The following is a 115343-nucleotide window of genomic DNA, read 5'->3' on the forward strand; positions in this document are numbered from 1 at the left end:
ATCCGCTCAGGCTGTTCCGCACAGCCCTGTATTCTGGCAAAATCCTGCCTGCTTGCCGCATCATCCATACCGGTGTTCTCTCCGTTTTCTCTCCTCTGGCAGCCCGGAGGATCAAGTCGTTCTTCAATTGCATGCGGCAAAGTTAGTCAGGCTTTGCATATTTCCATTCAGATTTTATCAAGACAAATAGACACCTGGGGGCAAAACGTTTCCGGGTTCCTTTTTCGTTATCTTTGTTGAACAACAAATGACCCATTATGAGTATCTTATTTGAAAGCTTCGCCAGCTGGAAGAAAGATTGCCAGGACAGAAGCATTAAGCTCTTTGAGCCTGTCATCGAATACGAGATCCAGCAAAAGAATAAAACGGAAGAGGAAATTTGGAACGGACTCCAAAGGGCCTATGAGGTAATGAAGGAGGCCGTCCAAACGGGGCTCACTGAGAATATGACCTCCCGCTCAGGGATGATCAACAACGGAGCAAAAAAAGTATACAATAATCCCATCACCGTCCTGTCAAAGGAATTTCAAGTGCTTATTTCACGGGCGCTGGCTGCCAAGGAGGTCAATTCTTGTATGGGCCGGGTGGTGGCGGCACCTACAGCCGGTGCTTCGGGCATCCTGCCCGGAACGCTGGTTACACTTCAGGAGCTACACAAACTGGATGATCGGAAAATTTTGGAAGGCTTACTCGTAGGAGCAGGCATTGCGCTGATCATGGAGCAAAAGGCCTCTATTTCCGGCGCCGTAGGCGGCTGCCAGGCCGAGACAGGCAGCGCCGGGGCCATGGCCGCCGGAGCCATCGTTTATTGTCTTGGAGGCAACGTTGACCAGGTTTTCAATGCCGTGGCCATCACCGTTCAGTGTATGCTCGGTCTTGTGTGCGACCCGGTGGCTGGGTTGGTGGAGGTGCCCTGCGTGGTCCGCAATGCAAGCGCAGCCGCTATCGCCAACTCCTCGGCGCAAATCGCTATTTCCGACGTAAGCAGCGTCATTCCCGTCGACGAATGTGTAGAAGCCATGGGCGAAATAGGTCAGGCCATGGAAAGCCGCTACAAGGAAACAGCCGAAGGAGGACTTGCCACCACACCTACCGGCCGATCAATAGCCAAAAAAGTACTCATCCACGATATTGAGATATTAGATGACGATGAGGCCAATTAATATCAGGAGTTTCTCTTGTTGAACGACGGGATGGCCAGAAAAACAGCCACGACCGTGATGATGGCAGCAGCCAGAAAGGCTGCGCCCGGAAAATAAATGATCGGGTTTTCACCGGTGAAGTAGGCAAAGAGATTTGTCATCAGGGGCGGCCCAATAATGGACGTCACGCTGGTCATGCTGGTCAGGGCTCCCTGCAGCTCCCCTTGTTCGTTGGATGGCACCTGCCCAGAGATAAGGCTTTGGAGCGAAGGGCCAGCAAAGCCACCCAAAGCAAAGGGCACCATAATGGCGAACATCATCCAGCCTTGCGACGCAAATGCAAAAAGGATAAAGCCGAAAATATAAAAAAACATGCCAACGAACACAGCATTCCACTGCCCTATTCTCGGCACCACTATGCGGATAAGTCCTCCTTGCACAATTGCAACGGTTAATCCTACAAAGCCCAGCGAATAGCCAACCCAGGCCTCATTCCAACCAAACTCAAGCATAGTGAAATAAGCCCAGGTACTTTGGTTGACATGTCCGGCCAGATAGATAAAAAAGAATGCGCCCACCAGGCCGAGCACCTTGGGGTACTTTTGCAAGGCTTTCAATGAGCCCAACGGATTGGCCCGACGGATACTGAAAGGCCGCCTTTTATCGGCTGGGAGCGACTCAGGCAGCACGAAGTAGCCGTAGAGCCAGTTGAGCAACGCTAGTGCGGCGGCGGCAAAGAAGGGGACTCTTGAGCCGTACTGGCCCAGCAAACCGCCTATCACCGGCCCAATAATAAAGCCGAGGCCAAATGCAGCCCCTATGATTCCGAAGTTTTGCGCTCTTTTCTCAGGCGTGCTTATATCGGCTATGTAGGCCGATGCTGTTGTGAAGCTGGCACCGGTTACCCCCGCCAGCAAGCGACCAACAAAAAGCCACCAAATATTAGGAGCGAATGCTAACAGCAAATAATCGAGTCCGAACCCAAACAGCGAGGCAAGCAGCACAGGTCTGCGGCCAAAATGGTCACTCAGCCCGCCCAACACAGGGGCAAACAGAAACTGCATGCCAGCGTAAGCAAACAATAACCAGCCACCATACTGGGCCGCCTGGCTAAGGTCTCCATTGATAAGCTCTTTGATAAGGCTCGGCAGCACTGGTATAATGATGCCCAGCCCGGTAACGTCTATAAGAAGCGTAATAAAAATAAAGCCGAGGGCGGCCGGACGTTTTTCGGACATGTACTTAAAATTACAACGGCGAAAGGTACAAAATAAGCGGATAGTCCAAACCGCTTTTTTGGTTAAGCACTATACAAAAGGCCTGCAAGGTTCTTTGACCACTAAATCGTATTTTAGAGGAAAAATCGATGCTAATGGATCAAAGGTTCTATGTCCTTCTTTTCATTATTTTTCTCCGCTATGCCCTGATCGCTGGACTTGCCTTTTTCATTTTTTACAGGCTCCTTAAGAGTAAATGGGCGAAAAGAAAAATTCAGCAGGCCTTTCCGAAAAAAAATGACTACCTGCGTGAAATTGGCTATAGTCTGCTAACGGTCCTTATTTTCTGGATCGTGGCCCTTAGCACATTTACGCCTTTTATAAAACCCTACACCAAACAATACGCCGAAATTGGGGATTATGGGTGGGGCTACTTCACTTTTAGCATCGTGCTGATGCTTCTCATTCATGATGGCTATTTTTACCTGATGCACCGTATTATGCATCATCCCAGGCTTTTCAAGACCTTGCATAAGGTACATCATATGTCTACCAATCCTTCACCATGGGCTGCGCTGGCTTTCCAGCCAGCAGAAGCAGTTGTTGAAGCATGCGTTATATATGTCATCGTTTTCTCCATTCCGACACACAGGTCAGCAGTCTTGATTTGGCTGGCACTGATGATGCTCTATAATGTTTATGGGCATCTTGGTTATGAACTCTACCCAAAAAACTTCCAACGAACGTGGTTGGGCAAGTGGTTCAACACCTCAGTAAACCACAACCAACACCACAAATACTTTAAAGGTAATTACGGCCTGTACTTCCTTTGGTGGGATAGACTTTTCGGCACAATTCGCAAAGACTACGATGAAGAATTTGACCGGGTAAAATCTTTGGCCAAATAAACTTCCAACGAGCCGTTTCGAAAAGGGAAGGCATAGGAATGCTAGTGTTACCTTATTTTTTTCTAAATTTGACCATATTAGCTTGCTATCCGCCCCCTGGAATATCTTTGGCACCGGTAATAACTCCCTGAGTTAAAAATAATTAAGGGCCAACTTCATTAGTGAATTTATCTTTTATATACTTTTGCCTCGCAATTTTAAAAATGCACCAAACTATTATGAAAAATCAATTGGCAGTGTTGGTTATTGTTACCTCACTCATGGCTTCTTGTGGCCTTAAACAGGAAAATGAAACACTTGTGGCAAAGATCGACTCCCTTAACACGGAGCTTGCTTTCCAGCGTCAAATGTCGGCGGTACTTGAGAACGTCGGCGTATTGCTCGATTCCATCGATCAAAACAGGAATGCACTTAAGGTGAACATGGAAATGGGCACTACTTACGATGATTTCAACACTCGACTGAGTGAACTGAATCAGTACGTAAAAGATTCTGAAAAGAAAATCGACGAAATGGAGAAGAGCCTTGCGAAATCGAATTCTTCAAACAAAACATACGCAAATTCTATCGCAAGGTTGAAGAAGCAGTTGGAAGACAAAACAGCTCAAATAGCTCAGTTGGAGGCTACGGTAGCCGAATACAAAGAGAAAAATGAGCAGCTGGGCACTTTAGTTGAGCTTCAAAACACTGAGTTGGAAGACAAAGCGCTACAGATAGAAGCTAAGCGTCAGGAGTTGACTATGCTGGAAACACGCATTACTGAGCTGCTTACGCAATCGAAAGTGTCGCAAGCCGATTCTTACTTCCTGAGAGGTCAGGCGGCAGAAGAGGCGGCTCGTCGTACGCAGCTTGCTCCTAAGAAAAAGAAGGAGTCTTACAAAGAGGCGCTCGACTTGTACCAAAAAGCCTTCGACCTTGGCCGTGAAGACGCCAAGCCAAAAATTGAAGAAATAAGCAAAAGACTTAAGTAATTATTAAGAGGCCTTCGAAATTGAAGGCCTCTCTTTTTTTGTTTCCCCTATCCCGCCTTCTTTGTTGCTACAACTATCCCCGTCGACCAGATCTGCTTTGTCAATAGCAAGCTGTCATTTTTTTCCAGCGCTTCCACTAGCCGAATGGCTTTCAGGTGATGGCCCTCCGGCCAGTTAGGCTGAGGTAGCATGTCGTCGATGATGTAGAGCCCTCCCGGCTTAAGCATCGCCAGCACATCGTCCAGCATCAGGTATTTCCCGTGCCATGTGTCGGCAAAGATGTAGTCAAATTGTAGGTTGCTGTTGGCTAACAACCACTCCTCTCCATCGGAGCACACAAGCTGCAAACGGCTATCATGATCGAGAAAATCGGCCGCTATGCCAATAAGGGTCTCGTCGTTGTCCAGTGAGACCAGAGACGATTTTTGATCCATCCCACTCAAAATCCATGAAGTAGAAAGGCCCGTTCCGGTTCCAAGCTCTAGAAAGCTCCCCTGGGGTTTTGATGCTGCGAGCGTTCGCAGCAATGACCCTGTTAGCGGGTCTGAGGCCATTGTAAAGCCGGCCTTCTCAGTGGCCACAGCAATTCCCCGATACGCAGCTGGTATCGCTTGTTTGATCTCGTCGGTCATAGGGATAACGTTTACAGAAATTTCCTGTATTAAAAATTTGCCAGTATCGACTTAAAATTTGAGGTGTCCGGGAAATCAGTGGGGCCGATGCAACAAAGAATCCGCCTGATTATAGCACGTCTTTGCTTTTTCCAGTTTTGGTGCTCAACAAAGCTTCCACCTCGTCAATCTTCACCAGTTCAAACAAATCCTCGTCTTCGATTTGCTTTTTGCGGTCGGCCATTTCAAGGAAGTGCATGTAAATTACTTCCATCTCGTCTTTGTCAAACTTATAGCCAAGCACCTGAAGGCGGTGGGTAAGCGCAGCCCTACCACTGCGTGCTGTAAGAAGGATCAATGACGAAGGAACGCCAACATCCTCCGGATCAATGATTTCGTAATTCTCTCTGTGTTTAAGGAAGCCATCCTGGTGGATGCCTGATGAATGTGAAAAAGCATTTTTGCCCACAATCGCTTTGTTAGGTTGCACAGGCATGTTCATCATGTGCGACACCATTTTGCTCATCGCATAAATGCCCTTGGTGTTAATATTTGTTTCCAGGTTCAGGTAAGGGTGAGACTTCAATGTCATCACCACTTCTTCCAAAGAAGTGTTTCCTGCTCTTTCTCCAATCCCGTTGATCGTGACTTCTACCTGGCGAGCACCGTTGGCCAAACCAGAGATTGAGTTAGCAGTGGCCATGCCGAGGTCGTTGTGGCAATGCACTGAGATAATAGCCTTGTCTATATTCGGAACGTTGTCGTACAGGTACTTGATGCGCTCGCCAAACTGCCATGGCAAGGTGTAGCCTGTTGTATCGGGAATATTGACCACGGTGGCACCAGCAGCAATCACACCCTCTACCATCAATGCGAGGAAGTCAAGGTCGGCACGGCCTGCATCTTCGCAGAAAAATTCTACGTCGTCGACAAAGCGGCGGGCGTATTTTACGGCAGAAATGCCCTGCTCAAGCACCTTCTCACGGGTCGACTTGAGCTTATGTTGGATGTGTATATCGGACGATCCGATACCAGTATGGATTCTTTTTCTTTTGGCCAAATGGAGCGCCTGAGCCGCACAATCAATGTCAACCACTTTGGCCCTGGTAAGCGCACAAACCACCGGCTCAGTCACATTTCTGGAAATTTCCACTACGGAATTAAAATCTCCAGGGCTTGACACCGGAAAACCAGCCTCAATTACGTCAACGCCGAGGGCTTCGAGTTGCTTGGCAACAATTACTTTTTCTTCAGTATTCAATTGACAGCCTGGAACCTGCTCTCCGTCTCTAAGGGTAGTGTCGAAAATGTAGACTCGATCTTTGCTCATACTAAGGTGTGTATTTTTTTAACGAGAATCCCATTTCTGGTATTCGATAATTGATTCTATGCAACAAATCTACTTTAACTGTGGGTCTGCCAAAGGATAAAATTCAAAATCGCTACGACAGCCAAAAGCATCTATTTGACAACAAAAAGCCTCAAATTGCAAATTAACGGCTATATTGCCATGCAGACAATACAATGGCCAAACAAGAAACAGACCCCTTATTCCAGCTCATTAAGTCGCTCACCAAGGCTGAAAAGCGCAATTTCAAGCTGTATGCGAAGCGCATCAATGGCAAGGAAGACAGTAAGTTTATCACTCTTTTCGACGTGATGGACGATGTTGATGTTTATGACGAAAAGGTGATCCTTAAAAAGGCTCCATCATTGATTCCTCAGCAACTTTCCAACCTGAAAAGTCATTTGTACGGGCAAGTGCTGAAAAGCCTCAGGCTTATTCATATCAACTACGACTACCCCATTGAAGTGCGGGAGCAAATTGACTATGCGAGGGTGCTTTATAACAAAGGGCTCTATAAGCAAAGTCTCCGGATTCTCGACAAGCTAAAACAGAAGGCCGCTGAAAACAATGAAGAGATTTTGCAGCTAGAGATTATCGACTTCGAAAAGCTAATTGAAGGGCAGTACATCACCCGAAGCATTGGCAACAGAGCAGAGGAGCTGGTGAATGAGTCGAGGCATGTAACCAAAATAATTGCCAAAACACAAGAGCTGTCGAACCTTTCCATTTCTCTTTACAGCCTTTACATCAAGCTGGGCTATGTCCGAAATGAAGAAGACTACAGGGTTGTGCAGCATTATTTTAAAAGAAACCTGCCTGATTACGAGTATGACAGTCTCAGCTTCAACGAGAAGGTGTACCTCTGCCAATCGATGGTTTGGTACTACTACATCGTGCAGGATTTTGTGAAGTGCTACCGCTACGCTGACCGCTGGGTGGAGCTTTTCAAAAGCCATCCGGCGATGATCAAAAGGAAGCCCGACCTGTACATCAAAGGACTACACAATCTTCTTGCGGCACTTTTCAATATTCAGCATTATCCGAAGTTTGCAGAAAACCTTCTGGTGCTGGAAGAACTAAAGAATTCTACTCTTTTCTCTCAGAATGAGAACATTCAAAGCTTGCTTTCCTTCTACTACTACAACGACAAGATCAACCTGTTCTTTATGGAGGGGCGGTTTACCGAAGGGCTAGTCATTGTTCCTGATGTATTGGAAATCATTGATAAGTTTGACAACAAAATCGACTCGCACAGGGTACTGCTTTTTTACTACAAAATCGCCTGCCTCTATTTTGGCAGCGACGACAACAAAAACGCCGTCAAATACCTTAACAAAATCATCAATCTCAAAGATGTTAGCCTTAGAGAAGACATTCATTGCTTCGCACGAATCCTTAACCTGATTGCCCACTACGAAATGGGTAACAGCGATTTGCTAGAATATCAAATCAAGTCGGTGTACCGGTTTCTAGTGAAAATGGACAACCTGCAGGGGGTGCAAAAGGAGATCATCAAATGGCTGCGAAAAGTGCCGGGTATGCTGCCGGAAAACATAAAAAAGGAGTTCCAGGCACTGAAGGAAAGGCTTGAGGAAACTCTGAAAGAGCCTTTTGAACTACGAGCGTTCCTTTATCTCGACATCATTTCATGGCTTGAAAGCAAGATAGATGGAGTACCTGTTCAGGTGGTGATCCGAAGGAAATTTGACGAGAGAAATCGTTAGCCTTCAGGTACTTCCGACTTTTTTCGACGCCCGAATACGTAACCCACGTTTATCTGGACAACCGGATATCTGCCCTTTCTAAAATTCTCAACATACTCTCTGTTTTCTTCCCAGCTCTGATGATTATTGTCCCAATCGTTGTATCGCCAGTAAGAAGGGTTGCTGGTGATTTTATCGGTATTGAAAGTGTTGAAGTAGTGTCTGTAACCCACCAGGGTAGTCAAAGTCACCAGCTTGAACATGGTAATTTTAGCACCAAAGTTTATTTCGGGCCCTATCATTACTCCTTTCATTTGTAGAGAATCAGTCGGCACAAATGCGCCTTCTCGAATAGCCAATTTTCCAGCTTCAAGGTTTAAGTTGGCCGTTGCGAAAGCCTGCATCCAACGAAACTCGGTAGGCATGTAGAATCTGTGGCCAAGGTCAAGCCGGTAGCCCTTATAATTTCCATTTCTAAAAAAGAGCTCCCATAGCTCCCCGCCTTTGTAGCCAGCCGTTGCGACCCAGCTTCTTTTTGGTGTTACGTACAGCTCCGACTGGAGGTAGTAATTTTCGAAAGTTCGAATAAACGGGTGCAAAGGAGCTGCTATTTCTATTCTTTGGTAAGCCTCCTGTCCGTTTGCAAAAAAACTCATGCATGCAAAAAGTAAAGTCGTCAGTGTGAAAATTCTACCGGCTCTCATCTGAAAAAATTAAAGTCAATGACCAAAGTAAGTAAAAAAAGGCCCTCTTTTTGAGAATCATGTAAAATAAAACACAAAAAAGCCCCTCAGTTTCCTGAGAGGCTTCGTGATCTATGATGTAGGGCAAACGATTACTTTTTGGTATCGTCTACCTCTTCGTATTCTACGTCAGACACATCACCGTCTGCTTTTGCCTCGCCTCCGGCTGCTCCGTTAGCTTGCTGTCCGGGGTCTGCACCTGGCTGACCACCTTCAGTAGAAGCATACATTTCCTGAGAGGCAGCGGCCCACGCCTGATTCAAAGCCTCAGTAGCTGTATCAATGGCCGCAATATCCAGTGCCTTGTGAGCAGTCTTCAGGTTCTCAAGTGCTGCTTCTATTGCAGTCTTGTTACCTTCAGAAAGTTTCTCACCGTACTCCTTCAGCTGTTTCTCAGTCTGGAAGATCATAGAATCAGCTCCATTCAGCTTATCTATTTTCTCTCTTTCAGCCTGGTCAGTGTCAGCGTTAGCTTTGGCTTCAGCTTTCATCTTTTCGATTTCAGCATCAGTCAAACCAGAAGAAGCCTCGATCCTGATTTTTTGCTCTTTGCCAGTTCCTTTGTCTTTAGCAGATACGTGAAGGATACCATTCGCATCAATATCGAATGTCACTTCGATTTGAGGCACGCCACGTGGTGCTGGTGGAATACTGTCGAGGTGGAAACGACCGATGGTCCGGTTGTCTCTCGCCATTGAGCGCTCACCCTGCAAAATGTGTATCTCCACAGATGGCTGGTTATCAGACGCCGTTGAGAACACCTCAGACTTCCTTGAAGGGATAGTTGTGTTTGACTCAATCAGCTTGGTCATTACGCCACCCATTGTTTCAATGCCCAATGAAAGAGGAGTTACGTCAAGTAGAAGTACGTCTTTCACTTCGCCAGTCAACACACCACCCTGAATAGCTGCTCCTACGGCCACCACTTCGTCGGGGTTAACTCCTTTTGAAGGCTTTTTGCCAAAGAACTTCTCTACCTCTTCCTGAATTCTTGGAATACGGGTGGAACCACCTACAAGAATTACCTCATCAATTTCTGTAGGATTCATGCCGGCATCTTTCAATGCTTTGCGACATGGCTCCAGCGTGCGCTGCACAAGGCTGTCAGTCAATTGCTCAAACTTAGAGCGAGAAAGTGTGCGAACAAGGTGCTTGGGTATACCGTCAACTGGCATGATATAAGGTAAGTTGATTTCGGTGCTGGCAGAGCTTGAAAGCTCAATTTTTGCTTTTTCAGCTGCTTCTTTCAAACGCTGTAGCGCCATTGGATCCTTGCGAAGATCAATATTCTCGTCTTTCTTGAACTCCTCGGCCAGCCAGTCGATGATCAGTGAGTCAAAGTCGTCGCCACCCAGGTGAACATCACCGTTGGTAGATTTCACTTCAAACACGCCATCGCCAAGCTCAAGCACAGAAATATCGAATGTACCACCACCAAGGTCGTACACCGCAATGGTCATGTCCTTGTTTTTCTTATCAAGACCATAAGCCAATGCAGCGGCAGTAGGCTCATTGATAATTCTTTTCACATCAAGACCTGCAATCTGTCCGGCCTCTTTGGTAGCCTGACGTTCCGCATCGTTGAAGTAGGCAGGCACGGTGATTACCGCTTCTTTCACTTCAGTGCCCAGGTAATCCTCAGCTGTAGACTTCATTTTCTGAAGAATCATTGCTGAAAGCTCTTGCGGAGTATAGTTACGATCACCAATTTTCACTCTTACAGTGTCATTGCTGCCTGATTCAAGACCGTATGATACATTTTTACGCTCGGCAGTCACTTCTGAGTATTTCTTACCCATGAAGCGCTTAACAGAGCTAACTGTATTTTGTGGGTTGGTGATGGCCTGACGTTTAGCAGGATCGCCAACTTTGCGCTCACCCTTGCCATTGTCCAGGAAGGCTACAATTGAAGGGGTTGTCCTTCTTCCTTCGCTGTTAGGAATCACCACCGGCTCATTCCCTTCCATTACAGCGACGCAGGAGTTAGTCGTTCCTAAGTCAATTCCAATAATTTTTCCCATGATTATGTATTTTATTCCTTTTAATTTTCAATCTGTACTCACTTAGCTAAACAAGGGTTGTGCCAAGTGGTTTTCGGGGCAATAGTTGTGACAAGATGTCAGAATTACCTAAAACTGAAGATTAACGATGGCAGCCCCATCTGCAGGAATTTCAATCATTTCGGGCTTGCCTTCAGATAGCACAAGGGGGTTTCCATCGGTACTAAGGTCCCATAGCTGGCCCCTAAGAAAAATATTAAGCCCTGTTTGGATACCAAATTCGGGTGCCCGGCCGAGCATGCCATATTTCTGCCATGCTTGACCTTCTGTCAGTGTGCCGATGTCATCGGGACTGACATTGGCAGGAGGTTGGGCCCCATTGTATCCCTTCCACGGTTGGTTCCACACCTTTTCGCCAGCCAAATAAGAAGGCACAACAACAAAATCGACATTCATGTCTGCTATGACCCTATATACATCGCCATACCACGAATCTGCACAGATCAATGTCGCTACATTACCGGCGGGCGTACCAACTATAGGTAGTTGGCCACTATTTCCAGCCACGGTAAAAGCCTTTTCCTCGGATGTCAAAAAATTCTTCACTGTCAGGGGGCCTGCCAACATACCCGTGGCATCGAAGGTGGCTGACACGTTAAACAAGGGGCCATTGCCTGCCTGCAGCACACCGGCTTCTATTGACGGAGATGGCAGAATAATGGAACCTGCTACCACCGTAGCCCGGTATTCTGCCGCCAGTCTGCTGAACACCCGCTGATAAGCTTCTGCCATTTCAACCGCCTTCAATGAAAAAAGAGCCTCAGTTGCCCGACCTTTAGCATCCGAGGCAAAATAGTTGGCCAGGAAAGAAATTGGATGAGAAAAAGCCGCAGTACTCAGTGCATCTTCAGTCGTTTCCGCCGTATATACTGAGGCCTTTTCATTGATGGCCACCAGCCATGTTCCGATGTATTCTGGAAAAACGACCACCGTTGCCGACGTGAAGCAGCCATTTTTCTTTGCAATGGAAAGATAGCGGTTCAGCTTAGCGTAGAGCGCATCGGCTGATCGGTAGTCGGCGGGCACCATATAGGGCTGAATGCCAACAATATTGCCCATGGTATAGGTGCCTGCTTTGATGAAAACCGAACGCTCAGATGTCATTTCAAATTCAGCGTAAGATCGGCCGGACTGAATCCACCAATAATAGGCTCCACAAAGAACTAAAAAAACCAGCACAGCGCTGACCAATAAATTTCTACCTTTGATCATTAGAAAAAACTTGTGGATTTTAGAAAACTAATTCTGTTCGAAGATAACCACCTGCTCATCGTGAACAAACCCGGGGGCATGTTGGTGCAAGGTGATGAAACTGGCGACCAGTCGCTTGTCGACTATGCAAAGGACTATGTTAAGGATAAATACAACAAGCCAGGAGCAGTATTTATGGGGCTGGTGCATAGGATAGACCGGCCGGTAAGCGGAGTGGTAATGCTCACCAAAACGTCAAAGGCCCTGGAGCGTATGACCAAAGCTTTCAGGGAAAGAACCATTGAGAAGATTTATTGGGCAGTAGTTACCAGAAGGCCTCCCAAAGAGGAAGCTACGCTGGTTCACTGGCTTGAAAAAGACTCTAAGAAAAATACGGTAACAGCTTACAACAAGGAAAAAGGCAGTGCGCAACGGTCTGAGTTATCATTCAAGATTTTGACGGTATTCAACGACTATTGCCTGCTTGAGGTCCGGCCCGTTACCGGCCGCCCTCATCAAATACGAGCCCAGCTAGGAAAGATGGGCTGCCCTATCAAAGGAGATCGTAAATATGGTCATCAGTTTCCCAACGAGGATTCCTGTATCAACCTGCACGCAAAAACGTTGATATTTGCTCATCCGGTCACAAAGGAAACAATGACCATAGAAGCGCCGTTACCTATCAAAAGTTATTGGCAGGCAGTTTCATGAGTGAGCAAAAAGAAAGCTGGGTAAACCGACTCCGGGATCGTTGGAACTTGAAAAGCGGCTGGCAGGTCGCAATCGTGCTGATTGTATTCGCCTGCACGGGATTTACAGTGCTTTTTTTGAAAAAGCCCCTCTTTCGTCTTATCCACGCCTCAGAGGAATACTACACCCTACTGACTATTCTTTACTACATCCTGATACTGCCTATCTACAACCTCATCCTGCTTTTTTACGGCTTCCTTTTTGGACAGTTCAATTTCTTTTGGGAATTCGAGAAAAGAATGTTTAGAAGATTTAGCGGGAAAAGGACTCAGCAATAATCATGCACCCTCGTAACAACGAAGGCCTGTAACTTCTCGCCCTATTTCGCTATTCCCTGAGACTTAAGGTATTCGACCACTTCTACTGCCGCCTCTCCTCCCATCACAGCATGTTTCATCAAAGTAATGCCATGAGGCCCAGCGCTGGTGAGTGAGGCTGGATAGGTAGCCACAATCAACTTCACTAAATCTAACTTTCCCATCATGGCTGCCGTGAAGATATCCAGTCTTGCTCCTTTGTCTATTAAGTACTGAGCGATGTCAGGCCTCCCCATGTGGGAAGCCCCACCTAATGCCGTTTCATAGTCGCCATTCCCCCAATCCCAGGTAGCGTTGAGTATGGTCGGTATTTCCGCCAGCATCTGTTTGGTTCCGTCCAGGTCGGTATGGCCTTTAGAAACGAAATCTTTCACAAGCGCACTATCGATAGCCCCTGGCTGATCCTGCGTTACCTTGTTGGCTAACAACATTCCCGGAATCAAGAACATTGAGCCTGTAGCCGCCCTTTTAATAAAGTCCTTCCGTGTAAGCATGATTTTAAGAGATTAGTCCTTATATCTATACAGCATTGACTTGTAGCAAGTTAGCATAATTACAGGAAAGGCATATATCCCCTTGAAAGTGACAGTATGTCGGTGCTGATCATGCAGCGACCCCATTGAATGGATTGAAACTTCTTCTCGACACTCCCATGCCCACTGCACGCACCACCGCCTTGTCTCCATGTTTTTGCCGAAGCTTGTCCATTGCCTGGTAGAGCCTGATGCCCTCTTCGGTGTCTTCAAAAAGGTTGATCTGGTAATTGCCATGCACCAGACTGCTGAACCTAACCCCAATAAGGCGAATAAGCATCCTTCGACTATATGCCTTTTTGAAAAGCTCTTTGACCATCGGAATCAGCACGTGGTCTGCTGAGGTGTAGGGCATTTTCCGCTGCAAGGTATGGGTATCAAAATCAGAATAGCGAATTTTGACGGTGACACAAGACGTGAGCTGCTGTTCCTTCCTAAGCTTAAATGCCAGCTGCTCAGTCATAGCAACAAGTATCGACTCCAGCTTCTTCACATCAATGGTATCCTGTCCAAAGGTGTTTTCTGTAGAAATAGACTTTCTCTCCGAGTAGGGCACAATCGGCGTCCGATCTATACCGTTCGCCTTTTCTGAAATCACAATGCCCATCTTTCCAAAAACCGCTGCCAACATCTCTACGGGTACCTGCTGTAGCGTATGGATTTTTTGAACACCCATTTTTCGCAACGTGTAAGCGGTCTTCTCACCCACCATCGGAATTTTATCTACTGTGAGAGGAGAAAGAAATCCCCTCTCGCTGCCATAAGCTATTTGCCTCTGCCCATCAGGCTTCGACTCGTTGGTGGCTACCTTTGAGACAGTCTTATTTTCAGAAAGCCCAAAGGAAATAGGCAAACCGGTTTCTTTTCTGATCCGTGCCTTTAGTTCTGTGGCCAGCTTCATGCAGCCGAAGAACTTTTCCATGCCTGTTAAATCAACATAAAACTCATCGATAGATGATTTCTCGTAGGAAGGGACGGCTTCATGCACGATCTCGGTAACCATCTGCGAGTACTGAGAATACCTCTCCATGTCGCCACGAACAACGATAGCTTCGGGGCACAACTGTTTCGCAAGCCGCATGGGCATGGCAGAGTGCACGCCAAACGCCCTGGCTTCGTAGCTACAAGAAGCCACTACGCCACGGTCGCTACCGCCACCGATGAGCAGCGGCTTCCCAACAAAGTAATCGTTTTGCAGCCGCTCCACCGATACGAAGAAGCTATCCAAATCCATATGGATGATAGAGCGATGATCAGTTGCAGGTGACCACATAGTTGCCATACAGTTAATGGTGAAAGACTTCGGGAAAAGAGCCGACTAAAAAATAGATGTGTTAGTTAGGCTACATGCGAAAACAAAGACATCTGCGGCTCATTTACCATCCAAACTTTCTCTTCCGGCCACTTCAAACTGATAGCAGCTTTCTCTAATAGAGAAATGGCCTCTACGGAGTCATTCTTGCCATTGCCTATGTCTCTGAGTAACCGCACCTCATCGACCCGGAAGTTCTCCCTATATTTTTGGTCAACGAACATTTGGTGTATTTTTAAAAAGGCCTTCTGCTCAAACTCGCTTCCAATAATCATATGCGGATATTTAGCAAACACAGGATCGATCACCCTAACACCGAAGCTTTTGGCAGACTCTCTAAATTTCTGATAAAATAGCTGATTGATATGGGCGACTTGAGACCCATTTCCGATCTTGAGATAAATAGCTCGATTGCTTTTCAGGTAGGCAAATCCATTAAGTGCGATGTCGAATGCGTCGACAAAAACAGACGCCTCCTTTAGTGCCTTAGTGATAAGATGTTCGTGAGCGATGTCTGCCTGAAAAAAAAACAAACTAACGTGAGGATGGGAATTGTAAAACCTGTACTGCCCAAACTCGTCAAGTATTTGCGCTTTACGATCCCTCACGTAGTCCATTATGGACTGGGAAGGATATATCTGAATTTTGTATGTCACCATAATAACCTCCTTTTATACTATCAAATATAGCAAGCGACAACTATAATGTCAACATATTTAGCTTTAATTAGTAAAATATTTAGCAAAATAGGTTTTGCAGCTATTATGACTGGCAAATGGTCTAAAAAGTCACCTATCAACCTCTCCCAGCACAAAATCTACTGAGCCAACTATGGCAATGAAGTCGGCAATAAGGACGCCTCTCGATATTTCAGGAACGACTGACAAGTTGGAAAAACAACAAGAGCGAGCCTTGCAGCGAACTGGCACATCATTCCGGCCATCGGCACGGAAATAGAAGCCAAGCTCTCCTTTTGGGTTTTCGGCTCGAACATAAAAATCCTGTGCCTGAGGCCTGATTTTTTTTGGCACTAGGGCTCTAGGGTCATAATCACGGGTTCGCTTGTGTTCTTTGGTTAGCATTTCGAGGCACTGTTCAATGATCTTGACAGATTCCTCGCATTCTCTATAGCGCACCCACGTCCTGTCCCAGCAGTCACCCACTGTTCCGACGGTGCCTTCTCCAACGGGTATTTCAAAATCAAGCTCCGGATATACACTGTAGCCATCAATCCGGCGCAGGTCGAAACGTAACCCTGAAGCCCGGAGCATAGGGCCTGTCACTCCGTAATTAATGGCCAGGTCACGGGAAAGCACGCCCACATTGGCGGTACGCTCGACATAGATTTTATTGTTCAGTAGAAGATCTCTCGTCTCCACCAGCTTTGGCTTCAGGTAGGTGACAAATTCCTTGCAGCGCTCTTCGAAACCTACAGGCAGGTCGTAAAACAGACCGCCTATCCATATATAGTTATAAAGCATGCGGGCACCACTGACCCATTCCAGCATGCGCAGGATGTGTTCTCGGTCACGCATCATCCATAGGAAGGGCGTGACGGCACCAATGTCAAGCCCATAAGTACCAATAGCGACAAAATGAGAGGCCATTCGGTTAAGCTCTGCCACGAGCACCCGGATGTATTCAGTCCTTTTCGGAATATCATTTTCAATGCCCAGCATGCGCTCCACTCCCATTACATAGGCATGCTCGTTATTCATTGCCCCCACGTAATCGAGCCTGTCTACATAAGGAATGACTTGGTTGAAAGGCATGCTCTCAGCGTGCTTTTCGAAGCAGCGGTGCAAATAGCCCAGGTGAGGCACAACGTCGACCACTACCTCGCCATCGGTAATTACCTCAAAACGCAAAACACCATGAGTGGACGGGTGCTGAGGGCCGATGTTGATGAGCATTTGCTCTTCAGTCAGGTCTGCCGCCTTATATTTTGTGGGCTCTGACGCTTCGAGGTGTTTGGGGTCGTATGTGTACTGAACGGTGCTCAAGTCGTTATTTATCAATCGTGTTTTGATTCTCTTTAGTAGTCAACTTTCATTCCGTGGTAGTATTCCTGGGTCGAATAATCCTTTCGCAGCGGATGGCCGTTCCAGTCGGTAGGCAAAAGTATGCGTCGCAAGTCCGGATGACCTTCGAAAGTAATTCCGACAAGATCAAAAGCTTCCCGCTCATGCCACTCTGCTGTTTTCCAAACATCGCTAACCGTAGGGATCATTGGCAACTCTGCTCCTTCTTCGTTTCTGGCAACAATTACCCTCAGGAGTAATTGAACATTATAAGGAATGGAATACAAGTTGTAATTCACCTCGATTGTATTGGCCTCCACGCCATTATCGATGGCTGTGAGGCAGGAGAGTGAATCGAAATAGGTTTGCTCATTGTCACGAAGAAAAAGGCATATATCCTGAAGCTTTTCTACAGACACTACAAGGCCCTTTGGGGTAGCGTTTTCGATGGCGTCCAGTACAGATGAGGTACCAAATTCAGCCTCAATGAGAGATTTAATGTCGGTGTGGGTCATTGGTTTTCGAAATATGGGGATAAAAAATTCAAAAGTGGAGAAAGCGCATTATTGTCCAAATCCCAAATATCGTCGTCAAGATAATCTCGATTCCCTTCCTTTGCGGGGTCAGGATCATCTCTTTTCTTTTTCAACCATGCCAATGACTTCACATAGGCATAAATTTTCGTCTTTCTGTCGTTTGGAAAGACTTCGAAGTTCAAACCGGCTAAGCAACTTTCATATGACTCGAAACAATGGATAATCGATTTCTTTGCTTCCGGGATAAGCATTTCCAAAAGTGACTCAAGGTCGCCTGATCCATTACCATCCGGTAAAAGAAATACCTCAAAGGAGAGACCCAACTCCTGCCCTTTCGCCAAAATCCCTTCTCTTCTGATAGCCTGTGTATCGTCAGCATCAAAAATTAGAAGATTGGTCTTATTTTCGAGTGTGCTCTTCCTGAAGTCTGGTGCAATATTATACCAATTGTCCTTTCCTTTGAAAAACTGGACATCAGCTTTTATTATCAAATCTATCTGATAGTATTTCGCCACCAGATCCTTAATAAACTTTGCATCGGCTGACCCTTCAACAAAAATTGTTACGGCAGACATTATCTTCTGAGTTCATTTCCAGCTAAAAAGGAATGCTCAAACTCACTAAATGAGTAGGTAATTGACTTGATGTCCTTACTTTCAGGCACCTCAAAAAGATTGATGCCTTTTCCCAAGTTCTGAAATCCCGGCTGCTCTTTTTCAATCTCCTCCAGAGCTTCAATAAAGTACCTGATGCATTCTTCATTGTGCGTGGTAGCAAAAAGCTGCACATCATTTTCCTTAGCAGCCAGCAAAATGGTCTTCCAAAAATCCTTCATCCGGCTGTAGTGAATGCCAGTGTCGATTTCGTCAATCATCAATCGTGGATACCTCTCCGCTCGACAACGAGTAATAGTTGAAAGTATTCGAAACAATTTAACGGTGCCTTCTCCCATCATTGCCAAAGGTATCCTTGCCGACTCACTTTTTAACTCACAAAGAATGATTGGACGATTAGACATAGTTGTATTGATGAAAAAATCATCTATATCATACAAAACCCTCTTCATTGTATGAATGAAGTCTTTCTTTTTTGCCTTGTCATATTCTAACACCCTGGAATAGTGACCAACTAACTCTTCATTATAACCATTAAATGATGAAACAAAAGGAACAAAATGAGTCTCAATTAACTGGTTTAAACTACCTGGATTAGGAAAAGTGTTTTCTCGTCTAATATCTTCATCTGTTTTCTTTCCTGCTTGAACAGCAAATGCGTCATCAAGTCGACTGAAGCGTATTTCGTTCTTTTCCAAATCATAACTAAATGCCAGCGTTATGGAATCTATGAACGATTTGGAGAGATCAACAATCGTCTTTTTCGACTGAATTGAAAAATCAATTTCTAGTGGCTTAACATCGGCCTTCGTTTCTTCTCTCTTCAGATAGAAAGACAAAACTCCCCCAGGAAAACTATTACCCACTCCCCGATATTTCAACGCATAAAGAAGATTCGACAAAAACCGCTCTCCCCTTTTTGTGTCAACCAACAAAGCCTCCAAAAAGCTCGTCTTCCCTACATTATTATCCCCCAGCACTAGATTGAACTGCCCTATGTCCTTCACCTCAAGCTCCTTGAAGCGCTTGAAGTTCTCGACTTTAAAGTAGGTTAAATGATTTTCTCCAGCCATTTTGTTTGCCGTTTTGGTCTCACGTAGTGTGTTGCCACCAGCTAACGCTGTGGGCACCACACCCGTACCTTCTGCTAATCTACGAAAATATAAGATTTGAGGTAATATATGCTCTCAAACCGCTCCAAGGGCCGGGAGCCGCTTGGAGGGTCATTTCAAGCCTGCGCTGCTTTCTCAGCTTTCTTCTTCATCAACCGCTCCAATGCAGCAGGTGCCATCAGGCTTTCGCCTCTTATTTTTTCCTGGAGTTTCAATATACCGCCAATCAATGCTTCCGGCCTTGGGGGGCACCCGGGCACGTAAACGTCCACCGGAATGATACGATCAACACCTTTCACTACATGGTAGCCGTGTTCCCAGTAGGGGCCGCCACAGTTGGAGCATGAACCCATGGAAATCACATAGCGTGGCTCGGCCATTTGTTCATAAAGCCTGCGAACCCTGTCAGCCATTTTGAAGGTGACCGTTCCCGCCACTATCATTACATCGGATTGCCGTGGGGAAGGTCTTGGAAAAACTCCTAGTCTGTCGAGGTCATAGTTGGAGGCCATGGAGCCCATCATTTCGATGGCGCAGCAGGCCAGCCCAAAACCCATGGGCCAAATGGATGAAAGCCTGGCCCAGTTGATCAGGTCATCCACTCTGGTGATAATCACTCCGCCTTGTCCTAACTGTTGGTCTAGTAGTCCCATTATATAGCCTCCTCCCTGACCACGTTTGTTGCCACTCGGGTCTCCTTCACTTTCTTGCTCACTGCATCATATAGTTCGTTCGGCACTTTTGAATCCATCCGGGTAGCTTCAACCAGTGGCCTCTCCCACTCCAGGTATCCCTTGGCCCATGCAAACACAAGCCCAAGTGCCAGTATCAATACAAAGACCGTCATTTCCCCAAGTGCAAACCAGCCCCAGAGCCCACCGGTAGCGTCGACGAGTTCCTTTTGCCCAAAGACAGTTGCCCACGGGAAAAGAAAGACCAGTTCTACTTCGAACAAGAGAAAAATAAGTGCAACGATATAGAATCGGACGTTGAATTTGCCCCAGGCACTGGTTGATGGATCCTCACCACATTCGTAGGTGGTGAGCTTTTCGATATTGGGTCTGTTGGGCCTGACCAGCATGGCAAAGCCTACGGAAAGCAGCACGAAGACGAAGCCTCCTATGATAAACAATAGAATGGTGCCAAATCCTGAAAGTTCGGGCATAAGGGTCATTTTATGCTAAAGTAACTGATGTTGACCAATGATGCACTAAAATCCAACATTGAACTGATTGTCGGTGACGTATAATTCGAAAAGTGACACCCTCAAATTGGTTTTGAGTTAAGGGAGATGCCTGCCTCCGCCCGGTTGGGGGAAAAGGCATGACGTTTCTTTTAAAGTTACACTCTAGAAATCGAGAGCGTCGAGGTGTTTGAAATGACCGTTCTGGCGAATGCGGTCTTTGGCCTGCTCCATTTGCTTAACGATGGGGATCGTTAGCTTCAGGTAGTTAATGAGGAACTCCTGCCGCTTCTTTTCGGAAGTAGTCTTCAGTAGCTCGTATTCTTGTTCTTTGCTCAGGCCTATCTTGTGAGCGATGGTGTAGGTCAGCATTTTCTGATCAAATTTCACGAGCCCCTCCATGCCCAGCCACTCAAACAGATCGTTGGCCAGCTTAAACAACTCTTCCTGTAAAACTACGTCACCATCGTGGTCGGTCTTTATCATTTCCACTGTGCCGCCGGAATACAGTTTGCCTGGCCATGGACTGACAAAATCGAGTACTTTGAAAATACCCATGCCAACGGTTCGAACGTCCATTCGGCCATCATCATAGGTTTTTTCAAGCTTCACAATTTTTACTTCGGTGCCATACTCGATCTTGCTGAGAACGTAAGACGGAACACCAAAGGTAGTGTTGGTATTGACACACTCCGTAATAAGCTGCCTGTACCTTGGCTCAAAAATGTGCAGGTTCAGCTCCTCGCCGGGATAGGCTACGAGGTTGAGAGGGAATAACGGAAGTTCCTTTTCAATCATCTCAATCAGTAGTATGCGTCAACATACGAAAGGGTTGACAAAATAAAAAACTCGACAACATAGGACGGTTTTTTATATAACAATTAGGAATGCGTTCTGTTCTCTGAATACAAATCATCCATGGGGCTCAGAAACAAAAAAATCAGGATCATCAACCTTAGATAATCCTGACATCTGTATAAATTTTATTGTCGGCTAACTCCTTAACCAATAACCCCACACCAGATCATTTCTTCAAGCTATCCACAATGGCATTCAGCGTAGCACTTGGACGCATAGCTGCAAATGTCAAAGCCTCATCTGGCTTGTAGTATCCGCCTATGTCAACAGGTGAACCCTGGGCTGCCAACAGTTCTTTGTTGATCTTGGCTTCGTTTTCGCTGAGGCTCTTATAAACACCCGCAAAAATCGATTTCAACTCTGCGTCCTTATCCTGAGCGGCCACAGCTTCTGCCCAGTACATGGCCAGGTAGAAATGGCTGCCACGGTTGTCAATCTCATTTACGTTACGAGAGGGCGACTTGTCTTCCTGCAAAAACTTGGAAGTGGCGGCATCTAAAGTGTCTGCCAAAACCTGCGCACGAGGGTTACTTGTGGCAATGCTCAAATGCTCCAATGAAGCCGCCAACGCAAGGAATTCGCCTAAAGAGTCCCAGCGCAGGTGACCTTCTTCGTTGAACTGCTGCACGTGCTTGGGCGCTGAGCCTCCGGCTCCTGTTTCGAACAGTCCACCACCATTCATCAACGGCACGATAGAAAGCATCTTCGCACTGGTGCCAACTTCCAAAATAGGGAACAAGTCGGTGAGGTAATCCCGTAATACATTTCCTGTCACAGAAATAGTATCAAGCCCTTTTCTGATGCGCTCCACAGTGAATTTAGTCGCTTCCACCGGTGACATGATTTGGATTTCAAGACCCTTTGTGTCATGGTCTTTGAGATAAGTATTTACTTTCTTGATCAGTTCGGCATCGTGAGCACGCTTTTTATCCAGCCAAAATACCGCTGGAGTAGCAGACAGCCTGGAACGAGTCACAGCCAGTTTCACCCAGTCCTGAATCGGAGCATCTTTTACCTGACACATTCTCCAGATATCGCCAGCTTCCACTGCATGTTCAATCAAGGTATTACCATCGGCACCAACCACCTTTACTTTTCCAGCCGACGGGATCAGGAAAGTCTTGTCGTGAGATCCATATTCTTCAGCCGCCTGAGCCATCAACCCAACGTTTGGCACACTGCCCATCGTAGTCGGATTGTATGCTCCATTCGTTTTACAGTCTTCAATTACAGCGTCATAAACACCTGCATATGACCTATCCGGAATCACAAACTTGGTATCTTTTGCTTTACCGTCTGGCCCCCACATCCGACCGGAAGTGCGAATGGCAGCTGGCATAGAGGCGTCGATAATAACATCACTTGGCACGTGCAGGTTGGTAATTCCCTTATCAGAGTTCACCATTGCCAAAGGGGGCTGCTTATCGTAGCATGCCTTTATATCTGCGTCAATTTCAGCCTTCTTATCGGCAGGAAGGGTTTGCAATTTCGCAAGCAAATCTCCCATTCCGTTATTAGGGTCTACGCCCAGGCCTTTAAAGGTGGCAGCATGCTTTTCAAACACAGGCTTGAAATACGCAAACACTGCATGACCAAAAATGATAGGGTCGGAAACCTTCATCATAGTTGCTTTCAAGTGTACTGAGAACAGCACTCCTTCGCTTTTAGCTTTAGCAACCTCATCCTCCAGAAAAGCACTGAGCTTTTTCGCACTCAATACAGAAGCATCGATTACTTCGCTTTTTTGCAGGGCCAATTTTCCCTTCAATACAGTTACGGTACCGTTAGCAGCTACATGCTCTATTTTTATGATGTCTGCTTTATCCATGGTCACTGATTTCTCAGTTCCGTAGAAATCGCCTTCTGTCATGGAAGCAACGTGCGATTTGGAGGTTGCTTCCCATTTACCCATCGAATGGGGGTTATTTCTGGCGTACTCTTTCACTGCCCGTGGCGCACGTCTGTCGGAGTTTCCTTCACGAAGCACAGGGTTGACCGCACTTCCCTTGATCTTATTATAACGCACATTAATGCTTTTCTCTTCAGCATTTTTGGGGTCTTCAGGATAGTCTGGCAGGTCATAGCCTTTGGCCTGTAGTTCCTTGATCGTGGCTACCAGCTGTGGAATGGAAGCACTTATATTCGGCAATTTGATAATGTTGCATTCCGGTGTTTTGGCAAGTTCACCAAGCTCTGCCAGATCATCATTGATCCGCTGCCCTTCGGTCAGTTTTTCCGGGAAGCTTGCAATAATCCTCCCCGAAAGAGAGATATCTCTCGTCTCCACTGCTACACCAGCTGGCGACGTAAATCCCTCAATGATTGGTAACAGTGAATGTGTAGCCAATGCAGGCGCCTCGTCTGTAATGGTGTAAATGATCTTGCCTTGTTTTGCCATTTGTTTCCTGAGTTTCAAAAGACCAGTTAGGTCTGCGATTTATGTAAATGATTGCTAGTTTTCTTGTTTATTGAAAAATCGGCCGAGTGAACATCGCCGAAACCCGAAGTATCCCGTTTTTCCCATAACTTTCAGTTCACTCACCATTTGAAAATTATTCCATTGAAAGCAAGAAGAAATCACCCTCCCTCCGGCGGCGCCAAATTACAGTAATTTTGCTATTTCTCACAGCCAAAGGGCGATAGTGTACCCAGCTCAATTACGAAAGGTATTTGATTTAACCATGCTATGTTGATCGACAGTGACTTTACCAGCCCCCGCCACCGCCGCCGCCACCGCCGCCGCCCGATGAGCCACCGCCCCCGCTGCCTGAACTACTACCAGGAGCAGTGGATGAGCTACTAATGTTGGAGGTCAAACTCGAGCTGATGCTGCTACTAAATGTGCCGCTACTGAAGTGTCTCATTGAGGCATTGTGATACCAAATTGGGTGATAATCCATGCCATCGTTCGATGTGGCTTTCAGGTAAGACTCAAAGTGCTCGCCCCACTCGCTTTCCACACCAAGAGCAATGGAAAAGGGAAGCAGTTTTTCAAAGAACTCCAACGCTGACCCTTTGCTTTGGAGCCGGTTGAATCTATCCTCTTCAGCAGTTTTCATGAAAAGGCGCAACCCTTCCAGCTGGTCCATCACTTTTCGGCCTTCGACTGTTGGAGCTTTGATGAGGTAGATGAACATGCTATTGGCAAGGATAAAGCCAACCACAATGAATAAGATGTACAAGTCCATCAGCGAAGCGTACACCAGATACATGTAACCTCCAAGAAGTGGAAACGTGATAATGAGCAGCGCAATGAAGACACCAAGCCCATATTTCCTTTCCAAATAAGTCATTAACCAGCTAATGGTACCTGCAACAAGACCAACAATGGGGAGATTGAGTATTGGCAAAATGAAAACAATAAACCCAGCCTCAAACTGTCCCCAGGGGACAAGTGCCAACATGCCAACAAAGGTAATCAGGAATGCAACAAACATGTAGCTTCTGTTCATTTTGAAGTAGATTCCATCGAGCTCTTTACGCAGGGCCTTTTCGTGGGCGCTCACGGCACTACCGATGGTACTATGATTCGCCTGTTCCAGCACAACTTCAGTCCGATAGCTGGAAAAAAGCTTATCAAAAAGCTTTCTCTGTGCCTCCGAAATCAACTTTAAGTCGGGATTCATCGCTTTTTTTAGCGTAAATTTCTTATCGCTATAGTCAATGGTAAGCAGTCCTTTCACACCCATGTCGACTATGTCTGCTGCCAGCGCCTTCTGCCCGTACGTCTCATGGTAAACAAAATAACAATCTGCCGGGGAGAAGTCCTTTGGTGGGTCAAACAATGGAATGATAGCGCCCTTCGGCGGATCAATCCCGACCTTGCGCCAGGCTCTGAACCAGTAGAGGAGCAAGAGAAGAAGAACGCCTCCGCTGATAGTGGTTGACCACTCAGCCATCCACATGTAAAACGCTTTCATCGGCCGCTCAGGCTCCGTAACGATTCCTTTCGGCCATGCGACAGCTATGGTTAAGTTTTCGTAGGCACTAAAAGGTCGGGTGGTGGTAAAAGTGATTTCTCCATCACCTTCGACAACTTCAAAGTCTTTGCCGTCGGCACCCTCCGTACCTGTATAGCCGCTATGTTGAACTATATCAGCGCCCTGGGGCAAGTGGATGGTGGCAGTAACTTTTTCTATGGGGAAAATCCAGCCCGTACCGTTTATATTATAGTACAGCTCGTCGTAGTCGTCGAAAAAGCCCAGCTGCTTTGCGGATCTGTATTTAATGGTGTAAGTGTATTCTCCAGGCTCAAGAAATACGTTTTCCTGACCTATATAAACAACTTCCCCATTTCTGTCCCTTTCAGTATGGTAAGGCTCTCTCACCCCGTCCTTCAGCACTTCCATTACTTCAAAGTCAATAGAAACAGAAAAGCCATCCTTGTCCGTGTATTCTGTCGGGTATGCCCGATAAATCCCTCTCCTTATATCATTGCCTTTGGCATAAACCTTGATCGTTTCCACCACATCGATGGAAGCATCCACGTTTATAGTAATATCACTTTCATAGGATATGATACGCTCTTGATTAGCAAAAATAGGGCTTTCCTGTGCGGCAAGAGCAAGCGAAATCACGCTCGCACAAAAAAATACAATTAGGTTTTTCATGGTTCAGAATTTTACTTCAGGGGCCTCCCGCTGGGCACTATCCATTTCAAAAAAGTCTTTTTTACTGAACGCAAATGAAGATGCAACAAGGTTGCTTGGGAAAGACTCGATAGCTATGTTGAGGTCACGCACTACGCCGTTGTAGTAGCGGCGTGAAAGCTGAATAGCGTTTTCGATTTCCGAAAGCTGCTTTTGAAGGTCTTGAAAATTAGCGTTGGCTTTCAGGTCAGGGTAGTTTTCGGACAATGCAATCAGACGTCCGAGAACAGCACTCAAACCCACTTCAGCATTTTCTTGATCCTTTACTGTATTAGCCGACACGCCCATGTTGCGCCATTTGATGACGTTTTCGAGCGTCTCCTTTTCATGACTGGCATAGCCCTTGACTGTATTGACAAGGGAGGGAATCAGGTCGTACCGCTTTTTGAGTTGCACATCGATGCCACTCCAGGCCTCCTCAGCCATGTTTTTGTTCTTAACAAGTCGGTTATAGACACTGATGGTGTAGAGAAAGAGGACAACAGCGGCCCCCATGATGATGTAAAAAATCATAGATCAGGATTGGTTTTTGATTCAATATACATCAAAGGGGAAAGAGAAAAAAGGCAGGGGCATCATCTATGATTAATGTCATTGAGGGAGGCTAGAGATTGATTACGTTCAACACCTAAAAACGAGGCTTCATCCCTTCTTTAGACGGGAATCTCTATTCCAGCTTCTAACATTCTCTCTCTGAAAGTTGAATATCTTAGAAGAGATATATCAAAGCCTTCCGCTCTGGTTAACGCCTTTTTGTCATTTGAAAAGAAGACAATATCAGAAAAGGCAAAGCTATCACTCGATTTGGCCTTTTGACATTGGATTATTGCATCAGCCTCGCCAGCATTCTCGTCATTGCTACCCACGAAAATCTCTATTTCCTTTTTACTCACTTTGATCGGACACAGCGTAACTACACTAAATTCCTTCATTATCCATTTTAGAACTCTGTTTCTTTTCTTATCCCTGCGCTTAATGAGAAACTCGTATCTAACTGTCGCTGGAATCCAAATAGCAGTGTAAGTAATTGCGAGAAATGAGATTACTTTCATGAAGCTGTCCTTTCTGCCAGCTTCAATAAGTAAAGAAAGATTTACTAAGACGTCATTATCAATTAACAGTATTGATCGATATCTACTTATTCCCATCGTCTGACGAAAGTCCGATAAAGAGAATAACCATTGCCAACAAGGCCAAAAGAACTGCAAAGTCATTCCCGCTTTCACTCTTTGCACCGTTTTTTGGCTCCAGTTGCCGAACAGTTTCCTGGACAATATCGGCAAATGCCTTGTTGGTTCCTCCCCCATAGGGCAGAACATTTATTTTCTTTTCAATATCCTTTGGCAGTACAACATTCGAAGGCAAAATGGCATGGATGTTTTTCGAGCGGCCTAGAAGATACCTTATCTCTTCTTCTGTCCCTTTGTCCAATCCAGTCTTGTCATGCATTAACAATAAAGCCGTGCTTGACTTGGACAGTTTCTTATATATTGCCTCCTGGTTTCTCCCCAGGTGTTTAGGGACAACATAAATAGTATTCTTACCCTGGCTTTGCGCCAATGCTTGAAGCCTGATAGCTAAGTCCGAAGACGAGTAGTCTCCTTCAGGGTATATTATTGATATCATACTATAAATCTAATGAAAATTAATAACTCTCCTCTTGCGTTGGGAAGTCGTTCTTTTTCACATCGTCAATGTAGTTTTCCACCGCAGAAGTCATCACACTGTCGAGGTCGGCATAGCGGCGCAAAAACCTTGGCTGGAATTCTTTGGTGATCCCCAGCATGTCGTGTACCACAAGCACCTGACCATCTACATCAGGCCCGGCACCAATGCCAATAATGGGTATGCTCACCGCTTCCGCCACCTTTTTGGCAAGCTTGGCTGGGATTTTTTCCAGCACGATGGCAAAGCAGCCTGTTTCTTCCAGCAGCTTGGCATCTTCAATGAGCTTTTGCGCTTCAGCTTCTTCCCTGGCCCGAACAGTATAAGTGCCAAACTTAAAAATAGACTGCGGTGTTAAACCCAGGTGCCCCATCACTGGCACGCCTGCGCTAAGCACTCTCACAATACTTTCCTTGATCTCGCTGCCACCTTCCATCTTCACACCATGTCCACCAGACTCCTTCATGATCCTGATAGCAGATCGCAGCGCTTCAGTGGAGTTGCCCTGATAGGAGCCAAATGGTATGTCGACAATGACCAGTGCCCGAACCACCGCCCGAACCACACTTGTGGCGTGGTAAATCATTTGATCCAGTGTAATGGGCAAAGTAGTATCGTTGCCCGCCATGACATTAGAAGCGGAGTCCCCAACAAGAATGACGTCAATGCCTGCACCGTCCAATATCTTGGCCATGGAATAATCGTAGGCGGTAAGCATGGCTATTTTCTCCCCCCTGTTCTTCATTTCCTGAAGCTGGTGGGTGGTTATCTTCTTGAGATTGGTAGAACGGGCTGATGGCATTTTACTGATTTTGGGTGAAAATTAAAGAAAAGCCTTATCGATAAGAAATTTGATTTCCTCTTAACAAAAGATAGCACAGAAATAGTTTAAAAAAACAAAAACCCCAACCAACCTGATAGTGCTCAGGAGGAAGGGGCTGTTACCTAAAACTGTTGTTGTGGCCTATTTAGCAATCATGACTTTTATCTGATAAGGTAAGATCTCGTCGGTTTCCGCTTTTACGAACTTACCCATATACATACCGTTTTTCAGATGGGAGACGTCGAAGATCCATTGGTGATCCCCCTTGTCAGCTTTCAAATATTGAGACTCAAAAACCTGCAACCCAGCCAGGTTAAAGATGACGAATTTCACGTCGCCAGCCTTTTTATTTGAAACTTCAAGGGTCAGCTCATTTTGCACCGGCATTGGGTAGGCTACAAGCCTTTCGACAACCAGCGGATCGTTTATCCCTGCCACCACTTCATCAATTCTCACCAGCACCGTTCCGTCTTCTGTAACAATGGCAGTTAAGGCCACTTGATCAGTTTCATTAACAAGGTCGATGACTGCCGAGCCGAAATCCATTGGCACGCCTGCTAATTCCACACTTAGCATGTACTGACCAACAACCAACCCGCTCATGGTGAAGAGGCCATTTTCATCAGTTTCTGCGTCTGTCACATAAGCCCCGGTTGCGGCATTCAGCAGGTTGACTGTCACACCAGCAAGTGGGTCTCCCTCATCCAGAATCCGGCCAATCTCAAGGCCACTTACCCGACTGTTGCCGCTGGTATTAACCAGCTTACCTCTCACGACACCCCGTCCTGTAGGTGCAGGTGCCACCTCGACCACTTCTATGTCAACATCACTCCGGGTAGCTGAAAGCGAAAGGGTAACAGCCTCCCTTACAAGGAGCGTATTTCCGAACCAGGTATTTCTCAGGTTAGGGAACCTTGCCCGGTCAGGCTTGGCAAAAATCAGGTAGTCGGCAGGCTCAAGATTGACGAAACTGAATGTATTGCGGTTTTCTGCCAGTATCAACTCATCAGTGCTCACAATGTCCCAGCCGCCAGCTGCATTGGCTTTGTAAAGAAGCACTTCAGCCACATTCACGTCGGAGCCACCCGGTGTAACCAGCAGCCCTGAAATACTCAGGCTGGTAACTTGTGCCTGAACAACAAACACTTGGTCGTTGGTATCGCTTACTGTACCATCAGCTATTCTCACCCTTACGAATCCGCTGGCTGTCGCTGCGTTAGGCACACTCCACTCGAAGGTGCCATTCAGGGCAGCCACCGTTCCTGAGGTCAGGGATTCATAAGTGGCTCCGCCGTCGGCTGAATATTCCACAACAAGTTCGGCACTTGGATCAACAGAAGTCGTCGTCCACGTAATTTGCTTCGCCACTCCACCTGTAAGGATCTCACCGCTTTCCGGAGAGGTAACGACAATGGATGGAGCTGGTACTACGCTAAATGTCGCCGAGGTTGCTGAAATGTCATTGTCGGCATTCACTAGCTTGAATTGGGCTTCCTGAGTAACAGCATTGTCGGCAGTAATCGTCATTTTACCGGCTAACTGCGAAGCAAGACCGCTTCCTTTTGAGCTAAATGTTTTGCCGCCATCCGCCGAGTAAAGCAGCTCCAGTTCATCCGAACCGAGCAGGTATTGTGCTGTCCAGGTCACGTCATATGATCCACCAATAAACAAGGTCTCGTCTTCAGTCGGACTTGTGATAGCCAGTACAGGTCTTGGCAAACTGGTGAAAACTTGGTCGGACACATCAATTACAGCCTCTCCGGTTTCTGTACTGATCCTGACAAGCGCCTCATCGCTGTATTCCTCAACCATCACCAGATCGTATACACCCGCCAGTTCTCCGATAGTGCCGACACCCAACTCCTGGTAGGTTGTTCCATTATCAAGAGAATACTCAAACAGCAGAGACGTGGTTGCCTCGAGCCCTTCTGTTGTAAACTCAATTTTTGCGGGCTTCCCAAAGCGAACTGTTTCTCCTCCGTTAGGGTAAACCACAGTAAGCAATGGCTTGATTCTTACCGTGAAGTCATCATCACTTTCATCAGACGCCTTATCGCCATCAACTGTCACCTTAATTTTGGCGGCAGTAGTAGGTTCGCCCTCGGGAGCCCAATCGAATGTACCTGAGAAGTCGCCCACAACACCTGTAGCAATTTCAGTGTAGCTGGCCCCGCCATCTGTAGAGTAGCCAATAGTCAATGGCGTAGCGTCGTCGAGGCCTGTCGATGTCCATGTGATAGGATATACATCACCCAAATTGACTACTTCCCCACCATTTGGTGCGGTCACCAAAACCGATTTCCTTATGAAGATTTGCGTACTCGGTGCGCTTGCCTCACCTGAAGACGTTACAGTAATTGCTCCCGTCGCAAACCCTGCCGGAACGGTGACGCCCAGCGAGGTAGTCGTTGCGGAGAATGGCACCGCAGAAACTCCTCCTCCAAAATTGACTGTGTTGTTGGCTGCGATTGAGCTAAAGCCCTTGCCGGTGATTGTCAAACTTTCCCCACCATAGCCAGCGTCAATTGACAGTCCGGCAGCATCAATCTGAGGAACAATAACGAACGAGGCAGTTGAGAAAGGCCCGGTCGTAGTTCCGTTGACGGTGACAGTCAATGCTCCGGTCATGGCACCTTCCGGTACTTGCACCGTCAAACCAGATGCTGTAGCGGCGCTTGCAGTAGCGGTTACCCCGCCGTTAAAATTCACCACATTCAGCGAAGCATCTGCTGCAACAAATCCGGCACCAGTTATCATCAAGGTAGAGCCTATCGCTCCTTTGGCTGGCGAGAACCCTCCCGAGGAAATGGAAGGGAGCACTACAAAACTATTGGCTGTCGCTGCCGAGGTGCCCGAAGGGGTAGTAACCGTAAGTGAACCAGTAGCGGCATTAGCAGGCACAGTTACCGATAGCGAGCTTGCAGATACTGAGAATGGCACGGCCGTGGCGCCGGCAAATGCTACCTGAGTGGCACCACTGAAATTAGTACCGTTGATCTGGATAGTGGCACCTGCAATAGCTGCAGCTGTGAAAGTGGTAATCTTCGGCACAATGCTGAAGTTCCCCACGGATTGTACGGTAATGCCTCCCAATCCCAGCGATATTTTTCCGGTCGAAGCTCCCGAAGGCACTATGGCACTGAGCTCGTTATCGCTGAAGACTGTGAAGGAGGCATTAGTATTGTTGAATTTTACAAAAGTTACTGTTGACAGATTGGCGCCAGAAATGGTCACAACATCACCAGAACCACCTAACGCAGGACTGAAGCTGGCAATCGACGGCTGGCCCTTTACTTCGATGGTACTGCTGCTTGTTCCTGAACCCGAAGGCGTCGTTACAACGATGTTGCCAATACCCACATTTCCTGCAACCGTCGTTACTTTGACGAAGTCAGAAGAGATCTGGTCAATCGTAGCAGCGGTGTTGTTGATTGTCACGCTTGTCGCTCCGGTAAATGTCTTGCCATTGATGGTAATCTGGCTGCCTACCACTGCCAGAGCAGGGAAGCTGATCACTTTTGGCGTCACATTAAATGTGCCTGCCGTAAACGACTGCCCAGCCTTTTTGATGACAACCTCTCCGGATGTTGCTGATGAGGGCACCGTTACGGTAATGCTGGTACCATCAGGGTCGACGGTGAATGAATTGGCAGATACTCCATTTACTTTTACCTCATTGGCACCATTCATGTTGACGCCGCTAATAGTGAACTGGGAGGCAACCGGCCCACTGGCTGGATTGATGTTCAAGCTTCCGGGAGAAGGTAATAAATTGAAGTTGGCACTGCTCACCACCTGTTGAGCAGAGGCCGTGTTGATCACTTTGATTGGGCCAGTGATTGTTCCAACAGGCACGGTCACTGTAAGACTATTGTTGTTGGCACTCGAAGCAATGGCCTGCACAAAACCAGATGCTCCAGTGAAGTAAACTTCATTCGTGCCGATGGTTGAACCAAAATGAGAGCCATTGATCGTCACGATGCTTCCTTCAAGTCCTGTATTCGTAAAGCTGAATATCTTAGGCACGACACTAAAGGCAACTGCATTGGACGTCACGCCGCCCCTCGTCACAGTCACATTTCCAGTCGCAGCGGCATTCGAAGGTACCGTTGCTTTGATGTTGTCATCATTGAGAATGTCAAAAGTAGCAGCAGCTCCGTTGACGGTTACCGTGGTTACGTCTGGCAGGCTAAAGTGGTCTCCGCTGATAGTGATCGTACCACCGGCAATTCTGGCTGCCGGATCGAGTTCAGTAATACTCGCTGCCGGGGAAACGATCAGGGCATGGGCACTTTCAGCCAAAATACTTCTGCGGGTAACGGCCACTTTTCCAACGCCCTGCGAGCCAGCAGGCACAATGAGCTGCAGCCTGTTGCCATTCACAAACACCGGCGTAACCGCCACGTCGTTCACCGTCACACTGCTGATACTGGCCAGGCTTTCGAAATGATTGCCCTCTATGTAGATAGTCTGCCCTTCTACCACCCTTTCGGTAGCTGGATTGATATTGCTAAAGTCCGATTTCAGGAAACCTGTTATCTGCTGCTCCACAATGAATTCGTCCATGGCGAAAATGGTGAGACCACCCCTGACAAGTTCGATGTTGTTAGCAGTGCCATCAGCGTAAGCTGCCGCTGCCATAGGAACTTTGGCCGTGATTGTATTGTCGTCGTTTACAGTGAAGTTGCCAACGCCTACTGAAGCTCCATTTATTTTAACAGAAGAAACGTCGGGTACAGTAAAGCCAGACCCTGTAATGGTGACGAAGGCGCCTGCCGGGGCACTTGCCTCCGAAATCTCAGTAATTGTCGCCTGTTCATCCAGTGTGAGCTGATTGGCGAGCGTCACCTCAATATTACCTTCGGCGCTTGTGACCGTCTTCAGTAGCTTTACATCGTAACTGGCAGCTGTCAGGGCCGGGCCGCTTTGGGCCGTTAACACCAGCTGCAGGGCGTTATCACTTAGTACCGTGCTTTGGACGGTTGTTTCATTCCCTCCATCGATGAGCACCACCGAGTTGACACCAGGTGTGCTAAAATTGCTACCGCTAAGCGTCAAAGTTTGCCCGATAACGTAGGTGGAAGCCGCAACATCTGTAGTTACCGACGGCTTCATGTAGAACTGAGCTGTGCCTGAGAAATCTACGTCCGATCCGTCAAACGCTGATACGGTCAGCCCTGCTCTCAAAATTCTGAGCGAAACTGTCCCTCCGATGATATTGGACGGAACCGTAAGGCTAATTTCAGTGCTGCTGTTAACCGTTGAGCTTACCAGCACATCATTGAGATAAACCTGGGGTGTGTTGTCGAAATTAGAGCCTGTAATAGTCAGCGTCTCAGCTTTTCCCTTTCTGTCGCTGTCAAATGAGGCGATGGTGTGTGGCGCCAGCACTGTGATATTTCCGGCAGACACCTGTTCGCCCAACCTGGTAAGGACTATTTCATGGCTGCCTGGCGTGGTGTTAGTCGGCACTGTAAAAGTAAGACTATTGGCGCTGATGGACGACACTGACACACTTGTGCCGCCAAGAGTCACGGTGGCGGATGGTGTGGTAAAAAACGTGCCATTAACTGTCACTGAAGCCCCTGCAGTGACCGTTGACGCCGACAAGCTGCCAAAAGTATGCTTCACAGTAAATGTGCCCAGCGACTGAGTGAGGCCTGCTCTCGTAATCTGCACATTACCCTGCGTATTGAAATTGGAAATATTGGGCACTGTAACCGTTATTTCGGTGGCGCTATTGACTGTAAAAGAACTTACTGAAGTATTGTTGATGGTGACAGAAGACACCGCCGGACTGGTGAAGTTCTGGCCGGTCAGTGTAACCGTTCCCCCGATGGTCTGGATAGTCGGGCTGAATGAACTAAGGACTGCTCTTGGCACTATTGTGATGTCGGTTGTGCTTTCCACCGTGCCCACAGGACTCGGCTTGATGACTTCCACCTTGCCAGTCCCCACGGCGTTGGGGATGGTCACGCTTAGTGAACCATCGCCTGCAATGGAGAAGGTCGCATTCACGCCATTCACCTTGACCTGGCTGACAGAAGGATAGTAGAAGTTGTTTCCTGAAACGGTGATCTGCTGATCCACCACGTAATTCTGGGTATTAAAGGTGGTGGAAATACCATGGCGGACGTAGAAATCGGAAGTACTCTGGATTATTAGTCCGGCACGTGTGATGGCCACCTTGCCCTGGCCTGCGAAGTTCATACCGTTGGGCACTTTCACGACAAGTTGCGTAGCCGTGGTCGACTGGATGGCAGCTGACACGCCATTGAGCGTGACGGCTGTAACTGCTGGCGACGTAAAATTAGTCCCAGTGATCGTCACATCCTGGCCCAACCCAGCTACCTGAGTGAAATTGGTGATCGTGTGCGGTGCAACAACTGTCAGCTCTGCATCGCTCTCATCGCTCAGACCATTTTTAGTCACAGTAACTTTATAGTTACCTGGAGTCATGGCAGGCACTGCAATCGACACGCCGTAGTAGTGGTTATTGCTTATGATGGTGGCAACGGTGTTACCGACCTTTACCTGTGAAACAGCATTAAGGAAAGTACCGCCAACGTTGAGCGTGGCTCCCGAAGCAAGTGTCGAAGCGGAAAGGCTGGTGATGTCAGGGGCGATTTCAAAATTATTGGTGGACGTGACCGTTTCGCCAGCCCTGGTGATGCTGATGACACCATTGCTAAAAATCGAAGGTACTGTTGCTTTGATTTCAGTATCAGAAATGACACTAAATGTGGCGTTAGTGCCGCTGAACCTGACAGCGGAAACAGCCGGACTACTAAAATGCTCGCCGGTAATCGTCACCTCTGTTTTTGTGACCTGGCCACTTGCTGGCGCAAATGACGAAATGATGGCGTGAGGTACAACAATAAAGTCGCTGGCACTCTCGGCAGTCTCCAGGATGGACTGGTTACTCACCCTAAGTTTTCCAGTTACCGCACCAGAAGGAACAATCACATTCAGGAATGTGCTATTGCCACTTGAAATGGTAGCTGTCTTGTTGTTGTAGAAAGTAACAAGGTTGTTGGAAGCGGTCGGATTAAAGCCTGTGCCGGAAATGGAGACACTTGCTCCTTCCACGGCTCCGGTGGCCAGGGTAAATGAGGTGATCTTTGGCAACACCGTAAACTGCTGCGGGCCTTCCACCGTAACTCCGCCTTTTGTTATTTCAACTTTCCCGGCTCCATACATCCAGGTTGGGACAGTAAACTGGATAGTGTTGTTGTCAACTACACTGAACGTGACGCTGTTCCCATTGACCACCAAATTGCTCGGTGCCGGGCTCTGGAAATTCTGCCCTGTGATGGTCACCACCTGACCGGAAGTGGCTTTCAAAGGAGAGAAGCTCGTAAACACCGGCGCTGCCACCACATCGAAGCTGGCGGAAGACACACCTTGCTGAGATACATCGTTATTAACGACAGTCACTGAACCATCAATAGCGCCCTGCGGCACGATGACAGTGACAGAGGAGCTGTTTTGTGAAACAATAGCTGCCGGCTTATTCTGATTGAAATATACCGTGTTATCAACACTACTGAAGTACGAGCCATAGATTGTGACCTGTGCACCCGGCGCCGCCTGAAGTGTGCTCAAAGAGGTAATGGCTGGAATGACTGTCAGGTCTTCAGCACTTTCGACCTCCACACCACCTTTGGTCACGCTCACTTTTCCGGTACCAGCAATGGAAGACGGCGAAATATGCACGGTGATCTGTTGATCAGAGTCTATTGTGAAATACGGTGTTCCGAAGTAGTAATACTGGTAGGTAATGCTCTCTCCGTTGATTTTTACCGAGCTGGCTCCCGTAAAATTGTCTCCGGTGATGACCAGCGATTGGCCTTTGGTAATTTTAGTGGCAGACAAGGAAGTGATCTTGTGTTGCTCCACCGTCAGGTCACCCGATGCCTCGAAGAATCCATTGTTGGTGCTCACAGTCACCTTGCCAGTGCTGGCTCCCTGAGGCACGGTTACATTGATTTGGGTATTTGAAACGACGGACGCTGTCGCAGCCAAGCCATTGATAAACACCTGGGTGTTGTTGTTAAGAAACGATGTATTGACACCTGAAATGGTGACTGTTTCAAAGATTCCCGCCGTCTTCGGTGTGAAATCAATCGACTGGATTTTAAATGCCTGTGCGGATGTATAAACGGTTCCGTCTACATCCACCTCTACTGCACCAGTAGCTTCTACACCTGATGGCACCACTACTGAAAGCAAATCATCACTTTCCACCACCACTGAGGCTGCTGCCACCGATCCTAAAATGCCATTAGTAAATGTTACCGAAACAGATGTGGCCGCCTCGAAATTAATACCACTACCGTTGATAAAGATGGTGTTGCCCACCTGGCCCTGGCTTGGGGTAAGTGTAACGCCCGACAACACTAGCTGGTCAGGAGAAATAGCCGTTCCCTTACCAGAAACGTTTACTTTGATGAAGCCAGAAACCGCTCCTTGAGGCACTTCCACCACCAGCTGAGTAGCCGAGGCCGATGTTGGGTAGGCTGTTATATCTGGGAAACCAGGGAAAATAATCTGATTGTGATTGGCAATAGACGAAAAGCCGCTGCCATCAATTTGAAGGTCGGCACCGATGTTAATCAGGGTGAGTGAAGCAATGGAAGGCGCAGGAAGAATGGATACTTCTGCACTGGCGATTGTCGCAACGCCGGACTGATCCACAAGGCGGATAATGGCGTCGGTTTGTGAGGCAACTTCGGGAACCAGCCAATCAAACTCTGTGAAAGATGCAGACAGGTCGTCTTCTATCAGGAACCAGTTGGCACCAGCATCCAGTGAGTACTCAACGCTGAGCAGATCGACCAGCGTACTTCCCCACCTGATGGTGGTGACGCTGTTTGAGATCAGCTCTACAGCATCCGCCGGAGCAAAAAGCACCAGTGAAGGCCCGGAGGTTGCCGCTCTGCCCTGCACGTTCACATCAATGTCGATGTTCGACAGATTGGAATCGACAAATCGGTTTCTCAAAACGCCCTGCGAAAGCGCACCGTTATTGGTGGCTGGCGCAAACTTGACATACACAGGAATACTCCTGATACCTGCGTGAGGTGCTATCACCAAACTGTTTGCAAAGCCGGATTCGTCACTCAGCGAAATCTCAAAATCGTCTGGGTTTGTTGAAGTGACAGTTACACCAACGTTGGTCACGTTCAGCAGATAAGACAACACCGTTGTGCTTCCAGCCTGCCTGATGCCAAAGTCCACAAGGCTGACAGGGTCGTATCCTTCATCAGTAGCCACCACAGGGTACACTACATCAAATGTTTCTGTTTCGATAGTTTGCCCTCCACCAACGATTCTGAATTTGGCATTTTCACCCACAAAATCAGGTGTGTAACTGTAGGTAACATTGTAGTCCGAAGAAATATCTATAGCGTCTTCGATGAGCACCTGCGACTGCCCCGGAACTATATAGTAAATGTCAAAAGAGCTCAGCCCGTCATTTGTAAAAGTAATATCAACCGGCAGGTCGTACACAAGCACATTCTCACCTTCCTGAGGGTAGCTCACAGCCAGGTTGTAAATGGCGGGGCTGGCAATGTAAAATATGTCGGAAGCGCCCAGAACGGTTGTTCCGTATTTCGCTCTTATCATGCACGACTCAGAAACAAACGAGGCATTGGTCGGCACAAAATCAAAGAAATATGACCCGGCAATATTGTCCAGGGTATTCAGTGCGCCAGTTTGGATAGTATAGGGGAAGCTTACACCGCCATTGGTCGATAGCTCAAAAGTGAGGACATCAGTATCTGCTATTTCCGAAGGCAAAAACTCGACAGCGACCGACCCACCGAGGTACACCACATCGCCTGACGGACTGGAAAATTCGACCGCCCGAACAGGAATGGGAACAATGCTGAAAAAGCTGTCGCTTTCGTCGGAGTCTGCGGTTGTCGTGTTGGTGATTTTCACCTTTACTTCTGAGCTCACATCGTCGGGTACTGTCCACACATATGAATCACCGGGAACAGCCGAGTACACTCCAGAAAAAATGGTTTGATCGCCAGCTCCTGCATTGTAGCTCAGCTCAATATTGTCGGAGCTATTCCAGGCGTCAGAAAGCGCCCAGGTAATGCTTACCTCATCGCCGACGAAAAAGCTTTCGCCTCCGTTCGGATACGAAAGTGCCACTGGCTCGCAGTTAGTACAAACAACAAACGAGTTGCTGATGTCTTCTTTATTGCGGGAGTTGTTCCAAACTCTCACTTGAACGTTTGCGTCTACTCCAGTGCCAGGATTTGGAATGGTCCATGCCCGTGTCATGACGTTGCCAACGGGGTTGAATGAAGTCCCTGACCCTTGAGCAACAGATAACCAACTCCCTCCATTGATTCTGTAGTAGATATAGAAATAGTCAGAAGTTTTGTGATCCCCATTTTCCCAAACAATACTAAAGGGGCTCCCTACAGCTTTGTACTCTCCGCCTAGAGGGGAGGTAATACTTACAGAAGATTCGTAATACAGCCTGAATGGACTGCTGATATCCTCAACATTGCGGGAGTTGTTCCACACCCTCACCTCTATGTCGCTGTCCAGGTTGGTTCCCAAATCCGGCAGTGTCCAGTTGTAGCTCATTTGGTTGCCCACAGGACTGAATGACGTGCCACTGCCTTGCGTAATGGCATACCAGCTGCCTCCGTTTACCCGGTACTGCAGGTAGAAGTAGTCACTTGTTTTATGGTCGCCGTTTGTCCACTCTACCAGCTGGGTTTGTCCGAATTTCATTTCTTCAGTGCCGGTTGGCATATCGACAGCCAACGAAGATTCGAAGTAGAGCCTGAACGAGCTACTGATATCCTCGACATTGCGGGAGTTGTTCCATACCCTCACCTCTATGTCGCTGTCCAGATTGGTTCCCAAATCGGGCAATGTCCAATTGTAGCTCATTTGATTGCCCACAGGGCTGAAGGACGTGCCACTGCCTTGTGTGATGGCATACCAGCTGCCTCCGTTTACCCGGTACTGCAGGTAGAAATAGTCGCTCGTTTTATGATCCCCGTTCGTCCACTCTACCAGCTGGGTTTGCCCGAATTTCTTTTCCTCAGCGCCGGTTGGTGTATCAATAGCTAAGGAAGATTCGTAGTAAAGCCTGAATGAGCTACTGATATCCTCAACATTGCGGGAGTTGTTCCACACCCTCACCTCTATGTCGCTGTCCAGATTGGTTCCCAAATCCGGCAGTGTCCAGTTGTAGCTCATTTGGTTACCCACAGGGCTGAAGGACGTGCCACTGCCTTGCGTAATGGCATACCAGCTGCCTCCGTTTACCCGGTACTGCAGGTAGAAGTAGTCACTGGTTTTATGGTCGCCGTTCGTCCACTCTACCAGCTGGGTTTGTCCAAATTTTTTCTCTTCAGCGCCGGTCGGAGTATCGACAACCAGCGAAGATTCAAAGTAAAGCCGAAAAGCCGCGCCGTAACCATAGTATCCCTGACTATTGTTCCACACCCTCACTTCTATGTCGCTGTCCAAATTGGTTCCCAAATCGGGCAGCGTCCAATTGTAGCTCATCTGATTACCCGAAGGATTGAATGAGGTTCCACTTCCTTGCGCAATAGCATACCAGCTGCCTCCATCCACACGATAGTGAAGATAGAAGTAGTTGGAATTGAGATAGGTAGCGTTATTCTGCCATGAGACCGTTAGTGTTTCGCCGAACTTCTTTTCTTCAGTGCCAATGGGGCTTAAAATGGTGATATCGCCCTGTGGAGAAATAGTAAATTCATCGGATAGGTCGAACACGCCCGCATCCTGGTCGGCCTCCACTCTAATCTGGGCAGTTGACACAGCCGAACCGGTAACCGTCCACTCATAACTGTTTTCTCCGTCAGGAGAATCCACGTTCTCGGCTATCACCACATCACCCGAACCGGTATTGTAGTAAAGGTTAACCCCACCTGCACTACTGGAGGCGGCGTCGACGTTGGTACTTTCCCAGGTGATGAATTGGCTGGTGCCTATTTCCCAATTGGAGGCTGATGTTGGTGAGGTGACGACAACCTCCGGATCGGAAGAACCACCGCCATCAAAAAACCTGCTCCCATCAGGCTGATATTTGTAGTCGAATGTAAAAGAAGTGCCAAATCCGCCATCAGGAAGACCTGTGATCTCCATTACCGCATAATGGCCTTCACGTGTATATACGCCCCAGAGCTGTCCTACCGAAATTGGGGCTCCCTGTGTTCCGTCAGGCCAATCCCATGACACAGTCACCCAGGGTGAAGCATCGGTTCTTTCAGCCACTTCTGTGACGGATTCGATATCTCCAGTGCCTATTAGCAAAAACCGTCTGCCAGTGGAGTTAAGCGAAGTGCTTCCCTCGTTACCAAGGTTCACTCCTTCATTGCTCACAAAAACAAAGTCAACGAGGTAATCGGCATCGTCCTCTTTGCCTGCAGTTTCTTCTCTTGAAAAATCAAATCCGCTGTTGAAAGAACTTGTAGCTGAGCCTGTAACTATGCCCTCTCCTGTGAACAGGACGACTGTAGAATTGTGAGCATTTAAGTCAGGCGAGGAAAAGTTCTCGGCACGTAACGCCCAGGCAGTCATTGATGAAAAAAACAGGGCGGCAATAATAAAAATCTTGATAACAGCTTTCATTTCAACAGGTCTTTCGGTCTAATTGGATTTTAACATCCTAAAATTAGACCAGGCCAAGACCGTCCGAAATACCGTCTTCGGGGTATATTACACTAACCTTTTCCCGAAAAAGAAGTCCGTTCAACTGGCAGGCTGTTTTACAAAATATTTGATTAGTACTATTCTAAAAGGAAAAAAACCAATAAAAGCCTATCTTACCGGAGCCAACAACTTATACCGTAAATCTTCATGCGACCGAAATTGTGTCTTGCCGCATTGATGCTTTTTTTCTCCCTAAGCTCAAGCAGCCAACCCGCCTACATTGACAGTCTTGAAAATGTACTGAAAACCGATATTCCGGACACCAGCCGGATCAACATCCTCAACGAGCTGGCCGAAAAATACCGCTACTCCAATCCGGAAAAGATCTACCAGTACAGTCATTCGGCCAGGGCAAAAGCACTGACCATAGCGTTCGCAGCAGGCCTCACCAGATCCATGTATAATCTGGCTATTTATTACGAGACCTACCGAAACGAAGACTCACTTCAATATTATTTCGAAAAATCCCTGCACCTCTCTGATTCGCTCGGCGACAAAAAATACCACACCCTCACCATGAACAGCAGGGGCCTTTATCTGATATCGAAAAGAAGGTTTGAGGAGGCAGTCAACATATTTTATGACGTGCTGAGAAGCCACGAAGAAGCTGGAAACCCTTATGGAGAAATGGCTGCTCTCAATAATATTGGTCTTGTATTTATGGAACTGCATCAGTATGCAAAGGCTATCTCCAACTTCAAGAAGGCATTGCCAAAAATTCCTGAGCCGCATCCGGTGGTGCTCAATAACATCGGCTCTTGTTATGGTAGCCTGTCTCGGTACGACTCAGCCGAATACTTTGTCACGTGGGGTATAGAACGGGCCAGAGCAACCAACAACTTGCATGCAGAAGCTAACGGTCTGCATATTCTGGGAACGGTTTACGAGTCAGCGGATGACTACGATAGGGCGCTGGAGACGTTCTTGACGGCAGAAAAAATACGTGAGAAAGTACCCGGCACCGCCATGCAAATAGCCGACCTGACCAATATTTCCAACATTTACGCCAAGCTCAAAAACCCATCGAAAGGTATTGAATATGGCAATAGAGCCCTGAAGCTGGCAGAGGATGATCAGGTAGACTACAAGGTTGAAAATGTGTATGAAGCGCTGGCGCTGAATTATGTGGCCGCCGGAAACTTTCAGCAAGCGACAGAATTATACAGGAAGTGGGGTGTTGAAAAAGACTCTTCATATGCGAAAGCACAGTCGGAAGCGCTAGCGGAAATGCAAACAAAATATGAAACCGAAAAGAAGGAGCAGGAAATACAGATCAGAGATTTGCAGCTTGCCGAGCAGGCTTTGCTTATCCAACAAAAGAATCTCCAGCTTTACGCATTCATTGGTGGAGTGGTCGTTTTGCTTATCCTTTTGTACCTGGGCTACAACAGACTGAAGCTCCAGCGAAGGGTGCAGCAACTGGAGCTGGTTCAAAAAATACAGTCAGAACGAGAACGCATTTCAAGCGATCTCCACGACCACGTAGGCGCTCAGCTGACAAGTATTCTCTCTGGCCTGCAGATTACGGATCAAATTGAGGGTTTCAAAAAAGATGAAGAAGTGCAAAAAATAGTAAGTAGTCTGAAGGCAGATGCTCAGGACACGCTCACAAGCCTTCGGGACAGCATCTGGAGCCTGCATCAGAGTGAAATAACCCTGGCAGATTTCGTCGACCACATAGAGAGGTATCTTTCCAGCACCCTTAAGTACAGGCCGGATCTTTCGTTTGAAATTATCAACCACATCGCCTATCCCTACAAGCTCGCCCCAAGGGAAGCGCTCAACATTACACGGGTAGTGCAGGAAAGTATTCAAAACATTACCAAACACTCTCAGGCTCGTCGCATCATCTTGGACTTGTCCTTGAAGGATTCCCTGGTGATAAAAATTTCCGACGACGGAGTGGGATTCGATACCGAAGCCATGGCTAAAGGCGAGCACTATGGCATTGAAAATATGAAACGACGTATGGAGGAAATTGGAGGGGGCTTTAGTATCTCATCCGTAAAAGATCAGGGTTCCACAATTAGCCTCACAGTCTGATTTACCCCAAATTGGGTATTGGGCCAATTAGTTCTTTACCCCACCTTTGACACAGAACAAAAAAAGCTATGGCTATTCGTATTGCTTTGGTTGAGGATAATCCGTCGCTGCGAAAGCGATTCATCGACAACTTTAAATATTTCCAGAGTATTGACCTGGTACTTGTCAGTCCAACCGGGGAGGATTTTCTCGGCAAAATAGAACAGCCCACTGCAAAAGAGCTACCTCAGGTGGTTCTCATGGACATTGAATTGCCCGGCATCGATGGAATAGAAACGACCAGCCGCCTTAAACAGTCGCAGCCTGACATTGAGGTGATGATGCTCACCGTGTTTGAGCAGCCCGACAAGATATTCAGCTCTCTGAAAGCCGGTGCTGTGGGTTACATGCTCAAAGACGAAAGCCCAGCTAATATTGTGAAAGCGATTGAAGAGCTATTGGAGGGCGGTGCTCCGATGTCGAGAACTATCGCCCGCAAAATGATCGGTTTGATTAGTTCAGACCCAAACCTCGGCGAGGATTCGAAACTGAAAGATCAGGCCATTCAGGAATACGGGCTCTCTGAGCAGGAAGTGAAAATAATCCAGCGGCTTGTGGACGGAAACAACTACCTCGGTATAGCTGAAGGGCTCTTTATCAGCCCTCATACCGTAAAAACACACATCAAGAACATCTACAGGAAACTTCATGTGCACAGTCGGGCCTCGGCCGTGAAACTGGCCATTGACAAGAAAATAGTGGGAATGGTGTCATTGGTTTTGGCTGCCGCTGTAAGACTGCTATCTGCTTAGCTTTTCCACTTAATATTGCAACCCATCGACGGCAGCTGCTCCTCCTCACCCACTGTATTGTCGAGCAAAACAGCATTCAGCGCATTTCGTAAGTCTTTTCCAGTCAGCGGCTGTCCATTTCTTGGTGTGCTGGCATCAAGCCGCCCCCTGTAAACACACTTCACTTCGCTGTCAAACACGTAAAAATCCGGCGTGCAGGCGGCCTGATAGGCTTTGGCAATCTCCTGGGTTTCATCATACAAATAGGGAAAGGAAAAGGCTTTCTCCTTTGCCTTGATTTTCATTTGCTCAGGCCCATCCTCCGGGTAATTCACCACGTCGTTCGAGCTGATGGCCACAAAACCAATGCCATTCGATTGGTATTCGCCAGCAATCGCCAACACCTCATCCAATACATGAATGACATAGGGACAATGATTACAAATAAACATCACCACGGTGCCCTTGTCGCCTTTGACGTCATTTAGGGACGCCATCTTGTCAGAAGCGGTATCTAAAAGTTTAAAATCCGGGGCTTTGGTTCCCAGCGGGAGCATCGTAGAATAAGTACTGGCCATTTTTCGACTTTTATTTACATAAAGGCCTAAACATGCAAAAAGTTCTGAAAATGAAGAAATATGCTAAAATTACCTTCTGTAAAAAGCCCTGTTGGGTGGGTCGCCACTTATCTCTATCTTGATGGGCATCTTCGAAAACCTAGCATACCCAACTATGAGGCGACTTAACAAACAGACTATATTATTTGCGGCTTTAGCGCTTTTTCAAATATTTTCCATTGGCGTTTTTGCTCAGAGGAGAAGTATTACCCCATCACCTGCCAGGGCTGAAGGTGACGGCCCCTACACGCAGCTTATCATTCGTGGCGCCATCATCATCAACGGCACCGGAGCGCCGCCAATCGGGCCGGTGGACATCGTTATCGAACAAAACAAAATCAAAAGCGTCCAGACCGTTGGATATCCCGGTGTTGAGATCAACGCCGAAAGACGCCCAAAACTCAAAGAAGGCGGGAAGGAAATTGACGCTTCGGGCATGTATGTGCTTCCCGGGTTTATCGATATGCACGGGCATATCGGCGGCGTGACGCAGGGGACTCCGGCCGAATATGTTTTCAAGCTATGGATGGCGCATGGCATCACTACGATTCGAGAACCTTCGGCCGGCAACGGCCTGGACTGGACACTTGAACACAAGAAAAAGAGCCAGACAAACGAAATCACTGCTCCCCGTATACTGGCTTACACGGCCTTTGGAATGGGCAAAGAAGGCGGTATCAACAGCCCGGAAGAAGCTCGCCTTTGGGTGCAGGAAAACGCTAAAAAGGGAGCAGACGGCATCAAATTCTTTGGTGCCAGTCCCGACATCATGGAAGCTGCCCTTCGTGAAAATAAAAGACTTGGACTAAGAGCTGCCTGCCACCATGCGCAAATGGACGTAGCCCGGGCCAACGTGCTCAATACCGCCAGTTGGGGCCTCACCAGCATGGAGCACTGGTACGGTCTGCCGGAAGCCATGTTCGACAACCGCACAATTCAGGATTTCCGACTCGACTACAACTATCAAAACGAACAGCATCGTTTTGGCGAAGCAGGAAAGCTTTGGAAACAAGCGGCAGCACCTTATTCTGAAAAATGGAATGCCGTGATGGATTCACTCATTGATCTCGACTTCACGTTGGATCCAACTTTCAATATTTACGAAGCAAATCGTGACCTTATGCGGGCACGTACTGCCGAGTGGCATCAGGATTACACACTTCCCTCGCTGTGGGATTTCTACCAGCCGAGCAAACAATCGCATGGCTCTTACTGGCACTACTGGGGCACCGAAGAAGAAATTCAATGGAAAGAGAACTACCGGCTTTGGATGACTTTTGTCAACGAATACAAAAATCGGGGTGGCAGGGTAACTACCGGTTCGGACTCAGGCTTCATATTCCAATTGTACGGCTTTGCCTATATCAGAGAAATGGAGCTACTGAGAGAAGCGGGCTTCCATCCTCTGGAAGTGATCCGCTCGGCCACTTTGTATGGAGCGCAGGCACTAGGCATGGAAAAGGAGATTGGCAGCATCGAAGTGGGTAAACTTGCCGACCTTGTGATAGTGGAAGAGAATCCGCTGCAAAACCTTCAGGTACTTTACGGAACAGGTGCCATCAAATTGACGGAAGACAATGAAGTTGTAAGAGTTGGCGGCGTGAAGTATACGATCAAAGACGGCATTGTTTACGATGCCAGGCAACTGCTGGAGGACGTGAAAACAATGGTGACGGAATCCAAAGAGGCAACCGGAAAGACTATCAAACAGCCCGGTGTTAACTAAAATTTTAGCGCAAGGGAGTTTAATAACCGGATAGAAACGAAGTAAGCCTTTTGAAATTATCTTTTTTCAAGATTTTTTAGTATTATGAAGATTATTTGAAGCATCGCCTACATTATAGTATTATTAAATGCGTATCCCTGACCAACCCTTTTTACCAAAACCTATTTTTGAAAAATTTCCTCTTTCAGCGATAGTCGCTTTTGCAGTCCTACAGGTTCTTTTATTCGGTTGTATCCCCACTGAACCGAGCAGCGAAGGGAAAAAAGACGGGACAGTAGAGACAGGTCAAGCCTCAGTAGAAACTGATGCAGAACCCTACGAGGCACTTTCTCTTCTGGGCAAAAAACTAAAAAGACCTGAGCTTTCTGACAAACAGCGAGCGGCACTTGAAGAAAATCTGGCAAAGGCTAAGGCAAATTTCGATGCGTATCCTGACAGCCTGGACTTCATCATTTGGTATGGAAGAAGGCTTGCCTACATGTCGATGTACAAAGAGGCCATACAGGTATACACCGACGGACTAAGAGAATTTCCTGATTCGTACAGGATCTACCGCCACAGGGGCCACCGGTATATTTCCATCAGGCAGTTTGACGACGCCATCAGGGATTTGGAGAAGGCAGCTTTTTATATGCGTGGGGAAGAAACCATGATCGAAAAAGATGGGATACCAAATAAGCTTAACATACCGCTGTCAAGTACGCAGTTCAATGTTTGGTATCATCTTGGACTTGCCTACTATTTGAAAGGCAACTACGATAAGGCTATTTCTGCCTACAAAAAATGTATGGAGTTCTCCACCAACGATGACCTGCTGGTGGCTACCTCCGACTGGATGTACATTACCTACAGGAAGCTGGGGAATCTGCAAGCCGCTGACAAAGTGCTTGAGGCTATCAAACCAAAAATGAAGATCATCGAGAACGACTCCTACCACAAGCGCCTTCTGATGTATAAAGGTCTCTTACGGCCAGAGGAGGTTCTCAATACAGACGAGGAGGATGGCGTTCAACTCGCCACACAGGGCTATGGGGTGGCCAACTGGTACCTTCTCAATGGCAACATCGAAAAGGGCAGGGACATTCTGCAAAAGGTGGTCGACGGGGAAAGCTGGTCTGCCTTTGGGTACATTGCCTCCGAGGTTGAGCTCACCAACCTACAAGCCTTACTTTAATTCGTTTCTCAGCGCCAGGGCAACCTCCGGGTAGTTTGTAATGACGCCATCAACTCCCATGCCCAACACTTTCACCATTTCGTCCGTTGTATTAACTGTATACGGAATGACGGTCAAACCATCATCGTGGTGTCGTTTAACCAGCGACGCATTGATCATTTTGTGGTAGTAGTTTATTGACTCCACGTGGGTCGTAGAGGCCCTTCCTAGTCGGAACCTGTTATCCTGATAAAACGGAACAAAGAAAAGTGAGGTTTGGCTAACCAGCAGCTTTTGTAAGGGTATGTTGTAGCCACTGGCATGTGCCTCCTCCAAATATTTTGAGTCAAACGACTGAATGATGCACCAGTCTTCCGCTCCATACTTATGCACTTCCTCAGCCACCTGCTTTCCAAGCCCATCATACAGCCCGTCTTTCGGCCATTTAATTTCTATCAACACCTTCACCTCGCCATTGATGCCAACAATGACTTCCGCTAAAGAAGGTGCCAGCTCTCCCTTAAATGTGTCATCAAACCAGCCACCGGCATCCAGCACCCGAATCTCGTCATAAGTCATGTCCGAAATAGCACCTGAGCCATTGGTGGTTCTGTCCACTGTGGCATCGTGCATGACTATGAGATGCCCGTCTTTACTTCTGTGCACATCCAACTCTATCACATCGGCACCTAACTCTATCGCCTTACGAAACGAGGCCATCGTGTTTTCAGGGGCATGCCCAGCCGCACCACGATGCCCCACGATAATGAAGTTTTTTTTCCTGATATCGTCAATTGTATAAGATTCCATATTGTTTGCCATCACTGGCCAGAAAAACCAAGCTAAGCCAGCAGCGATCAGGCCTAGCCCACCAAAGATATATTTTAGCATAAAAGAGGTTTTGAGGATAATTTAAACAATTAGGCGGTCAAAATGCCTCAGCAACGTTGAGATAAACAGCATAGAAGCCATCTGTTGCCACTCCAAAATCGAGTCGGAGGTTGAGCTTTTGGTCCTTTATCGGCCTGAATCGCCCGCCAGCACCAACCACAGCTTTTACCGGGGTCTGAAAAGCCGAAGCTATGCCGGGGGAAACATTTCCGACACCAGCAAAAAGCACGCCTCCCAGCCTCCAAAAAAGCGTTCTTCTCCCCTCCACCTGAAAATACCAGGAGACTTTGTCACGGTACAGGTTTTCATTCTTAATTCCTCTTAGTCTATCGTTTCCACCTAACTGCGGAAGCCTGTAAAACGGGATATTGTTACCGGCCACTGAGTTGATCACAAGCTGTAGCCCCAAAACATGCTTTGGCGAGATAACTTCCCGAAAGTACCTTGAATCGATGTTCAACTGCGCAAAGGAATAGTTGCTGCCTACTACTTTACTAAAGTAATGGAGGTTGCTGGTCACGTACCATCCTTTTGAAGGGTAAAGGACATTGTCTCTGGTGTCGTAGATAAATATCGGCCCCAGACCATTCGTCCAGCCGCCACCGGTTCCCGACACCTCGCCTGTCTCAAGCACAGCCCCATCCTTGAAGTCGCTAAGCTTGTCATACCTGAAGTCGTATGACAGTCCAAAAAAGTATTTTTCGTCCCTGATCTTCATCCACCGACCGTTCAGCTGGCCAAACTGATCCAGAAACATTTCCAGGTCATCCGGGTGTGTGTCATTTCCAATGCCGAAAAAAAAGTCAGGGTAGTTCCGTATCCGCAGGGTATTACTCAGGTAGGTAGCGTTTTGGAAATATTGCTCCGACCTGAGGGAACTGATTATCTGTTTGTTGGCAGTGTAAATAAATATAGGAGCCAGCGTGCTGGGCCGCCTGAAGCTGCTTGTGTCCACCTGCTTCTCGGGCAAAATCCACATGCCCATAAAGCCACCGAAGAACCTTGACTCAGGCGAATAACCCAGAATTGGGGCGGCTATAACCCTTCCTCTTTTTTTTGTAACTGAATCCGTTTCTTCCACGGTTTGGCACAGCCCGTCCCATGGCAGCAACAGAACAAGTAAAAAGAGAAAGTGAGAACACTTCATCCTAGGCTTCGCCAACAGATATATTCAGCTCTTTCAACTGTTCTGCTGAAATAGTCGATGGCGAGTCAATCATTACGTCCCTACCCGAGTTGTTTTTAGGGAATGCAATAAAGTCACGGATGGAATCTACGCCACCAAACAGGGAGCAAAGCCTATCGAAGCCAAAAGCAATACCACCGTGCGGAGGTGCGCCATATTCGAAAGCTTCCATCAGGAAACCGAACTGCTTCTTAGCCTCTTCGTCGGTAAAACCGAGTGTCTTAAACATCAACTGCTGAGTAGGCCTGTCGTGAATACGGATAGAGCCGCCGCCGACTTCCACACCATTGATCACCATGTCGTAGGCATTGGCCCTGATGGCACCCGGGTCTGTCTCCAGCAGCTTCATGTCTTCTTTCTTCGGTGCGGTGAAAGGGTGGTGCATCGCATGGAAGCGTTTTGTTTCCTCATCCCACTCAAGCAACGGAAAATCTAGCACCCAAAGTGGTTTGAAATCGTCCCTTTTTCTCAGGCCGAGTTTGTTACCCATCTCCAGCCTCAGTTCATTCATGGCTTTGCGGGTCTGGTTTTTGTCACCGGCCAATACAAGTATCAGGTCACCAGCCTCTGCACCGCAGGCTGCGGCCCATTCCTTCAGCTGGTCTTCTGAATAAAACTTGTCTACCGAAGATTTGAAAGTGCCATCGGTATTGCATTTGAGATAGACCATACCTTTGGCCCCAACTTGTGGTCGTCTGACAAAATCGGTCAATGCATCCAGCTCCTTTCGGGTGTACTCTGCACAGCCTTTGGCACAAATGCCCACCACCAATTCGGCGGCATCAAATACCTGAAAGCCTTTGCCCTGGGTAAGGGCATTCAGCTCAACGAACTCCATGCCGAATCGGATATCCGGCTTGTCGCTACCGTATTTTAACATTGCCTCATCGTAGGTCATGCGAGGGAAAGCACCAAATTCCAGTCCTTTTTCTTCTTTGAAAAGCGACTTCACCAGCCCTTCGAATATGTTGAGAATATCTTCCTGCCCAACAAACGACATCTCGCAGTCAATCTGGGTAAACTCGGGCTGGCGGTCTGCCCGCAGGTCTTCGTCACGGAAACACTTCACAATCTGGAAGTAGCGGTCGAAGCCCGAAACCATCAGCAACTGCTTGAAAGTCTGGGGGCTCTGTGGCAAGGCGTAAAACTCACCCGGGTTCATACGGGAAGGCACTACAAAGTCACGGGCACCCTCAGGAGTGGACTTGATAAGCACCGGCGTTTCCACCTCTATGAACTTGTTGCCATCAAGGTAGCGGCGGGTATACTGCATCATCCTGTGACGAAGCTCAAGGTTGCTTCTTACGGAGTTTCTGCGCAGGTCCAGGTAGCGGTACTTCATGCGAAGTTCATCGCCTCCGTCAGTCTCATCTTCAATAATGAACGGCGGCACCTTGGCTGGATTTAACACCTCCATCGCCGTCACTCTGATTTCTATGTCGCCAGTCGGCATTTTAGGGTTTTTTGACACCCTTTCTATCACTTCGCCGGTAGCTTTCAGCACAAACTCACGGCCCACGCCCTGTGCCATTTTCTGAATGTCGGCAGCAGTTGATCCTTCGTCAAACATGAGCTGTGTCAGGCCATAACGATCCCTCAGGTCAATCCAGGCCATACCGCCTTTGTCCCGGAGGCGCTGCACCCATCCACAAAGTGTTACGGTAGTTCCTACGTGCTCAAGTCTTAATTCGCCACAAGTGTGAGTTCGAAGCATTGCTAGTCGTTTTGAATTTTGGGAGGCAAAGTTAGCAATACTTTGGTCAAAAGCTTTTACACGGAAAGTTTTACTGACATAGTTTTTGGCCCTTTCGGAGCTATATTTTTCATACTTTTGATTCTTTAAAGCAAAGAGATTAGAATATCCTATGAAATCAGCTTTCCTTATTGTCTGTTTAGTGGCACCCCTTTCCTTAATAGCCCAGCTAAGCCCTACCAAAGTAACTGACTACATCACCGTGAGCCTTCCTTCCGACTTTCGACCGATGAACGAGCAGGAGATCAACAGTAAGTATGTCTACACCAGAAGACCCATGGCGCTTTATACTGACTACGGTGTTACAGTAGATTTTGGGATTAACAGGGGCAATAACCAATGGACTCAGGGCGATCTCACTATTCTTAAAGATTTTTATAAGGCCAATATTTCTTCTCTGTACGATGAAGTGAGTTTCACCAAAGACGCCATCGAAACTATCAACGGCCGGGAGTTTGCTGTATTTGAGTTTGTTGCAATAGTTAAACCTGAGGAAGACGCCATTACTAACGAATCAGCCCTCCGTACTTACAGCTATATACAGTACACCATTGTCAACAACCAAACGCTTGTGTTCACGCTTTCATCGCCTTACCAGCACATAAGGAAGTGGAAGGATTTGGCGCCACAGATCATGCAAAGCGTATCCATCAAAAAGAACTTTAAGTGAGCGGACTAACAGTTTTCAGCGACGATCATTTCATGAAAGTCGCACTGCGTGAGGCGGAGAGGGCGCTGGAAGAAGATGAAATTCCTGTGGGGGCTGTCATTGTTTGCCAGAATAAGGTCATTGCCAAAGGCTACAACCACACAGAAAAGCTTACTGACGTCACCGCCCATGCTGAAATGCTGGCGATTACTTCAGCAGAAAACTACCTGAGCTCCAAATACCTGACCGATTGCACACTGTACGTCACGCTTGAGCCTTGTGTGATGTGCGCCGGAGCGCTCCACTGGACACAAATAAGCCGCATTGTTTACGGCGCCTCTGATTTACAGCGGGGCTATTCGCTGCTGACTGAAAATGTGCTGCACCCAAAGACAAAGGTGTCATCGGGGATTATGGAACAGGAATGCCGGCAACTGATCAACACCTTTTTCAAAAAGCTTAGGGGGAAGGAGTGATTTCATCTATAACCTCATCAACAATATCTATCCCATCAATGAACTATACCCACTCGTTGGGGTTATTTAATTGGGCAGTTCTTAGTAGATTTACTGTTCAGAATATAAATGTTCAACCATAAAACAAATCAATAATTATGGCATTCGAATTACCAGCATTACCATATGCAACCAATGCGCTGGAGCCGCATATCGACGCCCGCACCATGGAAATACACCACGGCAAGCACCACAATGCTTACGTGACGAACTTGAATAAAGCCATCGAAGGCACTGACATGGCCGGCAAGTCGCTCGAAGAGTTAATGAAAAGTCATTCCAATGTTCCTGCTGTTCGCAACAACGGCGGTGGTCACTGGAACCACTCACTTTTCTGGACAGTAATGGGCCCTGGCAAAGGCGGTCAGCCTTCAGGTGCTTTGGCTGATGCTATCAACGCTGCCTTCGGTTCATTCGATGGCTTCAAAGAAAAATTTTCTGCAGCAGCAGCTACCAGGTTCGGCTCAGGCTGGGCATGGCTTTGCGTAAAAGGTGGCAAGCTTGAAATATGCTCTACTGCCAACCAGGACAATCCATTGATGCCTGACGCAGGTTGCAGTGGCACACCCATTCTTGGTCTTGACGTGTGGGAGCACGCTTATTACCTCAACTACCAGAACAGAAGACCTGACTACGTGGCAGCTTTCTACAATGTGGTAGATTGGGATGCAGTAGCCAAGCGTTTTGCAGCGGCAAAATAATTAGCCAGTTGCTATTAAATATCAGAGCCCTTCCAGCACTGGAGGGGCTTTTTTATTGCCCATCGATCAACCCATATCCCTGACCACGCAATTAGCCCTTCCTTTTTAGGTATCGAATTAGGATATTGAGAAATAAACGATTCAAAACATACCTACTATTATGAGTTCAACATCCAGAAGAACATTTATACAAAAGACCGGCATGGCCGCTGCGGGCGGACTAGCCCTCAGCCAAATACCTTTTTCTTCATTCGCCGGAGTACAGAAGCCAGTCGCAGCAGCAGACAAGCTACGCTATGGTGTGATCGGCTGCAACGGCATGGGCTGGAGCGACATGCGCTCCCACCTCAACATGGACGAAGTGGACTGCATCGCCCTTTGCGATGTTGACCAAAGCGTGCTTGACAGGCGCTCCGCCGATGTGGAAAAAATGAGAGGTAAAAAACCTACTCAATACGGCGACTACCGCAAAATGCTGGAAAACAAAGACATTGACGTAGTGATCATTGGCACACCGGACCACTGGCACTGCAAAACCATGGTTGATGCTGTGCAGGCTGGCAAGCATGTGTATGTGGAGAAGCCCATCGCCAATACCATGGAGGAGTGTAACCTGATGGTAGCTGCTGCGAAAAAATATGGGAAAATTGTGCAGGTTGGACAATGGCAGCGAAGCGGTCCGCATTACGAGCAGGCGCTCGATGTGGTTCGCTCAGGGAAGCTGGGGCAGATCAGGCTGGTAAAAGTATGGGCCTATCAGGGCTGGATGAAGCCGGTGCCAGTGTTGCCCGACACGGCAGTGCCTGCGGGTGTCAACTACGACATGTGGCTCGGCCCGGCGCCGAAACGGCCTTTCAATGAAAACCGTTTTCACTTCAACTTTCGCTGGTTTTGGGACTATGCAGGAGGCTTGATGACCGACTGGGGCGTACACGAAATTGACATAGCGCTTTATGCCATGGGCGTAAAAGCACCTAAATCAGTCATGGCATCCGGTGGCAAGTTTGCCTACCCTGATGATGCTTCGGAAACACCCGACACATTACAGACGGTGTTCGAATACGACGGTTTCAATATGCTGTGGGAGCACGCCACAGGTATCAATGGAGGGAATTATGGAAAAACTGAGGGAATTGCTTTCATTGGCAACAACGGAACTTTGGTTGTCCACCGAGGAGGCTGGGAAATTATTCCGGAAACAGAGCAAAAAGATGGCATGACCATGTATAAAATGGATGACGTGCCTGACCAGCGGCCACAGGGAGTTGCGCTTGATCTTCACACAAGAAATTTTGTTGATGCCATCAAGGCAAACGACTCATCGAAACTCAAGTGCGGCATTGAAACAGGAAGCATTGCAGCCATTAATGCGCAAATGGGCAATATCGCTTACAAAACAGGGAGGAAAGTTTTCTGGGATGCGGCAAACGGACAGTTCAAGGACGATGCAGAAGCCAACGCCCTGATGAAGGCCAACTATAATAATGGATGGACTTTGCCCAAGGTCTAAATAAAGAAAGCCCTTCTCAATGATTCACAGAGAAGGGCTTTCTTTTTATGCCTGACCCATTGCTTTTAAATAAGCTGCGTGGGATCCCAGCGCAATCCGCATGCGTGGATATTCGATGTATAAAATTCCGTTCTCCTCACACACTTTCTTAATAATCTTGCTTATCGCCGGATAGTGAATATGTGAGATCTTGGGAAACAAATGGTGCTCGATCTGGTAGTTTAAGCCACCTACCCACCACGTAATCAGTTTGTTCTTAGTAGCAAAGTTCGCAGTAGTTTTTATCTGATGAATCGCCCACTCGTCTTCAAGCTTGTTCAATTCATTCGGGACGGGAAAATGAGTGTGTTCCACTGTGTGTGCTAATTGGAATACAAGCGTAAGCACTAATCCGGCAAATAAGCCCATCACCAGGAAGCCTGTTAGCCATGGCAAGAAACCCACCATATAAATTGGCAGCGCCATGTAAACGACCGCATGAATGGCTTTGAAACCCCAAAAGCTGATGTGATCCTTAGGCTTCATCTTCATTAGCGGCATAGAGCCTACCTTCTGGGTAAAGTACTTCTTGTAATCTGTAAAGAATACCCAATACAGATAAAGCAGAGAGTAAGCGAACCAACCATAAATATGCTGATAGCGATGAATCTTTCGATGACGCTGGGTCGAGCATAGTCTCAGGAACGGCCTGGCGTCAATATCATCGTCAATTTCATCAATATTGGTGTAGGTGTGATGAATAACGTTGTGCTTGGTGTTCCACATAAATACATTGGCACCAAGAAAATTGAGTGATAAACCTGCGAGCTTATTCACCCATTCTTTGCGGCTAAAACTTCCATGGGAACCATCATGCATCACATTGAATCCGATGGCGGCCGTTAAACCTCCCATTATTACAGATTCCGTGAGAGCCAACCACGTGCCTGGAGTAAAAAAAACCAAATGGATATAGAAACCCACCCAGCTCAATACCAGAACAACTGCCTTTACGTACAGCTTATAGTTACCTGTCGACGGCTTTCCTGCCTCTTGAAAGTATTCGTTTATTCTTGACCTCAGTTCGCCATAAAAGGAATTTCCCTGAGATGAAAATTTAGGTGCACTCATTAGGGTTCTTGTTATTTTACAGTACAAAAGAAACCTTTTGCACATTGATAAATTGAGTTGACAAAGGTACGATTAAAACCGGAAATATTTTTCGCAATTTTATCGGCGGCGAGCTTCATGAAACGACTCACGCTTAGGGATGCTTTTGGTTAACGATATTTTAGGCAGCTTAGTTCTTGTTAACACGAGGGCTTGCCTCTGCGCCGCCCCTGTCCACTATTTTTCGTAAAGTTTTTTCAAGTCGCTCAATTCATCTCTCAATCTGGCTGCATCAATAAAATCCAGCTCCTTGGCTGCCTTTTCCATGGCTTTTTGTGTTTGCTTGATAAGCTTTTCGAGCTCAGGCTTTGGCATGTATTGAACAATCGGGTCGGCGGCAATACTTGGTTCCTCATTTTCGACGTAGTACTTCCTTCCATCCTTTTTGGAATCAGCCACTTTAGTTTGACCCATAATTGAGCCTATATTCTTTTTAACAGATCGGGGGGTAATACCGTGCTCTTTGTTGTAAGCAATTTGGATGTCTCTCCTCCGATAGGTTTCGTCAATGGCCTCACGCATGGAGTCAGTAACCTTATCGGCATACATAATCACCTTTCCGCTTTCATTTCTGGCCGCCCGTCCAATTGTCTGAACCAGAGACCGCTGGTTCCGAAGAAAACCCTCTTTGTCCGCATCCAAAATAGCTACCAGCGAAACCTCCGGTAAGTCGAGGCCCTCACGCAAAAGGTTGACGCCTACGAGGACATCGAAAACGCCTAGTCTCAGCTCTCTAAGAATTTCTACCCTGTCAAGTGCATTCACCTCTGAGTGGATATAGCGTGACTTCACGCCAGCCCTCTCAAGGTACTTCTGCAGCTCCTCTGCCATTCTTTTAGTAAGCGTTGTTACCAGTACCCGTTCTTCTTTTTTCACCCGTTCATCAATCTCTTCCAGCAGATCATCAATCTGATTGATACTTGGCCTGACATCAATCTCCGGGTCAAGAAGGCCGGTTGGCCTGATGATCTGCTCAACAACTACACCCTCTGACTTTCGGAGTTCGTACTCAGCCGGAGTGGCACTAACAAAAATCACCTGACTCAACATCCCTTCAAACTCGTTAAACGTCAGCGGCCTGTTGTCCAGCGCCGATGGAAGCCTGAAACCGTAGTCGACCAGATTCACTTTCCTTGATCTGTCACCTCCCCACATGGCCCTGATCTGAGGCACAGTTACATGGCTTTCGTCAATCACCATCACAAAATCCTCAGGGAAATAATCAAGCAGACAGAAAGGTCTTTGGCCTGATTGCCTCCTGTCGAAATAGCGGCTATAGTTCTCCACTCCCGAACAATAGCCGAGCTCTCTTATCATTTCAAGGTCAAACTCTGTTCGCTCTTTCAACCGTTTTGCTTCGAGAAACCGCCGCTCGCTTTCAAAATAGTTAACCTGGGCCATCATGTCGTCCTGAATTTCAATAATGGCCTGCTGGATCACGTCTTTCCCTGTTACAAACAGGTTGGCAGGAAATATTGTGATGATTTTCTCGTCGCTGAGCTTTTTGCCCGACTGAGGATCAATTCGCTGAATAGACTCAATTTCGTCTCCCCAGAAAATAATGCGGTAGGCAAAGTCGGCATAAGCAACGAAAATATCGACCGTATCACCCTTCACCCGAAAGTTACCCCGCTTAAACTCTACCTCAGTTCTGCTGTACAAAATGTCTACAAAACTGAAAAGCAGTTGATTTCGGGTGATCTGCTGCCCTTCCTCCAACCTGATAACATTTTTACCAAACTCATCCGGATTTCCTATACCGTATATGCAGGAGACGGAAGCAACCACTATAACGTCCCGCCTTCCGCTTAGGAGCGCCGAAGTAGCACTTAGCCGTAGCTTTTCAATTTCTTCGTTGATAGAAAGGTCCTTCTCTATGTAAAGTCCTGTGGTTGGAATGAACGCTTCCGGCTGGTAGTAGTCATAGTACGAAATGAAGTACTCAACAGCATTGTTAGGAAAGAACTGCTTCAACTCGCCGAATAGCTGAGCAGCCAATGTTTTGTTGTGGCTGAGGACAAGGGCTGGTCTGTTCACTTCCTTGATCACGTTGGCTACGGTGAAGGTTTTTCCGGAGCCCGTCACTCCCAGCAGCGTCTGGGCGGGTTCGTTAGCATTTAGGCCTTTTACAAGCTCTGCAATTGCCTTTGGCTGGTCGCCGGTGGGTTGGTATTCAGATGTTAGTTCGAAGTCCAAAGAGTAGAAATTTGTTGGTCAACGAATAAACGAAATAATCATCACTTTTGATTCCATATTTCCCAGGCTCGCTCGGCCTGCAAAACCAGCATGTCGTATCCGTTTTTTACTTTGGCTCCGTTCTGCAGGCCTTTTTTCATAAAAAGTGTCTCGGCTGGATTGTAGACCAGGTCATACAATAAATGGCCGGCACCAATCTGATCAAACCCAATGTCCGGGCATTTTCCAATATCCGGGTATGTGCCTAATGGTGTCGTATTAATAATAAGCCTCCGCTGCTCAATAATCCCGGGCTCTTTTTTCAAACCTTCATAGGTTATAACACCATTCCCGGCAGACCTTGACACCTGAAGGAATTCAATCTTCAGGTCCTCCAGCGCCACTTTTACGGCAGAAGCCGCTCCACCTGTGCCCAGCACCAGGGCTTTTGCTCCAACTATTTCATCGCCGGCCCAATTTTGCAACGAGCGCAAAAAACCTATGTAGTCCGAGTTAAATCCTGTCAGGCTTCCATCTGGCTCTTTTCTGATCACATTTACTGCCCCGACTCTTGACGCACTCTGGTCAAGCCTGGTCAGCAGAGGAATGACTGCCTTTTTATGCGGGATGGTGACGTTTATGCCTACCAGGTCGGCGTTCTCTTTAAACAACGATGGAAAGCCAGCGGCGGCCTCCATCTCGAACAGCTCGTAAGACGTGTCGTTGATTCCTTCTTCGAGAAACTTTCGTGTAAAATATTTCTTCGAGAATGAATGTGTAAGAGGAAAACCAATCAGACCAAACAGCCTAGACATTACTTTTTCTTGATACTTGTGTGTGCAATCTTTTCAATAACCACAACAACGCCAAACCCAAGAGCAATGAAAAGGAGTGCGAACAGAATTTGGGGATCCTGTCCTGTCAGCTTATGATAGTAATGCGGCCATACATTGCTTTCAATAAAGGGCACCTGTTCGCCTGCACTATTCAACCGAAACTGCACCACCCGTTTCCAGGGCCATATCTTGTACAGAGACCCCACCATAAAGCCGGAAAGCAGTCCGATGGCCATATTGTGGTACTTTTTTAAAAACCAGGAAATCGCCCGTGAAAATGACAAAAGCCCTATAATACACCCGGCAGCGAAGAGAGCAATAACAAGATAGTTTAGCTCCTTAAGCGCCCTCAACACATACTCGTATTTGCCCATGATCAGCAAAATAAAGCTGCCGGAAATACCAGGAAGTATCATGGCGGTAATGGCTACCATTCCACTCAGGACGATAAACCACCAGGCCGTTGGTGTGGTGGCTGGGGTAGATGAAACAATGATGTAAGCGGAAGCCAGTCCTACTACGAATGCCACCACTACGCCGGGAGACCAGCTTTTGATCTGCCTGGCAATGGTAATGGAGGAAATGATAATAAGGCCGAAGAAAAAAGACCAAACATAGATCGGATACAGTTCAAGCAAATGTGTGATCACCTGCGCAAAGATGATGATGCTCAACCCGATACCGGAAAGCAGGGTCACAAGAAAACTACCATTGATGTGGCGCCAAAGCTCGTTGATTTTGAAGCCTGTAAGCAACCTCAGCGCCGTTAGGTCAAATGCTTTGATGGTGTCCAATAGCTCTTCATAAATACCTGTGATGAAGGCAATTGTTCCGCCGGAGACTCCAGGTATCACATCCGCACTTCCCATTGCCAGGCCCTTCAAAAAGAGCAAAAAATAGTCAGTTAACTTTCTAGGCATTTAAATGACGTCCAGGTGTTGACAAAAGAGGTCATTTCTATTTAAGAAATGACCTCCCAATAAAATCATATAGTTAAAACTGGCCCAGGAAATGATCAAACGTATCTCCTCTCAAGCCCAGTCTTATCGTTTCTAACGGAATTACCTCTTGGGGGGCAATATTTCCCAGGTTCACATTGGCCCCCAGCAACTTAATAAACCAAACTTGCTGCGCCTTTTGAGGTGCCTCCCAGATAATCCGCTCAAACGGAATTTTCGTTAAAATTTCCTCCACCAGACCCTGGCGTACTTCTCCAGAATCTCTGAACAAACCAACGTTTCCTCCTTCTCTGGCCTCTCCAATCACTTTCCAGGCACCGGCGTCCAACTCCGTCTGCATCTGCTCAATCCATTTATAAGGTGGGATGATCTTGGCAGCATCCTTTGATCCGACTTCTGACAATACAGTTACCTGGCTAGACAACTGCTGAATGTATTCGCATTTTCTGTCATGATCGAGGGTAATAGAGCCGTCCGACACCTCTGCATACTTCAATCCGTATTTGTCCAAAACCTTTCTATAGTCATCAAATTGATCCCTGATTACAAAGGCTTCAAACAAAGTGCCTCCAAGATATACAGGTATACCCGCCGACTGATAGAGGTCAATTTTCTCTTTTAGTTTTGGGAACACGTATGAAGTCGCCCAGCCTAACTTAATAATATCGACATACTCACCACATGTTTCAAGCAAATCCGCTGCTTCTCTAAGACTGCTCCCTTTGTCCATCACCATGGTAAAACCCGTCTGCCGTGGCTTCTTAGTTCTCTCCGGAACCTTACTTAATGCATAGTTTTCTAACATCTCAATTTCCTAAAATTCCAAACAAAAAAAGCCAATACACACAAGGCATGGCTTTCAAACAACCTTAAAAAAAGGCAATTCTTATTTATCTTTATTATTAGACTTATAGCGTTCAATGATTTTGTATAATGCCTTCTGTGTCTCAAGTTTTGGAAAAAACTCAAAGAGGACGACGTGATTTTCAAAATCCAAAGTTAAGGCATTTTCCAAAATTGCAAAGGCCTCTTTGAATCGGCCTGCAGTTATTAGATACACGGTAGCTCTGTAGTATAAATCGGACTCCTCGGGGCATTCATCCATGCCAGAAGAAACAGTGTCGATAGCCTTCTCATACTGGCCCTGCTCAAAATAAATGTGCGACCAGCCAAGCCAGGCCATCGGATTTTTGGGATCAAGAATGGTTGCCTCCTCAAAAGCATCCATACTGGAAACTATGTTGCCAACTTTGTACTCAGCTTCAGCCACGGCCAACCAATAATCGGGGTTTTCAGCGTTAAGTTTCAGCGCTTTATTATAGAAATGAATGGATTCAAACCACCTTTCCTGGGCCTTCAAACATGATGCAATACCAAAATAGGCTTCGTCATACATGTCATCAAGCTTGGCAGCTCGTCTGTAGAAAGACAACGCCTCATCCAATTCGCCCAATTTTTCATAGGCAGCTCCAATATAGCAATAGGTTTCGGAGCTTGGCCCCTCTAATTCCTCGGTTGTTTGAAACGCCTTTAATGCTTTATCGTACTCCTCTATATTAAGGTAAGCATTGCCCATATTGAAGTAGGCTGAGCTAAAACTATCGTCGATGGCAGCGGCGTACTCATACGCATCGATGGCCTCTACGTGCCTTCCAAGCTTGTTGTAAACTATGCCGAGATTATACCAGGCATACTCCGAAAAAGGATCTCTATCGATGAACTGTTTATAATAATCAAGGCTGCTCTCGAGCTCTCCGGCTACATCCAGGCAATAAGCCAGTTCGTACAGCGCATTCTCATGATTGATATTGAACTCTATGGCTAGCTTATAATTATCAGCCGCCTGTTTGTAGTCTCCTTTTCCCTGAAATGCCAGGCCAATATTGTAAAAAACTTCGTCTTTGTCCTCTATCCATTCAAGGGCGCTATTCAAGGCCTCAATTGCTTCATCATAGTTTCCATTGAGCGACAGGATATTTCCCTTAAGAAGAATGATCTCAGAATCTCCAGGCTGCAGATTTTCAGCGGTTTCAAGCAATTTCAGCGCTTCCTCATACTCTTCAAGTGAGGTGAGTATCGTTGCCTTTCGCAACATTAATTCCACCGAAAATGGAAATTGGCCAAATGCCACATTGACTGCTTTTAATGCTTTGCTGAACTTCAGTTTATCAAGGTAATAGTCTATGATATTCTCGAAGTCGTCTTCCTCAAAATAATGGCTGACTCTCCCTTTCACAAAGTCCTCAAATTTCTCTACCAGCTCTTTAAGCTCTTTCTTACGAAAATCTTCCGCCATTAAATGTGATGATTAATAGTGTGACAAAGGTAGGAACAAAAAAACTAGGGTATTGAATCCCCGAAAACAATCTTTCTAAGTGAAAAACTTCTTTGCTCATTATGTCGCAGAGGGTTTATGTAAGATAGGCAATTATTTAAATTTCTGTCAAAGAAAAATCAAAATAATTGGATGTGTTCCAATAAAAAGATCGGTTTTCAAAAAAAATAGCAATGATTCCTATTGAATGGCAAATTGAAGTGTTGACCTATTATTTATTGACAGTCAGTCAATTGACAAATCATTTAGCTTTTCCCTTATGATCCTCATCGTAATAGCCGTAACCATAGCCATAGCCATAGCCGTAGCCATATCCTTTCTTATTTAAAATTTTCACTGAGTTCAGAATGACAGAAATGTTGTTGAACTTGTTCATTTTGATCAACTTCTGTAGCGTTTTTAAGAATATCTTCCTGGAATAGTCGGCCCTTACGACGTACAGGGTTAAATCCGCTTTTTTCATCACGATCACACCGTCTGTCACCAAGCCAACAGGAGGCGTATCAAGTATTACTACGTCATACTTTTTGGATGCTTGTTTGATAAAATTGTCAAACCTTTCCCCAAGCATCAGCTCAGAGGGGTTTGGAGGAATAGGGCCAGCACCTAAGTATTGAAGCCCCTCAATCTCTGTCGTCTGCACACAATCCTCAAATTTATCCCGCCCGATAAGGACAGTAGACATTCCCTTGTCATCTTTCTCTCTACCAAACGCCAAATGTATCTTGGGTTTTCGCATATCAAGATCCACGACAAGCACCTTCTGCCCTGTTTTAGCCAAAATACCTCCCAGGTTCACCGCAACAAACGTCTTGCCTTCCCCGCTAATGGTTGACGTCACAGCAATTACCCGCTGGTCTCCTCCGTTGAGTAAAAAGTCCATGTTTGTCCTGATACTGCGTAGCGATTCGCTTATTACTGACTGAGGAATCTTATGCACCAACAGCTTTGTGGTCAACAACTTTTCTCTCTTGTACACTGGAATGGAACCAAGAATTGGCACGCTAACCAAACGCTCAAGCTCTCTTTGGTGAGAGATCTTATTGTCTAACAGGTATCTTAAGCCGACAAAGAGAAGGCTCAACAAAAGGCCGCTAACAGCACCTACACCGTAAATGAGTAGTTGCTTGGGATGCACCGGATCCGTTGGTAAAGATGCTGGCGACAGAATGTCGAAGTCCTGAACTGTTCCCGCCTTGGCTATTTCCAGTTCGGCTTTGCTCTTTATCAAAGAAAAGTAGAACTCTTCCTGAAGATTGTAAAACCTTCTGGTTTTGTTGAACTCGGTACCCATGGAAGGTAATTCGACGAAGTTTCGCTCGAGGTTGGCCCTTCTAACATCCAACTCTCTGAGCGCCTTCACAAGATTTTCTTTGTACTCCTCTGTGATGCCTCTAACATTTTTCTTCAAAGTCTCCAGCCGCTGAGTCATGCGAGACACCGCATGGGTATTCTCATTGTAAGACCCCAGCAACACTTCCCGCTCTCCGAACAACTTGTTATATTCTGTCAAAGAACCGGATATGAACTCTGGTAAAGACCTGGAGTTGTAGTTGGCTAGCAGCAACGGCTCGCCCTTGTCCATTTGCTCCTGTGCCATCTGAATATTGGTCAGCTTGTTTTGCAGATCGTATCGCTGCGAGTCGAGCGACTGTAACAGCACGATTGTTCGGCCTAAGTCTGTCTGAATATTCGTCGTTCGGTTCTCTATCGTAAAGTTTTCAAAATAGTCCTCGTACTCCTCTATTTTCCTTTCTGTAATTCCCAGTTGTTCATCCAGGAATGAAAGCTTTTGCTCAATAGCCTGGTTTTTTTCCTCGGTTGTATATTTGAGATAGAGGGTATCAATAGCTGTCACAAAATCTCTCGCTTTATACTTATTGAAGTCTCTCAAAGAGATCTTTATCGTTTTTGCACTAAAGTTGAGTGGCTGAACAGTGACGTTTGATTGGAAAAAGCTAATTAACGCTGACTCACTATTGATAGTGAAATAGTATTTGCCGATGCCATTATCCTCTGCGAAATTCTCAGTCTTCTCAATCAGAAGATTGTAGTCAGGGGTACTGATCGTTTCGCCAAATTTATGCCGGGAGGCACCTGACTGCTCAGCAGGTTCAAATGACAATTCAAATTCGCTTTCCGAAATAATTTCGATATCGATGGGCCTATCGAAAAAGCCGGTATTATGCAACTTATAACTGACCACAAACGGACTGTTCCTGTATCGCTCCTCGGTAAGGATATTTCCATAGTAGTGGTAAGACACATTATAGTTAATCGCCTCAACAACCCGACTGAAAAACAGGTTTGATTTAAGGAGTTCGATTTCACCGGATAGTGAGTTCACACCCGAATTCTCCAGGGGGTTTTGTACCCCCAAAATCACTGCTTCATTCTGAATATTGAGCTTTAACTGCGACTCAGATTCGTAGACAGGCTTGGTGTACCTGAGAAAAGCGTATGAAGCAGTGCCAGCGACCGCAAAAATGGCTGCCACATATAAAATACTACTCCTTACTACCTGAAGTAGCTTTTCGACGTCAAGGTCGTTGAACGCATCTGATTCATTCACGTCCGCACCTAAACCTGATCCGTTTGTGTTGCTGTTCTCTGTCAATTGCTACCTTACTTACTATTGATACTGTTTATTACCAAAACCAAAGTTATCACGCTGCTGACTAAACTTAAAACTGGAGATACGTCTCTGAGCGACTCTATCCACACCCGCCGCCATGGGTCAATATAGACGATGTCACCTGGCTCCAGCCTCACAATCGACGACCGCATTCCACTAACGGTTGACAAATCAATCACATATACCTCTGGGTTGTTCAGGTTTCCCCTTATTAGCCGTACACTCTGACTTTTGGCCCCTTGATTAATTCCTCCCGACAAAGCAATTACCTCAATAAGTGAAGTATTTTCATTGACAAGCGGAATCACTTGTCCGCCGTTGGCACCAAGCACAATCACCCTCCTGTTTTCGTAACGCAATACAACATAAGGCTCAATATAGTGTTCACTGTAAAGTGCTTGAAGTTTTTGTTCCGCTTCGTATATGGTAAGGCCGAGAATATCGACATCTCCAATCATGGGCAGTTTCACCAGGCCATCCTGTCTGACCAAATAAACGAACTGCCGGGTATTTTGCATGTTCTGATTTGTCATCCCCTGGCGAAGCTCAAAATTCGGATCGACAATTCTTTCTCCTCCATTGGTGAACACATCTAACCTAAGATAGTCGTCTTTCTTAATATGGTAGTTCTTCTCCGCTAAAGAAACTGCTTGAGCGAGGTCTGATTCCGTGAACTTGTCGTCCATCTTGAACATGATATCCTGCTTGTAGAGCTTGCAGGAACTCAAAATAAGTAACGCTAAAAAAACAACTGTTCTTCCACAGTTCTTCATACCATGCTTCTATAAAGTAGAAAAGTTAACCCTGGAGGTCAATTAATGCGGAAAAGTAAAGATTCTCAACCAAATACTTCTTTTAATTGATGAGTTTTTGGTGTCTCAGAAGAAGTATAGTAGTTGATTTTTTCTAAGTACTCGTCAACAACGAAGCTGTCGTCAAAGTGTGTGATAACATGTTGTCTGGCGTTTTCGCCCATAGCGCTCCTCTCGTCGTCGGTAAAGAACATCATTCGCTGCATAGCATCAGCAAGGCTATCAACATCCCTTTCTTTGCAAAGCAGCCCGGTGACTCCATCATGAACGACGGCGTTGCACCCGGGAACGTCTGAGGCTATCAAGGGCCTGCTCATGGCGGCACCTTCAAGCAAGGTTTTGGGCAGCCCTTCTCTGTAAGACGGAAGAACGACCACGTGGGCCCTGGCAATCCAGTCCTCAACCTTATCGGTAACTCCTACATATTCAATGACCTTTTCATCATGCCACTGCTGAACCGTATCCGCAGATATCGCTCTCAAATGCTTTTTCTCAATCTGCCCAAGCAGCAGGAACTTAACATTAAGGCCCTTTCCCTTCAAAATTCTAGCCGCTTCCACATATTCTTTCACGCCTTTCTCCACCAGAATTCTCGCTACCATCAGAAAAGTGAAATGCCCATTAGTATTGAATTTGGGAAAAAACCTGTGGTGGTCGATACCAGAACCAGGAATAACACTCGTAGAAGGACCTTCTGGGTTGACTAAAGAAAGGAACAGCTTTTTGTCGTCAGGATTCTGGAAAAAAATGTGATCGGCAAACTTGAACGAGTGCTTGTAAAGTTGCACCGCTACAGATAGCACCCAATTATCTTGAATAAAGACAGTTCCTAGCCCGCTCACGTTGTTAATAACAGCGGCGCTGCCAGCAAATTTGGCGGCTAGAGTACCGTAAATGCCTGGCTTAATAGTATAGTGAAGAAAAGCATCTGCCTTCACCTTTTTGTATATTCTGATAAGCCGAAAGAGAAGCAGTAAGTCACGTATGGGGTTTACTCCCGTGGTATTCATGGGAACGGGATAAAACTCACAGCCCATCGCAACCAACTTTTTAGAATACTCATCTTTGGGAGCAATAGCTATCACTTCATCACCCCTCTCCAAAAGAGCTTTGATAAGGTTCTTTCGAAAGTTGTATACATTCCAGGACGAATTGATGACGATAGCAATTCTCATAATAAGGCGAGGTGGTTTATAAACAGTCTATGCAAATAATTGTTTCTAGCTCGTTAAAACATATTTGAAAGAAAACCGAGAAACAAAAACCAACTGCTACAGACTGACTATGCTTCCAATGGTCGTGCAAATTATTATTATTCCTCTAATAAGTTAAACTTTTTTTATGGAGTTTGAAGCTCGCTATTGGCTAAATTCCATTTATTCTTATCTAAAGTATCAATTAAAAGGAAAGCAAAGTTAATATTCAGACGAACAGGATGAACTTTTCGATGAACGATTGTTATTTATTGATTTACTTGCAAGTTACTTCAACAAATGGATAAACTTATCTCTACGGCCCCTGTTCCACTCAAAGCTGTGTTAGTGGCTTTGATTAATAAAGATCAGCCGCCATCGAAGGCGGAGGAGTTCCTTGATGAACTGGAGTTCCTGGCGCAAACACTTGGTCTGGAAATCGAGGGGAAATTTTCTCAAAGGCTCCCCAAACCCGATACCCGCTCGTTCGTGGGCAAGGGAAAATTAGAAGAAATAAACACCTTCGTGAAGGCGGAAGAAATTGACGTGGTCATTTTTGACGATGACCTTACACCGTCTCAGCTTAGGAACCTGGAAAACGAGCTAAAAGTAAAAATATACGACCGAAGCCTTCTCATCCTCGACATCTTTCTGGAAAGAGCCCAAACCTCCCAGGCGAGAACTCAGGTGGAATTGGCAAGATATGAATATTTGCTGCCAAGGCTCACCAGAATGTGGACTCACCTTGAAAGGCAAAGGGGTGGGACTGGCACAAGGGGTGGTGCTGGTGAAAAAGAAATAGAAACTGACCGCCGGGCCATTCGGGATCAGATTACGGTTCTCAAAAAGCGGCTGGAAAAAATAGAAAAACAAGGTATTACACAGCGCAAAGCCAGGGGACAGATGGTAAGAGTTTCATTGGTAGGCTACACCAACGTTGGCAAGTCCACGATTATGAACAGGCTTAGCAAGTCTGACGTGCTGGCCGAAAATAAGTTGTTTGCCACCGTGGATTCCACTGTCAGAAAGGTAGTTATCAACGACATCCCTTTCCTGCTCTCAGATACGGTTGGGTTTATCAGAAAACTCCCCCATGCCCTCATCGAGTCGTTCAAGTCTACACTTGATGAAGTACGGGAAGCAGATATTCTCCTACACGTGGTGGATATATCGCACCCATCTTTTGAGGAGCATGCAAAGGTGGTGGAAGCAACACTGAAAGAAATCGGCGCTGATGCTAAGCCTGTTATCACTATTTTCAATAAAATAGATCTTATACCTGAGAAGGCTCACGAAGAAACAGCAGACGAATTTGAGATTCAGGAGCCTGAAAAGCCCACGCCCAGAGAACGTGCCATGGCTCTTTACACCGAGAAACCCGACACAAAACTGATCTTCATTTCAGCCACGAGCAAGGGTGATATCAGCAAGTTGCGGGAAACTCTCTACAAAGAAGTATTGGAGCATCACATTAGCATTTACCCCAATTACTTGAAAAACGTCAATTATTAATTTAATTTTGCACTCCTTTTTGTTGAAAAGACATCAAGGTCTCGTAGTTCAATGGATAGAATAGAAGTTTCCTAAACTTTAGATACAGGTTCGATTCCTGTCGAGACCACTTCTTCGTGCAACATAAAGTTGTTTGCTTTTCAATTCTTACTGGTCCCGTAGTAAAATGGATATTATGCAAGCCTCCGGAGCTTGAGGTGCAGGTTCGATTCCTGCCGGGACCACTTTTCACCTTTTCGAAAAATTCACCCTCCGAACCCCAATTAAGCATTCTTTTCTTTTTTTAACCGGCGGTAATTCTGGAAATTACTACCAATGAGAATTCAAATCGCCTGGCTGTGTCTTCTATTCCTTGCACTTTGCACCCCTTCAAAAGGACAAATCAGCGACAGCGCATACACCACCCAAGTCGAGCTCTTAGCCAAAAAACAGGGCAAGTGGGAGAAACGGCTGCTTCGGCACCGCCTTCAGTTAACCACAACGCCCGATGGAAAAACCGACCTGAAGGCACATCCCGTGTCAAACATCAAAAACCTGCGCTTTTCACTTATTCTTGAGGAAAATGGCGTCAAACAAAAAGTCAAGCCAAAACAGGTCGTACAAACCATCTTAAGTCGGCAGGCCGCACTCCCCCTGGCAACCAAGTTGTCGATGGATGAACAGACGTATGAGAAAAATCAACGAAAATACAACGACGACCTGCTGGGCTTCACCACCGGTAAAAGACCTAGCAGATGGGTCTACAGCCAGTGGATTACTCTGGCACAGTGGGAGGCCGCTGCCACGCCTTCGGAAATCTCGGTGCTGGTAAAAAGGCCTTTTAGAAAGGTGGCAAGACTGTCGCTGGAAGAGTTGCGCACAATTAGCCTCCCTTACCTACCGACGCTATCAAATGTAGAATGTGTGGCCATCGACCGTTTCTTTGAACTGCGAAAGCTCAAAGGCTACGGCATCGGCAAAATAACGTATCAGCCCTACACTGGCCACGACCAGGACATTCTCAAAAGACGGCAGAGAATCTACTTTCCAAAAAACAAATACGAACCTGAGTCGGTCTCGATCGACTCACTGCGAAAATACCTGAACGACAACGACCTCAGCATTTTGAAGGCTGATTTTTATGGATATTCTTCGCTGGAAGGCGACAGCCTCCTGAACCGCAGCCTACAGGAAAAGCGGGCTTCATTTCTCTACAAAATGCTGAACGAAATGAGCAGCGATCCAGTGGAAGCAGATTCGATTGGCTTTGACGATGGCTATGAGGCGCTCGTATCACTCGCAAAAAAGAATTCTATCAAGTGGATTCAAGCTATGCCAAAGGCCCAGTTGAAGGACACTCTGCAAAAAGATTCCCTTTTGCTCGCCAGGCTGGAGCCTCTGCTACAGCAATCCAGAAAAGCCGAACTGCAATTGGTCTTGGCCAAAAGGCTCAACAAAGAAGAGCGGATTGACAAGGCCTTCAGGGTGTTGAACCAAACTGCCTACAGAGTGGTAACCACCAGGTCGGGTCATATAAGTACAAATGATCAGCAACGGGTCAGCGGCATTCTTCATTACCTTTTCAGAATCTACGTGGGCGACGAAATCACAAGCGATGAGTTGGTGTATGCCGTTAACGCAGCTCCTAATGCCCCATTCGTTCGGGTGCTTTTCATGTATATGCTCATTGAGCAGTTTGAGAGGAAACGACCGATTCAGGTAGACTCGCTAGTATGGCATAACAAGCTGGCTGAATTTGACCGGGATCGGCTGTTCGAAGCAGCCAACGAAGACATCATTGCTCTTCTTTATTCGAAAACCATGGCTGCCAACACGAAGGCTATGCTGAACGGGATGGCCGTCGATCTGCAATATTATACGTTCAAATACATTATAAATGGCTCGCTGAGCCCATCCGTGTTATGTCGGTTTTCTTACCCAAATACGCCTGGATTTTATGCCCTCAAGCTCAATCATTACGCATTCCTCCAACAGCTGCCGCCGAATCTGGCCGCTGGCGTAAACTGCTACTCTGGCAGGTCTTACGAGTACTCTTACAAGGGCGCCAATCACCGCTTCAGGTCAACAGAGGTGGAAGGTCTCGCTGAAAGGCTTGAGCAAAGCGCCGCCACTTATCAATCAACTGTTGAGAACGGGAATCTGGAACCGCCTTCCTTTTACAAAGGATTCTATTCTGACTACTACTTCTTTCTCAAAGTCCTTTTTATCAACGAAGACGAAACTATGCTGCGGTTGGTTAACCAGTCTGATCAGCTTCTGGAATTTGACCTCTATCACTTTATCGACTATCAGGTTGAAAGCTTTGACCCAGTACACAATTTTTGGCTGGACGAAGACATCCCCATTCAAAAGATGCAGGAGCTTGTGAGAAGGCTGGCCAGGGATCCTGGCAGGCTGTGCCCCGTGCTGATTGAAAACATTTCCCTAAGCTTTTATCTGAAAACCCTGTACTATCTCAACAACTACTATGATCCAACCAGTCCCTACCACATGGCGCTTGCAAGAGACGCTCTGTCCTACATAAGTAGCTACTACAGAAACAAAAAGGCGTTTATGACTCCCGAATTGGAAAACCTTATCCAGCGCCAAATCAACTTCTTCCATTTGATGCCCGGCACAAAGGACATCTCAGAATATGCCATCGATTAGTTGTCTGCCATTTCCACAGGAAGGGTACTAAACTCCGCAGTGCCTGTTTTTAAACTCCCCTCCGGGGTGATTGCAACAATGTTCACCTCGTACTTCGACAACACATCCGACGAAGTACATTCTATATAGGTGGGTAGACTAGTTCCGCTGCGCCAGTAAAGCAGGTGACGCAAGTCTGGCAGGTACGCTTTTTGCTGGGCCAGGCTGGCATTGGTGAATTCCTCTTCGGGCTGAAATCCCTCAAAACTGAAGCTGATATTCTCCTGGTTGGGAATTTCAAGGGCTTTGTCCTTGGTCGAAATGGACAGAATACCGTTCCGGGCCATAGCGCCAAACCGCTCCTGAGCAGTGGCAGACCTATATAGCTGGATAGTTTCAATTACATCGGGATCCAGCGTGAGTACCAGGTCATAGTCAATCGTAGGAATGCCATTGATGAAAATCAGCGCCGGATCATTAAATAAAGTAGCGTTAACAGGGTCATACATCATGATTACTCGTTTTCCCCCTCTTTCTCTTACCACGATACCACGACCTATTTCAATGAACACCTCTCTTAGGCTGCTAAAGCTCAGGTATTGGCGTAAATCAAGCTGATAGTCTTCGGTATTCCTTGTGAGAGGTGAAAACTCTCTGCTAACCTCAGTCTCCTTCCTCTCAGGATAAAGCCCAGGCACCAGCTTTCTGTAAGACCCTTTGAACACCAGCTTGTCTCTCTTCTGATCCGCAAAGGTGATTCCGCTTTGAGCTATCTTTCTCATCATGTCAACTTCCAGGGCCGTGGAAGGAAGGCCACTTTCAATGTCTATTTTCATCTCTGAAAATGAAACACTAGTATTATCGGACAAGCAAACAATTTTAGTAGGCCCCGAAAAGTCAAAAACAGGAAGCAAAAACCATCCATACTCGTCGGTTCGGGCAGGAATGATTTCCTCGTGGGCAAAGCTATAAAACGTAAAAAGCTCCTGGCCCAACAGTAAGCTATCGGATGTCCGCACTTGCCCATAGGCGCTGATATACTTTTCGTAAGGCCATTTCGGGTAGGTCGCCTTATACGACATCACCTCTTGCCATGAATAGGTCGGGAGCTTTTTGGTGAGCAAAAACAAATCCCAGTTTTCAGGGGACTTAAAGCTGCTATCGAAGAACCTGATCATTTCAGCGCCGTCGGGCGCAAGCACATCGGCCATATAATAGACCTGGTTAATGGCGGGGGCGACATAGTCACCTTCGAGCAGCTTGTCGGACACGCTAACTGAGTAGGCAGCCACATTGCTGGCAGAGAAGGACGTTCTCACCTTTTCTCCTCTTTTGAAACTTCTTTGATCGAGCGTCAGCGCTAATTCACCAGAAGCTGGATACATCTGAAATACTCTCTGGCCTACTTCTATCCCGTCCCCATCGAGCAATGACAGTTGGTAAATGCCTGTTTTAAGGCCGGCCGTCGGTATGCTGAGGGCCTGAGCAGGCTGGGCAGCAAAATCGACCGCCCGATCCAGATAAATGGTGCCTTTCGACTGGAGGATGAGCCTGAATCTCTGCCTTTCAACAGCTCCCAATTTACTCTGAAGCGATACCCTGACGGCAGTGGGCTGCGTTGTGACAAGCATCGAGACGCCCTCAGTTTTTACTTCGGGTAAAAAATGAGTGATAGCTTCACCATGCTGATCTTTTAAAATTACTTCATATTTTTCCCCAGCCTCAGGACGCAAGATGAAAGCACCGTAGCCATGCTTGTTGGTGGAAAAAGCAGCCAGGGACTCATGCGCCTTGTTCACTACTTCACCGTCAAGTACCGCCCCTCGTCCAAGAACGTCGAAAACCCTTATGGTAAACCTTGATGTGAGATCTGAAACGGGTTGCAAATTGCCCTCTGTGGTTATGGCAACTTCCATGTCGTCAACATGCGGTGGCTCGCCCACAGCAAGGGACAGTTCACCTGGCTGCTGATTTACCCAAAGCCAATCTCTGAAAAAATGTTCCGGCCCAAAGTTCCTCATCCACCCGGTGTAGGCCCTTACCACATACAGCCCTTTGCTAAAGTCCGCTGGCACGTCAATATACCCCTCACCAACGCCTGCCTCAAGCGACACCTTTTCATCCACAACCACGTCCCCTGCTTTGTTTACCACATTCAGGTAAAGTACTTTGCTGCCTTCAGACAACCTCTGATTGGCGTCGTCAAATACGTAAGCGTTGAACCAAATTCTATCACCTGGCTGCGCATAGTGTTGGGTCATGTGCAAATACACTCTTTCCTGCGTTTTGTTGGCCGCAAAAAGCTTGAACTGGTCAATTACTTTATCCTGTGCCATACCAACTGAGCAGGCGAGAATAAAAAGTGCAATGAGTGTATATAGCTTTTTCATGTTTGGTTGATTCAGTTTCTTTTACCGCCAAAAAGCTGGCTCTGTAGTAGTACTGTTCGAAAGGGTTCGACAATCATCCGCATATCGATAAGTATAAACTACATTTCTCGGAATAAAATCTTTGGTCATAAACTCCCCCTTTGTTGTAACATCTGACACGGTAAAATATCCTACTACCTGTTCGCTCCTATCATCGACGTTGAAAATATTGCCGGGCAATCCGGACGGTGCAGGGTCAAAAAGAGTGCCTTGGCGGAATTTCAGGTCGTACAATCCTTTCCAAAAAACATAAGCCTCAGCAGAGAGAGAATATTGAGTTACTTCAAAATGGACTTTATCGTAAAAGTATTTTTGATCTACTGGATAGAAGGTCAACGGAATTTCGGCCTCCTTCCTTCCATCTACTAGCTGATCACTGAAGACGACAAATTCGTCGAGCGGCTTAGTAACCCAACAAATGCTACAGCAGGATTTAGGTTGAATAATGTAATTGCCAAGCTCCCGGTCGAACACCTGATAGGCAGATGGCTCGGTCAGCACTTTGAATATAGTAGTCATCCTGAGTAGGTAGTAGTTCTTTTGACTGGGTAAATCATTGACGATGGCCTTTACGCTGAATCCGTCAACATCTACAAAATTTCCAAGTTCATTCTTTTCCGACTTGATGGTATACGCTATTTCTACTTTATCCATCTCAGAAGTGGGCAAAGCTGTTTCTTCATTCGATTCATATACCTTTCCTTCCTTTGTGATAATCCGGAGCCTGTACGCCTTTCCACCCACGGCACTAAAAGACGAATCGGAATAGTATTGCCCCGCCGCCCGCTCCTTGAAAGCAAAGCACTGACCATCGCTGTCCACGACAGACACTTCCGCACCGCTCACATATAGAATGTACTGATTCCCCTTATTGTAAATATTTCTGGTGGTAGTCAGCCTGACTGTCTGCGGCCCGGGATTACTTGAAACAAGTGCTTCCACCACCAGGTTGTTGCTCTTTTCGTCAGCGGGATAGTCGTAGGGTTCAACGCAACTGCTCAAGGCAAGTGCTGAAATGAATAGAATAGCGATATGAAATTTAGCTTTATTCATTCCAATATTCCGGTTCCACTATAGTTGTGTTAGGTAAAAGAAGACAAGATCCGATTTGCCCGGTGTCATAGTCTTTCCTTTCCGGAAATTCATTGGGGAAAATAAAACGAGTGATTGTTCTGACTTCCCCGGCATAAAAATTACCCAAAACAAGCTCGCTTGAATCGTTAACGTTTTTTACGTTAGACGCCAGGGTAATAGGCGTTGGATCAAATATTCCACCCTGACTGTAGGCGGCATTGTAAACGGTCTTCCAGAAAAAATAAGCATCCCTGCTGAGCGCTTGAAGCTTTGCTTCCACGTAAATTTTATCGTAGAACATTTTGCCAGTAACAGGTAAAAAGAATATTGGATACTGAGCATTGTTGTCGCCGTTATTAAGTTCATCATCAAGGATGGTAAAGCCAGGGGCTTCGTGCTCTACCCAGCAATCTGAACAACAATCGCTCGGAGGAATCGATCGCTCTGGATGCGTGAATATTTTGTAGGTATAGTCCCAATTTGCCCTGTAGTAATTCGCACTCTCTTTGGGGTCTCTAACATATGCGTCAATAAAAAAGCCCGTTCTTTCCAAAGAAGAGTTCAGTTCAGATACATACCTCTCAGACCCATACCGAATCCCAATGCTGTCAATTTCAGGTAGTGCTACAAGCTCCACGGAATCCGATAAGTAGTCTCTACCATCCTCCAGTGTTATCTTCAGTTGGTACTTTTCACCAACAACTCCCCGAAAATCAAGTGGGGTGTAATACTTGCCCGACGTGTCGTTTTCCGCAAGCCTGACAGTTTGATTGTTTGAGGTGGCAATGGCGACCATGGCGTTCTGCATACGCAACTTAAAAGCGTTCTCCTCATTTTTGATATTTCTGGTGCTGGTGAGGGTAATAACATAAGGCCCTTCATCTGTTGTAATCGCACCTTCTACTACCAGATAGTTTGTTTTTTCTTCGAAAGGATAGTCATAAGGGTCGATACACCCCTGGAGAGCAACCAACGCCAGTGTCAGAACAGAATATATATATGCGCTATTACTCATTCCAGTATTCGGGCTCCTCGGCTGTCGTATTTGGATAAAAAAGGCATGTGTCGGGATAATTGGTGTCTGAATCAATCCGCTCAGGGAAATCGGTTGGGTGTATAGATCTCGAAATTGTTTTTACCTCCGACGCATAGAAATAACCCAAGACCAGCTCGTCTTTGTCTTCCACGTTGTAAACATTGGCTTCCACTGTATTCGGTGTCGAATCGAATATCCCTCCCTGCCCATAACGAGAATCATACACCGATTTCCAAAATAAGTAGGCATCCTTGCTGAGCGAATTAATTGTGACTTCCAGATAAATTTTTTCATAAAGCATTATACCGACAACAGGCAGAAAGAAGAGGTCGTACTGCGTGACCGAGCTCCCGTTATTGAGCTGGTCGTTAGCAATAGTGAAGTCCGGGACTTTTTCCTCTACCCAGCAAACGGAGCAGCAGGCCTTGGGCGTAGCTACCCAACACTCACATCCTTCTGCGTCATAAGCTGTGGCCAATTCAGGGTGCGTAAAAATCTTATATGTGTAATCCCAATTTACCAGATAAGCATTCTCGGTTTCCGGGGGATCGTTGATGAAAGCCCTTGTGTAAAACCCCGTTCTTTCGATTACAGTATTCGCTTGCGAAATATATTTCTGTGAGGCATACTCAATACCAATACTGTCGATATCCGGCATGGGCAAAAGTTCTACCTGCTCCGACTCGTAGCTCTCACCATTTTCGAGCACTATCGTTAGCTGGTATTTTTCCCCAACTTGCCCTCTAAAGTTCCCTGATGTGTAATAAACCCCAGAGGTATCCTGGTCTATCAGCCTCACCACGCTACCGGTCGAAGTAGTGATAGAGACCTTGGCATTTTGCACCCGCAGCTTAAAAGCGTTTTCCTCATTGCCTATGTTTCGGGTGGTTGTCAACGTGACTGAGTAGGGGCCCGGCTCGGTCGTAATAGCCCCTTCCACCACGAGATAATTGGTTTGTTCCTTGAAAGGATAGTCGTACGGATCAATGCAGCCAGCCAGCAACATCCACATTATCCACGATAGTCTTTTGACAACCAGCATGACTAAAACTTAAAGTTGTAGGTGATCGAGGGAAAGGCGGCACCCAAAATGGCCAGCTTGTAGGCCGTTGGTCTGGCATCGGCCGTGTCTTTAAAGAAAACGCTGTACGCATTTTTTCTCCCGTACACATTGTACACAGCGAACGTCCAGCTACTCTCCCAAAGCTTCTCTATCTTCAGGCTGGTGTCGAGCGTGAAGGCGAGATCGAGCCTGTGGTAGTCAGGAATTCGGCCATTATTTCTCTCCGTATAGTTGCCCACAAGCACGCCGTCGAAAAGAAAGCCATTTTCAGGAACGGAAAAGGGTCGCCCGGTAGAGTAGGTAAAATTAGAGCTGATCGTCCATCTTCTGGTCGCCTTGTAGCTACCCGACAGCGTCAAATCATGGGGCTTGTCATAGTACGAAGGAAACCAGTTGCCTTTGTTGATGGTGGATTCCCTGTCAGCGCCTTCCATTTTCCTGAGCGTTCTTGAATAGGTGTAGCTAGCCCACCCATTCAGTTTGCCTTTGCTTCGCTTCACGAGCAGCTCAAGGCCATACGCCATGCCCTTACCCTGAATGAGTTCCGTTTCTAAGGTAGGGTTGAGCACCAGATCGGCCCCATCCTTGTAGTCCACCAGATTATTTATGTCCTTAAAGTATACTTCAGCAGAGGTTTCCCATGTATTGTCTTCATAGTTTTTGAAGTAGCCGATGCTATACTGGTCAGCTATCAACGGCATTAAATAATAGTTGCTTCCCATCCAGATGTCATACGGCGTAATCGCTGTCGTATTCGACACCAGGTGGATATACTGATAAATCCGGTTGTAGCTGGCCTTCAAAGAAGTCTCCTCATCGAGGCTATATCTGAGAGACAGCCGGGGCTCCAGACCTGAATAGGTTTTGATGGTTTCATTGCCCGAAAACTGAAGAGTATCCGTCAGCGTCGATGTCCTTCCTGGCCTTTCTCCAGCATACACAAATACGTCGGCTGGGCCATAGCTGCGGTACATTGAATACCGAAGCCCCACCATCACTGACCAGGTCTCGTTCAGGTTAATTTCGTCGTTTGCATACAAAAAACTTTCCTGGCTTTGCTGCTCCGGCAAAGCAACAGGAGTAATCTGCGTGTCAGCATTTATGCCACTTCGATGGCCTGGCTTGAAATCATAAAAAGTGGTGCCGCCTCCAAATTGAAGCGTCTGCCTTTCGGTGTACTTGGTTACATCAGCCTTTACATCAAGCTGCCCCACGCCACTCGAAACCTTGTAGGGGTCAGTCAGCTGAAGATCTCCCAATTGGTATTGATAGTCGCTGTAAGCCACCGATAAGCCGCCAAGCAAATTTTCCGAAAACACATATCCCAATTCCGCTGAACCGAGTCCGTTCTGGTAGTCAAACGACGACTCGTTAGCAATGGTGAAATTGTCTTTGCTTACATAGCCGGAGGCAGTTAATGAAAGCCGGTCTGATAGCGAAAAGTCCAGCTTGCCCGACAAGTCCCAGAAGCCGGCTTTGTTCCCAACAAGCTCCTCCACTTTTATGAAAGTATCGAAAAGATAGTTGACATAAGACTTACGGGCCGCCACAATAAAGCTACTCTTGCCTTCTTTGATGGGCCCTTCAACCATTAGTCGGCTTGCCACCAAACCGATCCCCCCTTGCGAGCCAAATTTTTCCTTGCTGCCAGACTTTTGCTTTACCTCCACCACCGATGAGGCCCTGCTACCCAGGTTAGCTGGGATACCTGCTTTGTAAATGGTCACGTCATCAGTGGCATCCGGGCTGAAAATAGAAAAGAAGCCAAAAAGGTGGGAGGTGTTGTACACAGGCGCTTTGTCAAGCAAAATGAGGTTTTGATCGGCAGTGCCACCCCGCACATTGAGCCCGGTAGTGCCCTCACCAACGGTACTCACACCAGGCAGCAGTGTAAGCGATTTGATAATGTCGACCTCGCCCAAAAATGCGGGCAGTTTTTTCACATCTTCCACCTGTAGCTGCACAGTGCCCATCTGAATACCCTTCACGTTAATATCCGGAGCCTGCCCAGCAATGGTAACGCCCTCTAGCTGTATCGTCTTTTCATAAAGGTCTAACTGAAATTCCCCCGGGCCAAAAACAAACATCCGCTTGGCCTCCTGCTGAAGGGTTACGTGGCTCACTCTCACATGATAGTCACCAGGCAAAAGCTGGAGGCTAAACCTACCCGCAGCATTCGTCACTGTTCCACTGCCCAGCTCATCCACATAAACGCTGGCTCCAAGAAGCGGTTCGTTGGTTTGACCATTTCGAATGGTGCCTCTCACAGAAACGGTGGTACCCGAAACAGCATTTGTAGAGTCGCCAACGACGATAAAGTCGGTGTCCTTGAGCCCCGCCAGGTTCAGCGTAGAAAGCAGGTCGCTCCTGAGATAAAGGACTACATTATAGGCGTCATAAAAATGATAGTTGAGTCTTGTGTTCGCTGTCCAGTCTTCCAAAGCCGACCGTAGCGAGGCGCCGGAGTACTCGCCTGAAACACGCACATTTTCAAGCCACGCAGGGTCGTAGAAAAACTTAACAGATGAATTTGCTTCAATTTGACTGAGCACGTCCGTCAGTAATTCGCTGTCAAATTTTTCATCAATCCTTACGTCGGAAATCTGCTGCCCAAACGAATAAAAAGATGAAAAAATGAATACGGTTAGCGTTAGTAGTAGAAATCGTAGCATCCAATTATAATTACCCTTTCTGAACAAACCTGCACACCTAGTCCCTTACTAGACACAATCAATTGCCGCTTCGCCTCATCCTCGGGTCTCTTACCCTTTGCGTTTTCAGGAACAACACCAACGTCCCAACAAGCTCTTCAAAATCATCAAATTCCCGGTTATCTCCAAGATCGATATTCCAGTCGTCGGCGAGAAAATCGAAAAGCCTGGAAGGCAATCCGTCCAAATACTCGCCAACGGTGCTATTGAAATAAAGCTCGCCAACCGGTACTTTGTAAATACCTGAAATGGCGTTAGCTAAGCTGATAAGAATGTCGTTCGGAGTAAATTTATTTCTGTAGAAATCAATACGGCGTTCAAATTCAATGGTGCCTCTTTCGAAAATAGTGAACTGAGTAGCCATGCCAAGCTCATCAAAAGTATAGCGGCAATGGTGCCGAAGGGCACCAAGTTTAAATCCATAGGATTTAGCAAACAATGATCTGCTGGAGTAGACTTTAATTATCCTAAGCTCCTGATAATCGACTTCCCCCAGGCCCTTATCAAAAAAGCCTCGGTGAAAAGAGCTGTTAAGTACTCGATCCGGAAGATCCGGTAGTGCCATGGCTTGCTGTTTCTCGTCTAAATGTACTAAAAGAGTGGCAGCAACCTAACAATCACTAAAGTAGTTGGTTAGCAATGTTTGCCAGTTCAGACCTTTCTCCTTTTTCCAATGTAACGTGGGCGTAAAGAGGGTGATCTTTGATGCGGTCGATCAAATAAGATAGTCCGTTACTTTGGGAGTCGAGATAGGGAGTGTCTATTTGGTAAATGTCTCCCGTAAAAATAATCTTCGTGTTTTCGCCTGCCCGTGTAATGATTGTTTTCACCTCATGGGGAGTTAAGTTCTGCGCCTCGTCAACGATAAAGAAAATGTTGGAAAGACTCCGGCCCCGGATATAGGCCAGCGGCGTAATCACCAGCTTCTCCTGATTCACCATATCCGTTATCCGGGAGTATTCCTTATCTGACTCGCTGAACTGGTTTTGGATAAACTTAAGGTTGTCCCACAGTGGCTCCATGTAGGGGTTCAGCTTCGATTTGATATCACCCGGCAGGTAGCCAATGTCTTTGTTGCTCAGAGGAACGATTGGGCGGGCCAGGTATATCTGTTTGTAGTTCCGTTTCTGCTCCAGCGCACCTGCCAACGCAAGCAAGGTTTTGCCTGTGCCAGCCACCCCGGTGATGGACACAAGCCTTACCTCAGGGTTCATAATAGCGTGGATGGCAAAGGTCTGCTCCGCATTGCGGGGCTTGATGCCATACACGGGCACTTTATCCACCTTCTCCACATTCTTTGAGTTGGGATTGTAGGTGGAAAGAATCGAGTTCTTATCGCTTTTCAGAATGAAGTAGTTATTGGCAGTGGGCTTAACCCCCTTCAGAATCTCCTTTCTGTCAATCACATTCTCTTCATACAACTTACTGATGTGGTCGGGGTCTATGTTCTCGATGATCGACTTGCCTGTATATAGATCGCTTACATTCTTAATTTTGCCGGTTTCATAGTCTTCTGCCAGCAATCCCAGCGACTTGGCCTTCAGCCTCAGGTTGATATCCTTGCTGACAAGTATCACCTTCTTCGTTTTTTCCTCCCTTTTCAATGTCAGAGCGGCGTTCAAAATCTTATGGTCTGCTTTCGGCTCATCAAACACCTTCTCCGCATCCACCTCCGGGTTGCTCTGCATCACCACTTTAAACTTGCCCTTTGTCTTGCCGTTCAGTGGAATCCAATCCTGTAGCATGTAATTCTCCGACAACGTATCTATCAGCCTGATGAACTCCCGGGCCTCAAAATTCTTGGTGTCGTTCCCCTTTTTGAAATTATCAAGCTCTTCCAGCACGGTAATGGGGATGGCCACATCGTGCTCTGCAAAGTTCATGATTGAGTCGTGAGAATAAAGAATAACTGATGTGTCGAGTACAAAAACTTTCCCTTCCTTCGATGCTTTAGCCATGTGTACTTTATCAAAAAAACCAACAATACAAGTTGCTCTAAGGTTAATGATAAATGCCTAAATCTCTAAGTTAACTTTATAAAAAATTTGTCATTTTTTTTGACTTCACTCACTGCTCCAGACCACCTTGATTGGCCACAGAAACTCTTATCTGTCAGTGGCATAGACATGTACATTCCTTTTCTTTAGGTATTAAGTGAAGGCTCAAAAGCTCTCCTTCAGCGTGAACAAATCGCCTTTTTCGAGGGGTTGAATTGTTAGCACATTGGCAAGACACAACCGCACCAATGTTCTGGAAGCAACGATGCCGGGAATTTTCGCTATGGATACAAACTCAGAAAGGGTAATCGTCTTGTTGAATTTGAAATGCTCCATCAGCTTTTTTTCATTCTCACCATAGGTAAACTTGATGTTTTTTGTTCGCCGACTCCGCTTCAAAATTTGGCGCATCTCATCACTGGCCTGAATACTTTTGTCACCCACTCTGATATAGGCCTTGCCAAAAGCTTGTGTCGTGTCGGCAAGAGCATAATGCGGGCGCCTTCTGCTTGGCTTGATGAAATAATAGAGCACCCCCAAGTTGTCATCAATGGGCACTATCTCCGACTTATAGTCAAGAGTTGGTCTGCACAACTCATCAATCGCCTTTTTCAGCAGGTAATCATGCTCTTCCGCATATTTTAACCCGGGAATGCCCCCCTCATCGCTAATGCCAACAAGTAAATAACCCCCATCGGCATTGGCAAAGGCCACAATCTCCCGGACAATCTTTTCAGGATGGGCTACCTTCCGTTTGAACTCTATCTGCTGACCCTCTCCCCTCCTAACAAGTCTCTTAATTTCCTGAAGTGACACCGGCATGATACAACTGAATCAATATCAGCCCCAATATTATGTATTAAAATCGTCATCCTCATCATCTCCTCCACCAGGGCCAGGCATGCTGAACATGCTGCTCAGCAAATCTTTGAAAGACGTGCCTGTGGCCAGGTGGTGCTTGGAAAGCTGGCTGAATTCAGCCAGGCCATGAAGAGCGAACTCCATCAAAAAGTATTTCAGCTTGTCGTCTGCCTGCTTATGGTATTCCTTCACCAGCTCCTTTAGTCCGGGCACTCCCTCAAGCAACTTGCGATGCTCCTTCTCAGCAGACTCATTTAGCAAGTCGACCATATTGCCCTCGCCAAACCAATCAGTGATCGCCTTGTAAGGGTTGGTGGCATTTCTTTTCTTTCTTATTTCTTCCGGATTTGGGAAGTAAAGCAAAAACTGGCTCCTGATCGCCTTGCCCACCAGGTTCTGTGCCACTATACCAGGGCCCTCCTGCTCGCCTTCGTATACGAGCTCCACTTTTCCAGTAATAGAAGGAAGTACGCCAACAAAATCGCCCACTCTAACATTGGTGGACTTCTCACCGTTAATCAGTGCCCTTCTTTCTGCCGAACTGTACATGTTTTCCATGGCAGAAATAGTCAATCTGGCCGACACACCACTCTTCGCATCCACATATTCGCTGGAGCGGGCCTCAAAGGCAATTTGCTCGATCAAATTTTTGGCAAGCTCTCCGGCACTGACAATATCCAGCTGCTCTTTCAAAACCCTTGCTTCCTGATCGGTTATCTTCCGTCCTATCTCAATAGATTTAGGGTAGTGAGTAATAATCTGGCTGTCAATCCGGTCCTTCAGCGGCGTCACTATACTTCCCCGGTTGGTATAGTCTTCAGGATTGGCCGTGAATACAAACTGAATATCCAAAGGCAGTCTTAGTTTAAAACCACGAATCTGGATATCGCCCTCCTGAAGGATATTGAAAAGCGCAACTTGTATCCTGGCTTGTAAGTCAGGAAGCTCATTGATCACAAAAATCCCTCTATGCGACCTTGGCACAAGTCCATGATGAATCACTCTTTCGTCCGAATAGGGCAGCTTCAGCGAAGCAGCTTTTATCGGATCCACGTCTCCAATCAAGTCGGCAATGGTCACGTCGGGTGTTGCTAACTTCTCTGTATATCTTTCATCCCGGTGCAGCCAGCTAACGGGCGTCTTGTCTCCGTGCTCAGCCACCAGGTCTTTGGCAAACCTCGAAATCGGGTTCAGGGGGTCGTCATTCAAATCTGCTCCCTCAATCACCGGAATGTATTCGTCGAGCAGCTCGATCATTTGGCGGGCCATTCGTGTCTTGGCCTGCCCCCTTAGCCCGAGGAAGTTAATATTGTGCCTCGATAAAATGGCTCTTTCCACATCAGGAATCACCGTTTCTTCATAACCCCATATCCCTTCAAAAACGCTCTTTTTGGCTTTGAGCCTGCCGATCAAGTTGCGCCTGAGCTCGTCCTTGATTGATTCGGGTTGGTAACCACAAGCTTTAAGCTCGCCGAGTGTATGTATTTTACGTAATTGTGCGGAGGAGAAATCCCTATATTTCATTTGTGTAAATTTTGTTTTTCAGCGGCCAAATGGAATAGCCCAAGTCCCTTTGAGAATGAAAATTGCTTTATGTAAATGACTTTCTTCATTCCGTTAGATATGGCATTCGTTACGGCTATTTCATTTGTGCGTGCGAATTTTCTGGTTGGTTAAAATCTTTTCTTTTTGTTCCGGCGGTAATCTTCAAATATGAGTTCGCCAAGGCCCTTGAGGCTGCTGTAGTAAGCGTTACCGTTGTTCACCATGGTAAACTCCTTCACAAATTGCTTTAAATATGGGTCGGAAGCGATCATGAAGGTGGTGATAGGGATATTGAGTTTGCGGCAGGCAGCCGCCAAATCCAATGTTCTGTTCAGAATCTTTGGGTCAAGGCCAAAGCTATTCTTGTAGTACTTAATGCCTTGCTTGATACAGGTGGGCTTCCCGTCTGTGATCATGAATATCTGCTTGTTCTTATTTTTTCTTCTCCGTAGCAAGTCCATTGCCAACTCGAGCCCGGCAACGGTGTTTGTGTGGTAAGGCCCCACGCTAAGGTACGGCAAGTCCTTAATGTCAATCTGCCAGGCATCGTTGCCAAACACGAGTATGTCCAGCGTGTCTTTTTTGTATTTGTGCATGATCAGCTCAGAGAGCGCCATTGCCACTTTTTTTGCCGGCGTAATCCTGTCTTCTCCATACAAGATCATCGAGTGGCTGATGTCGATCATCAACACAGTGCTGGTCTGCGTCTTGTATTCTGTTTCAACTATCTCCAGGTCGTCTTCAGTCAGCCTGAAATCCGAAAACCCGTGGTTGATTTGTGCATTCTTTATAGAATCGGTAAGTGAAATCTGCTCAAGTGTGTCGCCGAATTGAAAATCTCTCCTATCAGTGCCGGGTTCATCTCCGTTACCCGGCATGGGCGTGGCGTGATTTCCCTTGCCCGATTTCTTCAGCTTTCCGAAAATTTCTTCCAGCGAATTTTTTCGAATAGCCCTTTCCGATTTGGCTGTTATCTTAAACTCACCGTCTGGTGTCTTATCAGTAATAAACCCTTTGTTCTTGAGGTCATCTATAAAGTCTCCTATGCCGTAGTCGGGATTTGTGATGGAATATTGCTTGTCGAGGTTGGTCAACCAACTCAAAGCCTCCGAAACATCCCCCGATGTAATCACCAGGAGCTGATGGAAAATGTTGAGCAAGTTCTCAAATTCTGTCTTCTCTTTGTCCTTGGAGGGTATATAGTCAGTAAAGCGGTAGCCTATCATGTGTTCCTTTTCGTTATAACCATTAACCAACAATTAAAGTTATTGATTCAGTCCTTAACACAAAATAACTTGTGCTGCTCGAATCGATGGTCATAATAATTTGTATTAATTAAATATTAAATTGAACTTTAAATATTGAATTAATATTTTTCTCCTTGAATAATTTTGAATACTTAAAGTAATGCTTTAACTTATTTATCCCATTTGAGTATTATAATTATGAAAGGTAGAAGAAGATTCTTTTTTACACTCGTTAAAGACCTGTTCTACAAGTTTTTAGCGCATTCAGATCAAAAAGGTACTGAGACTAACAAACACCACCACTATAGTACACATTGACTATTGGTGAATGTTTAACTTCAAAATGAAGGTCGCTTAGTGCGGCCTTCATTGACTACTTTTTTGGCAACGTTCCAAACACAAAATCCCAAAATGGGGATGAAACGCCGAACCCACGGTCGTCGTCCTTGTAGTGGTGTATGCCGTGGTTGACCCACAATACCTTCAGAAAGTTTTTCGGTGGTTGATAGGCATGTATGGCATAGTGCATAAAGGCATAGGTCACATACCCAAGTAAAAAGCCCGGAACAAACGCAAATGCGTATTGTTGCATCGGAATCCAGAAGATCACAAAAAGTACACCTCCTATCATTAATGCGCCGGTCGGCGGCATTACAACCCTTGATTTATCCTTAGGATATTCGTGATGAACACCATGCAAAGTGTATTGAATGGCATTCTTGATCTTGTTAGTCGGTGCCATATGAAACACAAAGCGGTGCAACAGGTACTCAGCCAGTGTCCAGCTGAAATAGCCAGCAGCAAACAAGCTGGCAATTTGAGTGATAGAAAACCCCAATTCCCTGGCCGACCAGTACAACAAAAAAGCGGCTATTGAGCAGAGTATCCCAAGTGTTACTGAATAGTGGGCCCTTGTCAGTCTTTCAAGAACAGGGTTTTTAAAAAGCTGCGTGGTGCCACTGTTGTTCGGTTTTACCTTCGATCTAACGCTTGCAGGCATTTTTCCTTACTTCTTATCCCAACAAAAATTTATTTTTCGCTCGAAAATTGGCTCGATTTACAACAAAATTCCCACCTCCTTAAATTCCACTATACCGCACTTATTTTGAAAGATTCCACGATTTTGTTATAAAATGATTCATACATGGGAAGAATATTGGTTATGTCAAACTCCTTAGCACGCTTAAGTGCACCTTCCTTGAAGCTGGGTAAGTTTTCGTCCTTCAAAATGTGAAGCGACTTTTTAGTCATGCTTTCGATATCACCTATATCACAGGTAAACCCGGAAACACCATCAATATTGAGCTCTGTAAGGCCGCCTGTATTTGAAGACACCACAGGGACTTCGCATGCCATTGCCTCCAGCGCTGCCAAACCGAAGCTCTCCTTTTCCGAAGGCATCAGAAACAGATCCGCCACTGACAGCACTTCCTCCACGTGGTCAAGCTTACCCAGGAACCTGGTGTCTTCAAACGAACAAGTTTCACGGCAAAGTGCTTCTGCCTTACTTCTTTCGGGACCATCACCCACCATAAGAAGCTTCGCCGGCATCTCCTTCCTGATGCCAATGAAGATTTTTATCACATCCTCTACCCGTTTTACTTTCCTGAAATTGGAAGTGTGTACAACCAGTTTCTCTCCATTGGGGCATATAGCTTTTTTGAAGTGATCCTTCTTTTGCTTCTTGAATCGCTCGAGGTCGATAAAATTTGGGATTACCTCGATCTCCTTGGTGATAGCAAAATGCTCATATGTTTCATCCCGCAGCGAGCTTGAAACAGCTGTTACCCCATCGGACTGATTGATCGAAAATGTAACCACGGGCTCATAGGATGGGTCCTTGCCAACCAGCGTAATATCAGTACCATGCAGTGTAGTGATCACCGGTATTTCGATCCCCTTGGCTCGCAGTATCTGCTTTGCCATGTAGGCAGCCGACGCATGAGGAATAGCGTAGTGCACATGCAACAGATCCAACTTCTCGAACTGCACAACCTCTACCATCTTACTGGCCAGCGCCAACTCATAGGGCGGATACTGGAACAGGGGATATGACTGCACGTCTACCTCGTGGTAGAAAAGATTCTCATTAAAGAAATCAAGTCGTGTGGGTTGTGAATAAGTAATAAAGTGAATCCTGTGCCCTTCTTTGGCCAGGGCCTTTCCAAGCTCGGTGGCCACCACTCCGCTACCACCAAAGGTGGGATAACATACTATTCCGATGTTCATATCTCTTGCTAACTATTCACCGGAAGTAAGCTGCCAACCTAGCGACTGATAGATTACGTCCTGGATTCTTGTACGTATATTAGTTTCTACGAGTTTGTTATTCTGAGCGTCCGGATGAACCCTGTTGGAAAGGAAGATATAAATCAGTTCCATTTCCGGATCTACCCACACCGCCGTACCAGTAAACCCGGTATGGCCATAAGTAGTTTCAGAACTCCAAAAAGAAGTATTATTTCTCGTAAAAGAGAGGTCTTTCATGTCCCAGCCCAATGCCCGTGGAGCATTGTTGGACAGGCGCTGAGTGAACAAGTCAACTGTCTTATTGTCAACATATTGCCTGCCTCCGTAATAACCTTTTTGCAGGTGCATTTGAAGCAAAATCGCCAGCGAATTGGCATTACCAAACAGGCCGGCATGCCCGGCTATTCCACCCATTATTGCTGCGTTTTCATCGTGCACCGTTCCCCACACCATGTTTTTTCTGAAATAGAAGTCGAGCTCAGTTGGTGCGATCGACTGGTAAGGATAACTGCACAAAGGCTGGAAACAAAGCCGATCCATACCAAGAGGCTTGTACACCTCTTTGCTCACAAACTCGTCGAGTGGCATTCCGGCAACTTCCTCCACTAGTTTTTGGATGATCATGAACCCAAGGTCACTGTATTTGTAGGTGTAAACTGAATCTTTTGGCCCCAAAGTCATTAAATCTGTCTGCAAGGTCCATCGCCAAACAGAGTCCTTCATAGCCGGAGTTGAGTACATGCCGGGCAGAATCTCCATGGAAAATTCTTCGCCAGCGGAGGCGTTGAAGAACATAGGGTCAAGTATCTTCTTTCTCTTACTTTCGTAGGATCGCTGCCAAAAAGGAATGTAAGGCTTGAGCCCGGCCTGGTGAAGCAGCACATCCTCCACAATCAGCCTCTCTTTGTTTGTGCCTAGCGTACTTTTGATGTAGGCTCCAAGGTTGGATTTAATATCGATCTTTCCCTGATCCACCAAAATCATCAACGCCTGTAAAGTAGCACTCACCTTGGTTAACGAAGCAAGGTCATAAAGTGTCTCGTTGGTAACAGGCATCAGGCTGTCGTAGCTCAGGTAGCCAAAGGCCTTTTCGTAAAGCACCACGCCACTTTTGGCAACTAAAATCTGGCAGCCTGGAGTGGCCTTATCTGTAATAGCCTTTATCGCAATGCTGTCCACCACATTGAGCCCTTTAATAGTCCTCATCCATGGCTCTCCATACTTTAATCTGGCCAGCGACTCTGTTGAAGATGCATTGGCAAAAAGCTCTTTCGACCCATTCCATTTGCCTGAGTAACCATAGGCACCAAAAAGAAGCTGTGGTGCCAGTCGCTCCGCCTGTTCACCGTCCACGGGGTGGTAGCTTATGCGCTGAATACCTGCAAACAACTCAAGGTTTTCGCTCAATCCCAAAAGCACCAGCGTAACCTTCGTCCGCTCTTTTTGCAGCTTGATCAAAAAACCCAGCAGCCTGGATTGCTCCTCGTGGCTTAGGGCATCGAACCACGCCAGATCGATAGCGGCGATATAATTGTCGAAATGAGCGATTTGCCAGGCTGGCATTTCTGAGCTCATCAGCCCCATGGGAAAGGCAAATTCTGTTACCGAAGCATACTTGTGCATATGCTCAAGAAAATCCTTGCTAACGTCGCCAAAAGAAGATGTTGCAAAGGATTGATTTTCCAGTTTTTTGAACGGAATCAAGGCCTCAGCATTGGCAAGAAGCGTGGCAGACTTCAAATTCAGTTGAAAAGCAAATGACCTTTCGGCTGCGTTGCCTGCGGCTGCCATAACCTCCTCAGGCTGGCTTCGGAGCAGGAGCCGCTGCAACTTCCATTGCGAAATTTTCCCGGCAACTGCTTTTTGTTTTTTGTGTTTAATCTTGGCATCGGCAAGCCTTGCTGACTCGTGAAATGCCTGCCCTGGCGACACGAAAAGAAAATCAGCAACAGGGTTTTTCAAGTCTTGACTCCAGGCCTTTTCTGAAGGGTAAGAGGCGAATGTAATTGGATGGTAGCTCAACTCCTTAGCCAGGAATTTAGTCGCTTCGTAGCCGTTTTCGAAAGCCACGGGCTGGTTTTGGAGAGAACTAATATTGACCCCCCTAACTTCGGCATCCTTGTACAGGCTGAGTTCTTCCGTTAAAGGAAGCCTTGGCTCGCTAAACGCACTGGATGAGAAATTACCGACAACATCAATCCCCCCTTCGGTAAGACCTTTCAGGTAAGCAACGGCAGACTGTTTTACCGCTTCGGGCTCCTCCCCATAGCCTTGCCAAAAAGAAAGCCGAAAGAGGTCTACCATCACAAAGTCAATGCCTACAGCACGTAAGAGCACTGCGTCACGTGAGGCTGCCGTACGTATCAAGTCGTCGTCCGCCACTGCTGCCAGCACCGACGGTGGCGTGAGCCCAAGGTTGCGATAGGTTTTTTGATCAGCGGCACTGAGATTGAGCCCTATCAGCAGCTGCTGCGGTGTCCCTCCTTCAACCAAGGCGATATGGGCTGCAATTTCGGAAAGGGAGTGGTGCGACTGATATAAAATACCCCCCAGTTGATTTTGATTCAAAAACTTTACAACAGAGTCGTTTTGTGATCTTCTATCAACCTCCTCCAGTGTTAACATCCACCTCTGTGTTACTATTTCACCGAAAACTTCCTGCTCACCCCATGCATACGCCCCGCCACCGAGGTGCATCAGCGCCAGGCAAAATAGTGTTATTGAGGCCGGGTAAAGTTTTTGGAACATTGATCTTTTGATCTGTGTTAATCCTAAAATATAACCTAACTTTGTTTTAAAACGTAAAGAATTTATTCGCCCTTCTGCACACAGTAGCAAAAGCGGTACCAAATTTTGAAGAACGGAAGACCTGCTTTATTATGAGAATTCCTTCAATTATTCGCCTGCCAAGGTATAAGAACTTTGATTATACACCAAGACACTACGATCCTGTCAAGGAAGATATCGAAGAGCGCACCAGAAAAATAAAGAATGAGATGAATGAGGATGCCGAAAGTGGCACTACCTCCAGCATTGCCGGAGCATTCAGAAGAAAAACGGGCTCATCGTTTACGGGCACCAATTATTCCACGTCGCTCCTCCAACTCGTCATTGCTGTGATCCTGCTCGGCGGGTTTGTCGGCTACCTTTTTTATGGCAATCAAGTATTTTACTTCTTAATGCTGGGTGTTCCTGTTTACCTTTACTTTCGCTTCAGAGGTATCTTTTTCAAAAAATAGCAAATGAGTGATATCATACGTCTCCTTCCTGAGTCGCTAGCCAACCAAATAGCGGCAGGAGAAGTCGTACAACGCCCCGCATCGGCTGTCAAAGAATTGCTGGAAAACAGCGTAGATGCTGGAGCCACTTCTATTCAATTGATCGTGAAGGAGGCTGGCAAACAGCTGATCCGGGTGATCGACAATGGAGCTGGTATGTCAGAAACCGACGCCCGCATGAGTTTTGAGAGACATGCAACCTCCAAGCTAAGAACGCCCGAAGATCTCTTCCGGATCCAAACAAAAGGATTTCGGGGTGAGGCCCTCGCTTCCATTGCTGCGGTGGCTCAGGTTGAGCTCAAAACAAAAAGAAAAGAGTCGGAGCTGGGCTCATTTATATGCATTGAGGGGTCGGAGATCAAAAAACAGGAGCCCTGTGTAACACCCCAGGGCAGCACCGTATCGGTAAAAAACCTTTTTTTCAACGTACCTGCCAGGCGTAATTTCCTCAAGAGCAACCCGGTGGAAATGCGCCATATTATTGATGAATTTCAGCGGGTGGCGCTGGCTCATCCCGGCATCGCATTTTCCCTTCATCAAAATGACCTCCCGGTATATCAGCTGGAGGAAGGAAAGCTATCGGGCCGGATCATTGGGCTCTTCAACAAGAATTACAGGGAACAATTAGTGCCGGTGGATGAAAGCACCGACCAGATCAAAATCCATGGTTACATTGGTAAGCCGGAGTTCAGCAAGAAAACCCGTGGCGAGCAGTTCTTCTTTATCAACAATCGCTACATCAAAAACAATTATCTGAATCACGCCCTCACAAGTGCGTTCGAAGGACTTTTGTCGGCAGACACCCACCCGTTTTATGTGCTTTTCATCGACATGGATCCCTCCAAAATCGATATCAATGTGCACCCGACAAAAACAGAAGTGAAGTTTGAAGATGAGCGGTTGATATATGGGGTGGTAAAATCTGCCATCAGGCAGGCACTTGGCGCACACAACATTGCCCCTTCGCTGGACTTCAATTACGACGTGAACTTCGAGTCTATCACCCGCTCCAAGCTTAATTTTGATGAGTTAAGCCAGGCGAAAAGACCTATGCCAACCGGTTCGTCGGCTTTCAGTTCCCCGTTGAGTAAAAACAACGCAAAGAACTGGGAAAGACTCTACGAAGACGCCAACCTGGAAGCCCAATATTCTTTTGAAGAGGTGAAGAAAGAGGGAGCTGCCGGTGCGGAACCTATTGTTAAAACTTTTGCCAGCGACGCAACGCCAGAGGAACCCACGCAGGAGATTCAAGCTTCCGTCCTTGAAGCAGAAATCAATCCACCGTTTCAGCTTCATAAAAAATATATTTGCAAACAGGTGAAATCAGGCTTGCTGATCATCAATCAGGAGCACGCCCATGAAAGGATACTCTTCGAAAGGTTCACCTACCACCTCGAAAAAGGACAGGCCGCTTCGCAGCAATTCCTTTTTCCGCAGCAACTCAACCTCAATCCTTCCGATTATCAATTAGTGATGGAAATGGAAGAAGAAATGAAAGCACTGGGATTTGTTTTCAGTATATTCGGCCAAAATACCCTCGTGATCAACGGCATGCCTGCCGAACTTTCGGGCTCCAACGAGAAGGAAGTGCTGGAGGGGTTGATAGAACAATTTAAAGTTTATAAATCTGAATTGAGTATAAATCGTAAAGAGAATCTGGCGAGGTCTATGGCCAAACGCACCGGGCTCAAAAATGGGAAGATGCTTAGCAACGAAGAAATGGTTTCATTGATCGATCAGCTTTTTGCTTGCTCCCAACCAAACTATACTCCCGGAGGCCAGGCAACCATGTACATATTGGGCCTTGATCGACTTGCCAGTTTCTTTAATGAATAGACGCCTATGTTCAACCTGACACCCATGGTGAAAAACCTCCTGATAGTAAATCTGGTGGTGTTTTTTTTGGAAAGTATTTTAAAAATGGACTTCGCAGCCACATTTGGGCTACGGTATATTCTGGCCGACTCGTTTGCGCCATACCAGTTCATTACCTACATGTTTGTGCATGGTGGCTTTATGCACCTGTTCGGCAACATGTTTGCCCTGATCATATTTGGCAACATGCTGGAGCGCTTTTGGGGGCCGAAAAAATTTCTCTTCTTTTATATGGTCACTGGCATCGGTGCCGGTGTTTTGTATGCTGCGATCGACTATATTGAAACTTCGGCTGTGTCAAATGATGCGATGGCCTACCTGGCCGACCCTGACCCGGAAGCATTCAACCTGTTTGTGGTGCAGCATGCCAGCCAGTACTACGAAAGCCTGATTAGCTTCATCGATGCTTATGTAGAAAACCCGAACAACCCGGAGTATATCAGCCAAAGCAGGGTATTTGTGCAGGACCTTATGGGGAGGATTGAAAACGTGCCCATGGTGGGGGCTTCTGGAGCTGTTTTTGGGATTTTGATGGCCTTTGGAATGCTCTTTCCCAATACGCAACTGTTTTTGTTATTCCCTCCCATACCCATCAAAGCAAAATATTTGGTATTTTTCTACGGGGCTTATGAATTGTATTCGGAGCTAAACCGTTCTCAGGGGGACAATGTCGCTCACCTGGCCCACCTGGGTGGTATGCTCATCGCATTTATAGTGATTAAATACTGGCAAAAAAACTCCAGCAAATTCTATTAGAAGACTATGTACGGAAACGGCGGACTTTTCGACGATTTTAAAAATGCCTGGAGCAGGCCTAATAACGGGCTGATCCAGCTCATCATGATCAACGTGATTATTTTTGTAGCGCTGATCATTTTCAAAGTGATACTGGTATTGTCGGGCAACACTGATGTTTATCAGGTGATTCTTCGCCAGTTCATGTTGCCAGCATCCATTGATAGTTTCATAGTCAAACCATGGACGTTGCTCACGTATTTCTTCACCCATGAAGGTTTCTTTCACATCATCTTCAATATGCTCTTTCTTTTCTGGTTTGGAAAGATCATTGTGGAGTATCTCGGAGATCAGCGTGCCATTTCCATGTATGTGATTGGTGGCATTGTGGGAGGGCTTTTCTACATACTTATTTATAATCTTATCCCCTACTTTCACGAAAGAGTGGCTGGATCGGTCATGCTGGGAGCTTCTGCTGGTGTTTATGCCATTGTGGTAGGAGCCGCCACGTTCATGCCCAACTACACGTTTTTCCTGCTCTTTCTAGGGCCTGTTAAAATCAAATACATCGCCATCTTCTATATTCTTCTTTCCTTTTCACAAACGATTGGTGCCAATGCGGGCGGCGAACTTGCTCACCTTGGAGGTGCACTAATGGGCTTTATCTTCATTCGTCAGCTCCAACGAGGCAATGATATAGGTACGCCAGTGGTCAGTGTGATGGAGTGGTTCAAAGGCTTATTTAAACCCTCACCAAAAATCAGGGTAACTCATAAGAGCACAAAATTTACCGGAGCGAAGAAAGCTTCATCATCCAATACTAAATCCGATCAGGATGAAATTGACGCCATCCTCGACAAGATTTCGCACTCTGGATACGAGAGCCTCAGCAAAGAAGAAAAGCAGAAGCTTTTCAACGCAAGTAAGAAATAGAAAGTATAGCTGATGTCAGTTACCTGGTTCGATCAGATCAGGCAACGGGTTTGTCCTTGATGGCCAGCTGCCCGCAGGCAGCGTCGATGTCTTTCCCTCTGCTTCGCCTCACGTTCACCACAACACCCCGATCTTCGAGATAGGCCGAGAACTTATCAAGTGCCTCCGGGTCTGCATTCTTATAAGTGGCTTCAGCAATAGGATTGTATTCTATAATGTTCACCTTACTAGGCACAGCCTTTGTAAACTGGAAAAGCTCTTCAGCATCTTTCAAAGTATCATTGAAGCTATAGAACATGATGTATTCGAAGGTGATTTTGTTCTTCGTTTTTTGATAGAAGTACTGCAACGCCTCTTTCAATGCTTCCAAAGTATTAGACTCATTGATTGGCATGATCTGATTTCGCTTTTCATCGTTAGCTGCATGAAGCGACAACGCCAGGTTAAACTTTACCTCATCGTCGCCCAACTTTTTGATCATTTTGGCAATACCTGCCGTAGAAACAGTGATCCTCTTGGGCGACATACCCAGCCCATCCGGAGACGTTATATACTCCACTGACTTGAGCACGTTGGCATAATTCAGGAGAGGCTCACCCATACCCATATACACTATATTAGTAAGGGGTACATTGTTGGCCTCCCTTGCCTGCTTGTCAATCATAACCACCTGATCATAAATTTCTGCGGGATCCAGATTCCTTTTGCGCTCCATGTAGCCAGTGGCGCAAAACTTACAGGTCAAGGAGCAGCCCACCTGTGAAGACACGCAAGCGGTCATGCGATCATCGGCTGGTATCAACACGCCCTCAATCATGTGACCATCGTGCAAGCGGAAGCCAGATTTGATTGTTCCATCTGATGACATTTGCTTGGTAGCCGTGCTTACAGCCAAAATACTGAAATGCTCCTTCAGCATATCCCTTGTCTTCAACGACAGGTTGGTCATTTCATCAAAAGAAGTGGCAGACTTTTTCCACAGCCATTCACTCACCTGCTTGGCTCTGAAAGCAGGTTCTCCCCATGTTTTAAAAACATCAACGAGCTCTGACGATGAAATTTTCCTGATATCTTGCACTATATGTGGGTATTAAAGCTGTAAAGTTAGCGACTATTAGTTGTTAAGTGGTGCCAGAGGCAAAGGAATTTGGGTTTTAACAAGCCAATGAGATCGAAACGGAATTGATTTGACGACAAACAACAAATCACACAGCTAACCTTCTCTGGGCTTACGAAGTTCCTTCAGCCTGTTTACTTGCTCCCAATAAGTACTACCGGAATTGGCAGCAAGTTGAATGGTTGTGACCATTAAAATTCTTAAATGGAAGACGAAAATTAACCAGGAGACCTTTCAGACTCAAACGAGTTGGCCCGGGCACAAAAGTTTCACTATTATTACTTTTCAATAAGCTTATCACATACTAACTGTTAGAGACTAGTTGGAAGCAATCATTGTTGATGACGAAGCCCCACTGCGAGAGGCACTAAAAGCACTTTTAAAGGTTTCACACCCCGATATCCGAATCACAGGTGAGGCAGATTCAGTTAGTACTGGATTTCAGGTGATCAGCACTAAAAAGCCTGATCTTGTTTTTTTGGATGTCGAAATCAATGAAGGCACGGGATTTGACTTACTCTCAAAGTTTGAGACGATCGACTTCAAAATCATTTTTGTCACGGCGCACAACGAATACGCCATCCGGGCTTTTAAGTTCAGTGCGGTAGACTACCTGCTGAAACCAGTTGATCCAGGCGAACTCAATTATGCAGTATCCAAGGCCAGAGAATCCGTAAAAGCCCATTCCGACAAACTTTCTCTCAAATTATTGCTTGAAAACTCAAGAGATGAGCGTCTGCCCAAAAGGGTGCTGCTGAAGGATCATGATAGCATTCACTTAATTGAAACGGATGAAATTGTGAGGTGTGAGGCTGAGGGAAACTACACTAAGTTCTATTTAGCCAATGGCAAGTTCTTACTTATCTCAAAGACGCTGAAAGATTTTGACAGCCTCTTCTCTTCAAATCAATTCTTTCGTGCACATCAGTCTCACCTGGTTAATCTTAAGTTTTTTCTTCGCCTCGATAAAGCCGATGGGGGTTCAATTGTGCTGAAGGATGGAACGACCCTTCCTGTGGCTACAAGAAAAAAGGAGCATTTGATGGGAAAATTAGCGGCATACACAAAATAGCGAATACTAATTGATAAAGTACTTTTGCTAAAACTTGACTAACAAATAAAAATTTCCCTATTTCATGTCCCGTGTTTTTTGAACTTTTGGATTAGATAATGATAAAATACCTAGAAATGGGTATTTCGAGCGAAATCTGTTGTGGTTACTTTTAGACTTTAGTCACTTATACGAACTGCGTAATTAAACCATTCTTAACTATATAATATATGAGAAGTTTTGTTTCACGCTTAAGGCGTTTGCGAAGCACCCACTTAATATTCCTATTATGTGGGTTGTGGGTCCATGATGCGTCCGCACAGGATGATGGACTTAGTGCCTTTAGCCCCTTACGGTATGGGGCTAAGGTAGGTGCGAACCTAAATCAGTTCAGTCAGACAGGTATGGTCATTGATGTAAACGGTGGTGCCGTTGTTAGCTACCAAGTTTCTGACCTGATCGGTATTCGAGGTGAACTGCTTTATATGGGTATCGGCGGTGGTCTGTCCGACAGAGTTATCGACTGGTCAGCATACGAGGGAAATATCCTGAGTGTCACTTATGAGAATCGATCCAGGTCGATTAAAAATGTTGAATTGCCAGTAATGGCAGCCATTAGCATTCCAACCAATGGAAGTTCCATATCTCCAAAATTTCTGATTGGAGCAAGTTATGGCTATTCAATCGCTTCCTTTGAAACGAGGGATTTGAACTTTACTATGGCTGACGGTTCATTGGCACCTCCTGTTTCAAACACTGTTGAGAATGTTAGCAGTAGCATCCAGAGCCACCAATTTGCTGTACATGGCGGATTTGCGCTGGAGTATGACCTGGGAAATGGGAGCACGTTTTATCAGGAAATTCGTTATCGCTATGGGCTCGACAATATTAACATCGACTTGGGGCGCCCCGGTTTAGGCGGTGAGCTAATCCCATCAACTATCAGCCTGAATTTTGGCTATTTCTTTTAAAGATTTAAAAAAACAAACCTTCATAAAATCATGAAAACAATTAAACTCAATTTTTTACTCGTAATAATGGCGCTGGGTGTGTTCACCTTTACGTCCTGCGAAGATGAATTTACAGAGGAAGACTTCTTCAACAAGCAGGCTGAATTGGCTGCGTCGCAGCAAAGCTTTGACCTTGAGAAACTTATTCTACAATATGAGCTCATGCGTGAGAATGACTCTTTGATGGCGGTATTCTCAAATCAACTTGCTGGTATGCTGAAAGATGAAAATACTGAAGCTTTGCGTCAGGCAGGTCTTTTGGCGTCCTACACACTAACAATTGAAAATCAGGGTGGTGCGCCACTGGAAGGCGTTACCGTTTCAGTTGGAGGCAGTAACCCTGCAGCCCGTGTGGATGCAGTAACTGATGCCACCGGCCAGGTCATTATCAATGATATTGTCATAGGAGCAAGCCCTGTTCAGGTAACTTTGGCAGGCTTCGTTGGCGTTTCTTACATACTGGATTTAGGAACTATTTCCAGCGGTGAAGAATACTTCCAAATTGGAAGCTACATTTATCCATTGGGAAGACATGAGACTACTCGCATCGTTCTGCTTTCAGCAGATGGCGCAAGCGGAACATTTGCCACTGTGAATGGCACAGCAACTATCGAAACTGATCTTACCAACTCGGCATCTGAAGTTCCACAGGATGTGACTATAGTTGCCTATCTCGATGGTACAGATTTCGACTACGAAAGTGCCCAAAATTTTTTCCACTCATCTGTTGATATTTACGACGTAAGGTTTAGCGGTGAGGGAATTGGCTCAGCTATTGTGGACAATACAACAGGTAGGTTCAGCATGTTATTGCCAGCAAATGAAAACGGAATATCATACACACTAATGGTACCTGACGTAACAGCTGACCAAACTATCGTTATTGATACGAGAGACGATTTACCTGTTACTCCAGAACTTGCTACCGTGCCTGCGAGATACGGGCCCGTAAACGGCGGCACGTTCTCCCCATCAATTTCTATTGCTGGTGCCAAAGCTGTATTCCCTGCACCTACGGGCGCTGGAAATGGCGCAAATTTGACGTTTACGGTGGTTCCTAGGGATTTAAATATCGGATTCACTATTGATGGCAATGCAGGTACTACTCCTAACTCTGGAAACGTTGAATTCGACATTATCAGTGACGGTGGTACTGTTCAGATTTCTCCCACAGCTGCTGTAGCAACTGCTACCACCCCTACCACGCCAATTGCGCTTCAGACGTCTATTATTGGCGACCTTGATCTAACGGTTGCTGGTGGTGTTGGCTATACAATTGGTGAAGACTATGACATTACTATTGATGTACTTTCCGGTGCTACAGTTCTTCAGACTGTTACGGTAACTGAAACCGCAGTGGATGATGGTACTGGAAACGGCGTTCTGCCAACCATAGACGAAACCGGAGGAAATATCCTTACCAATGGCAGTGATAACCTTAACGCTTTCGGTGTAACTGGCTATCAAGTTACTGTAGTAGAGGTAGCTCCTGCCGTTGCTCCGACCACAGCTGCAACAATTACAGTTACTTGCGACTGTAGAGTAGATGCTATTCAAACGACTACTACAGGCGTTGGATATTCAGCCGGGATCACTGGAATAACTTTTGCTGGAGGTGGCACAGGAGCTGCTTTGCCAGTTGTAGACGTGGTAGCAACCGGGTTTGAATACACTATAGCTATCGACAATACTGGTATTACTGTACCCTACACTATTCTACCCGATGTAAACTGGTATAACACAACCGTTGCAAGCTTCCCAGACGCTAGCGCAACTGACACAGATGTGATTTCCTACACTGAGGCCGGAACTGGACTATCAGGCAATCTTGACGACCTGCTTGGAATTAATGGAACCGGTGGTCTTGCATTAACCAGGACGGTAACAAATCTGAGAACAGGATTCTCCTATGCTGCTCCGGTTCTTGAGATTGTTGAGCCAATGGCTATGATGGCTTCGGCTGATGTTGATATCAATTCAGATGGAACCATTGGCGGCCTATTCAACGAAGATGGTGGTATGGGTTACACTGGAGTATTCGGCGTAACAATCATGCCTACTCTGGCAACCTCTCCTGGAACAGGCGCCGCCGTGCAATTGTTTGATTTCACAACTCAGGGAACCAGAGAGGTTCAGTGGAGCACTAACTGGACAGTAACTGACAAAGGCTCCGGCTATTTGGAAGAGTTGAACAACAGCGCTTTTGGAGCCTACTCCGGACCTACCAGCGTTTATGCCATTTCTGGCGAAGTATTTGAGTTGACAGTTAAATATGGTTCAGGTATGCGCTTGCAAAACGTGAATCAATGACTGGACGATGATCTATAAACACTTAAACCCCGGCAATTGTCGGGGTTTTCTTTTTGTCTTTTCTGGGATGAGTAGATTAAAGGATAGCAGGATTCTTCATCTGACTTGCCCTTCTTCCGACTACTAAAGGTTGAACTGGCCTCGCTCAAGTCGCAAACCACTCACTAAACACCTTGCAAATCATTTACCGGGCTCTCGTGCAAATGTGGCCTTGCTCTTCAAAAGGAAAACCATATCTTCATTCCACAAAAATTGATATGCACCTACTTACCCTTATTTCAGAAAGGATTGATGCGCTGAATGAATACGCAGGAAGGCTTATCTCCTGGCTTGCCGGGGTTATGGTCGTTGTCTTTTGCTTCGATGTAGCAATGAGGTATATTTTTAATGTCAGCTTTGCCTCTGTGTTTGAGCTGGAATGGCATTTTTTCGCAGCCATCTTTCTAATTGGCGCTGGCTACACACTCAAGCACGACAAGCACGTAAGAGTTGATGTGTTTTATGGAGAAATGTCGCCTAAGAAACAGGCATACGTCAACTTACTCGGCGTGCTACTCTTTCTCCTTCCAATTTGTATTGTGATCATCAAAATATCACTTCTGTTTGTTTACAATTCCTGGATCATCAGAGAAAATTCTCCTGACCCGGGGGGCCTTCCTGCCCGCTACATCATTAAAGCATTTATCCCAATCGGCTTCTTTCTACTATTCCTCCAGGGTGTTTCGTTGGCTATCAAATCACTCGTCACCATTTTGAATCCATCAAAAAACGAAGACAATGAATGAAGTTTGGGCGCTGATACTGTTTGGTCTGATATTCATTTTTATTCTTTGGGGATTTCCAGTGGCATTTACACTGGGTGGCCTTTCAGTAATTTTTGGTCTTATTTTTTTCGATGCCGACTTCTTTTACCTGGTTGCATTGAGGATTTATGGAACCATGAACAACTTTGTTCTCATAGCTGTGCCCTTGTTCGTTTTTATGGGAATTATGCTGGAGAAATCCGGCCTGGCAGAAAGCCTCCTCGAGACCATGGCACTTATTTTTGGGAAGTTCAAAGGAGGACTGGCGGTAGCGGTTGTGCTGGTGGGTGCCATGCTGGCAGCCTCCACAGGGATTGTTGGGGCTACTGTCATTACGATGGGCCTTATCAGTCTCCCAACCATGCTCAAGCGAGGGTTTAGTCCTGAGCTGGCCACAGGCACCATTGCCTCAGCTGGCACCTTGGGTCAAATTATTCCGCCATCAGTGGTTTTAGTGTTGCTGGGCAGTGTGCTCAACGTCTCCGTTGGGGATCTCTTCACCGCTGCCGTTGTGCCTGGCGTTGCACTGGTTTTTTGCTACCTGGCTTTCATAGTGGTGTATGCCATTGTCAAACCCAACAAGGCACCGGGTATGCCGGAAGAGGAAATCAGGGCCTTCAGAGAAAAGGGAATAACCGGGCAGGTTATAAAAGCTTTCGTACTTCCTCTCCTGCTGATTGTAGCTGTGTTGGGATCCATTTTTGCGGGCATTGCGTCTCCTACTGAAGCTGCTGGAGTTGGTGCTCTTGGCGCCACATTGCTCACCGTTATGTCTGGCAAATTCAACCTTGACGTATTGAAGGGCGTGATGAGAGAAACAACCCACCTCACCACAATGGTCTTTACAATCCTCATTGGCGCAACCGCATTTTCGCTGGTTTTCAGGGCATTAGGGGGCGACCGATTCCTTATTCAACTCATTGAGAATTCCGACTTGTCTGTTAGTGCGTTCTTGTTTGTGGTGATGCTCGCCGTGTTTGTCGCCGGCTTTTTTATCGACTTTATCGAGATCATCTTCATCATCGTGCCAGTGGTGGCACCAATATTTGCCAAGCTGGGAGTTGACCTTGTATGGGTGGGGATATTGCTGGCCCTCAACCTGCAAACTTCTTTCCTCACGCCACCTTTTGGTTTCTCACTGTTCTACCTGAAAGGAGTAGCACCAAAACATATCACCACCGGGCAATTATATAGAGGAATTGTTCCTTTTGTATTGATACAGCTAGTATTTCTTCTGCTTGTCGTTCTCTTTCCGGAGATTGTCTCCTTTTTACCAGATCTGCTCAAAAAGTAGGCAACAACAGTCCTATTGGCCTAGCACATCATTATAAAAAGCTCGTTCGCTAATATCTGACCAGGGTTTCACCTGATCTCGAAACGTTGTAAAGCTGTCGTATACTTTTTTAATGACAGGATCGCTTTGCGCCATATCACCAAGCATCACATCACTTATTTTCTTTAGCTCCCTCAAAATCACATCAGGAAGTTTTCTGATATCCGTTCCCTCTTCCTCCCGGAGCTTTTTAAGGTACAAACTGTTCTTTGCGTCAAACTCAGCAAGCATCCATTCATTGAGCTTAGACGCCCCTGCCCGCACTATTTCTTTCAGGTCTGTTGGAAGTGCCTCAAATTTGTCTTTGTTCACCATCTGCTCCAGCACCGAGCCTGGCTCATGCCAACCTGGATAATAGTAGTGCTTAGCCACTCTCTGAAATCCCATGAGGTAGTCATGATAGGGGCCAATCCATTCGGCAGCATCGATCACACCTCTTTCAAGGTTGCTGTAAATTTCGCCCCCAGCCTGCAGCACCGATGTGCCTCCAGCCTCCGACAACACCTTCCCGCCCAGCCCGGGAATCCTCATTTTCAGGCCTTTCAGGTCGTCCATTGTATTCAGCTCCCGGTTGAACCAGCCCGCCATTTGCACGCCGGTATTCCCGGCGATCATGGGCACCAGCCTGAAGGGGTCATACAGTTCCTCCCACAACGCTATGGCCCCGCTGCTAATGATCCACGCATTCATCTGCTGGGCGTTCATCCCAAATGGAACTGCGGCGAAAAACTGGGCAGCCGGTACTTTTCCTGCCCAGTAATAGGAGGCACCATGGCCTATCTCTACGGCACCACTGCTTACGGCATCAAAAACTTCCAGCGCCGGAACCAGCTCGCCTCCGCCATAAACTTTGATTTTAAGGCGACCACCGCTCATGGTTTCCACCCATTTCGACATCATCACGCAGCCCTCACCCACTACAGGAAAATTTGGAGGCCAGGTGGTGACCATTTTCCACTCAAACGACTTGTTAAAATTGATGTATGGAGTTTCAATCTGCTTCTTTTCCTCAGTGCAGGCAGAAAGCATTCCGGCCGTGCCACCAGCCAGCCCCAATCCGCCTTTCACTAAAAACTTCCGTCTATTGATTTCCATTCTTTTGGGATTTGGACAACTCTTCCAGCTTCTCAGTAAGCGTATCTAGTTTCTTCTCAACCTCCATCAACTTATCATGCACCCGATTAACGTTCACCTGAATATCTTCATCCTCAATAAAATAGTCAGTAATCGTTGCAATCATGGTAGCACCAATGATCATCCCTGCAAAAATAAGAACGACAGAAAGCACCTTTCCTTCAGGCGTCACGGGTGGAATATCCTGCAGAAAGCCAACTGTCATAGTCGTAATTGTTGTCCACCACAGGGAGTCAGTGAACGTGGAGATATGAGGGTTGGCATTTCTCTCCGCATGATAAAAACTGATCGTGAAAAGCAATACCACGACAACATTAAGAATGACCACATTCCGGAAGGTGCTGAAAGAGGTTTTTCTATTAAAAAACTGAAAAACATACTTCGCTGACCTAAGTACCCTCAAAAGCTTAAAAATCTTGAAAATTCTCGCCGCCCGAAGGAAGCCTACAGTTGGTATGGAAGCAACAAAGTCTATCCAATTGTTGGCAACAAATTTCCACTTGTTCTCAGCCTTCCAAAGACCCTTGAAAAAGTCGTACAGGAAAATCATACATATGCTGAAGTCGACATAATATGTTATATCGTCTACCAGCGGAGTATACTCTGTGACTGAGCTCACGTACAACTCCACCACCACATACAGTGACAGCCAAAGCAAAACTTTTTCAAATTTCGTCGCCTTGGGTGGCTGCTCTAAATTATCCTCTGCTACCGATTCCATTCAAGATTTCTATTTCGGCCTGAAAATAAGAAATAAAGAATGGAATTGGTATTACATTTTTATGAAGCTTGAATACGCCAAATTGTCTGAAAAGTCCACGGATGATTTGGTTTTTCTGTCATTTTGACCTAAAAATAATCCTATTGCGGCCTGGTTCGGTATTTGACCGATGGATAAGCACAAAAGAAAAAGAGATGAACTTCAATAACTACACTATAAAATCACAGGAGGCTGTTCAAAAGGCGGCCGAGGTCGCTCAAAGTTATGAGCAGCAGGCTATAGAGCCAGCGCATCTACTCAAAGCAATCATGTCGACAGATGAGAATGTTATGCCTTTTCTTTTGAAGAAATTAGGCATCAACAGGCTAAATCTGAACGAGAAAATTGAGGAAATAATAAACTCCTACCCTAAGGTGTCCGGATCACAACCCTATCTCTCCAATGAATCGGCAGCGGCGCTACAGAAGGCAACCAGCTATTTAAAAGAGTTTGGGGACGAGTTTGTAGCGGTTGAGCATATCATTCTTGGGTTACTTGGTAGCAAGGATAAAATTGCAACTGCGATGAAGTCGGCTGGGTTTGCAGAGAAGGAAATGAAGTTGGCCATCAAGGAACTCAGGGGTGGCAACACTGTAACAGATCAAAACGCCGAAGCAAAGTATAAATCGCTGGAGAGGTATTCGAAAAACCTCAACGAAATGGCCCGCCAGGGCAAGATAGATCCGGTGATCGGACGGGACGAAGAGATCAGAAGGGTGCTGCAAATCCTTTCCAGAAGGACTAAGAATAATCCAATACTATTGGGTGAGCCGGGGGTGGGTAAAACCGCCATTGTTGAAGGGATGGCTCAAAGAATTGTGGACGGTGACGTGCCGGAAAACCTGAAGGAGAAAGTCCTTATCTCCCTGGATATGGGATTACTCGTGGCTGGCGCTAAATACAAGGGTGAGTTTGAAGAGCGGCTAAAAGCAGTGATCAAAGAAGTGATCGACAGCGACGGCGAAATTATCCTCTTCATAGACGAAATACATACCCTAGTCGGCGCCGGTGGCGGAGGCGAGGGCGCCATGGACGCTGCCAACCTGCTGAAGCCGGCACTGGCACGAGGAGAGCTCCATGCCATCGGAGCCACAACGCTAAAAGAATATCAAAAGTACATTGAGAAAGACAAAGCCCTTGAAAGAAGGTTCCAGGCGGTTGTGGTAGACGAACCGTCTGTAGTGGACGCCATATCGATCCTCCGGGGCATAAAGGACAAATACGAGCTGCACCACGGCGTTCGGATAAAAGACGACGCTGTGATAGCCGCTGTTGAGCTTTCAAGCAGGTATATCTCTGATAGGTTTCTGCCCGACAAGGCCATTGACCTAATGGATGAGGCCGCTTCAAAACTTCGGATTGAAATTGATTCACTTCCTGAGGAACTGGATGAGCTGAACAGGCGCATTATGCAGCTGGAAATCGAAAGGGAGGCCATTCGGCGGGAAAAAGACAAGGAGAAGGAAAAAGAGCTTTCAAGAACGATTGCCGACTTAAGCGAGCAAAGAGATGCACTGAAGGCCAGGTGGCAGCATGAAAAGTCTGTGATTCAGGGCATTCAGCATGAAAAGGAAGCCATCGAAAAATACAAGCTGGAGGCAGAGCAAGCCGAAAGAAGTGGCGACTATGGGCGGGTAGCCGAGATTCGCTATGGGAAAATTGTAGAGAGCGAAGAAAAGCTCAAAAAATTCCAGGAGCAGCTAAAGGAGCTTCAGGGAGGAAATTCGCTTTTGAAAGAAGAAGTTGAGGCCGAGGACATTGCTGAAATAGTCGGTAAATGGACAGGTATACCCGTAAGCAAGATGCTTCAGAGCGACCGGGACAAACTTTTGAAGCTGGAAGAAGAACTTGGAAAAAGAGTGGCCGGACAAAGTGAAGCCATTGAGGCGGTGGCCGATGCTGTCAGGCGAAGTCGTGCCGGTCTTCAGGATCCTAAGCGGCCTATAGGTTCGTTTATCTTCATGGGTACGACTGGTGTTGGTAAGACCGAGCTGGCAAAGGCACTGGCCGAGTACCTGTTCAATGACGACAACGCTATGGTAAGAATAGACATGAGTGAGTACCAGGAACGCCATGCTGTGAGCAGGCTTATTGGAGCTCCTCCGGGATATGTGGGCTACGATGAGGGAGGTCAGCTGACAGAAGCAGTGAGGAGAAAACCATACTCAGTCATCCTTCTGGACGAAATTGAGAAGGCGCACCCCGATGTGTTCAACATCCTGCTACAAGTGCTTGACGATGGAAGGCTTACCGACAACAAAGGAAGAGTGGCCAATTTCAAGAACACCATCATCATCATGACCACCAATATTGGATCCGGCATTATTCAGGAGGCATTTGACACCATGGACGACTCGAACAGAGAAGCCACTTTGGCGGAAGTGAAAAAGAATGTGTTTGACCTTTTGAAAAAATCTGTGAGGCCAGAGTTCCTCAACAGGATCGACGAGACCATTCTTTTCGAGCCGTTGAATAAGAAGGACATTAGAAAAATTGTCGAAATCCAGTTTAAGCTGATTCAGAGGAGACTGGAAGAAAACGGTATAAAACTGGAGGCTTCGGCAGACGTACTGGATTACCTTGGCGAAATGGGCTTTGATCCTCAGTTTGGTGCCAGGCCATTGAAGCGGGTGATGCAACGAATGATCCTCAATGAGCTGTCGAAGCAGATTCTTGCCGGCAAGGTACAAAAGGACTCAGTCATAGGAGTGTCGCTCAACGACAACCGGGAGATTGAGTTTATTAACCTGGATGAAGTCAAGATTTAGCCGTGGTTGATCTGAAATAAAAAAAGTAAAGGGAAGTCAGTTAACAACTGCTTCCCTTTTTTTATATTCTTATAGCTGGATCAAAAGACCTTGAAGATCTATACAAAGGTATCCAGCTCACTTTGACCTAAACGATCAACATCAGCATACATCTTTCTCATGTAAGAAAAATAAAAAAAGGAGCACATTTCTGTACTCCTTCCCTTTGCAACGGTTTACACTTTTACTTCTTTTTCTTCTCAAAGTCTAAAACAACCGGAGTTGCAATAAACAAAGAGGAGTATGTTCCTATCAAAATACCAATCAATAGGGTAAAAGAGAACCCTTTGAGGACTGCTCCACCAAACAAGAAAAGAATCAACACCACGAAAAGGGTGGTAGCAGAAGTGATTGTAGTTCTGCTTATTGTTTCGTTCAATGCCAGGTTAAACACTGTTTTGTTATCGCTTGACGGTCTCAATTGCATATTCTCCCTCACCCGGTCAAACACTACAACGGTATCGTTAATTGAATAACCGATCAGCGTCAACATGGCTGCTATAAATACCTGATCAACCTCGAAAGAAAGGCCGAACAAGTTCGCAATTGCCAAAGCCGCCAACACAAAGAGTACGTCGTGGAATAGCGCTACGAGGGCGCCAAGGCCAAATTGCCATTTCCTGAACCGTATCAGTATGTAAAGGAAGATGGTAATCAGAGCGAAAATCACTGACTCCGTAGACGAGGCCTTTATGTCATCTGCAATTGTTGCACCTACTTTCGAGGAGCTCGAAATTGCAAAATGTGTATCGTCCACTTTACTATCGTCCTCGGTGTATTGGAACCCGGTGATGCTACTCACACCGCTGATCAAAGCTTCCCTCACTTGCAAGTCGGCTTCGTCCGATTCATTATTGATCAAAAAGCTTGTAGTAATTTTCAGCACATTGTCACCGCCGTACCACTTCACTTCTGTGCTCTGCCCATCAAAGGAGTCTGACAGCTTCACTTTCATCTCTGATGGCGTCTGGGGAGAAGCGAACGACACAATGTAGGAGCGCCCGCCAGTGAAATCAACACCCATGCTTAGGCCTCCTTTGATAATAAAAGCTACTATACCCAGCGCAATGAACGTGCCTGAGAAAATGTAAGCCAAACGCCTTTTTCCTATGAAATCCACTTTTGTATCCTGTAGGAAGTTCTTCGAAAGAGGTGAGTCAAAGCTAATCTTACTCTCATCACCTTTCTTAGACCACCACTCCACAATTACTCTTGTGATGAATACGGCCGAGAAGAACGAACAAACAATACCGATCATCAGCGTGATGGCAAAACCTTTCACTGGTCCCTGGCCCAACGTATAAAGGATAAGACCAGTAAGGAAGGTGGTAGCGTTGGAGTCAATGATAGAGCTGTAAGCCTTTTCATAACCCCCAGAGATTGCCTGCTTAATAGAGGCACCGCCTCTTAGCTCCTCACGAATCCTTTCAAAGATCAACACGTTGGCGTCAATCGCCATACCAATGGTAAGCACTATACCCGCAATACCCGGAAGGGTGAGTGAGGCACTTAGCTGGGCCAAAATCCCAAGTATGAAGAACACGTTGAAGGCAAGTGCTAGGTTGGCGATGAAACCACCCTTGGCATAATAAGCCACCATGAAGATGATCACAATGGCCAAACCAGCCACAATTGATATGATTCCCTGCTGCTGAGCCTCTTTACCAAGCGTCGGCCCAATTACTACGTCTTCCACGATAGTCGTTGGTGCTGGAAGTGTACCGGCCTTTAGCACATTGGCCAAATCCTTGGCTTCCTCCAGTGTAAATGTGCCGGTAATAGAAGAGCTACCGTTAGGTATTTCACCCTGCACCATTGGCGCTGAATAAACGTAATTGTCAAGTACAATGGCAATCCGCCGATTGATGTTCTCGCTGGTAAGCTTTCTCCAGGCTTTTGCCCCTGTAGCATTCATTTGCATGCTCACAGCCGGCCTGGCGCTTTGATCCAGGTCCTGACGGGCATCCGTGATTACTTCGCCGGTAAGAGGGGCTCTGCCACCTCTGCTCGTTTTTACTGCGTATAGCTCCAGAAGTTCCTCGGTTGAAAATTCGTCGATTTGCGTCGGTTTTACTGCCCAAAGAAATTTCATCGTTGAAGGAATCATGCCCTGCACGTCTTTGCGCTCAAAAATGCGGTTGATTTTGGCAGTGTCCTTCACATCATACATCAGCCCATAACCACCTTTCATCAAGCTGAAAAGTGGTGACTGTCCGCTCGACAGCGCTGATATGTCAGAGGTATCTGACTCCAACTGAGCAGCCAAATCTGTAGAATCGTCAGCCGTTGAGTCAGAAAGTAAGTCAGCCAGGTCATTTGATGCAGTGGTTGACTCTGCGGCGCTCGAGTCTGGATAAACAGTTACTTCAGCATTCTTTGCTTTCTCATCGTCAACAACCAGCTGATTGATAGCCGAAAGTGTGCTGAAAATGTCATTGACTTCATTTACTTCCCAAAACTCAAGCTGCGCAACACCCTGTAAAAGCTTGCGAACCCTTTCAGGGTTATCAACTCCGGGTAATTCTATCTGAATGCGGCCTGTGCCCGGCAGTCTCTGAATATTTGGCTGCGATGTTCCAAACCTGTCGATACGAGTACGCAGAATCTGAAAAGAACGATCAATTGCATTTTCAACTTCGAAATTGATGATTTCCAGCACCTCTTCGTCAGTAGACTGAAGGCTGATGCGCCCCCTATTTGCTGCATTGGCAAAAATATAGCTTAGCTTTTGACCGGGAGCATTCCGCTGATAGGCAGCATAGAACTCGGGAACAAAGCTGGCCTGAGACGTCAGGGTTACCTGTCTCGCCTCATTCAGTGATGTGATGAAAGCTGGATCCTTGCTATCACCGCTCAGCCCCTTTACAATCTCAATCGGCGACACCTCAAGGGTTACGTGCATACCTCCCTGAAGGTCAAGGCCGAGGTTTAATTCAGTCTCCTTTATTTCTTTGTATGTGAATTCAATACCCAAAAAATTGTAGACTGGCTCATTCCAAACCGAATCCAGGTACTGTTGTTTTTTGGTAAAATTAATTGTCCCAGAGGCGTCGGTCGCATACTGCTCAGCCTTGCGCTGTACTCCCTTCGACACGAATGTGAAGGAGAGGTAATAGATACATAGTAAGGAAACAACTACGGTAAGTAGTATTATTCCACCTTTATTTTTCATGAGTGTTATGTTTATTTTTCAGTAGTTTATTTAATCGCTCATCACCATGCCGCACAAAATTCCTCTGCTTTTTACGTGATTAGCCCTAAAGGCTATTTCGTGGGCAGTATGTATGAGATCATCAGCAGGCCAGACTCGGCCTTACAGGGAAAGGGATTCCCTAAGGGGCGTTTGCAGCTATAATGTCTGTGAAGAGTACCCTAAAATACTCCCAACCGGCTTTATAAAGCTGCTGCGGAATCTCCGCTTTGAATGCAGGTAAATCAACGTCGAACGACTCCCAAACGATGGGCGTATAAGTCACGTGCAATTGGATTCCCTGCGAAACAGCCTGGATCTTATATACTGTTTTTTGCGAATCAGTATTATCGTCCGCCGTCCGGTGGGCTTCAAACTGCAAATTGTCTGTGTCACCCTGGGTCTGAGCGACTTCACTTTTATTAACATCAGCATCAATAGAAGTTAAGCTGAACTGAAAAACAGACGTGCATGCCACTACCAAGGCAGCCAGGAGACCCACTGCCAGCGTGATGCTTTTCTTCTTGCTTAATATTTTCAACTGAGTTTTCATGAAGAACCGCAAAAGTAAGGCTTTCCGCCAAACTTCCCAGTAAAGTTGTCGATTTATCAGGGCAATCGCATTTAAAACCATCCTGTCGAAATTCTTCTTTTTTACCCTGGCCCTAAAGGGAAAAGAAGAATTTCAAAGCTGTTTCACCCTTAAGGACAGGGGTAATAAACAGCTTTGAAAGTAAAATCTGGAATTTGTTTTAAATGCGATTGCCCTGGTCGGTTTATGCCTTTCTGTCGGCCAGTTCCATTTTCAGATAAGCAACCACCACCTGTAGTGCCTTCTTAAAATGATGGTTGTTGGGAATTATGATATCGGCCTCATGTTTAAGGGGCTCAATGTACTTTTCGAACGTGGGGGCCACATGCTTTTCATAGCGGTAGAGTACGTCGTCCAAATCATATCCCCTTTCCAGGGCATCTCTGGTTATCCTGCGCTTGAGCATGAGGTAGTTCTTGGCCTCAATAAAAAGCTTGAGATCAAAAAGGCTGGAGAGCTCTTTGTCGTAGAACACGAAAATACCCTCTGCAATAATTATTGGAGATGGCTTAAAGACCAGGTCCTTTGGTGTGACGTTGGGGTTGTTGAAAGTATACTCTTGCCTGTGCACGGTCTTGCCTCTTTTGAGCTCCTCCAGGTCATGCCGAAATTCGTCGAAATCTATCGAAAGAGGGGTGTCGAAATTTTTGACGCCGTTTTCATCAACGGGTTGCGTATCTCTTGACTTATAGTAATTGTCCTGAGAAACGAGGCAGATTTCGCCTTCCTGAAAAATCTCCATCAGGCTGCTGAGAAACAACGTCTTTCCTGAGGCACTGCCTCCAGTCATTCCTACAACGAGCGGTTCTTTCATTTTAGGCTAGCGGACATTTGCTGAAACTTCAAAAAGGCAGCAAAGTTTGCCAGGGCTCTGCCCCGGTGACTTATTGCATTTTTTTCCTTGCTACCCATTTCAGCAAAAGTAAGTGTTTTACCCTCAGGTAAAAAAACCGGATCATAGCCAAAGCCTCCGGCACCTGTTACCTGTGCAGTTATTTCTCCAAATACCTTTCCTTCGAACTGATAAATGCTACCCGCATCAATAAAGGTCATTACGGTTTTGAAATGAGCATTTCTTTGAGGGTTTCCATCAAGCTTACTTAAAAGAAGTGCAATATTGTCTTCTCCACTTCGGTGGTCGCCGGCATACCTTGCAGAAATCACGCCCGGCTCGCCGTCGAGAGAGTCGACCAGTAGTCCTGTATCATCTGCCAGGCAATTGATTTTGTAATGATCCCAAATGTATTGGGCCTTCTGTAGCGAGTTCCCTTCAATAGTTGGCTGCGTTTCCGGGATGTCGTCGGTGCAGCCGATATCAGAAAGGGAGAGAAGTTGATAGCTCTCCCCTAGTATTTCTTTTATCTCCTTTAGCTTGTGCGCATTGTTTGATGCGATGCAAATCTCCTTCATTTCCGGCATTAGCGAATTTGAACCATCTTCAGCTCCCATACGGATGGTGAGTTGGCCGGTATTTGTCCGTAGGCAACCTGTCCAAAGGCCAGCTTTGAAGGCAGGTAAAATACGTATCTATCGTTCAATTTCATTAGCTGGCTTCCCTCCCTAAGGCCGGCCACCAAAAAGGTGTTTTCGAAAACAAATCCACCTCCAAAATTGAATTTATAGGGCACATAGGCAATGGCTGAGTCATAGATATTGTACTTCAAAGCCACGTCAGTGAACGTAGTCTCTATCACGGCGCTATCCATTCTGCTGATGGTAAAGTGCACCGAAACGATGTCATTCTTATTGGGTGCAGGCCCGCTGCCTTCTTCCAGCACTTTGTACCTAAGTCCGCTCTCCGTAGTCTGCACGCCCTCAATGCCGTACTTAGCCAAATATTCATCGATGGCTATGCTGTCCTTTTTGTATTGCGCCTCCACATCAAATACGGGGTCAGGCTCATCTACACTAAGATCGCAGCTCGCAAGTGACGCTGCCAGCGTTGCAACAAACAAAATAACCGCAGCTGTTCTAACTCTAAATATCATCACTTGACTTTATTTATCTTTTGCTATCCAAAACTTCAATCTTAAAAACCAAAACCTGATTGGCCCCTATATCGTCCCCAAAGCCTCTCGTGCCATAGCCAAGATTTGAAGGTATGAGCAATATGGCTTCGCTGCCTACAGGCAACAGCGCCACTCCCTCGTCCCATCCTTTAATTACTTTGCCAACACCAAGGGTAAACTTAAATGCCTCACCGCTATCATAAGAAGAATCAAATTTCTTTCCGCTAAGCAATTTACCTTCGTAGTTTACAGTGACTACTTCGTTCACTCTGGGGAAGGCGCCTGCGCCTTCCCTGGTGATTGTGTACCTGAGTCCACTTGTGGTAGTTTGAACGTTTTTCAGGTCGTTCTTCTTAATGTACTTATCGATAGCATCGTACTGCTCCTGTAGCGTAAGCGGATCATCATCTTTATTACACCCCAACGTCACCAATCCAATCACCACAAGTAAAAGAAGAGAAATTCGCTTTATCATAGACTACATTTGTTCAATCCCAACCAACACTACTTCAAATTTCAAAATTTCGTTAGGCTTAATTGCTCCACCAGCACCTCTCTGGCCATACGCCAGGGAAGACGGCACATAAAGCGTAGCTTCAGCACCTGTATTGAGCAGGGCAATGCCTTCGTCCCAACCTGGAATCACCTGTCCTCTGCCTATCACAAACTGTAGAGGCTCGCCTCTGTCGTATGAAGCATCAAACTTCTCGCCTGCAAGGGTGGTGCCCAGGTAATGCACGTTTACCATGCTTCCGGGAGTCGGAGTTTCGCCGGTGCCCTGCTTTGTGATAACGTAGCGAAGGCCGGACTCAGTGGTTTGAGCAGCAATATTATTGTCAGCCAAATATTTGTCGATGATTTCACCGTCAACTATAATTTGACCTTCAGCCTCCATCTGCATTTTTTCCATTTCAGCTTGCTGTAACGCCATCTGCTCCTCCTGATATTGTTCTTCGCTCATCATATCCACCAGGCTGCAATTGAAGGTGATCTGGCTGCCTCTCTTGATAGAGTCCGGCAACTGAGTTCCGAATGTATCCTCAAATAGTGCTTCGGCGGTCATTTTAAATTGCACACTGTCTCCCTTTTTTAGTTCACGGAACACTTCGTAAAGTACTCCCTGAGTTTGCCAGGCCGAGTCGTTATAAAGCATCGGCAATGGTCGGCCTCCACCGGCTTCCACACTGTTGAATAGCGCATTTCCATTCTCGTTGAGGTACGAAATATGCATGGTAAGAATCTGGCCATCCGCCGGTTTTTCTCCCTCTCCGTTTCGAATGTAAGACACCTCTGCCCCGGATTTCGTTGTAAATTTGTCAGCACCACCACAGGCAATTACCAGAGCTGCCAGTCCCAGCAACCCCGATAGGTTTTTAATTTTATTAAACATGTAAGAATGAAATGTTTTTGTTTAAATCTTCTTTATATAAAGGCAATAAATTCTTGAACTTTTCAACTGTAGCTTCCAGGCTATCCGTGGAGGCTCCTCCTGCTGCATTTTTGTGACCCCCGCCATCAAAATGATCTCTGGCAAACTGATTGACAGAAAAATCTCCCATCGACCTGAAAGACATTTTTACCTTTCCGTCTCTTTCGATGATTGTGGCAGCCATCACCACACCCTTTATTGACAAGGCATAGTTCACAAGCCCCTCAGTATCACCATTCTTTGAGTTGAACTTCTTCAGGTCTTCCTTGCTGATCACAAAATAGGCAACACCAAACTCGGGCAGCACCTGCAACCTTTGACTGAAAGCGAACCCTAAAAACTTCAGTCTGTCAATGGAGTTATTATCGTAAATCAGTTTGCTCACTTTGGTGACATCCGCACCACTGTCTATCAGGTCCGCCACTATTCGGTGAACTCTGGATGAAGTTGAAGGATGCCGAAATGAGCCTGTGTCGGTCATAATGCCTGCATAAAGGCATTCTGCAATATCTTTGTCAATAAGGGATTTGTCTCCAAGTTGCTCGATAAGCTGAAAAACGAGCTCAGCGGTTGCCGCAGCTTCTATCGTCCAAAGGCTGTAATCGGCGAAGTCACCTGGGTTGAGGTGATGATCGATGAGTACCTTCACTGCCTTGGAGGCAGCCACCAGCTCTCCTACTTTTTCAATCCGGGACAGCGTGGAAAAATCGAGGCAGAAAATAATGTCAGCCGCATCGATTAACTTGGCCGAGAGCGTCTCATTTCCATCTTCAAAGTTGATTACAGCGTCATTTCCCTTCATCCAGGCCAAAAACTCCGGGTAATCAGTGGGGGTAATCACATCCACATGATGCCCTTTTGCCAAAAGATAATTCGCCAAACCCAACGAAGAGCCCAATGCATCGGCATCTGGCTTTATATGGGTAGTGATGATTATTCGCTTGGGTTGAAGGAGTAAATCCCTAAACTGGTCAATTTGCTGCATGTAAAATGATACCTTCCGAGGAGAACAGGTAAAATGTGAAGTGCAAAAGTGAGAAGAATATTTTAATTAGAAAAACGCATTCCCGAACGCAAATGGTTAAAGGAGTGCCTATTTAGTGCCAGCGTTCGTTCAAAACAAATTAATCTGCTAACTTTGCGGGCGTTTTGAAAACCCTTTCTAATATATAATCAAAAATGGCAGGATCAATTACCTTTTCAATGATTAAGCCTGACGCTTACGGCGCAGGAAACTCCGGCGCAATCCTAAAAATGATTGAGGAAGCTGGGTTTACTATTAAAGCAATGAAGCTAACTAAGCTGACTCCCGAGGTGGCTGGTAAGTTCTACGAAGTGCATAAGGAACGTCCTTTTTATGGTGAACTTTGTGCCTACATGTCTTCAGCACCAATAATTGCCCTAGTGCTTCAAAAAGCCAATGCAGTAGAAGAGTTTCGCAAACTTATTGGTGCCACCGACCCTACCAAGGCTGCTGAAGGAACCATCCGCAAGATTTTTGCTAAGTCAATTGAGGCAAATGCTGTGCATGGATCAGACTCAGACGAGAATGCTGCCATTGAAGCTGGCTTCTTTTTCTCTCAGTTCGAGAGGGTTTAAGAAAGATTAGCCAAAGCGAGCCACAGAGCCATGAAGCATTTCATGGCTTTTTTTTATTCTTCAGGCAGCACCACCACTTCTTCGCCTTCAAGTTTTTCAATCCAAAAGTTGTTAAATCCTTCGCCAATGAAAATGGTGATCATTCTCATTTGCAGCAGCTCCAGAATGGCAAGAAAGTTAAATATCACTGCGATTTTCGTTGGCATATCTTCCATTACATTAGCAAACGACACCCGGCCAGCATCACCCAGTTTATTCATGATGAAGTCCCTTTGACTGGAAATGGTGAATGGGTATTGCACCACATTGTGTATCGGTTTTTTCTGCTCGTACTCAAACCTCTCCAACACCCGCATATACACTTTCAGCAGCTTATAAAGGTCAATATCCTGCAACTCGGCTTCCACATTGTTTATTTCTGACAGCGACCTGA

Annotated in this window: 89 protein-coding genes and 2 tRNA genes (2 of these 91 cut by a window edge); 29 read left to right on the forward strand and 62 right to left on the reverse strand. The window is 46.4% G+C overall.

Translation table 11 applies throughout. The features are described 5' to 3' along the window. Positions 1 to 133, reverse strand: the 5' end (the start) of a protein-coding gene (gene hemE / locus RIF36_RS05275; RefSeq protein WP_350076112.1) for a uroporphyrinogen decarboxylase. It extends 899 nt beyond the left edge of the window; 133 of the gene's 1032 nt are visible here — the first part of the coding sequence; its start codon is at positions 131 to 133; its stop codon lies off the left edge, out of view. 124 nt (positions 134 to 257) lie between these two features. On the opposite strand from hemE, the gene sdaAA reads away from it, so the two are divergent. Continuing rightward, complete coding sequence (gene sdaAA, locus RIF36_RS05280) at positions 258 to 1163, forward strand: L-serine ammonia-lyase, iron-sulfur-dependent, subunit alpha (protein WP_350076110.1); 906 nt, start codon at positions 258 to 260, stop codon at positions 1161 to 1163. 2 nt (positions 1164 to 1165) lie between these two features. Here sdaAA and RIF36_RS05285 read toward each other — a convergent pair whose 3' ends face one another. Next, a complete protein-coding gene (locus RIF36_RS05285; protein WP_350076108.1) occupies positions 1166 to 2380 on the reverse strand; it encodes a TCR/Tet family MFS transporter in 1215 nt (404 codons plus the stop codon). 134 nt (positions 2381 to 2514) lie between these two features. Between RIF36_RS05285 and RIF36_RS05290 the strand changes: the two genes are divergently transcribed. Both RIF36_RS05290 and RIF36_RS05295 read left to right on the forward strand, forming a co-directional pair. Beyond that, positions 2515 to 3267 carry a sterol desaturase family protein gene (locus RIF36_RS05290; RefSeq protein WP_350076106.1) on the forward strand — a complete coding sequence of 251 codons (753 nt, stop codon included), beginning with the start codon at positions 2515 to 2517 and terminating at the stop codon, positions 3265 to 3267. A gap of 218 nt (positions 3268 to 3485) precedes the next feature. Continuing rightward, positions 3486 to 4238 (forward strand): hypothetical protein, encoded by a 753-nt coding sequence (locus RIF36_RS05295; protein ID WP_350076104.1) that lies wholly within the window; start codon positions 3486 to 3488, stop codon positions 4236 to 4238. A gap of 47 nt (positions 4239 to 4285) precedes the next feature. Here RIF36_RS05295 and RIF36_RS05300 read toward each other — a convergent pair whose 3' ends face one another. Further along, positions 4286 to 4870 (reverse strand): O-methyltransferase, encoded by a 585-nt coding sequence (locus RIF36_RS05300; RefSeq protein ID WP_350076102.1) that lies wholly within the window; start codon positions 4868 to 4870, stop codon positions 4286 to 4288. A gap of 109 nt (positions 4871 to 4979) precedes the next feature. Beyond that, complete coding sequence (locus RIF36_RS05305) at positions 4980 to 6179, reverse strand: 2-isopropylmalate synthase (RefSeq protein ID WP_350076100.1); 1200 nt, start codon at positions 6177 to 6179, stop codon at positions 4980 to 4982. 194 nt (positions 6180 to 6373) lie between these two features. Here RIF36_RS05305 and RIF36_RS05310 point away from each other — a divergent pair, with 194 nt between their 5' ends. Then, on the forward strand, positions 6374 to 7921 hold the full coding sequence (locus tag RIF36_RS05310; protein WP_350076098.1) for a hypothetical protein: 1548 nt from the start codon (positions 6374 to 6376) through the stop codon (positions 7919 to 7921). Here RIF36_RS05310 and RIF36_RS05315 read toward each other — a convergent pair. The 3 genes from RIF36_RS05315 to RIF36_RS05325 all read right to left on the reverse strand — a co-directional run bounded on the left by RIF36_RS05315 (position 7918) and on the right by RIF36_RS05325 (position 11915). After that, on the reverse strand, positions 7918 to 8556 hold the full coding sequence (locus tag RIF36_RS05315; protein WP_350076096.1) for a hypothetical protein: 639 nt from the start codon (positions 8554 to 8556) through the stop codon (positions 7918 to 7920). The two genes, RIF36_RS05310 and RIF36_RS05315, sit on opposite strands and share 4 nt — an antisense overlap. A 179-nt stretch (positions 8557 to 8735) precedes the next feature. Next, positions 8736 to 10664 carry a molecular chaperone DnaK gene (dnaK, locus tag RIF36_RS05320; RefSeq protein WP_350125998.1) on the reverse strand — a complete coding sequence of 643 codons (1929 nt, stop codon included), beginning with the start codon at positions 10662 to 10664 and terminating at the stop codon, positions 8736 to 8738. Positions 10665 to 10772: 108 nt separating this feature from the next. Then, a complete protein-coding gene (locus tag RIF36_RS05325) occupies positions 10773 to 11915 on the reverse strand; it encodes a nitrilase-related carbon-nitrogen hydrolase (protein ID WP_350126001.1) in 1143 nt (380 codons plus the stop codon). 12 nt (positions 11916 to 11927) lie between these two features. Here RIF36_RS05325 and RIF36_RS05330 point away from each other — a divergent pair, with 12 nt between their 5' ends. After that, the gene (locus tag RIF36_RS05330; RefSeq protein ID WP_350126004.1) at positions 11928 to 12605 is read left to right on the forward strand and encodes an RluA family pseudouridine synthase; all 678 of its coding nucleotides are present in this window, start codon (positions 11928 to 11930) and stop codon (positions 12603 to 12605) included. Then, on the forward strand, positions 12602 to 12922 hold the full coding sequence (locus tag RIF36_RS05335) for a DUF6787 family protein (RefSeq protein ID WP_350126007.1): 321 nt from the start codon (positions 12602 to 12604) through the stop codon (positions 12920 to 12922). The genes RIF36_RS05330 and RIF36_RS05335 overlap by 4 nt, the downstream gene beginning before the upstream one ends. 41 nt (positions 12923 to 12963) lie before the next feature. On the opposite strand, the gene RIF36_RS05340 is transcribed toward RIF36_RS05335, so the two are convergent. The 17 genes from RIF36_RS05340 to RIF36_RS05420 all read right to left on the reverse strand — a co-directional run bounded on the left by RIF36_RS05340 (position 12964) and on the right by RIF36_RS05420 (position 40903). Further along, positions 12964 to 13455 (reverse strand): ankyrin repeat domain-containing protein, encoded by a 492-nt coding sequence (locus tag RIF36_RS05340; RefSeq protein ID WP_350126010.1) that lies wholly within the window; start codon positions 13453 to 13455, stop codon positions 12964 to 12966. Between the two features lie 109 nt (positions 13456 to 13564). Further along, positions 13565 to 14767, reverse strand: a complete 1203-nt coding sequence (gene dinB / locus RIF36_RS05345) for a DNA polymerase IV (RefSeq protein ID WP_350126013.1) — start codon at positions 14765 to 14767, stop codon at positions 13565 to 13567. Positions 14768 to 14832: 65 nt separating this feature from the next. Then, positions 14833 to 15465: a 2'-5' RNA ligase family protein gene (locus RIF36_RS05350; RefSeq protein ID WP_350126016.1), complete on the reverse strand. Its 633-nt coding sequence runs from the start codon at positions 15463 to 15465 to the stop codon at positions 14833 to 14835. A 129-nt stretch (positions 15466 to 15594) separates the two neighbouring features. After that, entirely contained in the window at positions 15595 to 16824 is a 1230-nt protein-coding gene (locus RIF36_RS05355; RefSeq protein ID WP_502880838.1) for an NADH-quinone oxidoreductase subunit D, read from the reverse strand. A gap of 17 nt (positions 16825 to 16841) precedes the next feature. Beyond that, positions 16842 to 17342, reverse strand: a complete 501-nt coding sequence (locus tag RIF36_RS05360) for an NADH-quinone oxidoreductase subunit C (protein WP_350126019.1) — start codon at positions 17340 to 17342, stop codon at positions 16842 to 16844. After that, a complete protein-coding gene (locus RIF36_RS05365) occupies positions 17339 to 17938 on the reverse strand; it encodes a DUF3226 domain-containing protein (protein ID WP_350126022.1) in 600 nt (199 codons plus the stop codon). Before RIF36_RS05365 ends, RIF36_RS05360 begins: the two co-directional genes overlap by 4 nt. Further along, positions 17938 to 19050 carry an AAA family ATPase gene (locus RIF36_RS05370; protein ID WP_350126024.1) on the reverse strand — a complete coding sequence of 371 codons (1113 nt, stop codon included), beginning with the start codon at positions 19048 to 19050 and terminating at the stop codon, positions 17938 to 17940. Before RIF36_RS05370 ends, RIF36_RS05365 begins: the two co-directional genes overlap by 1 nt. A gap of 155 nt (positions 19051 to 19205) precedes the next feature. Beyond that, positions 19206 to 19742, reverse strand: coding sequence for an NADH-quinone oxidoreductase subunit NuoB (gene nuoB, locus RIF36_RS05375; RefSeq protein ID WP_350119005.1), 537 nt, complete (start codon positions 19740 to 19742; stop codon positions 19206 to 19208). Next, entirely contained in the window at positions 19742 to 20254 is a 513-nt protein-coding gene (locus RIF36_RS05380; RefSeq protein ID WP_350076078.1) for an NADH-quinone oxidoreductase subunit A, read from the reverse strand. The genes nuoB and RIF36_RS05380 overlap by 1 nt, the downstream gene beginning before the upstream one ends. A gap of 183 nt (positions 20255 to 20437) precedes the next feature. Then, the gene (locus RIF36_RS05385) at positions 20438 to 21070 is read right to left on the reverse strand and encodes an LON peptidase substrate-binding domain-containing protein (protein WP_350094474.1); all 633 of its coding nucleotides are present in this window, start codon (positions 21068 to 21070) and stop codon (positions 20438 to 20440) included. Between the two features lie 226 nt (positions 21071 to 21296). Next, positions 21297 to 23528, reverse strand: a complete 2232-nt coding sequence (locus RIF36_RS05390; protein WP_350126027.1) for an NADP-dependent isocitrate dehydrogenase — start codon at positions 23526 to 23528, stop codon at positions 21297 to 21299. A gap of 307 nt (positions 23529 to 23835) precedes the next feature. Next, positions 23836 to 25740: a DUF2207 domain-containing protein gene (locus tag RIF36_RS05395; RefSeq protein WP_350126030.1), complete on the reverse strand. Its 1905-nt coding sequence runs from the start codon at positions 25738 to 25740 to the stop codon at positions 23836 to 23838. Between the two features lie 3 nt (positions 25741 to 25743). Continuing rightward, positions 25744 to 26292 (reverse strand): LemA family protein, encoded by a 549-nt coding sequence (locus RIF36_RS05400; RefSeq protein WP_350078216.1) that lies wholly within the window; start codon positions 26290 to 26292, stop codon positions 25744 to 25746. A gap of 140 nt (positions 26293 to 26432) precedes the next feature. After that, on the reverse strand, positions 26433 to 26831 hold the full coding sequence (locus RIF36_RS05405) for a hypothetical protein (RefSeq protein WP_350078218.1): 399 nt from the start codon (positions 26829 to 26831) through the stop codon (positions 26433 to 26435). 82 nt (positions 26832 to 26913) lie between these two features. Then, the gene (locus RIF36_RS05410; RefSeq protein ID WP_350078219.1) at positions 26914 to 27405 is read right to left on the reverse strand and encodes a hypothetical protein; all 492 of its coding nucleotides are present in this window, start codon (positions 27403 to 27405) and stop codon (positions 26914 to 26916) included. A 19-nt stretch (positions 27406 to 27424) separates the two neighbouring features. Continuing rightward, positions 27425 to 28246, reverse strand: coding sequence for a 3-methyl-2-oxobutanoate hydroxymethyltransferase (panB, locus tag RIF36_RS05415; protein WP_350078221.1), 822 nt, complete (start codon positions 28244 to 28246; stop codon positions 27425 to 27427). Between the two features lie 162 nt (positions 28247 to 28408). Further along, positions 28409 to 40903 carry an IPT/TIG domain-containing protein gene (locus tag RIF36_RS05420; protein WP_350149319.1) on the reverse strand — a complete coding sequence of 4165 codons (12495 nt, stop codon included), beginning with the start codon at positions 40901 to 40903 and terminating at the stop codon, positions 28409 to 28411. 228 nt (positions 40904 to 41131) lie between these two features. Here RIF36_RS05420 and RIF36_RS05425 point away from each other — a divergent pair, with 228 nt between their 5' ends. Both RIF36_RS05425 and RIF36_RS05430 read left to right on the forward strand, forming a co-directional pair. Next, complete coding sequence (locus RIF36_RS05425) at positions 41132 to 43027, forward strand: ATP-binding protein (protein WP_350126039.1); 1896 nt, start codon at positions 41132 to 41134, stop codon at positions 43025 to 43027. A gap of 68 nt (positions 43028 to 43095) precedes the next feature. Next, a complete protein-coding gene (locus tag RIF36_RS05430; protein ID WP_350126042.1) occupies positions 43096 to 43818 on the forward strand; it encodes a response regulator in 723 nt (240 codons plus the stop codon). Here the strand turns inward: RIF36_RS05430 and RIF36_RS05435 are convergent. Further along, positions 43815 to 44375 (reverse strand): thioredoxin family protein, encoded by a 561-nt coding sequence (locus tag RIF36_RS05435; protein ID WP_350126045.1) that lies wholly within the window; start codon positions 44373 to 44375, stop codon positions 43815 to 43817. The two genes, RIF36_RS05430 and RIF36_RS05435, sit on opposite strands and share 4 nt — an antisense overlap. 154 nt (positions 44376 to 44529) lie before the next feature. Here RIF36_RS05435 and RIF36_RS05440 point away from each other — a divergent pair, with 154 nt between their 5' ends. After that, positions 44530 to 46140, forward strand: coding sequence for an amidohydrolase family protein (locus RIF36_RS05440; RefSeq protein WP_350126048.1), 1611 nt, complete (start codon positions 44530 to 44532; stop codon positions 46138 to 46140). A 127-nt stretch (positions 46141 to 46267) separates the two neighbouring features. Next, complete coding sequence (locus RIF36_RS05445) at positions 46268 to 47314, forward strand: tetratricopeptide repeat protein (protein WP_350126051.1); 1047 nt, start codon at positions 46268 to 46270, stop codon at positions 47312 to 47314. Here the strand turns inward: RIF36_RS05445 and RIF36_RS05450 are convergent. From RIF36_RS05450 to aspS, 3 genes are all read right to left on the reverse strand, one after another. Further along, positions 47306 to 48184 carry a glycerophosphodiester phosphodiesterase gene (locus RIF36_RS05450; RefSeq protein ID WP_350126054.1) on the reverse strand — a complete coding sequence of 293 codons (879 nt, stop codon included), beginning with the start codon at positions 48182 to 48184 and terminating at the stop codon, positions 47306 to 47308. The genes RIF36_RS05445 and RIF36_RS05450 overlap by 9 nt on opposite strands. Positions 48185 to 48221: 37 nt before the next feature. After that, entirely contained in the window at positions 48222 to 49265 is a 1044-nt protein-coding gene (locus RIF36_RS05455) for a BamA/TamA family outer membrane protein (RefSeq protein ID WP_350126057.1), read from the reverse strand. Between the two features lie 67 nt (positions 49266 to 49332). Beyond that, positions 49333 to 51084 (reverse strand): aspartate--tRNA ligase, encoded by a 1752-nt coding sequence (aspS, locus tag RIF36_RS05460; RefSeq protein ID WP_350126061.1) that lies wholly within the window; start codon positions 51082 to 51084, stop codon positions 49333 to 49335. 151 nt (positions 51085 to 51235) lie between these two features. Here aspS and RIF36_RS05465 point away from each other — a divergent pair, with 151 nt between their 5' ends. From RIF36_RS05465 to RIF36_RS05480, 4 genes are all read left to right on the forward strand, one after another. Next, positions 51236 to 51793, forward strand: coding sequence for a hypothetical protein (locus RIF36_RS05465; protein ID WP_350126064.1), 558 nt, complete (start codon positions 51236 to 51238; stop codon positions 51791 to 51793). After that, positions 51790 to 52248, forward strand: coding sequence for a nucleoside deaminase (locus RIF36_RS05470; protein ID WP_350126067.1), 459 nt, complete (start codon positions 51790 to 51792; stop codon positions 52246 to 52248). The genes RIF36_RS05465 and RIF36_RS05470 overlap by 4 nt, the downstream gene beginning before the upstream one ends. 137 nt (positions 52249 to 52385) lie before the next feature. Next, the gene (locus RIF36_RS05475; RefSeq protein ID WP_350126069.1) at positions 52386 to 52988 is read left to right on the forward strand and encodes a superoxide dismutase; all 603 of its coding nucleotides are present in this window, start codon (positions 52386 to 52388) and stop codon (positions 52986 to 52988) included. A gap of 160 nt (positions 52989 to 53148) precedes the next feature. Then, a complete protein-coding gene (locus RIF36_RS05480; protein ID WP_350126072.1) occupies positions 53149 to 54498 on the forward strand; it encodes a Gfo/Idh/MocA family protein in 1350 nt (449 codons plus the stop codon). Between the two features lie 45 nt (positions 54499 to 54543). On the opposite strand, the gene RIF36_RS05485 is transcribed toward RIF36_RS05480, so the two are convergent. From RIF36_RS05485 to RIF36_RS05525, 9 genes are all read right to left on the reverse strand, one after another. Next, complete coding sequence (locus RIF36_RS05485; protein ID WP_350126075.1) at positions 54544 to 55608, reverse strand: fatty acid desaturase family protein; 1065 nt, start codon at positions 55606 to 55608, stop codon at positions 54544 to 54546. Between the two features lie 216 nt (positions 55609 to 55824). After that, positions 55825 to 57843, reverse strand: coding sequence for an excinuclease ABC subunit UvrB (gene uvrB, locus RIF36_RS05490; protein ID WP_350126078.1), 2019 nt, complete (start codon positions 57841 to 57843; stop codon positions 55825 to 55827). Positions 57844 to 57884: 41 nt separating this feature from the next. Further along, positions 57885 to 58637, reverse strand: coding sequence for a shikimate dehydrogenase family protein (locus RIF36_RS05495; RefSeq protein WP_350126081.1), 753 nt, complete (start codon positions 58635 to 58637; stop codon positions 57885 to 57887). After that, positions 58637 to 59578: a DUF368 domain-containing protein gene (locus RIF36_RS05500; RefSeq protein ID WP_350126084.1), complete on the reverse strand. Its 942-nt coding sequence runs from the start codon at positions 59576 to 59578 to the stop codon at positions 58637 to 58639. Before RIF36_RS05500 ends, RIF36_RS05495 begins: the two co-directional genes overlap by 1 nt. A 73-nt stretch (positions 59579 to 59651) precedes the next feature. Then, positions 59652 to 60422 carry a phosphosulfolactate synthase gene (locus tag RIF36_RS05505; protein WP_151998113.1) on the reverse strand — a complete coding sequence of 257 codons (771 nt, stop codon included), beginning with the start codon at positions 60420 to 60422 and terminating at the stop codon, positions 59652 to 59654. 81 nt (positions 60423 to 60503) lie between these two features. Then, positions 60504 to 61913, reverse strand: a complete 1410-nt coding sequence (locus RIF36_RS05510) for a tetratricopeptide repeat protein (RefSeq protein WP_350126087.1) — start codon at positions 61911 to 61913, stop codon at positions 60504 to 60506. Between the two features lie 280 nt (positions 61914 to 62193). Further along, complete coding sequence (locus tag RIF36_RS05515) at positions 62194 to 64569, reverse strand: polysaccharide biosynthesis tyrosine autokinase (RefSeq protein WP_350126090.1); 2376 nt, start codon at positions 64567 to 64569, stop codon at positions 62194 to 62196. An 8-nt stretch (positions 64570 to 64577) separates the two neighbouring features. Then, the gene (locus RIF36_RS05520; RefSeq protein WP_350149320.1) at positions 64578 to 65360 is read right to left on the reverse strand and encodes a polysaccharide biosynthesis/export family protein; all 783 of its coding nucleotides are present in this window, start codon (positions 65358 to 65360) and stop codon (positions 64578 to 64580) included. Between the two features lie 65 nt (positions 65361 to 65425). Then, complete coding sequence (locus RIF36_RS05525; protein WP_350126095.1) at positions 65426 to 66574, reverse strand: glycosyltransferase family 4 protein; 1149 nt, start codon at positions 66572 to 66574, stop codon at positions 65426 to 65428. Between the two features lie 318 nt (positions 66575 to 66892). Between RIF36_RS05525 and hflX the strand changes: the two genes are divergently transcribed. The 4 genes from hflX (at position 66893) to RIF36_RS05545 (ending at position 70753) form a co-directional block, all read left to right on the forward strand. Further along, complete coding sequence (gene hflX / locus RIF36_RS05530) at positions 66893 to 68104, forward strand: GTPase HflX (RefSeq protein ID WP_350078267.1); 1212 nt, start codon at positions 66893 to 66895, stop codon at positions 68102 to 68104. Between the two features lie 37 nt (positions 68105 to 68141). Next, positions 68142 to 68213, forward strand: a tRNA-Arg gene (locus RIF36_RS05535). 43 nt (positions 68214 to 68256) lie between these two features. Beyond that, positions 68257 to 68328 (forward strand) — tRNA-Arg (locus RIF36_RS05540). A gap of 91 nt (positions 68329 to 68419) precedes the next feature. Continuing rightward, positions 68420 to 70753 carry a hypothetical protein gene (locus tag RIF36_RS05545; protein ID WP_350126098.1) on the forward strand — a complete coding sequence of 778 codons (2334 nt, stop codon included), beginning with the start codon at positions 68420 to 68422 and terminating at the stop codon, positions 70751 to 70753. Here RIF36_RS05545 and RIF36_RS05550 read toward each other — a convergent pair. The 13 genes from RIF36_RS05550 to RIF36_RS05610 all read right to left on the reverse strand — a co-directional run bounded on the left by RIF36_RS05550 (position 70750) and on the right by RIF36_RS05610 (position 89693). Next, positions 70750 to 73122, reverse strand: a complete 2373-nt coding sequence (locus tag RIF36_RS05550) for a hypothetical protein (RefSeq protein WP_350078271.1) — start codon at positions 73120 to 73122, stop codon at positions 70750 to 70752. The two genes, RIF36_RS05545 and RIF36_RS05550, sit on opposite strands and share 4 nt — an antisense overlap. 21 nt (positions 73123 to 73143) lie before the next feature. After that, a complete protein-coding gene (locus RIF36_RS05555) occupies positions 73144 to 74214 on the reverse strand; it encodes a DUF4249 domain-containing protein (protein ID WP_350078273.1) in 1071 nt (356 codons plus the stop codon). Further along, positions 74207 to 75250: a DUF4249 domain-containing protein gene (locus RIF36_RS05560; RefSeq protein WP_350078275.1), complete on the reverse strand. Its 1044-nt coding sequence runs from the start codon at positions 75248 to 75250 to the stop codon at positions 74207 to 74209. The genes RIF36_RS05555 and RIF36_RS05560 overlap by 8 nt, the downstream gene beginning before the upstream one ends. Then, a complete protein-coding gene (locus tag RIF36_RS05565) occupies positions 75243 to 76313 on the reverse strand; it encodes a DUF4249 domain-containing protein (RefSeq protein WP_350078277.1) in 1071 nt (356 codons plus the stop codon). Before RIF36_RS05565 ends, RIF36_RS05560 begins: the two co-directional genes overlap by 8 nt. 2 nt (positions 76314 to 76315) lie before the next feature. Next, a complete protein-coding gene (locus RIF36_RS05570) occupies positions 76316 to 79006 on the reverse strand; it encodes a TonB-dependent receptor (protein ID WP_350078279.1) in 2691 nt (896 codons plus the stop codon). 58 nt (positions 79007 to 79064) lie between these two features. After that, on the reverse strand, positions 79065 to 79610 hold the full coding sequence (locus tag RIF36_RS05575) for a hypothetical protein (RefSeq protein WP_350078281.1): 546 nt from the start codon (positions 79608 to 79610) through the stop codon (positions 79065 to 79067). Positions 79611 to 79665: 55 nt separating this feature from the next. Then, on the reverse strand, positions 79666 to 81003 hold the full coding sequence (locus tag RIF36_RS05580) for a PhoH family protein (protein ID WP_151998098.1): 1338 nt from the start codon (positions 81001 to 81003) through the stop codon (positions 79666 to 79668). A 204-nt stretch (positions 81004 to 81207) separates the two neighbouring features. Beyond that, a complete protein-coding gene (locus RIF36_RS05585; protein ID WP_350078283.1) occupies positions 81208 to 81864 on the reverse strand; it encodes an AlbA family DNA-binding domain-containing protein in 657 nt (218 codons plus the stop codon). 30 nt (positions 81865 to 81894) lie between these two features. Next, on the reverse strand, positions 81895 to 83427 hold the full coding sequence (locus RIF36_RS05590) for a sigma 54-interacting transcriptional regulator (protein WP_350126101.1): 1533 nt from the start codon (positions 83425 to 83427) through the stop codon (positions 81895 to 81897). Positions 83428 to 83576: 149 nt separating this feature from the next. Next, complete coding sequence (locus RIF36_RS05595) at positions 83577 to 84674, reverse strand: vWA domain-containing protein (RefSeq protein WP_350126104.1); 1098 nt, start codon at positions 84672 to 84674, stop codon at positions 83577 to 83579. A 394-nt stretch (positions 84675 to 85068) separates the two neighbouring features. Continuing rightward, a complete protein-coding gene (locus RIF36_RS05600; RefSeq protein WP_350091823.1) occupies positions 85069 to 85695 on the reverse strand; it encodes a sterol desaturase family protein in 627 nt (208 codons plus the stop codon). Between the two features lie 89 nt (positions 85696 to 85784). Then, the gene (bshA, locus tag RIF36_RS05605) at positions 85785 to 86924 is read right to left on the reverse strand and encodes an N-acetyl-alpha-D-glucosaminyl L-malate synthase BshA (RefSeq protein ID WP_350149321.1); all 1140 of its coding nucleotides are present in this window, start codon (positions 86922 to 86924) and stop codon (positions 85785 to 85787) included. A gap of 12 nt (positions 86925 to 86936) precedes the next feature. Continuing rightward, positions 86937 to 89693: a serine hydrolase gene (locus RIF36_RS05610; RefSeq protein WP_350126110.1), complete on the reverse strand. Its 2757-nt coding sequence runs from the start codon at positions 89691 to 89693 to the stop codon at positions 86937 to 86939. A gap of 131 nt (positions 89694 to 89824) precedes the next feature. On the opposite strand from RIF36_RS05610, the gene RIF36_RS05615 reads away from it, so the two are divergent. The 4 genes from RIF36_RS05615 to RIF36_RS05630 are packed head-to-tail and all read left to right on the forward strand — an operon-like array spanning position 89825 to position 93766. Beyond that, a complete protein-coding gene (locus tag RIF36_RS05615) occupies positions 89825 to 90184 on the forward strand; it encodes a hypothetical protein (protein WP_151998092.1) in 360 nt (119 codons plus the stop codon). 3 nt (positions 90185 to 90187) lie between these two features. Next, complete coding sequence (mutL, locus tag RIF36_RS05620; protein WP_350126113.1) at positions 90188 to 92059, forward strand: DNA mismatch repair endonuclease MutL; 1872 nt, start codon at positions 90188 to 90190, stop codon at positions 92057 to 92059. A 6-nt stretch (positions 92060 to 92065) separates the two neighbouring features. Further along, a complete protein-coding gene (locus RIF36_RS05625) occupies positions 92066 to 92854 on the forward strand; it encodes a rhomboid family intramembrane serine protease (RefSeq protein ID WP_350078297.1) in 789 nt (262 codons plus the stop codon). A 6-nt stretch (positions 92855 to 92860) separates the two neighbouring features. Beyond that, the gene (locus RIF36_RS05630; RefSeq protein ID WP_350119135.1) at positions 92861 to 93766 is read left to right on the forward strand and encodes a rhomboid family intramembrane serine protease; all 906 of its coding nucleotides are present in this window, start codon (positions 92861 to 92863) and stop codon (positions 93764 to 93766) included. 37 nt (positions 93767 to 93803) lie between these two features. Here RIF36_RS05630 and rlmN read toward each other — a convergent pair whose 3' ends face one another. After that, positions 93804 to 94847: a dual-specificity RNA methyltransferase RlmN gene (gene rlmN, locus RIF36_RS05635; RefSeq protein WP_350126657.1), complete on the reverse strand. Its 1044-nt coding sequence runs from the start codon at positions 94845 to 94847 to the stop codon at positions 93804 to 93806. Between the two features lie 358 nt (positions 94848 to 95205). Between rlmN and RIF36_RS05640 the strand changes: the two genes are divergently transcribed. The 5 genes from RIF36_RS05640 to RIF36_RS05660 all read left to right on the forward strand — a co-directional run bounded on the left by RIF36_RS05640 (position 95206) and on the right by RIF36_RS05660 (position 101351). After that, positions 95206 to 95955, forward strand: coding sequence for a LytR/AlgR family response regulator transcription factor (locus tag RIF36_RS05640; protein WP_350126116.1), 750 nt, complete (start codon positions 95206 to 95208; stop codon positions 95953 to 95955). A 209-nt stretch (positions 95956 to 96164) separates the two neighbouring features. Further along, entirely contained in the window at positions 96165 to 96905 is a 741-nt protein-coding gene (locus RIF36_RS05645; RefSeq protein WP_350126119.1) for an outer membrane beta-barrel protein, read from the forward strand. A 30-nt stretch (positions 96906 to 96935) separates the two neighbouring features. Then, the gene (locus RIF36_RS05650; RefSeq protein WP_350126121.1) at positions 96936 to 99254 is read left to right on the forward strand and encodes a hypothetical protein; all 2319 of its coding nucleotides are present in this window, start codon (positions 96936 to 96938) and stop codon (positions 99252 to 99254) included. A gap of 257 nt (positions 99255 to 99511) precedes the next feature. Then, positions 99512 to 100039: a TRAP transporter small permease subunit gene (locus RIF36_RS05655; protein WP_350126124.1), complete on the forward strand. Its 528-nt coding sequence runs from the start codon at positions 99512 to 99514 to the stop codon at positions 100037 to 100039. Further along, positions 100032 to 101351: a TRAP transporter large permease gene (locus RIF36_RS05660; protein ID WP_350126127.1), complete on the forward strand. Its 1320-nt coding sequence runs from the start codon at positions 100032 to 100034 to the stop codon at positions 101349 to 101351. The genes RIF36_RS05655 and RIF36_RS05660 overlap by 8 nt, the downstream gene beginning before the upstream one ends. 12 nt (positions 101352 to 101363) lie before the next feature. On the opposite strand, the gene RIF36_RS05665 is transcribed toward RIF36_RS05660, so the two are convergent. Then, entirely contained in the window at positions 101364 to 102485 is a 1122-nt protein-coding gene (locus RIF36_RS05665) for a TRAP transporter substrate-binding protein (RefSeq protein ID WP_350126130.1), read from the reverse strand. Next, a complete protein-coding gene (locus RIF36_RS05670; protein ID WP_350078310.1) occupies positions 102472 to 103245 on the reverse strand; it encodes an ion transporter in 774 nt (257 codons plus the stop codon). Before RIF36_RS05670 ends, RIF36_RS05665 begins: the two co-directional genes overlap by 14 nt. A 194-nt stretch (positions 103246 to 103439) precedes the next feature. On the opposite strand from RIF36_RS05670, the gene clpB reads away from it, so the two are divergent. Further along, entirely contained in the window at positions 103440 to 106052 is a 2613-nt protein-coding gene (gene clpB / locus RIF36_RS05675; RefSeq protein ID WP_350126133.1) for an ATP-dependent chaperone ClpB, read from the forward strand. A gap of 223 nt (positions 106053 to 106275) precedes the next feature. On the opposite strand, the gene secDF is transcribed toward clpB, so the two are convergent. From secDF to RIF36_RS05715, 8 genes are all read right to left on the reverse strand, one after another. Beyond that, positions 106276 to 109263 (reverse strand): protein translocase subunit SecDF, encoded by a 2988-nt coding sequence (gene secDF, locus RIF36_RS05680; protein ID WP_350126136.1) that lies wholly within the window; start codon positions 109261 to 109263, stop codon positions 106276 to 106278. 160 nt (positions 109264 to 109423) lie between these two features. Continuing rightward, complete coding sequence (locus tag RIF36_RS05685; RefSeq protein WP_350126139.1) at positions 109424 to 109834, reverse strand: hypothetical protein; 411 nt, start codon at positions 109832 to 109834, stop codon at positions 109424 to 109426. A 223-nt stretch (positions 109835 to 110057) separates the two neighbouring features. Then, a complete protein-coding gene (gene udk, locus RIF36_RS05690; protein WP_350126142.1) occupies positions 110058 to 110687 on the reverse strand; it encodes a uridine kinase in 630 nt (209 codons plus the stop codon). Next, the gene (gene rdgB, locus RIF36_RS05695; protein ID WP_350126145.1) at positions 110684 to 111322 is read right to left on the reverse strand and encodes an RdgB/HAM1 family non-canonical purine NTP pyrophosphatase; all 639 of its coding nucleotides are present in this window, start codon (positions 111320 to 111322) and stop codon (positions 110684 to 110686) included. Before rdgB ends, udk begins: the two co-directional genes overlap by 4 nt. After that, entirely contained in the window at positions 111292 to 111861 is a 570-nt protein-coding gene (locus tag RIF36_RS05700) for an FKBP-type peptidyl-prolyl cis-trans isomerase (protein ID WP_350126148.1), read from the reverse strand. Before RIF36_RS05700 ends, rdgB begins: the two co-directional genes overlap by 31 nt. Positions 111862 to 111874: 13 nt before the next feature. Further along, positions 111875 to 112357, reverse strand: coding sequence for an FKBP-type peptidyl-prolyl cis-trans isomerase (locus tag RIF36_RS05705; protein WP_350126151.1), 483 nt, complete (start codon positions 112355 to 112357; stop codon positions 111875 to 111877). A gap of 3 nt (positions 112358 to 112360) precedes the next feature. Next, the gene (locus RIF36_RS05710; protein WP_350126153.1) at positions 112361 to 113272 is read right to left on the reverse strand and encodes an FKBP-type peptidyl-prolyl cis-trans isomerase; all 912 of its coding nucleotides are present in this window, start codon (positions 113270 to 113272) and stop codon (positions 112361 to 112363) included. Further along, positions 113265 to 114296 carry a DHH family phosphoesterase gene (locus tag RIF36_RS05715; RefSeq protein ID WP_350126156.1) on the reverse strand — a complete coding sequence of 344 codons (1032 nt, stop codon included), beginning with the start codon at positions 114294 to 114296 and terminating at the stop codon, positions 113265 to 113267. Before RIF36_RS05715 ends, RIF36_RS05710 begins: the two co-directional genes overlap by 8 nt. Positions 114297 to 114490: 194 nt before the next feature. Here RIF36_RS05715 and ndk point away from each other — a divergent pair, with 194 nt between their 5' ends. After that, positions 114491 to 114910, forward strand: a complete 420-nt coding sequence (gene ndk / locus RIF36_RS05720) for a nucleoside-diphosphate kinase (RefSeq protein WP_350126159.1) — start codon at positions 114491 to 114493, stop codon at positions 114908 to 114910. Between the two features lie 53 nt (positions 114911 to 114963). Here the strand turns inward: ndk and RIF36_RS05725 are convergent, their stop codons facing one another. Beyond that, positions 114964 to 115343, reverse strand: the 3' portion of a protein-coding gene (locus tag RIF36_RS05725; RefSeq protein WP_350126161.1) for a segregation and condensation protein A. Its footprint extends 409 nt past the window's final position; 380 of the gene's 789 nt are visible here — the last part of the coding sequence; its start codon lies off the right edge, out of view; it ends in the stop codon at positions 114964 to 114966.

Origin of the sequence: Imperialibacter sp. (assembly GCF_040222815.1) — a bacterium.
Classification (GTDB): domain Bacteria; phylum Bacteroidota; class Bacteroidia; order Cytophagales; family Cyclobacteriaceae; genus Imperialibacter.

Coding starts and splice junctions, on each gene's coding strand:
- sdaAA (WP_350076110.1), top strand. CDS start 258: ATGAGTATCTTATTTGAAAGCTTCGCCAGCTGGAAGAAAGATTGCCAG.
- RIF36_RS05285 (WP_350076108.1), bottom strand. CDS start 2,380: ATGTCCGAAAAACGTCCGGCCGCCCTCGGCTTTATTTTTATTACGCTT.
- RIF36_RS05290 (WP_350076106.1), top strand. CDS start 2,515: ATGGATCAAAGGTTCTATGTCCTTCTTTTCATTATTTTTCTCCGCTAT.
- RIF36_RS05295 (WP_350076104.1), top strand. CDS start 3,486: ATGAAAAATCAATTGGCAGTGTTGGTTATTGTTACCTCACTCATGGCT.
- RIF36_RS05300 (WP_350076102.1), bottom strand. CDS start 4,870: ATGACCGACGAGATCAAACAAGCGATACCAGCTGCGTATCGGGGAATT.
- RIF36_RS05305 (WP_350076100.1), bottom strand. CDS start 6,179: ATGAGCAAAGATCGAGTCTACATTTTCGACACTACCCTTAGAGACGGA.
- RIF36_RS05310 (WP_350076098.1), top strand. CDS start 6,374: ATGGCCAAACAAGAAACAGACCCCTTATTCCAGCTCATTAAGTCGCTC.
- RIF36_RS05315 (WP_350076096.1), bottom strand. CDS start 8,556: ATGAGTTTTTTTGCAAACGGACAGGAGGCTTACCAAAGAATAGAAATA.
- dnaK (WP_350125998.1), bottom strand. CDS start 10,664: ATGGGAAAAATTATTGGAATTGACTTAGGAACGACTAACTCCTGCGTC.
- RIF36_RS05325 (WP_350126001.1), bottom strand. CDS start 11,915: ATGATCAAAGGTAGAAATTTATTGGTCAGCGCTGTGCTGGTTTTTTTA.
- RIF36_RS05335 (WP_350126007.1), top strand. CDS start 12,602: ATGAGTGAGCAAAAAGAAAGCTGGGTAAACCGACTCCGGGATCGTTGG.
- RIF36_RS05340 (WP_350126010.1), bottom strand. CDS start 13,455: ATGCTTACACGGAAGGACTTTATTAAAAGGGCGGCTACAGGCTCAATG.
- dinB (WP_350126013.1), bottom strand. CDS start 14,767: ATGTGGTCACCTGCAACTGATCATCGCTCTATCATCCATATGGATTTG.
- RIF36_RS05350 (WP_350126016.1), bottom strand. CDS start 15,465: ATGGTGACATACAAAATTCAGATATATCCTTCCCAGTCCATAATGGAC.
- RIF36_RS05360 (WP_350126019.1), bottom strand. CDS start 17,342: ATGACCCACACCGACATTAAATCTCTCATTGAGGCTGAATTTGGTACC.
- RIF36_RS05365 (WP_350126022.1), bottom strand. CDS start 17,938: ATGTCTGCCGTAACAATTTTTGTTGAAGGGTCAGCCGATGCAAAGTTT.
- RIF36_RS05370 (WP_350126024.1), bottom strand. CDS start 19,050: ATGGCTGGAGAAAATCATTTAACCTACTTTAAAGTCGAGAACTTCAAG.
- nuoB (WP_350119005.1), bottom strand. CDS start 19,742: ATGGGACTACTAGACCAACAGTTAGGACAAGGCGGAGTGATTATCACC.
- RIF36_RS05380 (WP_350076078.1), bottom strand. CDS start 20,254: ATGCCCGAACTTTCAGGATTTGGCACCATTCTATTGTTTATCATAGGA.
- RIF36_RS05385 (WP_350094474.1), bottom strand. CDS start 21,070: ATGATTGAAAAGGAACTTCCGTTATTCCCTCTCAACCTCGTAGCCTAT.
- RIF36_RS05390 (WP_350126027.1), bottom strand. CDS start 23,528: ATGGCAAAACAAGGCAAGATCATTTACACCATTACAGACGAGGCGCCT.
- RIF36_RS05395 (WP_350126030.1), bottom strand. CDS start 25,740: ATGAAAAACCTAATTGTATTTTTTTGTGCGAGCGTGATTTCGCTTGCT.
- RIF36_RS05400 (WP_350078216.1), bottom strand. CDS start 26,292: ATGATTTTTTACATCATCATGGGGGCCGCTGTTGTCCTCTTTCTCTAC.
- RIF36_RS05405 (WP_350078218.1), bottom strand. CDS start 26,831: ATGAAAGTAATCTCATTTCTCGCAATTACTTACACTGCTATTTGGATT.
- RIF36_RS05410 (WP_350078219.1), bottom strand. CDS start 27,405: ATGATATCAATAATATACCCTGAAGGAGACTACTCGTCTTCGGACTTA.
- panB (WP_350078221.1), bottom strand. CDS start 28,246: ATGCCATCAGCCCGTTCTACCAATCTCAAGAAGATAACCACCCACCAG.
- RIF36_RS05420 (WP_350149319.1), bottom strand. CDS start 40,903: ATGAAAGCTGTTATCAAGATTTTTATTATTGCCGCCCTGTTTTTTTCA.
- RIF36_RS05425 (WP_350126039.1), top strand. CDS start 41,132: ATGCGACCGAAATTGTGTCTTGCCGCATTGATGCTTTTTTTCTCCCTA.
- RIF36_RS05430 (WP_350126042.1), top strand. CDS start 43,096: ATGGCTATTCGTATTGCTTTGGTTGAGGATAATCCGTCGCTGCGAAAG.
- RIF36_RS05435 (WP_350126045.1), bottom strand. CDS start 44,375: ATGGCCAGTACTTATTCTACGATGCTCCCGCTGGGAACCAAAGCCCCG.
- RIF36_RS05440 (WP_350126048.1), top strand. CDS start 44,530: ATGAGGCGACTTAACAAACAGACTATATTATTTGCGGCTTTAGCGCTT.
- RIF36_RS05445 (WP_350126051.1), top strand. CDS start 46,268: ATGCGTATCCCTGACCAACCCTTTTTACCAAAACCTATTTTTGAAAAA.
- RIF36_RS05450 (WP_350126054.1), bottom strand. CDS start 48,184: ATGCTAAAATATATCTTTGGTGGGCTAGGCCTGATCGCTGCTGGCTTA.
- aspS (WP_350126061.1), bottom strand. CDS start 51,084: ATGCTTCGAACTCACACTTGTGGCGAATTAAGACTTGAGCACGTAGGA.
- RIF36_RS05465 (WP_350126064.1), top strand. CDS start 51,236: ATGAAATCAGCTTTCCTTATTGTCTGTTTAGTGGCACCCCTTTCCTTA.
- RIF36_RS05475 (WP_350126069.1), top strand. CDS start 52,386: ATGGCATTCGAATTACCAGCATTACCATATGCAACCAATGCGCTGGAG.
- RIF36_RS05480 (WP_350126072.1), top strand. CDS start 53,149: ATGAGTTCAACATCCAGAAGAACATTTATACAAAAGACCGGCATGGCC.
- RIF36_RS05485 (WP_350126075.1), bottom strand. CDS start 55,608: ATGAGTGCACCTAAATTTTCATCTCAGGGAAATTCCTTTTATGGCGAA.
- RIF36_RS05495 (WP_350126081.1), bottom strand. CDS start 58,637: ATGTCTAGGCTGTTTGGTCTGATTGGTTTTCCTCTTACACATTCATTC.
- RIF36_RS05500 (WP_350126084.1), bottom strand. CDS start 59,578: ATGCCTAGAAAGTTAACTGACTATTTTTTGCTCTTTTTGAAGGGCCTG.
- RIF36_RS05505 (WP_151998113.1), bottom strand. CDS start 60,422: ATGTTAGAAAACTATGCATTAAGTAAGGTTCCGGAGAGAACTAAGAAG.
- RIF36_RS05510 (WP_350126087.1), bottom strand. CDS start 61,913: ATGGCGGAAGATTTTCGTAAGAAAGAGCTTAAAGAGCTGGTAGAGAAA.
- RIF36_RS05520 (WP_350149320.1), bottom strand. CDS start 65,360: ATGAAGAACTGTGGAAGAACAGTTGTTTTTTTAGCGTTACTTATTTTG.
- RIF36_RS05525 (WP_350126095.1), bottom strand. CDS start 66,574: ATGAGAATTGCTATCGTCATCAATTCGTCCTGGAATGTATACAACTTT.
- hflX (WP_350078267.1), top strand. CDS start 66,893: ATGGATAAACTTATCTCTACGGCCCCTGTTCCACTCAAAGCTGTGTTA.
- RIF36_RS05545 (WP_350126098.1), top strand. CDS start 68,420: ATGAGAATTCAAATCGCCTGGCTGTGTCTTCTATTCCTTGCACTTTGC.
- RIF36_RS05550 (WP_350078271.1), bottom strand. CDS start 73,122: ATGAAAAAGCTATATACACTCATTGCACTTTTTATTCTCGCCTGCTCA.
- RIF36_RS05555 (WP_350078273.1), bottom strand. CDS start 74,214: ATGAATAAAGCTAAATTTCATATCGCTATTCTATTCATTTCAGCACTT.
- RIF36_RS05560 (WP_350078275.1), bottom strand. CDS start 75,250: ATGAGTAATAGCGCATATATATATTCTGTTCTGACACTGGCGTTGGTT.
- RIF36_RS05565 (WP_350078277.1), bottom strand. CDS start 76,313: ATGCTGGTTGTCAAAAGACTATCGTGGATAATGTGGATGTTGCTGGCT.
- RIF36_RS05570 (WP_350078279.1), bottom strand. CDS start 79,006: ATGCTACGATTTCTACTACTAACGCTAACCGTATTCATTTTTTCATCT.
- RIF36_RS05575 (WP_350078281.1), bottom strand. CDS start 79,610: ATGGCACTACCGGATCTTCCGGATCGAGTACTTAACAGCTCTTTTCAC.
- RIF36_RS05580 (WP_151998098.1), bottom strand. CDS start 81,003: ATGGCTAAAGCATCGAAGGAAGGGAAAGTTTTTGTACTCGACACATCA.
- RIF36_RS05585 (WP_350078283.1), bottom strand. CDS start 81,864: ATGCCGGTGTCACTTCAGGAAATTAAGAGACTTGTTAGGAGGGGAGAG.
- RIF36_RS05590 (WP_350126101.1), bottom strand. CDS start 83,427: ATGAAATATAGGGATTTCTCCTCCGCACAATTACGTAAAATACATACA.
- RIF36_RS05595 (WP_350126104.1), bottom strand. CDS start 84,674: ATGATAGGCTACCGCTTTACTGACTATATACCCTCCAAGGACAAAGAG.
- RIF36_RS05600 (WP_350091823.1), bottom strand. CDS start 85,695: ATGCCTGCAAGCGTTAGATCGAAGGTAAAACCGAACAACAGTGGCACC.
- bshA (WP_350149321.1), bottom strand. CDS start 86,924: ATGAACATCGGAATAGTATGTTATCCCACCTTTGGTGGTAGCGGAGTG.
- RIF36_RS05610 (WP_350126110.1), bottom strand. CDS start 89,693: ATGTTCCAAAAACTTTACCCGGCCTCAATAACACTATTTTGCCTGGCG.
- RIF36_RS05615 (WP_151998092.1), top strand. CDS start 89,825: ATGAGAATTCCTTCAATTATTCGCCTGCCAAGGTATAAGAACTTTGAT.
- mutL (WP_350126113.1), top strand. CDS start 90,188: ATGAGTGATATCATACGTCTCCTTCCTGAGTCGCTAGCCAACCAAATA.
- RIF36_RS05625 (WP_350078297.1), top strand. CDS start 92,066: ATGTTCAACCTGACACCCATGGTGAAAAACCTCCTGATAGTAAATCTG.
- RIF36_RS05630 (WP_350119135.1), top strand. CDS start 92,861: ATGTACGGAAACGGCGGACTTTTCGACGATTTTAAAAATGCCTGGAGC.
- RIF36_RS05645 (WP_350126119.1), top strand. CDS start 96,165: ATGAGAAGTTTTGTTTCACGCTTAAGGCGTTTGCGAAGCACCCACTTA.
- RIF36_RS05650 (WP_350126121.1), top strand. CDS start 96,936: ATGAAAACAATTAAACTCAATTTTTTACTCGTAATAATGGCGCTGGGT.
- RIF36_RS05655 (WP_350126124.1), top strand. CDS start 99,512: ATGCACCTACTTACCCTTATTTCAGAAAGGATTGATGCGCTGAATGAA.
- RIF36_RS05660 (WP_350126127.1), top strand. CDS start 100,032: ATGAATGAAGTTTGGGCGCTGATACTGTTTGGTCTGATATTCATTTTT.
- RIF36_RS05665 (WP_350126130.1), bottom strand. CDS start 102,485: ATGGAAATCAATAGACGGAAGTTTTTAGTGAAAGGCGGATTGGGGCTG.
- RIF36_RS05670 (WP_350078310.1), bottom strand. CDS start 103,245: ATGGAATCGGTAGCAGAGGATAATTTAGAGCAGCCACCCAAGGCGACG.
- clpB (WP_350126133.1), top strand. CDS start 103,440: ATGAACTTCAATAACTACACTATAAAATCACAGGAGGCTGTTCAAAAG.
- secDF (WP_350126136.1), bottom strand. CDS start 109,263: ATGAAAAATAAAGGTGGAATAATACTACTTACCGTAGTTGTTTCCTTA.
- RIF36_RS05685 (WP_350126139.1), bottom strand. CDS start 109,834: ATGAAAACTCAGTTGAAAATATTAAGCAAGAAGAAAAGCATCACGCTG.
- udk (WP_350126142.1), bottom strand. CDS start 110,687: ATGAAAGAACCGCTCGTTGTAGGAATGACTGGAGGCAGTGCCTCAGGA.
- rdgB (WP_350126145.1), bottom strand. CDS start 111,322: ATGGGAGCTGAAGATGGTTCAAATTCGCTAATGCCGGAAATGAAGGAG.
- RIF36_RS05700 (WP_350126148.1), bottom strand. CDS start 111,861: ATGATATTTAGAGTTAGAACAGCTGCGGTTATTTTGTTTGTTGCAACG.
- RIF36_RS05705 (WP_350126151.1), bottom strand. CDS start 112,357: ATGATAAAGCGAATTTCTCTTCTTTTACTTGTGGTGATTGGATTGGTG.
- RIF36_RS05710 (WP_350126153.1), bottom strand. CDS start 113,272: ATGTTTAATAAAATTAAAAACCTATCGGGGTTGCTGGGACTGGCAGCT.
- RIF36_RS05715 (WP_350126156.1), bottom strand. CDS start 114,296: ATGCAGCAAATTGACCAGTTTAGGGATTTACTCCTTCAACCCAAGCGA.
- ndk (WP_350126159.1), top strand. CDS start 114,491: ATGGCAGGATCAATTACCTTTTCAATGATTAAGCCTGACGCTTACGGC.